The 82,643-nt window shown below is 44.3% G+C and carries 72 protein-coding genes (1 of these 72 running past the window's edge); 43 read left to right on the top strand and 29 right to left on the bottom strand.

Features of this window, described 5'->3' with window-relative positions; genetic code table 11:
* Positions 1-1,413, top strand: partial view of a trimethylamine-N-oxide reductase TorA gene (torA, locus tag BCV39_RS03220; RefSeq protein ID WP_048609404.1) — the 3' portion only. Its footprint begins 1,050 nt before the window's first position; the window shows 1,413 of its 2,463 coding nt (coding positions 1,051-2,463); its start codon lies beyond the left edge, outside the window; the stop codon is at positions 1,411-1,413.
* A 251-nt stretch (positions 1,414-1,664) separates the two neighbouring features.
* Here torA and BCV39_RS03225 read toward each other — a convergent pair whose 3' ends face one another.
* Positions 1,665-2,879, bottom strand: coding sequence for a putative manganese transporter (locus BCV39_RS03225; RefSeq protein ID WP_102433197.1), 1,215 nt, complete (start codon positions 2,877-2,879; stop codon positions 1,665-1,667).
* A gap of 201 nt (positions 2,880-3,080) precedes the next feature.
* Here BCV39_RS03225 and BCV39_RS03230 point away from each other — a divergent pair, with 201 nt between their 5' ends.
* Together BCV39_RS03230 and BCV39_RS03235 are read left to right on the top strand one after the other, a co-directional pair.
* Positions 3,081-3,986 carry a manganese-dependent inorganic pyrophosphatase gene (locus BCV39_RS03230; protein WP_048658327.1) on the top strand — a complete coding sequence of 302 codons (906 nt, stop codon included), beginning with the start codon at positions 3,081-3,083 and terminating at the stop codon, positions 3,984-3,986.
* 150 nt (positions 3,987-4,136) lie between these two features.
* Positions 4,137-4,526, top strand: a complete 390-nt coding sequence (locus BCV39_RS03235; RefSeq protein WP_102433196.1) for a DUF2750 domain-containing protein — start codon at positions 4,137-4,139, stop codon at positions 4,524-4,526.
* Positions 4,527-4,626: 100 nt separating this feature from the next.
* Here BCV39_RS03235 and BCV39_RS03240 read toward each other — a convergent pair whose 3' ends face one another.
* The 7 genes from BCV39_RS03240 to pspF all read right to left on the bottom strand — a co-directional run bounded on the left by BCV39_RS03240 (position 4,627) and on the right by pspF (position 11,811).
* Positions 4,627-5,406, bottom strand: a complete 780-nt coding sequence (locus BCV39_RS03240; protein ID WP_102433195.1) for a DUF2927 domain-containing protein — start codon at positions 5,404-5,406, stop codon at positions 4,627-4,629.
* A 41-nt stretch (positions 5,407-5,447) separates the two neighbouring features.
* Complete coding sequence (locus BCV39_RS03245; protein WP_017060304.1) at positions 5,448-6,230, bottom strand: ATP-binding cassette domain-containing protein; 783 nt, start codon at positions 6,228-6,230, stop codon at positions 5,448-5,450.
* Entirely contained in the window at positions 6,227-7,228 is a 1,002-nt protein-coding gene (locus BCV39_RS03250; RefSeq protein WP_102433194.1) for an oligopeptide/dipeptide ABC transporter ATP-binding protein, read from the bottom strand. Before BCV39_RS03250 ends, BCV39_RS03245 begins: the two co-directional genes overlap by 4 nt.
* Entirely contained in the window at positions 7,228-8,115 is an 888-nt protein-coding gene (sapC, locus tag BCV39_RS03255) for a putrescine export ABC transporter permease SapC (protein ID WP_048658330.1), read from the bottom strand. The genes BCV39_RS03250 and sapC overlap by 1 nt, the downstream gene beginning before the upstream one ends.
* Positions 8,102-9,064: an ABC transporter permease subunit gene (locus tag BCV39_RS03260; protein WP_048658331.1), complete on the bottom strand. Its 963-nt coding sequence runs from the start codon at positions 9,062-9,064 to the stop codon at positions 8,102-8,104. Before BCV39_RS03260 ends, sapC begins: the two co-directional genes overlap by 14 nt.
* Positions 9,064-10,686, bottom strand: coding sequence for an ABC transporter substrate-binding protein SapA (sapA, locus tag BCV39_RS03265; RefSeq protein ID WP_102433193.1), 1,623 nt, complete (start codon positions 10,684-10,686; stop codon positions 9,064-9,066). Before sapA ends, BCV39_RS03260 begins: the two co-directional genes overlap by 1 nt.
* Before the next feature lie 102 nt (positions 10,687-10,788).
* Positions 10,789-11,811 (bottom strand): phage shock protein operon transcriptional activator, encoded by a 1,023-nt coding sequence (gene pspF / locus BCV39_RS03270; RefSeq protein ID WP_102433192.1) that lies wholly within the window; start codon positions 11,809-11,811, stop codon positions 10,789-10,791.
* 270 nt (positions 11,812-12,081) lie between these two features.
* Here pspF and pspA point away from each other — a divergent pair, with 270 nt between their 5' ends.
* The 9 genes from pspA (at position 12,082) to BCV39_RS03315 (ending at position 20,833) form a co-directional block, all read left to right on the top strand.
* Complete coding sequence (pspA, locus tag BCV39_RS03275) at positions 12,082-12,753, top strand: phage shock protein PspA (protein WP_102433191.1); 672 nt, start codon at positions 12,082-12,084, stop codon at positions 12,751-12,753.
* Positions 12,754-12,767: 14 nt separating this feature from the next.
* The gene (gene pspB, locus BCV39_RS03280) at positions 12,768-13,001 is read left to right on the top strand and encodes an envelope stress response membrane protein PspB (protein ID WP_004734605.1); all 234 of its coding nucleotides are present in this window, start codon (positions 12,768-12,770) and stop codon (positions 12,999-13,001) included.
* Positions 12,994-13,380 (top strand): envelope stress response membrane protein PspC, encoded by a 387-nt coding sequence (pspC, locus tag BCV39_RS03285; RefSeq protein ID WP_102433190.1) that lies wholly within the window; start codon positions 12,994-12,996, stop codon positions 13,378-13,380. Before pspB ends, pspC begins: the two co-directional genes overlap by 8 nt.
* A 157-nt stretch (positions 13,381-13,537) precedes the next feature.
* A complete protein-coding gene (locus BCV39_RS03290; RefSeq protein WP_055320147.1) occupies positions 13,538-14,572 on the top strand; it encodes an efflux RND transporter periplasmic adaptor subunit in 1,035 nt (344 codons plus the stop codon).
* Position 14,573: 1 nt separating this feature from the next.
* Positions 14,574-15,659 (top strand): efflux RND transporter periplasmic adaptor subunit, encoded by a 1,086-nt coding sequence (locus BCV39_RS03295; protein ID WP_102431597.1) that lies wholly within the window; start codon positions 14,574-14,576, stop codon positions 15,657-15,659.
* Complete coding sequence (locus BCV39_RS03300) at positions 15,652-18,762, top strand: efflux RND transporter permease subunit (protein ID WP_102431598.1); 3,111 nt, start codon at positions 15,652-15,654, stop codon at positions 18,760-18,762. The genes BCV39_RS03295 and BCV39_RS03300 overlap by 8 nt, the downstream gene beginning before the upstream one ends.
* Positions 18,763-18,838: 76 nt before the next feature.
* Positions 18,839-19,405, top strand: a complete 567-nt coding sequence (locus BCV39_RS03305) for a DNA-3-methyladenine glycosylase I (RefSeq protein ID WP_102431599.1) — start codon at positions 18,839-18,841, stop codon at positions 19,403-19,405.
* A 109-nt stretch (positions 19,406-19,514) separates the two neighbouring features.
* On the top strand, positions 19,515-20,372 hold the full coding sequence (locus BCV39_RS03310) for a winged helix-turn-helix domain-containing protein (protein ID WP_102431600.1): 858 nt from the start codon (positions 19,515-19,517) through the stop codon (positions 20,370-20,372).
* On the top strand, positions 20,363-20,833 hold the full coding sequence (locus BCV39_RS03315) for a hypothetical protein (RefSeq protein WP_055320152.1): 471 nt from the start codon (positions 20,363-20,365) through the stop codon (positions 20,831-20,833). Before BCV39_RS03310 ends, BCV39_RS03315 begins: the two co-directional genes overlap by 10 nt.
* Before the next feature lie 111 nt (positions 20,834-20,944).
* On the opposite strand, the gene BCV39_RS03320 is transcribed toward BCV39_RS03315, so the two are convergent.
* Complete coding sequence (locus tag BCV39_RS03320) at positions 20,945-22,129, bottom strand: cystathionine beta-lyase (protein ID WP_102431601.1); 1,185 nt, start codon at positions 22,127-22,129, stop codon at positions 20,945-20,947.
* A gap of 181 nt (positions 22,130-22,310) precedes the next feature.
* Positions 22,311-23,765 (bottom strand): cardiolipin synthase, encoded by a 1,455-nt coding sequence (gene cls, locus BCV39_RS03325; RefSeq protein ID WP_048658340.1) that lies wholly within the window; start codon positions 23,763-23,765, stop codon positions 22,311-22,313.
* Between the two features lie 366 nt (positions 23,766-24,131).
* Here cls and BCV39_RS03330 point away from each other — a divergent pair, with 366 nt between their 5' ends.
* The 4 genes from BCV39_RS03330 to BCV39_RS03345 all read left to right on the top strand — a co-directional run bounded on the left by BCV39_RS03330 (position 24,132) and on the right by BCV39_RS03345 (position 29,238).
* Positions 24,132-25,565 (top strand): sodium-dependent transporter, encoded by a 1,434-nt coding sequence (locus BCV39_RS03330; RefSeq protein WP_102431602.1) that lies wholly within the window; start codon positions 24,132-24,134, stop codon positions 25,563-25,565.
* 209 nt (positions 25,566-25,774) lie between these two features.
* A complete protein-coding gene (locus BCV39_RS03335) occupies positions 25,775-27,391 on the top strand; it encodes a methyl-accepting chemotaxis protein (RefSeq protein ID WP_102431603.1) in 1,617 nt (538 codons plus the stop codon).
* Between the two features lie 186 nt (positions 27,392-27,577).
* Complete coding sequence (locus BCV39_RS03340) at positions 27,578-28,276, top strand: TIGR01621 family pseudouridine synthase (protein WP_102431604.1); 699 nt, start codon at positions 27,578-27,580, stop codon at positions 28,274-28,276.
* Positions 28,277-28,284: 8 nt separating this feature from the next.
* On the top strand, positions 28,285-29,238 hold the full coding sequence (locus BCV39_RS03345) for a class I SAM-dependent methyltransferase (RefSeq protein ID WP_102431605.1): 954 nt from the start codon (positions 28,285-28,287) through the stop codon (positions 29,236-29,238).
* Positions 29,239-29,316: 78 nt separating this feature from the next.
* Here BCV39_RS03345 and BCV39_RS03350 read toward each other — a convergent pair whose 3' ends face one another.
* The 5 genes from BCV39_RS03350 to BCV39_RS03370 form a co-directional block, all read right to left on the bottom strand.
* Positions 29,317-29,937, bottom strand: coding sequence for a CDP-alcohol phosphatidyltransferase family protein (locus BCV39_RS03350; protein ID WP_102431606.1), 621 nt, complete (start codon positions 29,935-29,937; stop codon positions 29,317-29,319).
* Positions 29,927-30,577 (bottom strand): ATP-binding cassette domain-containing protein, encoded by a 651-nt coding sequence (locus BCV39_RS03355; RefSeq protein WP_102431607.1) that lies wholly within the window; start codon positions 30,575-30,577, stop codon positions 29,927-29,929. The genes BCV39_RS03350 and BCV39_RS03355 overlap by 11 nt, the downstream gene beginning before the upstream one ends.
* Entirely contained in the window at positions 30,543-32,243 is a 1,701-nt protein-coding gene (locus BCV39_RS03360; protein WP_102431608.1) for a thiamine ABC transporter permease, read from the bottom strand. The genes BCV39_RS03355 and BCV39_RS03360 overlap by 35 nt, the downstream gene beginning before the upstream one ends.
* Positions 32,244-32,248: 5 nt before the next feature.
* The gene (locus BCV39_RS03365; RefSeq protein WP_102431609.1) at positions 32,249-33,415 is read right to left on the bottom strand and encodes an ABC transporter substrate-binding protein; all 1,167 of its coding nucleotides are present in this window, start codon (positions 33,413-33,415) and stop codon (positions 32,249-32,251) included.
* Positions 33,416-33,772: 357 nt separating this feature from the next.
* On the bottom strand, positions 33,773-34,219 hold the full coding sequence (locus tag BCV39_RS03370; RefSeq protein ID WP_102431610.1) for an META domain-containing protein: 447 nt from the start codon (positions 34,217-34,219) through the stop codon (positions 33,773-33,775).
* 191 nt (positions 34,220-34,410) lie between these two features.
* Here BCV39_RS03370 and BCV39_RS03375 point away from each other — a divergent pair, with 191 nt between their 5' ends.
* Together BCV39_RS03375 and BCV39_RS23100 are read left to right on the top strand one after the other, a co-directional pair.
* Entirely contained in the window at positions 34,411-34,671 is a 261-nt protein-coding gene (locus tag BCV39_RS03375) for a DUF1289 domain-containing protein (RefSeq protein ID WP_102431611.1), read from the top strand.
* Between the two features lie 109 nt (positions 34,672-34,780).
* Positions 34,781-34,948 (top strand): hypothetical protein, encoded by a 168-nt coding sequence (locus BCV39_RS23100; protein ID WP_009846446.1) that lies wholly within the window; start codon positions 34,781-34,783, stop codon positions 34,946-34,948.
* A 53-nt stretch (positions 34,949-35,001) separates the two neighbouring features.
* Here the strand turns inward: BCV39_RS23100 and BCV39_RS03380 are convergent, their stop codons facing one another.
* From BCV39_RS03380 to BCV39_RS03390, 3 genes are all read right to left on the bottom strand, one after another.
* The gene (locus BCV39_RS03380; RefSeq protein ID WP_102431612.1) at positions 35,002-35,304 is read right to left on the bottom strand and encodes a thiamine-binding protein; all 303 of its coding nucleotides are present in this window, start codon (positions 35,302-35,304) and stop codon (positions 35,002-35,004) included.
* 127 nt (positions 35,305-35,431) lie between these two features.
* A complete protein-coding gene (locus BCV39_RS03385; protein WP_102431613.1) occupies positions 35,432-35,653 on the bottom strand; it encodes a hypothetical protein in 222 nt (73 codons plus the stop codon).
* A gap of 252 nt (positions 35,654-35,905) precedes the next feature.
* Positions 35,906-37,144 (bottom strand): DEAD/DEAH box helicase, encoded by a 1,239-nt coding sequence (locus tag BCV39_RS03390; RefSeq protein ID WP_102431614.1) that lies wholly within the window; start codon positions 37,142-37,144, stop codon positions 35,906-35,908.
* Between the two features lie 209 nt (positions 37,145-37,353).
* Between BCV39_RS03390 and BCV39_RS03395 the strand changes: the two genes are divergently transcribed.
* Both BCV39_RS03395 and BCV39_RS03400 read left to right on the top strand, forming a co-directional pair.
* On the top strand, positions 37,354-37,980 hold the full coding sequence (locus tag BCV39_RS03395) for a LysE family translocator (protein WP_102431615.1): 627 nt from the start codon (positions 37,354-37,356) through the stop codon (positions 37,978-37,980).
* Positions 37,981-38,193: 213 nt separating this feature from the next.
* Entirely contained in the window at positions 38,194-38,550 is a 357-nt protein-coding gene (locus BCV39_RS03400; protein ID WP_017060329.1) for a hypothetical protein, read from the top strand.
* A gap of 139 nt (positions 38,551-38,689) precedes the next feature.
* Here the strand turns inward: BCV39_RS03400 and BCV39_RS03405 are convergent, their stop codons facing one another.
* On the bottom strand, positions 38,690-39,814 hold the full coding sequence (locus BCV39_RS03405) for a M14-type cytosolic carboxypeptidase (RefSeq protein WP_102431616.1): 1,125 nt from the start codon (positions 39,812-39,814) through the stop codon (positions 38,690-38,692).
* Between the two features lie 138 nt (positions 39,815-39,952).
* On the bottom strand, positions 39,953-40,228 hold the full coding sequence (locus tag BCV39_RS03410; protein ID WP_048658756.1) for a nitrogenase-stabilizing/protective protein NifW: 276 nt from the start codon (positions 40,226-40,228) through the stop codon (positions 39,953-39,955).
* 316 nt (positions 40,229-40,544) lie between these two features.
* On the opposite strand from BCV39_RS03410, the gene BCV39_RS03415 reads away from it, so the two are divergent.
* The 3 genes from BCV39_RS03415 to BCV39_RS03425 all read left to right on the top strand — a co-directional run bounded on the left by BCV39_RS03415 (position 40,545) and on the right by BCV39_RS03425 (position 44,462).
* Positions 40,545-41,639, top strand: coding sequence for a NapC/NirT family cytochrome c (locus BCV39_RS03415; RefSeq protein ID WP_102431617.1), 1,095 nt, complete (start codon positions 40,545-40,547; stop codon positions 41,637-41,639).
* A 20-nt stretch (positions 41,640-41,659) separates the two neighbouring features.
* Positions 41,660-44,107, top strand: a complete 2,448-nt coding sequence (locus BCV39_RS03420) for a molybdopterin guanine dinucleotide-containing S/N-oxide reductase (protein ID WP_102431618.1) — start codon at positions 41,660-41,662, stop codon at positions 44,105-44,107.
* A gap of 142 nt (positions 44,108-44,249) precedes the next feature.
* Positions 44,250-44,462, top strand: coding sequence for a TIGR02450 family Trp-rich protein (locus BCV39_RS03425; RefSeq protein ID WP_102431639.1), 213 nt, complete (start codon positions 44,250-44,252; stop codon positions 44,460-44,462).
* 49 nt (positions 44,463-44,511) lie between these two features.
* Here BCV39_RS03425 and BCV39_RS03430 read toward each other — a convergent pair whose 3' ends face one another.
* Positions 44,512-45,249 carry an HAD-IIB family hydrolase gene (locus BCV39_RS03430; protein WP_102431619.1) on the bottom strand — a complete coding sequence of 246 codons (738 nt, stop codon included), beginning with the start codon at positions 45,247-45,249 and terminating at the stop codon, positions 44,512-44,514.
* A gap of 641 nt (positions 45,250-45,890) precedes the next feature.
* On the opposite strand from BCV39_RS03430, the gene proV reads away from it, so the two are divergent.
* From proV to proX, 3 genes are read left to right on the top strand one after another with little or no spacing between them, the layout of a single operon-like run.
* On the top strand, positions 45,891-47,078 hold the full coding sequence (gene proV, locus BCV39_RS03435; RefSeq protein ID WP_102431620.1) for a glycine betaine/L-proline ABC transporter ATP-binding protein ProV: 1,188 nt from the start codon (positions 45,891-45,893) through the stop codon (positions 47,076-47,078).
* Positions 47,079-47,081: 3 nt separating this feature from the next.
* Complete coding sequence (gene proW / locus BCV39_RS03440; RefSeq protein WP_102431621.1) at positions 47,082-48,176, top strand: glycine betaine/L-proline ABC transporter permease ProW; 1,095 nt, start codon at positions 47,082-47,084, stop codon at positions 48,174-48,176.
* Positions 48,169-49,176: a glycine betaine/L-proline ABC transporter substrate-binding protein ProX gene (gene proX / locus BCV39_RS03445; RefSeq protein WP_048658358.1), complete on the top strand. Its 1,008-nt coding sequence runs from the start codon at positions 48,169-48,171 to the stop codon at positions 49,174-49,176. Before proW ends, proX begins: the two co-directional genes overlap by 8 nt.
* A 175-nt stretch (positions 49,177-49,351) precedes the next feature.
* Here proX and BCV39_RS03450 read toward each other — a convergent pair whose 3' ends face one another.
* Positions 49,352-49,726 carry a nuclear transport factor 2 family protein gene (locus BCV39_RS03450; RefSeq protein WP_017633307.1) on the bottom strand — a complete coding sequence of 125 codons (375 nt, stop codon included), beginning with the start codon at positions 49,724-49,726 and terminating at the stop codon, positions 49,352-49,354.
* A 142-nt stretch (positions 49,727-49,868) separates the two neighbouring features.
* Between BCV39_RS03450 and BCV39_RS03455 the strand changes: the two genes are divergently transcribed.
* Complete coding sequence (locus tag BCV39_RS03455) at positions 49,869-50,735, top strand: LysR family transcriptional regulator (protein WP_102431622.1); 867 nt, start codon at positions 49,869-49,871, stop codon at positions 50,733-50,735.
* Between the two features lie 28 nt (positions 50,736-50,763).
* Here BCV39_RS03455 and BCV39_RS03460 read toward each other — a convergent pair whose 3' ends face one another.
* Positions 50,764-52,623, bottom strand: coding sequence for a helix-turn-helix transcriptional regulator (locus tag BCV39_RS03460; protein WP_102431623.1), 1,860 nt, complete (start codon positions 52,621-52,623; stop codon positions 50,764-50,766).
* Positions 52,624-52,930: 307 nt separating this feature from the next.
* On the opposite strand from BCV39_RS03460, the gene BCV39_RS03465 reads away from it, so the two are divergent.
* From BCV39_RS03465 to BCV39_RS03475, 3 genes are all read left to right on the top strand, one after another.
* Positions 52,931-63,334 carry a DUF11 domain-containing protein gene (locus BCV39_RS03465; RefSeq protein ID WP_102431640.1) on the top strand — a complete coding sequence of 3,468 codons (10,404 nt, stop codon included), beginning with the start codon at positions 52,931-52,933 and terminating at the stop codon, positions 63,332-63,334.
* A 27-nt stretch (positions 63,335-63,361) separates the two neighbouring features.
* Positions 63,362-66,877 carry a hypothetical protein gene (locus tag BCV39_RS03470; RefSeq protein WP_102431624.1) on the top strand — a complete coding sequence of 1,172 codons (3,516 nt, stop codon included), beginning with the start codon at positions 63,362-63,364 and terminating at the stop codon, positions 66,875-66,877.
* Positions 66,878-66,939: 62 nt separating this feature from the next.
* Positions 66,940-67,908, top strand: coding sequence for an OmpA family protein (locus BCV39_RS03475; RefSeq protein WP_102431625.1), 969 nt, complete (start codon positions 66,940-66,942; stop codon positions 67,906-67,908).
* A gap of 83 nt (positions 67,909-67,991) precedes the next feature.
* Here the strand turns inward: BCV39_RS03475 and BCV39_RS03480 are convergent, their stop codons facing one another.
* From BCV39_RS03480 to BCV39_RS03490, 3 genes are all read right to left on the bottom strand, one after another.
* The gene (locus BCV39_RS03480) at positions 67,992-68,411 is read right to left on the bottom strand and encodes a BLUF domain-containing protein (protein WP_102431626.1); all 420 of its coding nucleotides are present in this window, start codon (positions 68,409-68,411) and stop codon (positions 67,992-67,994) included.
* A 165-nt stretch (positions 68,412-68,576) separates the two neighbouring features.
* A complete protein-coding gene (locus BCV39_RS03485; protein ID WP_102431627.1) occupies positions 68,577-69,317 on the bottom strand; it encodes a hypothetical protein in 741 nt (246 codons plus the stop codon).
* A gap of 319 nt (positions 69,318-69,636) precedes the next feature.
* Positions 69,637-69,828: a hypothetical protein gene (locus BCV39_RS03490; RefSeq protein ID WP_240698015.1), complete on the bottom strand. Its 192-nt coding sequence runs from the start codon at positions 69,826-69,828 to the stop codon at positions 69,637-69,639.
* Positions 69,829-70,354: 526 nt separating this feature from the next.
* Between BCV39_RS03490 and BCV39_RS03495 the strand changes: the two genes are divergently transcribed.
* The 8 genes from BCV39_RS03495 (at position 70,355) to BCV39_RS03530 (ending at position 75,277) form a co-directional block, all read left to right on the top strand.
* Positions 70,355-70,783, top strand: a complete 429-nt coding sequence (locus BCV39_RS03495; protein ID WP_102431628.1) for a hypothetical protein — start codon at positions 70,355-70,357, stop codon at positions 70,781-70,783.
* A gap of 106 nt (positions 70,784-70,889) precedes the next feature.
* Positions 70,890-71,675 (top strand): hypothetical protein, encoded by a 786-nt coding sequence (locus BCV39_RS03500; RefSeq protein ID WP_102431641.1) that lies wholly within the window; start codon positions 70,890-70,892, stop codon positions 71,673-71,675.
* A gap of 64 nt (positions 71,676-71,739) precedes the next feature.
* Entirely contained in the window at positions 71,740-72,261 is a 522-nt protein-coding gene (locus BCV39_RS03505; RefSeq protein WP_102431629.1) for a GNAT family protein, read from the top strand.
* A 113-nt stretch (positions 72,262-72,374) separates the two neighbouring features.
* Complete coding sequence (locus BCV39_RS03510) at positions 72,375-72,626, top strand: TIGR03643 family protein (RefSeq protein ID WP_063522405.1); 252 nt, start codon at positions 72,375-72,377, stop codon at positions 72,624-72,626.
* Between the two features lie 335 nt (positions 72,627-72,961).
* Positions 72,962-73,609, top strand: a complete 648-nt coding sequence (locus tag BCV39_RS03515) for an HAD-IA family hydrolase (protein WP_102431630.1) — start codon at positions 72,962-72,964, stop codon at positions 73,607-73,609.
* 39 nt (positions 73,610-73,648) lie between these two features.
* The gene (locus BCV39_RS03520) at positions 73,649-74,167 is read left to right on the top strand and encodes a GNAT family N-acetyltransferase (protein WP_102431631.1); all 519 of its coding nucleotides are present in this window, start codon (positions 73,649-73,651) and stop codon (positions 74,165-74,167) included.
* A 38-nt stretch (positions 74,168-74,205) separates the two neighbouring features.
* Positions 74,206-74,754, top strand: a complete 549-nt coding sequence (locus BCV39_RS03525) for a GNAT family protein (RefSeq protein WP_102431632.1) — start codon at positions 74,206-74,208, stop codon at positions 74,752-74,754.
* Entirely contained in the window at positions 74,744-75,277 is a 534-nt protein-coding gene (locus tag BCV39_RS03530) for a GNAT family N-acetyltransferase (RefSeq protein WP_004742142.1), read from the top strand. Before BCV39_RS03525 ends, BCV39_RS03530 begins: the two co-directional genes overlap by 11 nt.
* Before the next feature lie 82 nt (positions 75,278-75,359).
* Here the strand turns inward: BCV39_RS03530 and BCV39_RS03535 are convergent, their stop codons facing one another.
* Positions 75,360-75,881 carry a prepilin-type N-terminal cleavage/methylation domain-containing protein gene (locus BCV39_RS03535; protein WP_102431633.1) on the bottom strand — a complete coding sequence of 174 codons (522 nt, stop codon included), beginning with the start codon at positions 75,879-75,881 and terminating at the stop codon, positions 75,360-75,362.
* Between the two features lie 251 nt (positions 75,882-76,132).
* On the opposite strand from BCV39_RS03535, the gene BCV39_RS03540 reads away from it, so the two are divergent.
* The 5 genes from BCV39_RS03540 (at position 76,133) to BCV39_RS03560 (ending at position 79,957) form a co-directional block, all read left to right on the top strand.
* A complete protein-coding gene (locus BCV39_RS03540) occupies positions 76,133-76,897 on the top strand; it encodes a carbon-nitrogen hydrolase family protein (RefSeq protein WP_102431634.1) in 765 nt (254 codons plus the stop codon).
* Entirely contained in the window at positions 76,881-77,642 is a 762-nt protein-coding gene (locus tag BCV39_RS03545; protein ID WP_102431635.1) for a nucleotidyltransferase domain-containing protein, read from the top strand. The genes BCV39_RS03540 and BCV39_RS03545 overlap by 17 nt, the downstream gene beginning before the upstream one ends.
* Positions 77,643-77,703: 61 nt before the next feature.
* Positions 77,704-78,096, top strand: a complete 393-nt coding sequence (locus tag BCV39_RS03550) for an NUDIX domain-containing protein (protein ID WP_102431636.1) — start codon at positions 77,704-77,706, stop codon at positions 78,094-78,096.
* Positions 78,097-78,484: 388 nt separating this feature from the next.
* The gene (locus BCV39_RS03555) at positions 78,485-78,694 is read left to right on the top strand and encodes a hypothetical protein (RefSeq protein ID WP_010434910.1); all 210 of its coding nucleotides are present in this window, start codon (positions 78,485-78,487) and stop codon (positions 78,692-78,694) included.
* A complete protein-coding gene (locus BCV39_RS03560; RefSeq protein ID WP_016788799.1) occupies positions 78,695-79,957 on the top strand; it encodes an integrase in 1,263 nt (420 codons plus the stop codon).
* A gap of 96 nt (positions 79,958-80,053) precedes the next feature.
* Here BCV39_RS03560 and BCV39_RS03565 read toward each other — a convergent pair whose 3' ends face one another.
* Together BCV39_RS03565 and BCV39_RS03570 are read right to left on the bottom strand one after the other, a co-directional pair.
* Positions 80,054-81,013 (bottom strand): nuclease-related domain-containing protein, encoded by a 960-nt coding sequence (locus BCV39_RS03565; protein ID WP_102431637.1) that lies wholly within the window; start codon positions 81,011-81,013, stop codon positions 80,054-80,056.
* Between the two features lie 427 nt (positions 81,014-81,440).
* The gene (locus BCV39_RS03570) at positions 81,441-82,415 is read right to left on the bottom strand and encodes an integron integrase (RefSeq protein WP_102431638.1); all 975 of its coding nucleotides are present in this window, start codon (positions 82,413-82,415) and stop codon (positions 81,441-81,443) included.
* Positions 82,416-82,643 lie beyond the last annotated feature (228 nt).

The raw sequence follows: 82,643 nt of genomic DNA on the forward strand, positions 1-82,643 counted from the left end.
GGTCGTACACAGATTCTTGTGGGTTGGAGTATCCAACGTCAAGAGCACGGTGAACAGCCTTACTGGATGTGTGCAGTTATCGCAGCAATGGTTGGCCAAATTGGTCTACCTGGCGGCGGTATCTCTTACGGTCACCACTACTCAGGTATCGGTGTATCTTCAACTGGCTTCGCTGCTCCGGGTTCTTTCCCGCTGAACATCGACCAGGGTCAATCGCCTAAGCACACTAACACTGATTACAACGGTTACAGCCGCGTAATCCCTGTTGCTCGTTGGGTAGATAGCCTGCTAGAGCCAGGTAAGAAGATCAAAGCGAACGGTTCAACGGTAACACTACCTGATATCAAAATGATGGTATTCAGTGGTAACAATCCGTGGCACCACCACCAAGATCGCAACAAGATGCGTAAAGCATTCAAGAGCCTACAAACTGTAGTGGCTGTTGATTTCGCTTGGACTGCAACTTGTCGTCACTCTGATATCGTGCTTCCAGCATGTACTCAGTGGGAGCGTAACGATATCGATGGTTACGGTGCATACTCTGGCCGTGGTTTGATCGCGATGCACAAACTAGTTGATCCTCTGTTCCAGTCTAAGACTGACTTCGAGATCATGTCTAGCCTAACTAAGCGTTGGGGTCGTTACGACGATTACACGCGTGGTATGGATGAAATGCAGTGGGTTAAATCTCTGTACGACGAATGTCGCGCTTCAAACGAAGGTAGCTTCGAAATGCCTGAGTTTGCTGAGTTCTGGGAAAAAGGTTTCCTAGACTTCGGTAAAGGTAAGCCATGGACTCGTCACGCTTCATTCCGTGAAGACCCAGAGATCAATGCTCTAGGTACACCTTCTGGTTTCATCGAAATTACAAGCCGTACTGTAGGCAACATGGGTTACGAGCACTGTCAAGAACACCCAATGTGGTTCGAGAAATCTGAACGTTCACACGGTGGTCCAGGTTCTGACAAACACCCGTACTGGCTACAATCTTGTCACCCAGACAAGCGTCTTCACTCTCAGATGTGTGAATCTGAAGAGTGGCGTGCGACTTACGCGGTACAAGGTCGTGAGCCAATCTACATCAACCCAGTAGATGCTAAGAAGAAAGGCATCAAAGATGGTGACGTAGTACGTGTGTTCAACGACCGTGGTCAACTACTAGCGGGTGCTGTTCTAATGGATAGCTATGCTCCTGGTGTTGTTCGTATCGAAGAAGGTGCTTGGTACGGTCCGATCAACGAGAAAGTGGGCGCGCTAGATACATACGGCGATCCAAACACACTGACTCAAGATATCGGTACGTCTGAACTTGCTCAAGCAACGTCAGCAAACACATGTTTGGTAGACTTCGAGAAGTTCCAAGGCAAACTGCCTCCAGTAACTTCATTCGGTGGTCCAATCGAAGTTTCTTAAGCATCTCGCTTAAAAGCTAAGATTAAAGCTTGAATTAAAGCCCCTGTAAGCACTCTTACGGGGGCTTTTTGTATTTTAGATATCTGTGTTGCTGTTTCTAATAAGCCTTGTGACAAGGCGAATAGAGGGCGTTTTTGAGATAGGCTGTAACGTGCTGTTTGAGATAGGTGACAGAAGCAATGACGCGGAAACAAAAAGGCCGATACAAAGTACCGACCTTACAGAAGCCTATGGAGTTAGCTCTGATCAAGTTAGATCTCAAACATAAACCAATAGCCATAAGCACAGATTAAAGCGGGCACACTTGAATACAAGGTTGCGACCAGTGCTGCTTTCGGTGCCATCGCAATCGCAGGAAATAGTGCATCACCATCATTTGAAATTGCGTTACCTACCTGAGCCGAAAGTGGTAGTGCGCCTGAAAGGTATAAGCTAGTGACCAATAATTGTGGTCCACAGCCCGGTAGCAAACCCATCAACACGCCAGCCAGGGGGAGCATGATGCCCCAGCTTGAGAATAGCGTCGCAAAATCGACATTTGCAATGACAGAGCCAAATTCAAAGAAAAGAAAGGCAACCACCACCCAAGCGGTAACAAAGTTTGTGTCTTGAGCGGTCTTTTGCAGTGGATGAGAGCCTACACATTTTTCGTCCTCACTCACAGCTGATTTGTAATCCTCAATTTCACGGGTCAGCCCCCACAGAAACATTGAGCTAATCAGTAAAATTGTTCCCACCCATTCCATTGACATTTCAGGCAAAGCGAGCAGCTCGTTGACATCGACTTGAAAAGAGCCAAGTAGGGCCACCGCTGCACCGGGAATAATTAGGACTGACCATAGGTAGCCTTGCAGATTGATCGCCTTTTTAGATACCGCTTCTTTGTCTTGAGATTGGGAAGCACAGCTGTTGGAGGCTTCATTTTGCTCAGTCTGTTTTGGACGTAAGAAGTCATCGGCATGGAATAGGTTAATGATTCGACCTGAAGCAGTACCCACAATCACGCCCATCGCCATCATGGCTAAACCAGTTTTAGGTTCGCTAGCAATCAGCAGGAAGGCTGCGTCACCCATCGTGGAAACAAGCACCGCAACAACCGCACCAAACCCGAGTTTGCCGGATATAAATTGCGTGGTTACCACAATTGCACCGCCACAACCGGGTAAAGCCCCCATGAGTGCCGCAAATACCACTTGGTTTGAACGAGACTGATGTACAAGCTTGTTAAAGACGTTGTCCTTATTGATGTAAAGGCTTAACCAGTGGTAAATCGCCAAGGTTAAAGCAACATAGCAAGACACTGCCCAGAACGCGTCTGACAGAGTGGTCACCGTCAATTCACGTGTAGCGGGAGCGGCCACAAGAGCGGCAAGTGAGATAGGTAATAGCAGTCGCTTAAATGACAGTGAAAACTGAGTTGTTTTCGAAGCACGACTGCTTGGCAAAAAAGAGATTAGACGATCCATAGGTGTTACTCAAAATTAGTGGCTTAAGATAAATATATACGAATGATAATAATTATCAATTGCATTCGTTGTTTTTTTATCTATTGTTACTATTGGCTAAACCTAGGAAACATGACCAATCTAAAAAAATGAGGTAAAGTATGGCTAATAAAGAGAGGCTCTAAAGGTAGAGTCATAATTGTTAGTGTAATAGGAAGAAACATGATTTTAGTTGTTGGTCACAAAAACCCTGATAGTGACAGTATTTGTAGTGCGTTAGTTGCAACAGAGCTTCTTAAAGCTCGTGGCGAGGAAGCGACACCAATTCGCCAAGGCGAGATCAACCGCGAAACTCAACACATTCTAGAAGTTGCTGGCGCTGAAAAACCAGAGCTTCGTACTTCTGTTGCTGGTGAGAAAATCTGGCTAGTAGACTACTCAGATCTAGCACAAGCACCAGACGATGTTGCTGAAGCAGAGATCGTAGGTATTGTCGATCACCACCGTCTCGGCGATGTGATGACAGTAAACCCAATGGAAGCTTGGATCTGGCCTGTTGGTTGTACAAACACTGTACTTTTCAACATGTTCAAGATTGAAGGTCACGCTATCTCTCAACAAATCGCTAAGCTAATGATGTCTGCAATTCTTTCAGACACAGTTGGTTTCGCATCTCCAACATGTACTCAAAAAGACAAAGACGCGGTTGCTGAACTTGCTGAAATCGCAGGTGTAGAAGACGTTGATGCATTCATCAAAGCACTTCTAATCGCTAAGACAAACATCGAAGGCCTATCTGCTGCACAGCTAGTAGAAAAAGACCTTAAAGGCTACCCATTCAATGGTCGCGATGTTGTTGTTGGTCAAGTTGAACTTGCGACTCTTGAGCAAGTAGACGGCATGATTGAAGCTCTAGAAGCTGATCTTGAAGAGCGTTGTGAGAAAGACGGTCTAGCATTTGCTGCGGTAATGCTAACTGACATCACTACTGCGCAAACTCGTCTTCTTTACAAAGGTGAGTGGGCTGAGAAATTAGTTAAGCACGAGAAAGACGGCGTATTGATGATGGAAAATACACTAAGCCGTAAGAAGCAAGGCTGGCCTTGGCTACAAGGTGAGCTTGTTTAATCAAGTCACTTAAATAATAAACGCCTGCTACTTTAGCAGGCGTTTTTCTTTGAAGTAGATTTTCTTCTTCATCGATAATGTTTGAAGTTAAAAGTACTCGGCATAAAATAGCTTTAAGAACAAAGTTACTGACTAAAGTAGGAAATTAAGATGACTATACAGCTAGACGATAAAAAAATCGCTGAAATCAACAAGTATACGGGCGAGCAACGCCTGAAGTACTGTGTGAAAGAAATCGTAGCAAACCGTGAAGTATGGATCTTAACCGATGAACACGGTTGTGTAATGCTTAACACAGAAGATGAAGACTGTGTTCCAGTATGGCCAAACCAAGAGTTCGCAGAGTCATGGGCAACGGGTGATTGGTCTGAGTGTAAAGCTGAGTCTATCTCGCTAAACAAATGGCATAGTCGCTGGACGAATGGTCTAGAAGACGACGAGCTTGCTGTTGTGGTGTTCCCGAACGAACAAGAAGAGGGCGTTATCTTGTTCCCTGATGAGTTCGATTTCGAGTTGAAGAAACAGGCAGCTAAGCGCTAGTTCTTTCGTTATACAGTAACACCGTAAGTCAGCGTTGCCTTTCTCAGGCAGCGCTATCATTCAATTATCCCACCTAAGCTTGCTTCCAACGTATATTCGTTCAATACCCAATCAACTGATACAAGGGCGCTTGCTGTGCGGCTTTAGAAGCTTGTTGAAGCACACCTGTTTTACTGTATCTCTTCAGTACCTTTCGAACGATAGGTTTTACTTCCGATTCTGTCATTCCAGCTTTCAATTCTGGTTCATACAGTAGTTGCAGTAGCACCACATCTAGAGGTGATAACAAGTCTTCTGGCGTGTGGTCGTTGAAAATAGAAGGGTAGGCTTTATCTGAATCATTCGGCAGACCTAGAACCTGTGTGATCTCTTCTACGATACAGGCGACTAGCTTACCTCGCGATCTTGCCTGATCTACGGGAATCACAATCCCAGCGTAAACAATCTCACTTTTAGAATTGGTTCGATAACCCGCCGTGCAGATAGCGTTATTTAAATGCTGAGTCGATTTGAGTTTCAGTACCGATTTCGCCTCTGACAACCACTGGCTCTGCCTCGTGTATATCCATTTAACGTTCGCTTCAGATTCCTTGCTGACGATTGTTATAGGGTGTTGAGTGACTTCGGATAAATGTTGGATATGAAGCTCGGTAAGTTCTTGATGCAGTTCTTCATCGCCCACTCGATGATCAATCCAAATCTTGATCGGTTGTTTCCATTTGGCCAGTGGTTTATTGCCTTGGGAATATTCGTGTTGCAGCGCGACGTTATAAAACGCGGTTTCAACGAAGGTTCTATCTAACCAAGTAAGCGGAGTGCTTACGGCGTTAAAGGAGAGAGTTGCAAGCAAGAGGGGAAGCATTGAAGCTTTTGTTAGCATGCGTTACCCCCTCTAGTGGCGAGTGAAAAAGCGAAACCAGTTTAGTGGTTGGGCGCTTTGGAGAAATGGCTCTCAACCAGTCTTTGCGTGATTTGGTGAGTTGGGTTGGTCAGCACTTGATCCGTTTCACCGCTCTCAACCACATTGCCTTCGTGCATCACGATGATCTTGTCGGTGATGTGCTTAACAATACCTAGGTGTTGAGATACGTAAACGAACGACACGCCCATCTCTTCTTGCAGCTCTAAGAACAAGTTAATAATTTGAGAGCGCATTGCCATGTCCAAACCATTTAACGCTTCATCAGCGACAATGATGGATGGCTGAAGTATCAAGGCACGAGCCAAACAAACCCTCTGTTTCTGGCCCGCAGCAAGCATCTGAGGGTAGAAGTAAGCATGTTCCGGAAGGAGACCAACGCGTAATAACGTGTCTTTCACGCGGCGCATACGGGCTTCTGGTGGCATGTTGGTATTTCGCTTCAATGGGCCTTCAAGAATTCGACCAATCTGAATGCGTGGATTAAGTGATGTATTCGGATCTTGGAAGATCATTCGAATCAGCTTACAACGAGTTGAATAGTCTTTGTGTTCTAGCTTTTCGCCGTTCACGCGGATCTCGCCCGCAGTCGGTTCAACCATGCCTGCGAGCATTCTCGCTAATGTTGATTTCCCAGATCCATTCTGACCGATAAAACCAATCGTCTGGCCTGCTTCAAGGGAAAAGCTTACCGGCTTCACCGCCTGATGAATCTTCTTACGAAAAAGACCAGAGCGAGTCGTAAAGTCTTTAGATAGATCGCTGACTTCTAATAATGCACTCATGATTTCTTTTTCTTCTCCATATTCAGAGGGAAGTGACAGTTAAATTTATGGTTCTTGATACGTTTAGTATGTGGGATCTCCACACATTGTCTTTGCGCGTATGGGCAACGTGGGCCTAACCGACAACCAATAGGTAGATGTTGCAACGGCGGAATTGATCCTGGTAAAGACTGTAGCTTCTCCTTGTGGGGAATCCAGTCGTTAAAGTCTGGCATCGCTTTTAGCAAAGCAACGGTGTACGGGTGCTTAGGTGTATCCAATAGTTTCTGCGTATCAGCAGATTCTACAGATTGGCCACAGTACATAACGGTAATACGAGTCGCCCATTGGGTAATGGTAGTTAAGTCATGGCCGATCAGCACGATGGTCGTGTTATTGATCTGATTCATACGACTCAACAGACGCAGTATTTGAGACTGCGTAATTGGGTCTAAATCGTTGGTTGGCTCATCCGCTATTAAGACTTTTGGTTTGGCAGCTATCGCCATTGCGATCATGACTTTCTGACACTCACCATCGGTCAGTTCATAAGAGTAACTGTCCATTAGACGAGAGTGGTCTTTGATACCTACTTTGTGCAGTAACGCTATGGCCTGCTTCTTACGCCACTTAAATCGCTGCCACCAACGACCTTCAAATGCGTGGGAAGGAATCGCTTCAATGAGTTGGTTGCCTACTTTTTCAGAAGGGTCAAGACAGGTCGATGGCTCTTGGAAGATCATCGCGATATCGCGTGCGATCACTCGTCGCCTTTCTTTCGGCGTCAGTTGCAGCAGGTCGATATTACCTAAGCGCATTCGGTCTGCAGAAACCTTCCAGTTTTCTTTACAAACCCCGACAATTGCCTTTGCAACCAAGCTCTTACCTGAGCCAGACTCACCTACTAAGCCACGAATTTCTCCTTCATTGAGGGTAATACTCATTCGATCTACTGCTTTAACCATCCCTTGAGGGGTCTCAATTTCGATGGTTAGATGTCGAATATCAAGTAACGGCATTATTCGATTCCTGCATTTAGCGCTTGGCGAACACCTTCACCGACGAGGTTAATCACGATAACTGTAAACATAATAGCTAAGCCGGGTAGGGTTACTGTCCATGGCGCAAGGTAAATCAACTCGACCGAATCACCTAATATAGAGCCCCATTCCGTACTTGGTGCTTGAGCGCCAAGCCCCAAGAAACCTAACGCCGTGATATCAAGAATTGCAACTGACAGTGCCAGAGTCACTTCAAGAGCGACCACGGTAAGAATGTTAGGAAGGATTGAGTTCCATAGTAGGTAGAAATCGTTCGCACCATCAAGGCGAGATGCCAGAATGTAGTCCTTCTCTACTTCAGCGTGCACGGCAATGTACACCGAGCGAATAAAGCGCGGAATCAGTGCCAAGCACAAGGCAAGCAAGATATTAAACTCACCAAAGCCAAGGAATGCTACGAAGATAATCGCCAGCAGAAGAGATGGGATTGACATCACGGTATCAAGCAGGTGATTGAGCGTGCTTGATAGCAACCCACGCGTCATCCCGGCAAGTACGCCAATCAGACAGCCAATGACTGCTGCGATAAAGGTAATCACCACCGCAGCGCCGAAAGTAAGTTGAGAGCCAATTATTAGGCGAGAAAGAATGTCTCGGCCTAAGTCATCAGTACCTAGAAAGTATTCAACCGTACCCGCAGGGTCCCACGAGGGAGGGGTTAGAAGGTGTCCCGTTTGCTCTTGTGCATCATGCGGTGCTAACCACGGTGAAGTGACGGTAACCAGAATGATAAGCACCAAACACCACAAGCCAAACATCGCCAGATTGTTGCTACGAAAGCTGCGCCAGAAACGTTCGAACTGGGTTGGAATCTGTTCTTCTTGGTAGACGTTATTTGTTAGCATACCATTCCTTCCTTACCAGTGGATTGATCATAGCGCCCAGTAGATCGGACAGAATGTTTGCAGTCAAAACCAAGGTTGCCACTACAATTACGCCTGCTTGAATTGAAACATAATCTTGATTCGATAATGCATCCAATAACCAGCGGCCAATACCCGGCCAGTTAAAGATAGACTCGGTAATAATAGCAAGCGTTAACATACTTGATAGTTGAACGCCGACCTTAGGGATAATCGGTGGTATTGCATTTCTCAACACGTGTTGGGTGATGATCTCTCTGGTTGATAGACCCTTAATTCGCGCGGCGCGGATGTAGTTTTGAGTCATCACTTCAGCTACTGATGCTCTCATCAATCGGATTACCTGAGTCGTTGGGGCGAGCGCTAAAACAAGGCAAGGCAACGCCATATGCTCGATAACACTTTGTAGTGCGTGTGCACGGTAGCGGCCTTCGGCAAAAAAGGCATCTATCATCGCGAAGCCAGTCACGTGTTCAATTTCGTAAAGCAGGTCGTATCGACCGCCAACCGGGAACATTTCAAAGTGCAGTGAAAACACCATGATCATCAGCAACGCAACCCAAAATATAGGTGCAGAGTAACCGGCCATAGAGGTAAACGATATTGTCGTATCGACAAACTTACCTTGTCTCATACCTGCAATCGTGCCGAAAGGAATGCCGATAAACAGCGCAAGCACAAAGGCAAAGAAGCACAGTTCTAACGTTGCAGGGAATACAACGGCCAACTCATCGATGATAGGTACACCGTGTTTGCTTAGACCAAAGTTTAGTGTCGATAATTCAGTGATATAGCTGATCCAACCGGGCCAGAAATCTTGAATCGCCCAAGGTGAGGTTTGGTCTAATCGAAGCAGGGCAAAACCCACTAACGTCAGAATCCCCAACGTAATAATGAATAAGTTTACACGTCTTAATGTATACCAAAACATCACTGCACCTCTCTTCTGACTTGGTCAAAAGGTTGAGCATTGAACGGGCTCTGTTTAAAACCGGTTAGCGAACGATCGTGCACGCGGAATTGCACGCCGTGAGCGAGAGGGATCACAGGAACTTCTTCATTGAGAATGTTTTGGGCTTGTCGATACAAGTTCACACGGTGCCTTTGTTGATTGATCTCTAATGCTAAGTCGAGAAGGAAATCAAAGTCTGAATTACACCACATAGAGACGTTTAATCCTGCGCGTTCTGAGCTGCATGATAGAAGTGGACGCAAGAAGTTATCTGGATCCCCCGTATTGCCTATCCAGCCAGTAAGCAACAAGTCTGTTGAGGAAATAGAGGATAACTGTGTGCGGTCAAATCGATCGTCGGTATAGAGTTTCAGCTCGATACCAATATCGGCCAAGTTTGCTTGGATCAATTCTGCGGTTTTTCTTGGGCTTGGGTTGTATGCGCGTGGCTCTAGTGGTACCCACATCGAAAGCTCTAATCCAGGTTCAACACCAGCTTCTTTGAGAAGCGCAATTGCATAGTTTCGATCATAACGAACTTGAACGCTGTCTTTTTGGTAAGCCCAAGACGTAGGAGGAAGCAATGTGTAGGCTTTAGTACCTGTACCGTAATACACAGAATCAAGAATGTTCTGACGATTGATGGCTAGGTTGAGCGCTTTACGAACTCGAGAATCGCGCAGTGCAGGGTGCTCAGTATTCAGCGCGATGAAAGAGACATTAACCGCCGGTGTAGCCGAAATTTTCAGCTCTTCATGAGCTTGAATAATAGGGATCTGACTAGAAATCGGTGAGTTCAACACGTCACACTCACTGCGGAGAAGCTTGGCAAGTGTGCCTGTCCCACGTTGTGAAGTATCAAACACAACTTGGTCCATTTGTACTTCTCCCTTCCAGTAGTGCTTGTTTTTTTTCAAGCGAACTAGGTCATTGATCTGGTATTCGTCTAAGTAGAAAGGACCTGTGCCGACCGGGTTGGAATCGATTTGATTTTTCTCGTCCGCAGCAATGAGCTTATTGGCATATTCTTTAGAATGAATGACCGCATAGCTGGTGGCGATATTGTTGAGAAATGAATTGTCTGGGCGACTTAATTGGAATTTCACCGTTAGGTCGTCAACTGCTGTGATATCGACGATCAGGTTTTTGAAGTCGATTCCGGCAAACCATGGATATAGGCCACCGCCTACATAATGAAATGGGTTTGAACTATCAATGACACGTGCAAAGCTAAACACCACGTCTTGCGCATTCATGCTACGAGTTGGGGTGAACCAGTCTGTAGTTTGGAACGCAACATTTGGGCGCAGTTTGAACGTGTACTCTGTACCAGATTTATCAACAGACCAACTTGTCGCCAAGTTCTGCTTTGGTCGGTAAGTCATCGGATCAAGAGTGAGCAGTGTATCGAAGATTTGAGGGCTCAGTGATTCTGCGGTAATACCACTATCAACCAGCTGTGGGTTGAAGGTACTAGGATTACCTTGGCCGCAATAAATGAAGCCTTTTTCACGGATTTGCTCGTGATCCACACTCTCACCACATCCAGCTAGAAAGCTCAGCGTGCAGATGCTCAGTGATAGTTTTATTAGTGCTTTCATAAAAAGAAATACTTTTCGAAACGAGGCGTTAGAGGAGCCTCAAGATCCGGACAATTTAACATTTTATTTATTCGGCTCCAAATAATAATCTAGTGTGGGCAGCTATTTATCGTTAGCTTGTCCGACAATCGCGTACTTCCTCACCATTCCTCGTAATTGGTTGTAGGTTAACCCAAGTAATTCAGCGGCTTGCTTCTGGTTGTACTTGCTTTGTTTTAAGGCTTGATTGAGTAGCTTGATGTCTTGCTGTTCCTGCCATGCTTTGTAATCCAACGGCAAAGAAAAAGCGCTATCAGATGAAGTATGGCTGTTGGACTGAGCATTGCCAGTTTCTGGCGTCGAATCTTGTTCTGTTTTCCATGCTGGTTTGAATGGGTTAAACACCAAAGATTCAATAGGATATGGATTCTTACCATGCTGATAGATTGCCCGCTCAATGACGTTTTTTAGCTCTCGTACATTCCCTGGCCAAGAGTACTCCAATAGCGATTCAACGGCTGATGGAGCAAAGCCGACAAACAACTCCAATTCCAATTCACGACACATCTTAATTGCGTAGTATTCTGCCAATAACGTGATGTCTTCTTTACGTTCACGAAGCGGCGGGATAGTAATCACATCAAACGCCAATCTATCGAGTAAATCGGCCCTGAATTCGCCTTTCAAAGCCATCTCAGGCAAGTCGGCATTGGTTGCACACACCAGTCTTACATTGGCACTCAAAGCCTTTTGGCCGCCAACACGTTCATATTGTCCGTATTCGATAACACGTAACAACTTTTCTTGAACTGCAAGCGGGGTTGTTGCCAGCTCATCAAGAAACAGAGTGCCGCCCTCCGCCCTTTCAAAGCGGCCTTGATGACGGCCTTTTGAGCCCGTGAAAGAACCGGATTCATGACCAAACAACTCAGAATCAATCAAACCTTCGCTGAGGGTTGAACAGTTCAGCGAGATCAAAGGTTGATCCCAACGTCTTGAAAGGTAATGCAGCCTTTGTGCGATCAATTCTTTACCCGTACCACGCTCGCCAATGATCAGAATGGGTCTTTCGATTGGAGCCAGTTGAGAAACTTTATCCAAAACAGAGAGAAAGCTAGGGGATTCACCAATGAGGTTCTGCTGCATAGCGGGTCCTTGTATTAGCTGAGCGCTGATGGAAGTCATTTAGGCTGTAGTGGTGAAAAATACCAATACTTGGTTAAATTCATCATAGCATGGTTCGGATTAATCGCCATTACATTGTAAGCTACTGATAATTAATGCCTTAAAAGTTGGCATGCTACTTGGATTACTTATGGTAGGTTTAATAACAAACGTAAATTTGCGAGCAAGTGAGTAAAGGGTCGAACAACGATTTAGAACGCATTTGCCATCATTGTAATTAAGGAGTTCCTCATGGGTATTTTTTCTCGCTTTGCAGACATTGTAAATTCAAACATCAGTGCACTATTAGATAAGGCTGAAGATCCTGAAAAGATGATTCGCCTGATTATCCAAGAAATGGAAGACACGCTGGTAGAAGTTCGCACTAACTCGGCAAAAGCTATCGCAGACAAGAAAGAGCTAGCGCGTAAAGTTGAAGCTATCGAAACTCAGATTCTAGATTGGCAAAATAAAGCGACACTAGCACTGACTAAACAACGCGAAGATCTGGCGAGAGCAGCGCTGATTGAAAAGCAAAAACTTGAAGACATCATCAAGAGCCTTCATACAGAACAAACATTGGTTCATGAAACCATCGAGAAGCTAACCAGTGAGATTGGCAAGCTAGAAACTAAAATTGCAGAAACTCGTGCAAAGCAACAAGCATTGATGATTCGCAATAATACTGCGAGCAATCGTCGTGATGTTCAAAAACATCTGCATTCAAGCAAAACCAACGAAGCAATGGCGAAGTTTGAGCAATTCTCGCGTAAAGTGGATGAATTAGAAGCTGAGGCAGACGTTTACGCAAAAACAGGCAACGCAAAATCTTTAGATCAAGAGTTTGCAGAGCTACAAGCTCAAGACGAAATTGAAAAAGAGCTAGCGAAACTGAAGCAACAAGTTGAAAACCGCGATAAATAATTTAGGAGTTTTCTATGTCAACATTTCTAATTGCAGGCCCACTGATTGTCTTCTTGATCTTCGTGGCTCCGCTATGGTTATTCTTACATTACCGCAGCAAGAAGAAATCCAGTAACGGTCTTTCAGAAACGGATCTTCAGCGTCTGCACAAGCTTTCAGCGCAAGCGGAATCTATGCAAGATCGTGTGAAGACACTAGAAAAAATACTGGATGCGGAGTCGCCTAACTGGAGACGCAACTATGAATAGAGAACTGTATCGAGACACGATTAACGGCAAATTGTCTGGTGTGTGTGCGGGCTTAGCGAACTACTTTGGCCTTGAAGTTTGGCTGGTTCGCATCTTAGTTATCTCTGCAGCACTGCTTGGGGGGAGTTTTCTGGTCTTGTTAGCGTATTTAGCTTTGACATTTATGCTTGAAAAACAACCACCTCAGTATGTCGATCAGATGAAAGCTAAGCAAGAGCACACGCTGAAGCAGAAGCCTTGGGAAAAAGGGCAGACTGCAGAGTCTTTGCTGGGCACTTTAGAGGGGGATTTCCAGAAGTTAGAGACCAGTGTCCGCAACATGGAAGCTTATGTCACCTCCGACACTTTCAAAGTTGATCGCGCATTTAAGAACATCTAGTGTTAAAACCTCAAAAAATTAGATAACGGTTTAGGAAAATTTATCCCAAGCCGTTATTTTTTTTAATAATTTTGTCTAAATAAATCTTACGATAACTGGCAAGTTACATGTGATTAATCTATGTTATAAAAATATTTATAGATATGGATGAACACCAATGTATAGAGCCTCCGTTGTCCTATTGACGGCCTTAGCTGGGTTGTCTGGATGTGGTAAGGAGCTTCCTCCCGTGCCTGAACCTGAATCTAGACCCGCCAAACTTTTCACTGTCTCCGTCGGTAGCAACGCTTTTGAACGAACTTTTCCTGCCACTACCGAAGCGGGTGACAAAGCGGTATTAGCTTTCCGTGTACCTGGATTACTTCAAACTATCGATGTCACAGCGGGACAAAGCGTGCAAAAAGGTGACCCTTTAGCAATGCTCGACCCTGATGAATATCAATTGTTGGAGAAACAAGCCAGAGCGAATTTCAAGTTGTCTGACGTTCAATATCAACGTGCAATAAAATTGCGTAAAGACCGAGTCGTTTCTGAGCAAGATTTTGACCAAGCAAAAGCGAACCATAACTCTGCAAGAGCAGAGCTCAATCAAGCGAAAGCTAATTTACGCTACACCACTCTTGTTGCTCCATACGATGGCACCATCTCCATTATCCCAGCTGAAAACCATGAATACATAGCGGCGAAGCAAGGAGTCATGAATATTCAAACCAATCAAATCCTCAAAGTCGTATTTTTATTGCCTGATCGCCTAATTACACGTTATTCATCCGGGTTTGAAACTGATTCGACTATGGTATTTGATGCGTTTCCTGACAACGCTTATGAACTGATTTTTCAAGAGGTTGATACCGAAGCGGATCCTAAAACTGGTTCTTATAAAGTTACCATGGTAATGGAGAGACCTACTGACATTGGCATCCTACCTGGTATGTCGGGAACCGTAAATTTGGTTTCTGCCAAAGCAGCTGCGACGAAAATTCCAACCTCAGCAATGATGACCGATGGCGACGATGTTTCAGTTTGGCGCGTAAACAGTGACGGTATTGTTGAGAATGTGGCAATTGTGATTGATGAAAAGCGTCACATTGTCTCTGGGCTTAATGATGGAGACCGCATCGTAACCTCTGGTGTTAATGGTCTTGAACCCGGCGTTAAAGTCCGAGAGTGGATCAAGGAAAGGGGGCTATAACATGAGTGCATTTAAATTAGCGACAGGTTTGTCATGTTTAGTTCTGCTAACCGCTTGCGGAGAAAAGCCACAAATAGAAGTCGACAATACACCCCTAGTCAAAGCGATTGAAATTTCAGTCTTGGATTTCAATGACAAGCTGTACTTTCCAGCAGTGGCGAATGCCGCAGAGAAAGCGCATCTCAGTTTTCGTGTCGCGGGTGAGATCTTTAAGCTTGATGTCAAAGAAGGCCAGCGAGTTAAAGCGGGGGAATTGATTGCCGAGCTCGACCCTACAGACTACCAATTAGATGTTGATAACGCTCAGGCGAGATATACGGTAATCAATAGCCAATATAGACGCTCTAGTCCGTTGGTCAAAAAAGGGCTGTTGGCTAAATCTCAGTTTGATGAAATTGCAGCTCAACGCCAAATAGCGTATGCCGAGTTAGAGCTAGCTAAGTTACGCTTATCCTTTACTAAGCTTCTTGCACCTGTTGATGGGATTATCTCCCGAGTCAGTGTTGATCAATACGAAAATATTCAAGTCGGTCAGCAAGTTGTCAATATTCACAGCGTCGAAGATGTTGAAGTCATTATCCAGTTACCAGACCGCATATATGTAAATCAACCGAATGATGCGGTACTAAAGACTATCGAAGCTCTGGTGAGAGTTCCGAGTGGTAATGAGTATCCAGCGAGCATAAAAGAGTATACGACAGAGCCAGACCCAAGCACTGGTACCTTTACGGTTACCTTGGCATTGCCGATGCCCGAAGATGATTTGATTCTTGATGGTATGGCTGTCGATGTTACCTCTCATGGGCGAGATATTGGTTTAGAACTGAAAGCCGGTGTTTTGGTTCCAATTGAGGCGGTGTTCAATGCGGATGGCGATGAACTGAGCCGAACGAACTCATTTGTTTGGGTTTTGAATGATGACAATACCGTTTCGAAGCAGCAAGTCGTGTTAGGAAAAGCAAACCAGAAAACTTTGCAGATCATGAAAGGATTAGAAATGGGGCAGCATGTCGTTGTTGCAGGCGTATCGCGATTGCGAGATGGGATGACAGTGGAAGTATTGCCTCAGGAGACGAATAATGAGTGAAGTAAATAACAAGCCTCAAAATGACGATCAACAGGGTGATGATCAGATCACAGGTGTTGCTTCTTACTTTATACGTAACAAAGTCATTAGCTGGATGCTATCTCTGATCTTTCTTATTGGTGGTGTTTCTGCATTCTTTGGTTTGGGTCGTCTAGAAGATCCTGCCTTTACCATCAAAGATGCAATGGTAGTGACCTCTTACCCTGGGGCTACCCCTCAGCAAGTGGAAGAGGAAGTGACCTATCCGCTAGAGAAAGCGATTCAACAGCTTACTTATGTGGACGAAGTGAACTCTATCTCAAGCCGTGGCCTGTCTCAGGTAACGGTAACGATGAAGAATAACTACGGCCCGGACGATCTTCCGCAAATTTGGGATGAACTTCGCCGAAAAGTGAATGATCTTAAGGTTGAACTGCCACCCGGCGTCAACGATCCTCAAGTCATCGATGATTTCGGTGACGTTTACGGGATTTTGTTGGCGGTGACGGGGGATGGCTACAGTTATAAAGAGTTACTCGATTATATTGACTACCTAAGGCGAGAATTAGAGCTGGTCGACGGGGTCAGTAAAGTCTCGGTATCCGGCCAGCAGCAAGAGCAAGTGTTCATTGAGATATCGATGAAACGGATAAGCTCATTAGGTCTGTCTCCAAGCACAGTATTTAACCTTTTATCGACTCAAAATATTGTTTCCAGTGCAGGTGCGGTGAGAATTGGTGACGAATACATTCGTATCCACCCTACGGGCGAGTTCCAGAATGTAGAGCAACTGGGTGATTTGATTCTGACAGAAGGTGGCGCTCAAGGGCTTATCTACCTGAAAGATGTGGCAGAGGTAACTCGTGGTTATGTTGAAGTACCTACTAACATCATTGGCTACAATGGCAAGCTTGCGCTCAACCTTGGGGTATCCTTTGCGCAAGGTGTAAACGTTGTGGCGGTGGGTGAAGCCTTTGACCGAAGACTCGCCGAGCTGAAATATCAGCAGCCCATCGGTATCGATATCTCTGAGGTTTATAACCAACCCAAAGAGGTAGATAAGTCAGTAAGTGGATTTGTGGTGAGTTTGGGGCAGGCGGTTGCGATTGTAATCGTGGTTCTGCTGTTCTTCATGGGGCTACGCTCTGGTCTGTTGATCGGTTTGATATTGTTGTTGACCGTTTTCGGTACCTTTATTTTCATGCAGTACTTCAAGATTGACCTTCAACGTATCTCATTAGGCGCGTTGGTTATCGCTCTGGGGATGCTGGTGGATAATGCCATTGTGGTGGTGGAAGGGATATTGATCGGCACGCAGAAGGGGCGAACCCGGATGCAGGCCGCCACCGATATCGTGACCCAAACCAAATGGCCGCTGTTGGGGGCAACGGTGATTGCGGTGACTGCGTTTGCTCCTATCGGTTTATCCGAGGACTCAACAGGTGAGTACTGTGGCACCTTGTTCACAGTGCTACTGATTTCTTTGATGCTGAGTTGGTTTACTGCCATCTCGCTCACGCCGTTCTTTGCTGACATGTTCTTTAAAGGTCAAAAGGTCGACTCAGAGAACGAAGGTAAAGACCCATACAACGGGATGGTTTTTGTGATCTACAAAAACTTCCTTGAGTTCTGTATGAAGCGTGCTTGGTTAACCATGTTTGTTCTGATTATTGGTTTGGGCGCAAGCGTTTACGGCTTTGGTTTTGTAAAACAAGCCTTCTTCCCATCCTCGACAACACCGATGTTCCAAGTTGACGTCTGGATGCCGGAAGGTACTGATATTCGAGCGACCAATACCAAGCTTAAAGTGCTTGAGAGTTGGTTGGCTGATCAGGACGAAGTTGAGCACATCACGACGACTGCGGGTAAAGGCCTGCAACGTTTCATGCTGACTTACGCACCAGAGAAAAGTTATAGCGCGTATGGCGAAATAACGGTCCGTGTGAAGAGCTACGAAGTGCTTGAAGGGCTGATGAAACGCTTTCGTGAGCACGTAAATGGTCAGTTCCCTGAGATCGACTATAAGCTCAAGCAGATTGAATTAGGCCCTGGTGGTGGTGCGAAGATTGAAGCGCGAATTGTTGGTTCTGATCCAACAGTATTACGTTCAATTGCCGCTCAAGTGATGGATATCATGCGATCTGATTCTGGAGCATTTAATATTCGTCATGATTGGCGTGATAGAACTAAGGTGTTAGAGCCTCAGTTCAACGAAAGTCAAGCGCGTCGTTATGGCATCACCAAGTCTGATGTCGATGACTTCCTCGCGATGTCTTTCTCTGGTAAGTCGATTGGTGTGTACCGTGATGGTACAACGCTGATGCCTATTGTGGCTCGTTTACCTGAAGATGAGCGTGTTGATATTCGTAACATTGAAGGTATGAAGATCTGGAGCCCGGCATTAAGTGAGTACATCCCGCTGCAACAAGTAACACTTGGTTATGAGTTAGAGTGGGAAGACCCACTGATCATCCGTAAGAACCGTAAGCGTATGCTGACGGTAATGGCGGACCCTGATCTATTGGGTGAAGAGACAGCATCAACTCTACAGAAACGCTTACAACCACAAATTGAAGCGATTGAGATGCCTCCGGGTTACTCATTGGAATGGGGTGGTGAATATGAGTCGTCAGCAGATGCACAGGCGTCACTGTTCACAACCATGCCTCTTGGTTACTTGTTCATGTTCTTAATTACCGTGTTCTTGTTTAACTCGGTGAAAGAGCCTCTGATTGTTTGGTTAACGGTTCCATTGGCGTTGATAGGGGTGACGACAGGCTTGCTAGCCTTGAATACACCATTCGGCTTTATGGCGCTGTTGGGCTTCCTGAGTCTATCTGGGATGCTTCTGAAGAACGGTATCGTACTGCTTGATCAAATTGAGATTGAGATGAAGTCAGGTAAAGATCCATATGTAGCGGTTGTTGATGCGGCACTGAGTCGTGTTCGTCCGGTATGTATGGCAGCGATCACCACGATTCTAGGTATGATCCCTCTACTACCGGATATCTTCTTCAAACCAATGGCAGTAACCATCATGTTTGGTTTAGGCTTTGCGACTGTACTCACGCTAATCGTAGTACCTGTGCTGTATCGTTTATTCCATAAAATTGAAGTGGCTTAATGTCAACTAACCTTTGAAATAATGCCCCTAAATGGGGCATTATTTTTATATATCGATTGATAGAAGAGAATAAAAAATGGAAGTAAATACATCGGATAGAACTTGCGCATGGGCGCTTAAACACGAGCTTGAAAGGGAGTACCACGATGCAGAGTGGGGCGTGCCTGTTTATGATGACCAAGTTCTGTTTGAGTTCATTACCTTGGAAGGCGCTCAGGCGGGTCTAAGTTGGATTACGATCCTCAAAAAGCGTGAAGGCTATCGTGCCGCATTCGATAATTACGAGTTAAACAAGTTAGCTGAGTTGAATGAAGACAACGTGCCGCACATCATTGAAAACTTCGATGTCGTTAAACACAAGGGCAAGATTGCTTCGGTATACAACAATGCGCGAGTTACGCTTGAATTACAGAAAGAGTTCGGCTCTCTTTCAAATGCTTTATGGCAGTTTGTTGATAATGAGGTGATTGTGAATCAATGGACCGAGATGTCTCAAGTTCCCGCTTCTACCGAGCAATCTAAAGCGATGAGTAAGTTTTTGAAGAAGAGAGGCTTTAAGTTTGTAGGGGAAACAATCTGTTACGCGTTCATGCAAGCGACAGGCATGGTTAATGACCATATCGTAGGTTGTCCGCACAAATAAAGGTGTTATTTATCGTCGAAAAATAATTGCGTTAATATAGGAAAATTCACTGGTCATTTATAAACTATTCAATATCATATGCGACCAAATTCAAACCTAGAAGACGATAGTGAAACAACAAAGCTACCAAATCTGTGATGTTAGTTATGATCCCTTGCTTCGGCAGTTTGTGCGTGACGATGGCCACGTAGAAACTATCGCGCCGATAGAAGGTAAGGTGTTTCTGTTCTTACTTGAAAATGCTGGTGAGTGTGTTGAACGAGGCCTAATATTTGATAGGTGCTGGGGCAATGTGATTGTCTCAGAGCAAGCGCTCACTAACGTGATATCTAAGATTAGAAAAACGCTATCGCGAGTGACTTGTGGCTGTGCAACGATTCGTACGGTCAGTAAAACGGGTTATTCACTTGTAATCGATGAATCGATAAAACCTAGTAAAACTGAAACTGTGCCTTCTCAAATGACTGCGAAGGCATCTAAATTAAACTCTTCACCTGTCGATCAAGAAGTGTTGGCTGCAACTGAATTAGAACCCTCAGATTCAAAGAGTAATGCGCACTTAACTAAAGCGGGCTACTTAGTCGCATTGATTTGTGTCGTCGTAACGGCGTTCAATCTTTTCAAAACCTATTATACGCCACTGCCTTATTTTATTGATAAAGCCGAGTACCGCGGCAGTTACACAGACAATACTAATCACTACTTTTTCCATGTTGCGCACAATGAATCCTATTCGTTGCCTGCGATCACTAAAAAGCTAACGGATGTGATACCTAGCCACTGCAATGTTGATGTTTTTGTCCGTATCTACCCATCAGTAGACCAGCCCGAAGATGATACGCTATACATGTTGATTCAAAGGAAGAGTGGTGAGGCTTTGAACTATAGCGCTTCTATTTTCAATGTAGAGTCGTCTTTTGATTCGTTTACTCAGTACATGGAAAAGAGGAGTAACTTTTGCGACTAATTGGCTTACTCATTCTATTGGCAATTGCTACAGCAAGCTTTTTTCTGGAACAGAACGCATTGGCTGGCACTCGCTGGCACTGTAAAACGCTAAAAACGGATTTTTTATCTCAGGCATTCCAACCGTATCAATCGCTTTATGAGCGAATGAGCATTACTTTTCAGTCTGACCAAACTTTTAGTATGAGAGAGTTTGTGACGATAACTGAGAAAGACGGTAACGAAGCTACAATGGAAAATCTTTATTCTGGTTACTATGGCCTTGATGGGGATAGTTTGTCGATGAGTATTATTGATGTGAGAACTGCAACGCCTTTTCATGATCCTATTATTAACAATGATTACAGTGAGTATAAAGGGGTGACGATTGACTACGCTATTGCAGTGAAGGATCAGTCTTTGTATATGTTCAATGAACATCGAACTGAAATATTCAATTGGGCGTGTTTTAACGTTCGTTAACGGCTTATAAAGCACTTTGTGGCAGTATTGGAATTACAGGCTACTGATACGCTGAATTGAAAAAGGCAGGAATATCCTGCCTTTTTGGTCTGAGTCTGTTAACGATTTTAATTAAATGAGCGCGTTGTAACGCTCTAATCCTGCCTCTAGGTCTGCAATCAGATCATCGACGTCTTCTAAGCCGATATGAACACGAATCAAAGTCCCTTCGAAGTTCGGATTCGCTACTGTTCTTAGGCTGTTAAAGCTGCTTGGTTCATTCGCTAGAATCAAGCTTTCGAAACCACCCCATGAGTAACCCATACTAAAGTGCGTCATACCATCAAGTAGCGCTGTGGTCGCTTTGGTATTTGAGTTCTTCAGCACGAAAGAGAACAAGCCATTCCCGCCAGTAAAATCTCGTTTAAAGAACTCATGACCAGGACAAGATTCAAGCGCAGGGTGACGAACGTGGTCAACCTCAGGGCGAGTCTCTAACCATTTTGCCACTTTCAAGCTGCTTTCTGCGTGTTGGCGTAGACGAACATCAAGAGTACGAATACCACGAAGGCCGAGGTAAGCGTCATCTGGCGAAACACATTGCCCCATCAGGTAGCTCTGTTCTCTTAACTGCTCCCAACATTTTTCATTGGCTACCGCAGTCCCTAGCATCACATCAGAGTGACCAACGATGTATTTGGTTGCTGCTTGAATCGAGATATCAACACCGAAATCAAACGGTGAGAAGTTAACACCAGCAGCCCAAGTGTTGTCTAACATAACAATGATGTCATGTTCATGAGCAATACGTGCGAGCGTTGGAATGTCTTGAACTTCCATGGTGACAGAACCCGGAGATTCGGTAAACAGCACCTTAGTGTTTGGCTTAATAAGGTCTTGGATGCCTTCACCAATTGTTGGTTCGTAGTAAGTTGTTTCTACACCCATCTTCTTCATGATGGTGTCACAGAAATCACGAGTCGGTTCGTAGCAGGTGTCGACCATCAGAATATGGTCGCCCGTTTCTACAAAAGAGAGAATGGCGTTAGAGATTGCTGCCGTACCACAAGGGTAGAGTGCACAGCCTGCGCCGCCTTCCACTTCCACCATGGCATCTTGGAAGGCGAAATGAGTGTTGGTTCCACGACGTCCGTAAAAAAGTGTTTTGTTAGCGCGGTTAATTGTAGCTTTACGCTTCTCTTCTACTGAGTTGAATACGACAGTTGAAGCGCGCTGTACTGGTGGGTTAACGACACCATTGGTCCACTTCTTATCACGACCTGCAGTGATCAGTTTAGTGGTTTTGTTCTCGGACATGCTGTGAATTCCTTATCAATCGGTTATCTTCTATTTAAAACATGCCAATAGCCTTCAAAGCAAGAGGGGGGCAGGAGTTTTTACGCTTTTCTTTCGCTTTTTAACCTTTTACTTATTCAATGGTGAAAGGTTAAAAACTTACGGGAGGAAGTGATGAGCCGCAATCGACTCATCATATGTATTACAGAAGAGGGTTGAACAAATAGAACAACCTTTCAAAGAAGCGATTTCGCAAGTTTCTCTGTTCCCACTGTTCTAGTACTACTGGGTGAGATGATTCTATATAAGACTGTTGCAGTTCAGAGAGCTGCTGAGTGAAGTGCACGTCATCTACGGCTAGCGTCACTTCGAAGTTGAGCCATAGGCTACGCATGTCGATATTCACCGTTCCGATCAAACAAAATTCTTCATCGATCACTACCGATTTGGTGTGAAGAAGCCCACCGTAAAACTCGTAAATCTTAACGCCGGCTTCAAGTAACTCGGTATAGAAAGCGCGCGAAGCCCACTTAACCATTAATGAGTCGTTGTTGTGTGGGATGACCAGTTCTACATTGACACCGCGTTGCGCTGTCATTTTGAGTGTTTCTAATAAATCGGCACTCGGTACAAAGTAGGGTGTTGTGATACGAACAGAATGGTTTGCCTGATTAATCGCAATGGTTAGAACTTGCAGGATCAAATACTCCGGCATGCCTGGACCAGATGGCACGACTTGCACAGGGTGATGCGTCATTACCTCTTCAATCGGACATTCAGGTAAATCAGGAAGGATGCGCTCGCCCGTTTCCACTTCCCAATCCCAACCATGAATTGCCGACAGTACATTAACGGTTGGCCCCGTTACGCGTACCATTACATCAATCCACTGGCCAACACCTGAATTTTGCTTGAAGTGAGCGGGGTCAACCATGTTCATTGAGCCAGTGTAGGCGATGGTTTCATCAATCACGATGATTTTACGGTGTTGTCTTAGATCTAGACGACGTAAGAAAATACGCCAAGGGCTTACTTCCAGTGCTTGTACAACTTGCACACCGGCGTCTTTCATCATTAAGCGCCAGTGACTTTTAAAAAAGCGCGGGCTACCTGCAGAATCAAGCAAAACTTTAACATCCACACCACGTTTCGCAGCTCGAATGAGAGCGGAAGCAACCGAATCAGTTAATCCTCCAGGGTGCCAAATATAGAAAACCATCTTAATACTGGTTTGGGCATTTTCTATATCTTCGATAATTGCGTGTAAGATCTCATTGGGAGAAGCTTGCAGTGAAAGTGTGTTTCCGCTGAGTGCAGGAATGCCCATCCGATTGTTACAAAGTTCATCAATCTTGTGGATAGGGGAGCCGACCTTTCCTGGAAGGTGGAGCTGGCAATCATCTAGTTTTCGGAACCAATCACCAAATGGAGTAAACATGCGATGTGCGCGTTCAGCCCTCTTCCTACCTAGGTTTAGCTCTCCGAAAAGGAAGTAACAAGCGACACCTACAATTGGGATAATGTAGATAACCATCAACCACGCGAGAGAAACGCTGACAGAGCGTCGTTTTAGTACGACACGGAAAGTCACACCGGCTACAAGTACCCAGTATAAAGCGACAGAAGCTAAAGTTAAAAAATGGTAGAGCTTTTCCACATTGAATACTCGAAAAAAGAGACACTTAGATAGTAATGCTATTTTACGGATATGGGAATTTAAGGAATCAACTATTTACAAATTAGAGCTAAAGCTGTAAACAGGTTATAGTTGTTAAGTTTTGGTTAACTTAAGACGAAAACGATTGTTTTGTATGAAAAGGCGGCATTTAACCATAAAAATTTACATTGGTAACGAAATATATACGGTTCGGGCTTCCAATTTTATTCTTAAACTGGTTTACTTGCTATATACGAGCGTCAATCAAATCTTTTAGGTGTGTAAATTTTTTTATACGCCTTATCTTTTAAAGACGCCACTCAAAGCAAAACACAACATCACATAACACAAAAGTTTGGAGTACACGTGGCTACTAGTAATACAACCACAACACCCCGCGATACCTGGGGTTCGAAGTTAGGATTCGTAATGGCTGCAGCAGGTTCTGCTGTTGGTCTAGGTAACATCTGGAAATTCCCATACACAGCAGGCGAAAGTGGCGGCGGTGCATTCGTTGCAATTTACCTGTTTTTTGTAATCTTCATCGGTTTCAGTGTGATGCTGACTGAATTTGCGATTGGCCGTCATACGCAGAGATCAGCAGTAGGTGCATTTAAATCAACTGACCGTCGCTGGACGTTCGCTGGTGTTATCGGTGTAGTAAGTGGTCTGCTAATCATGGGTTTCTACCCTGTAGTAGGTGGCTGGTCTATCGCATACATCGGTAAAATTGCTGGTGGTCTACTAGACGCACCTGAAGCAATCGGTGACAGCTTTGGTGGCTTTATCTCAAACCCAGTTCAGCCACTTATGTGGATGGGCTTATACCTACTGCTTAACGTTGTCATCGTTATGAAGGGTATTTCTGGCGGTATTGAGAAAGCGGGTAAGATCTTGATGCCACTTCTTTTCATTATCCTTATCGTGGTATCAATCAAAGGCATCATGCTTCCGGGCGCGATGGCTGGTCTTGAATTCCTATTCAGCCCTGACTTCTCTAAAGTAGACAGCGGTGTAATCCTAGCTGCACTAGGTCAAGCATTCTTCTCACTATCTCTTGGTATGGGTTGTATGTTGACTTACGGTTCTTACCTGAAGAAGAAAGAGAACCTAGTTCAAACTACCGCTATGGTTACGGCAATGGATACAGGTGTTGCTATCCTAGCTGGTGTTGCAATGTTCCCAGCAATGTTCGCATTCGGTATGGAGCCTGCAGCGGGTCCTGGTCTGGTATTCGTTGTTGTTCCTCAGCTATTCGCTGAAATGGGCGGCGTAGTGGGTCTTCTATTTGCTCTTATGTTCTTCGTTGGTCTGAGTGTTGCGGCACTGACATCTTCAGTATCTCTACTTGAAGTTGTGGTTTCGTACCTAATCGATGAGAAAGGCATGAAGCGTGTAACAGCTGTACTGTCTGCGAGTGTCGTAATGGCGATTCTATGTATCTTCGCTTCTCTATCACTTGGTGGCTTCGGTCCAACATTGTTCGGTACTGGTGCGTTCGATATCTTCGACTTACTAACTGATAAGATCTTCCTAGCAGTTGGCGGTATGTTGGTATGTATCTTCGCTGGTTGGAGACTAAACCGTGCTGACCTAGAGAAAGAGATCACTAACGACGGTGAAGTATCTTTCCCACTATTCGGTCTATGGTACACACTAGTTAAGTACATCATCCCAGTAGCTATCGCTATCGTTGCGTTCATGGGTATCTCTTCTGGCTTCGACAGCGGTAAAGGTGCAATCATGCTACTAGGTATTGGTATCATTGCTGGCTCTGCGCTTATCTCTAAGAAGCTATAGTTTTTAGAAACCAAAGTTCTTAGAAGCTAGAATCGCAAGTTAAAGTAAGTTAAGAAACGGGAGCCCATGGCTCCCGTTTTTTTATGTGAGTATCTTAATTCTCTTCGAAAAATAAAAAACATTCATTCACTAAAGTTATCCGTGTGCTAGCCGATATAATAAATGTTAAGGGCTGTTTTGGCCGATAATTTTATTTAGGTAGGTGTTGTGTGAAATTGTCAGTGAGAAAGAAACTGTATGCCGGTTTTGGCTCTATATTGGCGGTGCTTGTCACGTTAGTCGGTATTGTATGGATAGAAGTTATTGGGGCCCATAAAAGCGCTGATGAGATTAGAATGGATGATGTACCGGGTACCGTTACCTACCTTGTATTGATAGATGAAGCGGGCGATGTTTATCGGGACGCTTTGGGCGCGATTATTCAGGTTGATAACGCGTTGAACGATTATCGAACCAATAAGAACGAGTTTGCTCAAGCTATTGAGCAGGCGAAGCGTTTGGAGAGCAGAGGATCGGAAGATCATCGACGTATTCAGCGAATTGAAGACTTGATGGGGCGTTTCACTCAAGAGTTTGAAGCGAAGCTTGTGCCTAAGATCAATGATGAATCCGAGCTACTAGCAAACATCCAGCAGCTTCGATCTTTGTATGAGAGCAACTTGATCCCAATTGAAAACTTGCTTGACCAAGCGTCAGCAAGTGAGCGTGCTGATACAGAGCAATCACTGCTTGTATTAACCGAGTCGTTTACCATGATTGAACGTACCATCATGGTGTTGTCTGCCATTGCGATTGTATTTGGTTGTGTGATTGCATTTGTATTGTCTAGCTCTATCACTAACCGCCTAACTCGTGTTGAACAAGTTGCGCGCCGTGTAGCAAATGGCGATCTTACCGCTGGAGATATTGTTGATGATTCAGGCGATGAATTGGCGGATCTTGCTAAGTCGATCAACCAGATGCAGAAATCTTTGGTCGACCTCTTGGGTTCAATTTCTTCTGTGACCAACCAGGTCCAATCTGTGACAGGTGAACTATCTTCTATCAGCCAAGACATCGTGACGGGTGCTTCTGCTCAAGCTGACAAAGCAAACCTGATAGCAACGGCTGCAGAAGAGCTAAGCTTGACCATTTCGGAAGTGGCACAGCAGGGCACCTCTACTTATGAAGAAGCTCGACGTTCTGAGTCTTCAGCAGAAGATGGTCGTAACGTGATTGTAGAGATGGTAGCAAGCATTCAACAAGTTTCTGCTCAAATGAGTGACATGTCGGTACAGATGAACACGCTGGGTTCGCATGGTGAACAAATTGGCAGTGTGATCAAAGTGATCGAAGACATTGCAGAGCAGACGAATTTATTGGCTTTGAACGCGGCGATTGAAGCGGCGCGAGCTGGTGAGTTTGGCCGAGGTTTTGCCGTGGTAGCTGACGAAGTAAGAGCGTTGGCTGAAAGAACCACCAAAGCAACGCAAGAAGTGTCTGGCATCATCCAATCGATTCAGTCTGGTACTCAAGAAGCCGTAACTTACACTCAAGACAACTGTCGTTTAGTTGAAATTGGTGTAGAGCAAAGCACAGGGGCGGTATCGGCTCTAGAAGCAATTGTTAGCGGTGCGGGCAATGTACAAAGCATGGTTAACTCAATTGCGACTGCGGCAGAAGAACAGACAGCGGTGACCAAAGAGATTGCTGCAGATATTACCGCGATCAGTGATATCTCAGAGCAATCCTTGCAACTGGCGACTCGCAGTTCTGAAAACACTTCAGGTTTGAATGCTAAGGTTGCTGAACTAGAATCATTAGTCGGTAAGTTCAAACTTGCTTAGTGCTTAGTGCTTAGTGCTTAGTGCTTAGTTCGTATTCGATAGAGGCTAAAAGCCTATTACCGAAAGCGAACAAATAAAAATAAGCCCAATGATTCAATGTTTATTGAGTTAGTTGGGCTTTTTCGTAGCTGGAATCTGGGTTCAGACACGGTATACTCCACGCTCTACAATGGAGCTAGCTTTTACATGTTCGACATTCTTCTGAACCATTCAGATTTTTTACTCATTAATAAGCACCCTGGAGTCAGCGTCCACAAAGACGATGGTGACACCATGCTGCTACAAGAAGTCGCTAATGCGCTTAATGAGCCGAAGTTATATCTCGTTCACCGCCTCGATAAAATGACCTCAGGTATTCTACTGTTAGCAAAGAGTGCCTCGGCAGCGAGTGAGCTTTCACATCTGTTCGCAAAGCGTGAAGTCGAGAAGTACTACCTTGCGATTGGTTCGAAGAAGCCAAAGAAAAAGCAGGGGTTGATCTCAGGTGATATGGAGCGTTCACGACGTTCAAGCTGGAAACTACTGACAAGTAAAGAAAACCCAGCGATTACCCAGTTTTTGTCTGCAACCGCTGAACCCGGTGAGCGTCTACTTTTGTGTAAACCCTATACGGGGCGCACACACCAGATCCGTGTTGCGATGAAGTCGATCGGCTCAGCCATTGTTGGTGACCCTATTTATAATCCATCGAGTGAGGCTGACAGAGGATATCTGCATGCATTCGCGATTCGATTTACCTATCAATCACAAGCCTACGAATATGTCTGTGACCCAAGGAACCTAGATTCCTTAGGTGAGAAGTGGCATCAAGAGACTGTGTCTGCTGGTTTAGACAGTTGGCTTGAACCTTGGTCATTAACTTGGCCGAAGCTAAATACTAAGTGAGTGAAATAATGGAAGCATCAGCTTTACCTCTGTTTTTTAGTCATATTGAACAGCAACTTAATGAAGTGCCGAATGAACTACGCCGTATTTTTCACGGTCGCGGTAAGTTTTGGCCAGGTCTAGATCAACTGACATGTGATTGGGTTGATGGGCAGTTATTGGTTAACATATTCAAAGAGGTGGATGACGAATTCTTATCATCTCTTAAAGCTGGATTGGTTGATCTGACTAATAAAGACATCTGGCAAGCAAAGCAGGGCACAAGTATTGTTCTGCAACACCGTTATGCCGATGGCGCGCCTTCAGAGGTTTTATGGGGCGAACTCAATGACTCACCCGTTGTGGTTGAGCACGGTCTTAAATATCAACTCGACATTGGCCGTAATCAGAACTTCGGTTTGTTCCTAGACATGCGTAATGGTCGTCAGTGGGTGCAAGATAATGCCAAGGATAAGAATGTTCTTAACCTGTTCGCATATACTTGTGGCTTCTCTGTCGCGGCTATCGCTGGTGGTGCTCGTCAATGCATGAACGTGGATATGTCTCGCGGCTCGTTGAATAAAGGTCGTGATAACCACCGTCTTAATGAGCACGACATGCGATCGGTTAACTTCCTTGGCTACGATATTTTTAAGTCGTGGGGAAAAATCAAGAAAGGCGGCCCATACGAGCTAGTGATCATCGATCCGCCGTCATTCCAAAAAGGCAGCTTTGCACTTACTAAAGATTACAAAAAGATCTTACGTCGTTTGCCTGAGCTTTTAACAGACGGTGGAGAAGTGATTGCTTGTGTGAATTCACCTGCTGTATCACCAAACTTCCTGATTGAGACGATGGTAGAAGAAGCACCAAGCGTTGAGTTTATTGAACGCCTAGACAACCCGCCTGAGTTTGTCGATGTCGACCTTGATTCGAGCCTCAAGGTTTTGAGGTTTAAGATAGGCGCTTCTGCTGACGCTTAATTGATTCTAAACACCAGTTAGAAAAAACGCCGCTCATATTGAGCGGCGTTTTTGTATCTTGTTTTTGTCGTTAGAGCACTAGCTCTCTTGCTGAGTCTTAAGAGTTTGGAACCCAAAATAGATACGCATAAATGTAGTCAGCCAACACGCTGCGCCAAAGGTATAGGCGATAACAGCAAAGTGTTGTGGCCAAATACAAAAGGCAATGAAACAGGCGATGGTCTCTGTGCCTTCAGTTAATCCAGACATGTAGTAGAGCGACTTATGCTTATAAACGGGGTTCTCGATACCTCGCTTGCCCGCCATTACCGCAAACGCCAAAAAGCTACTGCCTGTGCCGATAAAAGAGAAGATCAAAAATGCACCGGCAATGGCGTTGTGTTCTGGATTGGCAATCACAAATCCAAAAGGGATCAACGAGTAGAATAGGAAATCTAGGCTGATGTCGAGGAAACCACCCGCATCACTGATGCCTTGGATTCGAGCCAAGGCCCCATCAAGCCCATCACATACTCTATTAAACACAATGAAGCCTAACGCCCAATCGTATTGCTGGAACGCTAACGCTGGAAATGCTAAACACCCAACCAGAAATCCGAATAACGTGGTTTGATTGGCCGTGATACCCAATTGGTTCAGTAACTTAGCCGACTGATTCAAAGGCCATTTAATGACCTTAATGGAGTACTTATCCAGCATTGTGACTTCTCCATGGCCAAGACAGTACTTCTGCCCCTTGAGGCACATCGGCTTCGTCGTGCGTGACCATTAACGTCGGGATATTTGCTTTAGTCAATTGTTCAAACACCCAATCGCGAAATTGTGCTCTTAATTCTTGGTCTAACTTACTGAACGGTTCGTCGAGTAGGGCGAGTTTCGGCTTGGCTAGTAACATACGAGTTAAGCTTATTCTTGCGCGTTGACCACCAGATATTTGATCAGGAAAAGACTCTGCCAAGTGAGTCAGCTCTATGTCTTTTAGTGCAGCCATGGCTTGCTGTTGACGAGCGGAACCCTTAACCGAATTAGGTAATGAAAAGGCTAAGTTCTCCCATACTTTTAGGTGCGGAAACAACAAGTCATCTTGAAACAAAATACCGACTTCACGCTGATGTGAAGGCAGGTCATCTAGCTGAATATCGTTCAACACAACGCTGCCAGAATACGAAAACTCTTCACTTAAGTGACCAGCAATCGTATCCAGTAAGGTCGACTTTCCGCAGCCACTCGGCCCCATTAAAGCCAGTATTTGGCCAGATTCTAATGTTACGTTTAGCGCTGAGAACAGCGAATCCCCATCGGTTTTACGGATGGCGAGGTCGTTGAGGTACAGACTCATTACTTAGGAAACCTTTAAAAGTAAGACGGCGATATCTAAGTTGAAGTCGGCTGACCAATATCGCTAAAGAGAAAAAGAATAGAGGCAATAAGGCCTGCCAAATGGCATAGATTGCTGTCACCCTGCGGTCGAAACCACTGGTTAGGGCAACCGCTTCTGTGGTGATGGTGCTAATACGGCCCGCACCTAGCATCAATGTTGGAAGGTACTGGGCCAAACTCACACTGATCCCGACCGCCCAAGCAAAGGCAATAGCAGGAAGCAAGATTGGCAGTTTGATTGAATACCAACTCTGAAATGGCGATTTACCCAGGCTAAGCGAGGCTTTAATCAACCCATCGTTAAAGCTTTTCCATGGGCCGTCCAAAGAGAGATACACAAACGGGAAAGCAAAGAAAACATGCGCCCAAATCACCCAGAACTCATAGGCACTACTGCCAACGTAGAGGGTCGTGACTTGCATACCAAACAACACCGAGAGTTGAGGTATCAACATCGGAATGGCGATAATGAAGCCCGGAACTTGCCACTTGTATTTGATTCTGTATTCGTGAGCAACCAGCGCAAGCAACAAAGCGACTGAAGCGGCAATCAAACCAATCCATAAGCTTTGTCCGACGGTACTCATGATGCCATCCCACTCAAACTCCCAGAAACGCATGCTATATCGGCTAGGGAGTAGGTCTGGGAAACGCCAACGTTGGGCAACACTCCAAATCACCATCAATGGAATGATAAGCAGTGATAACGCAGCAAGTACAGTAAACACGGTTTTCCCAGGAAGGTTCGCGCCTGTTCTGCCTGAATATTGCCAAATTCGAAAGTATTTAAGGATCGCCCATTCAACGAAACGTGCTAAGGCGATGATTAACGACGCTAAACCAAATAGAACAATAGCTCCGGCTGCTGCTCGCGGCAGTAGGTTAAGATCTGGATCGTTAAACCATTGCCATACTAATACCGCAAAGGTTGGCGGGTTTGTCGGGCCAATGATCAAAGCAATATCGACAACCGAGACACTGTAAGCGAGTACCGCCAGCATTGGGAAGCGAAGCTTAGTAAACCATTGTGGGAAAATACATTTCCACCAAATCTGAGCACGGCTATAACCCAGAGATGCACTGACCTTAGTGATACGTTCTACATCAATTTGCTGCAGTATCGAAATGCTCATTAGCAACAAGAAAGGTACTTCTTTGAGTGCGAGCATAATGATCAAGCCGAACGCGTATGGGTCTTTCACCAAGAACGCCAATTCTGAGCTCGTAGCCGATTCGCCAAGCAAGTGATGCACGGCTCTGGCTCCAAGCCCTGTCGGGCTGAATAGGAAAGCAAAGCCGATAGCGAAAGCCACATGCGGAATAGCAAGCATTGGCGATAGCGTTAACTCTATCTTTCTCCAAAACTTGTTTCCCCAAGAGGCTTGAAGAATACAAAAGGTTAGGAAGCAGGCTATATAGCTGCTTGCAATCGCTGAACCTAGGCTCAAGCCAATAGAGTGCCAAGCTCCTTCCCATTGAAAGACTTGGCTAAAACCGTTGAGTGTTGGTTCCTCTAAACCTAGGGGCGGGATGAAACTCAGTGACGAAGCCACGACTCCCGCCACCCCAGGAATGGTTGGGATAATGCACACAGCTATAACAACAAAATATAGAGCGCGTAGCATAAAGATTAGTTACCGTATCGCTTCAGCCACTCTTTCTCGAGCGCGTTTTGCCAGCTAGGGTGTGGTTCATCAATCGATTTAAATTGTTGGGTGTTTTTAGCGCTGCCAGTGAGGTATTTGCTGCTCAGTACCGAAGGGTCGCCCCAAACATTGAGGTCACCTTTACGAGATTGCGCTTCTGGGCTCAGCAAGAAGTTAATGGTCACTTGAGCTCCTGCGGTTGCGTTGGCATTCCAAGGAATAGCAAGGAAGTGAATGTTAGATAAAGCGCCGCTTTCTAGAGCATAGGCCTTAGTGGTTTCGGCTAGGCGACCACTTGCTTGTGCTGAATAAACAGAGTTTGGATTGAACGTAATCGCGAGATCGAGCTGTCCATCATCCAAAAGTTGGATACTTTCTGATGTGCCTGCTGGGAATTGTTTGCCACCGCGCCACGCTACTTTATGGAATTTATCTAAGTAAGCCCATAGTGGTGCTGTAACTTCTTGGAAGTTGTCTTCTGAAACAGGCTTAGCGAGTTCTGGGCTGTTGTTGGTTAGTTCAATCAGTAGAGACTTAATGAAGCTCGTACCATGAAATTCTGGTGGGCGAGGGTAGCTTAATCGGTTCGGAAAAGCTTGAGCGTAGCTCAACATCTCTGAGAATGATTGTGGCGGGTTGTGTAGTGTCTCTTGGTCATGAATAAACACCAATTGTCCAACGCCCCAAGGTGCTTCAAGGCCTTCTGTTGGTTCAGAGAAGTCGACATCAATCGGCAGAGACTTATCGACATATTGCCAGTTTGGAAGCGACTCCGTGAACGGGCCAAACAACAAAGCGTTATCTTTCATCGAACGGAAGTTTTCGCCATTGATCCAAACGATATCAACACTGCCTTCGCTGTTCTTGCCTGCCGCTTTTTCAGCAAGCAGTCGAGTGGTGGTTTCCGCAATATCGGTTACTTTCACATGCTTCAACGTGACACCGTAGTTACTTTGTAACTTCTTGCCTGCCCATTGTAGGTAACGGTTGATCTCTTGGCTTCCGCCCCAAGCGTGAAAGTAGACAGTTTCTCCCGCTGCCTGCTGTTCTATTTGGTTCCAACTCTCGGTGGATGTTGCTTCATCAGCATAAATGGTTGCGCTGTATGCAACGGTTGCCATGATTCCTAACGTACTTACTATCTTGTTCATAAACTTTTCCATTTGGTAGTGAACGGGCAAGAGCATTGTGTTTTCGAACTCCCTTGGGCGTGTTGACCTTTCGTGGCTAACGAAAGATCAACACGGCATAATAGTTATTCTATCTGTTTCTCAAATAAATTCTAATTCAACAGTAAATTCAATCAATTACTAGGGGCCTTTGCCATCCTAGCAACAGACCGTTAAAGCGGTGAATTAATTGCACCTAAATGAGGTTTTTTTGATATTTATTGGAGGTTGGTACGAAAAGAAGGTGAGAAGTAGCGTTTTTAATGATTAGGTTTTGAGCAAGCAATAAAAAAGGAGCCGTGAAGGCTCCTTAAATCAATATCTGGTGTCGATGATGGGTTAGTTTACCCAGTCACGAATTGTGTACGTTAGTGTGTGTACATCGTTTTTCAGTACTAGCGTATCGTTTGTTAGCGTTACGTCGCTCCACTCGCTTAGAGTAGCTGAAACCGATTGTTCGATTTCCATCGCTGAGCCCTGACACATTTTCATTGTCATGCCCATTTGTTTGATACGGAATTGACCGTCTTTCAGCTCACCTTGACCGAAGAAGTTGTTACAACCAGCCATGCCGTTTGCAGTCATCTTTTCGCCGATCTCTAGACGAGGAGCTGCTTGGTCTTCGCTTTTCACAATGTCCTTGCCATCAATTTGCGCAAGTTCCCAATTATGGTGCTGTAGATCGGTTGGTGTTACTTGCATCGCGTTGTCACCTGTTGTTGTGCATGCTGCTAGCATCATAGGTAAAGCGGCTACTGCTAGTAATTTTTTTGAACTAAACTTCATATTATAAGGCTCCAAAGGAAAGAACGAAGTTACCGAATAAGTGTAACTTGATGGGTTCAAAGTATAGTTTACAAAACACTATATGTGTCAGTATAAGGTCATAGTTTAGTATGGATTTCATGAGCTAGGCGACAAATTAATCGCTTATTTTTGAGATAGTAAGCGTAATTTTAAATGTGTAAGGAGGCACGGTGGAGCAGTTAGAGTTTTTCCAAGTTCCAAGCCCTTGCGTTGGGGTTTGTTCAAGCGATGACAAAGGCTATTGCAATGGTTGTATGCGCAAAAGAGAAGAGCGCTTCAATTGGATGTCGATGACACCGTCAGAACAATTGCACGTCATAAAGCTGTGTCGTCAGCGCTATAGAAGAAAAATAATGAAACAAAAAAACTTGGTTGGTAAGCAGATCGACGAAGAGGGAAATACAAGTCCCCAAAGAGATCTTTTTGGCTAAAGAGGATGTATTAATATTTTATTTAACTCCGCGGTAACTATTACTTTACATAATGGTTGGGGTGTAATATTAAGATAGGTACCTTTGTACCTGAAGGAGTGGTGTCGGTATGAATAAAAAGAACGTAAAACTCAAAAAAGAGCCAGTCAAAGCACTGGATCGCAAACCGATCGGGGCGAAAGATGACCCTGAAGAGACTCCGCGTGATTGGCATTCGATGTCAGAAGAAGAACGAATGGAAATCCTTTCTCACCTTTCAGACATGCCTTTCCAATAACACCACTGGTTCTTCAGAGTCTTTCTTAAAGCTTAGTTTTCACAAAAATGTTATTAAACAAACATGTGATTCGCTTTCGTTACACCACGATGGTACGTGCAAAATGTATCATCGGCCTCGGTGGTTTTACTGTGAATCTTAATGTTTGTGATTACTTCTACAGCCCCTGCATCGTAGCAAGCTTGTTCTGCTTTTTTAACGATATCGAGTAATTGGTTGAGTTCACCTTTCATCGTGGTTTCCATCGCACCGACTTGAAAAGGCACATCGGTAGCTTTCACAACTTCAATGGCTTTATCAACCACTTCGAAGTTGTTGCCTTCTTTAACGCGAGGTATCACTTGGAAGGCAACCATCACTTCTTTTTCTCTTTTTAACTCAGACACTTTCTGCTTACTCTAGGATAGGGAATTGTTGCAGATGATAGGTTAATGCGGAGACGAATTCTACAGCGGTTATGCTGGTTGGATTACTCTCGTTGTCCTACTTGTTACCCCAGTGGTCACTTATCCAACCACCTATGTGCTCATCAAAATGACTGCCACTGAACCTCTGGTTACGTTCAACCGAAGTATCACAATCATCTTTATTATCTATTAGGGTTTGTATGTAGTTTGCCATCGGGTCATTGGAACGTTGACGATCTCGGCGGGTTGCCACTTCCTTAATCAGTTGTAATCGATATGTAGAGCTAGCACGTTTCATTTCAATGACCTCCTGTTGTAGACACTAATAGAAAAATCTAGTTGCCAGACATAGGGGCGTCAACGTGATTTAAGAGTATTTTTTTTGAGCAACCAAGAATCAATACGTTGGCATCATAATTCACAAAAGTGTCATTTAATTTGGCAACTTTAGGGAGGTTTTTGGGGTGGAATTATGTTTTGTTGCATATAAAAAAGCCCAGTACAAACTGAGCTAATTATTCTATTTCTGGTTACTTTGAGCTCTTTCTGGTTACTTTGAGCTATTCGGTTTGCTTTTAAATTGTTTAATGCTCTTCTTTTTGGCTGTTCTTCGATTTGCCATTTTGTCTTTAGGTGGACGCTTGCGAGCTGTCGCTTCAGATGCAGGTTTGTCTGTAACAGGAAAACCTTCTAATGGTTGCAGCGCTAGCGGCTTATTGGTCAGAGTTCGAATCGCATTGAGGTGTTCGCTTTCACTATGGCTAACCAGTGAGATAGCACAGCCTGCGCTTCCTGCTCTCGCCGTTCTTCCTACGCGATGTACATAAGTTGCTGAGTGAGGTGGTAACTCAAAGTTGATCACGACAGGTAGCTGATCAATATGGATACCACGAGCCATCACATCGGTTGCGATAAGTACGCGAGTTTCGCCATTTTTGAAGCTTTCTAATGTTTGCTCTCGTTCTTCTTGGCTCTTATTTCCATGTAACGCACTCACACTGATCTTGGCTTTACTCAATCGCTTAGTTAATGCGTCAGCATTGTCCTTCGCACCAATAAAAACCAACACCTGTGGCCATTGGTTTTGATTAAGTAGGGCAATCAGAGCTTGAGCTTTACTGCCTTTGTTCACTAAGTACAGAGTTTCTTCAATAGTCGCGACCACGCTGTTTTCTTGGTGTGTCGTGACTTTAACTGGATTTGAAAGAAGCTCTTCAGCTTGACCTACTAATTCCGACGGAAGTGTTGCTGAGAATAGTAGTGATTGTCGTTTCGCTGGCAGTGCAGCGGTAATCGCTTGAATATCTGACCAAAAACCCATGTCGATCAGGCGATCAGCCTCATCAAGAACCAATGACACACATTGAGTTAACTCTAATTCGCCACTCTTGATGACACCAAGCAAGCGCCCCGGTGTAGCAATGGTAAGCTGTGGTTTCGTTAGTAATTGCTGTTGTTGGTCATCCGCGTTCACACCACCCGTTAGCGTTACCAATTTGATATCGAGCGCTGTTGCGATCGGTTCTAAAGACTCAGCGACTTGAGACGCAAGCTCGCGTGTTGGAACAATGATCAGAGCTTGGAGTTCATTTACATCTTGATTGATGTTATTTAGCAAAGGTAAGCCGAATGCCAATGTTTTACCGCTGCCTGTTTGAGCTAATGCAAGCACATCTTTCTCCGCAATAATTGTAGGAATTACCGCTTGCTGTATCTCTGTCGGCTTATTGAATTGAGATGGGATCGCCGCGACGGTTTTTGCGTTAAGGGTTAGGCTAGCAAATGACATAAATGAACCAAGTATCAAAAGGGAGGTGGAGTCTAACAGGGCTGTAAATGTTAGAGAATCAGTTTTGTACGTTACACGATAAACGTATTCATTATACGTGCGAATTATGTATGTTAGCCAGACGTGATAATTAAACGTTTATCATATTGTAATGGCACTGAATGGACGTACAATGTTCGCCCTAAAAATGTTCATGAAATGAGATCGAAATGAGTTTGGACAGTATCTGGCTGTTTATTATTATCGTGTTTTTTATTGCCATTATTCCGGGCCCTAATGCGCTGTTGGTATTAAGCACAGCATTAACTCAAAGGAAGCTGTTCGCATTTGTGAACGTGTTGGGCGTGTCATGTGGTTTCTTTTTTCACGCCTTTATCTCGGCCAACGGCATAAGCCTGTTATTGTCGAACACTCCCATGGCCTTTGAAGGGCTAAAGTGGGCTGGGGTTTTGTACCTTGTCTGGCTTGGGTATAACCATTTTCGTGCGGCGCTGCGCGCTCAAGAGGGCGTACTTTCAGTGGTAGGCGCATCGGGAAGTAAGCTTTATAACCAATTTTTCAAAGGGCTCCTTACTAATCTACTGAATCCTAAAATCGTCCTATTTTATCTTTCTATATTCCCTCAATTTGTGTCAAAAGATACGATTGTGTCAGACAGCCTAATGCTTGGTGGGATTCAAGCGATAGTGGTGTCGATGTGGTTTTTGGTTGTGATCTTAATGGCGGATACGTTTAAGCGCTTGTTGGTTCAAAAGCGTACCTCGCAAATGATGAACATCGTGTGTGGGGTTCTATTTGTGGGCTTCAGCATTCAGTTGGCGTTGTTTCAGCTTTAGGTTTAGAGCTTGATAGAAGCGTTAACCGATACGACTCATATCTCACTTTTCACTGAATCTTAGGGAATCCTTGTCTCTCTGCATAAATGCCTAAAGCATTAGGTTATAAAGTCGATATAATAATCAGCTATCAATTTGGTGAATGTGTTTGTTTGAGACCAATTGAAGCCAAAGTCTATTGCTTGACCGAATAACAGAGACAGGGAGTCACTAATGCGTGAAGATTCATTCACCCAGAAACGCAAATATTACCGCTTAAAGTACCCTCAAAAGGCACGTCCGGTGATGCGAATTAAGGATGAGCTTTTTCATGTCAGTGAAGTTTCTGAAAAGGGCGTACGCCTGATGATGCGTAATATTATTCCGGTTTACCGCGGCTTTTCAATGGCAGGCACTTTAAGGTTACATGACAACAACAGTATTGATATTAGCGGTGCTGTATTGCGACAAGAAGGTGACGAAGTGATCGTTCAGTTATCACAAGGCCCGAGCTTTAAAGATATGGTGTCTGAACAACGCCACATCAGACAGCGATACCCAGTATTTTTTGCTAGCCTCAGAGTGGCATAGAAAGCTTTTAAAGTTAGATTCACTCATTCAAACCGATATTAAAAAGCCCAGCACTTTTTCAAGTGCTGGGCTTTACTATATATGTAAGCAAACTAACGATACGGACAAACTAAGGAGTTTAGTCTGCCTATAGTTCGTTTTATAGCTCGTCTACTGTCGCCCAAACTGCGGCTAACATGTCGTGACCAAATGCAACGCTGCGTTCTGGAGACCAACCGTAAAGTTCGTCTGCGTGGCTGATGTGATCTTTAAATGGCATCTCGACTGTGTAAGCTAAACACTTGAACTGCTCACCAATCCAGTTTGTGCCAACCGTCATATTCGCTTTGCCCGGTTCGTCTTTATCGTAACCAAACTCATCTTGGAACTCTGGCGTTATAGTCAGTAGTGCTTGCTTGAAGTGATTTTCTAGTTTAGCAATGCGCTCGTTGTATGAAGGCGTGCCTTCGCTACCTGCTACAAAGTTATATGGGATCGCTTCGTCGCCGTGAATGTCTAGACACAGATCAACGCCCGTTTCTAGCATGCGCTCACGAACAAGGAATACTTCTGGGCTACGTTCCATAGAAGGCGATTGCCATTCACGGTTCAGGTTAACGCCAATCGCATTAGTACGAAGGTGACCGCGGATGCTGCCATCTGGGTTCATGTTAGGAACCACGCGGAAAACAACGCTGTCTAGCAGAGAACGACCTACTGTATCTGTTTCATCAAGCAGACGTTGTAGCAGGCCTTCGATCAACCATTCAGCCATAGTCTCGCCAGGGTGTTGGCGACCTATAACCCAAATATTTTTCTTCTCTTCACTTGGCTCACCGATGGTTAGCAAAGTGATGTCGTTGTTGTCTAGTGTGTGACCTAGAGTTTCAAGCTTACAAGTTGGGTGCGTTTGCGCGCTGTGCAGAAGATCTTGGTGACGATCATATGAGTACGGTGCGAAGTACGCGAAGTACATTGAATCGTGCTCAGGAATGATGTCGAAGCTTAGCGTGTCACCATCGAACTGAGATGGAATACGGAACCACTCTTCGCGGTCGTACGATGCAACCACATCGTAATCTTTCCAGCCTTCAGGGTATGCAGACGTTGCCAGTTGACCGATTTCAAAGTGGTGTGCTTGTTGAGCATCGCTTTCTAAACGGAAGTGGAACCACTGAGAGATTTCAGTCTGGTTGTCTGCTGGGATAGTCAGTTGAATGTTTTGTGGTGAATCTGCTGAAACGACGTGAATGTTGCCGCTTTCGAAATTGCTGAAAATTTTCATTGTAGTTTTTATCTCGTAGTTGAGTTGCCGTAAGACTAGCACACTTTTTTTCGAGCAAACCACTAACTAAATCGTAATGAGATGTTATTTCAACTATCTCATTTTTAGTTGTCTATTTTTCAACAACCCACTTTCCAACTATCGGCGCTGGCAAGTGGTACACCCGCGGCAGGCAGAACGTGTGTGGCGATCTAACTTACTACGTTGCACCTTGCAATAAGCGTTTTTTAGCGCTCTTCGTCCAGAAAACCAATCATCAGGTTTCGCAAGAATCAGATAACCATTAAATCGCTTAACGAGTTCGATTCTGTTTTGCTCGATGAACTTGCTATCAAACCCAATCTCAAAGTAATCAAGCGCTTGTTCGATGGAGGTGAAACTCGCTATTTTTTGCTGGAATTCTGTTTGGCTCATCTCTAATTTAGTGCCGTAAATTTGCAAGCATTATAGATGTGTTCGCTAGTCCTTATTTTGATTTTAGTACGTTTTTACGTGGGGAAGCACACGGTTATTTTGTGTGGATTTTATAAATCAATATGGCCTTATTTGTTTTGTGAATATAAAACAAAATGGTTGCGCAGTCATGGTTATAAGTGATTTGTATTTAGGTCTCATTGCTCGCTTTCTTTATTATCAATAAAGACAATTTATGACGTGAATCAATAGTGACTACCCCTAAAGTATTATTCTGATCGCAATTGTTACTAATTGTTGAAGATGATTTCTAAATATGTCTATTAAAAAACGATATATCGCTCTTATTGCCGCAGTGGGTATAGGTATTGGCTGGTTAACGCTGGGCGGCACTGCTGCTGTTATGCACTACACATCGAGTACTGAGTTCTGTACTTCTTGCCACACTATGCAAATACCTTACGAAGAATATGAAGGTTCAATCCACTTCAGTAATGCTAAAGGCATTCGTGCTGAATGTGCAGACTGCCATATTCCCTCCGACCCAGTTGATTACGTAATCACTAAAATTCGTGCCACCAAAGACATTTATCATGAGTTTGTGACTGGCAAAATTGATACCGAAGACAAGTACGAAGAACACCGTATGGCGATGGCTGAAACCGTTTGGGCTCAACTACGTGAAAGTGATTCTGCTACTTGTCGCTCTTGCCATACCTTCGATGCGATGGATAGCTACGAGCAATCTGCAGATGCGGCGAAAATGCATGAGTACGGGCAAGAGAATAATCAGACGTGTATCGACTGCCACAAAGGTGTTGCTCACTTTGCACCAGAGCCAGAGATGGACAGTGAAGCGTTCGACAACTTGATGGCATTCACTGAGAAAACAGACCCAAATGCTAACGTAGTGTACTCAGCTCAAACTATCAGTATTGGCGACCTTGGCACTATCAATCCAACGGCACGCCTAGATGTGAAAAGTGTTGAAGGTACTGAGCGCAAAATCGAGTTGCATGCTTACCAAATGAAGGGTGCAGAACAGGTGCTTTACTACGGCGAAGGTCAACGCTCAATCGTTGCGATGCTGACAGACCAAGGGCAACAGAGCCTTGAAGTTGGTGATTTTAAAACGGATGCGTACGGCAATGAATGGCGAACGGCGGTGCTAACCGCGAACGTTGATGTTCCTGTACTGGATTCACTCGAGCCAATCTGGGATTACGCTGAAGAACTCGACAACGTTTACTGCTCGACATGCCACGCAAAAATTGGCGCGAACCACTTCACCGTTAATGCTTGGGGCCCCGTTGCAAAAGGCATGGGCGAAAGAACTGACATTTCAGACCAAGATTTAGAACTTCTTACTAAATACTTCCAGAACCACGCAAAAGATGTGGCTGGCCACTAAGAAACAAAAGGGAAATAATTATGGCAGATATTACTCGTCGCGGATTCCTCAAAGGAACAAGCATGGCTGCTGGTGCGCTGGCATTTACGTCGCTAACGCCAATGACAGCGTCGGCTGCAAACAAGCGTGGTAAAGGTGTACTAACAGCGGGTCGTATGGGACCTATGCTGTGTGAAGTAAAAGATGGCAAGTTAGTGTCGACTACTAATGCACTGGCACAAACAGTGCCAAATAGTTTACAAACGACAGGTCCTGATCAGGTCCATACCAAAGCTCGTATCAAATACCCGATGGTACGTAAAGGCTTCCTAGATAACCCATCCTATCCAACAGGAACTCGTGGCGGAGATGAATACGTTCGAGTGTCTTGGGATGAAGCCTATAAGCTGATCCACGAACAACACATGCGTATTCGTAAAGAGAATGGCCCTGAATCTGTATTCGCGGGTTCTTACGGTTGGCGTTCAAGTGGTGTATTGCACAAAGCACAAACGTTACTACAACGTTACATGAGCTTGGCTGGTGGTTACTCAGGTCACTTAGGTGACTACTCAACTGGTGCTGCTCAAGTGATCATGCCGCACGTAATGGGATCGATCGAAGTTTATGAACAACAAACCACTCACCCTGTGGTACTAGAGAGCTCAGACGTTGTTGTGCTGTGGGGTATGAACCCAATGAACACGCTTAAGATTGCATGGAGTTCAACCGACTGTTCAGGCCTAGAGTTCTTTCATAAACTTAAGAAGTCTGGCAAGACAATCATCGCTATCGACCCAATGCGCTCTGAAACGATCGATTTCTTTGGTGACGCAGTTCAGTGGATTGCACCGCGCCCAATGACCGATGTCGCAATGATGATGGGTATCGCACACTCTTTAGTTAAGAAGGGTAAGCATGACGTAGAGTTCCTAAATAAGTACACCAGTGGTTACGATAAGTTTGAAGCGTACCTAATGGGTAAAGAGGACGGTATTGAAAAGACGCCAGCATGGGCTGAAGAGATCACAGGCGTTCCTGCGAAACAACTTGAGCTTCTAGCAGACATTTTTAGCCAGAACCGCACTATGCTTATGGCGGGTTGGGGCATTCAGCGTCAACAATATGGTGAGCAACGTCACTGGATGGTAGTGACTCTAGCAGCAATGCTTGGTCAGATTGGTCTGCCAGGCGGTGGCTTCGGTCTGTCTTATCACTATTCTAATGGTGGTAACCCAACACGCGATGCTGGTGTATTACCTGCAATTTCAGCTTCAATCGGCGGCGGTTCTTCTGCTGGTAATGACTGGGCAGTTTCAGGCGCGGTGAACAGCTTCCCTGTTGCTCGTATTACGGAAGCATTGGAAAATCCAGGCAAAAAATACATGCATAACGGCCATGAACTGACATTCCCAGATCTGAAAATGATCTGGTGGGCGGGCGGTGGTAACTTCACTCATCATCAAGACACCAACCGTTTGATCAAAGCGTGGCAAAAACCTGAGCTAGTGGTTATTTCTGAGATCTACTGGACAGCCGCTGCCAAGCACGCCGATATTGTGTTGCCAATTACTACGTCATTTGAACGTAATGATATGACGATGACGGGTGACTACAGTAATCAACACTTAGTGCCAATGAAGAAAGCGGTTGAACCTCAAGGTGAAGCGCGTAATGACTTCGATGTATTTGCAGACATGTCTGAGATGATCAAAGCGGGTGGCCGTGATGTCTTCACTGAAGGCAAAGACGAAATGGCATGGTTGAAAGGCTTCTACGATGCGGCACAAAAAGCAGGTAAATCTGCACGTGTTCGTATGCCTAAATTTGGTAAGTTCTGGGATGATAACCAGCTTATTGAAATGAAGTACAACAAGAAGGCGGCACAGTTTGTTCGTCATGCTGACTTCCGTAAGAATCCAGTGATGAACCCGCTAGGTACGCCAAGTGGTAAAATTGAGATCTTCTCTAAAACCATTGAAGGCTACAAGCTTGCTGATTGCCCTGCTCACCCAACATGGATTGAGCCTACTGAGTTCTTCGGTAAAGCGAAAAGTGATGAACTGCAACTGATGACAGCGCACGCCGCGCACCGTCTACACAGTCAGTTCAACTACGCGAAGATCCGCGAAGAGTATGCGATTGGTAACCGTGAGCCTATCTCTATTAACGTAGAAGACGCGAAAGCACGTGGCATCAAAACCGGTGACTTGGTTCGTGCATACAACGCTCGTGGACAAGTACTGGTTGGTGCATTAGTGACTGATGGCATCAAACAAGGCGCTGTATGTATCCATGAAGGCGGTTGGCCTGATTTAGATAAAGATACAGGCTTATGTAAAAACGGTGGCTGTAACGTACTTACGTTGGATATTCCAACCTCTCGTTTGGCAAATGGTTGTGCAGCGAACTCTGCGCTTGTGAAAATTGAAAAATACACAGGCCCAGTATTAGAACTGACGGCATTTGATCCACCTAAAAATGGCTAATCTTTAACGAGAAATAGCTAATCGAATGAAGCCAGCCTAACCGCTGGCTTTTTTATGATCTTTTTTGCGATGGAAAGACTATTACTTTGTGTCGAGTAGACAACTCATGATAATCAACGACGTTAAAGCAAGAGAGAAGCCCATGAATCGGATCAACCCAAAGAAATTACTTCGTAGCAAATGGACAGCCGTTAGCCCCGTGAAGAAAGAAAAGCACTTTATGGTCACAGAAGTTGAATTTGATGAAGGGGAGGTCGTGCGCTGCATGATAGAGGCGGTAATGACCAAACGAGAAGAAGACATCAATTGGCGAGAGCTTACAGATAATCAAAATTGGCTTCCAGGTTGGAAGTAGGACCGGAAGCCTGTTTGATTAGAATTTGTTGTTAATGGCTAACTAGCGTTTATCGGATGCTCGACGCTCGCTTTTGCCAGTATTTGAGCCCCTCTAACACACCTTCAGCGTGCGTTGCTGTGCTGGTGTACACATTGTCTCTGTCGGATAGGTGCGCCACTTCTGGGTAATGGTTAGCGACCAATATCGAGTTTACACCCTCTATCGTCAGCATGGATGTGTCGTTTGCAGAGTCGCCCGCGACACACACTTCTTCTACGCTCAAATCATGCTGCTTGAGCAGGTGATGAATCGCAGTAGCCTTATTGACGCCCTTTGGTGTGATGTCCAAATACCAGTCGTGGGAGTAGGTGAGGTGTACATCTAACCCGTGCAACTCCAAGCTTGATTCAATCAACTCATGTTGAGGTTCAGACAGCTTCCCTTCAAAAGTAATCTTGTAATCACCCTGATGATTTTCAAAGCGTTCGCCCATAAAGTCGAGTGGTGCGAGTGCTGTCTCTACTTTGGATTTGTTCCACGACGCTTCTAATTGATTGTGCCAAACATGATCGGGTTTTTGGGAGTGATCGTGATGAATTCTAGTGCCAACATCACTGATAATGCTGTGTGGTTTCGGGTAGTTATCAGACGCCAACCCAACACGAATTGACGGCAGAGTTCTTCCTGTCGCAATGATAAAACGAATATCAGGTTGCTCGGTTAGGTAGTTAAATAACTGATTCACCCCATGAGAAGATCCTCCATCCAGCGTCCCGTCAAAGTCACACACCAGCATTTTTATCATTCGAATTCCTTGTCTTTTTCTCTAATTCATCGCGGGGAAATGTCAATTTCTTTTATAAAGAATGGCTCAGCAGTGAGGACTCTACAAGTTGTCTTTTAGCTTGGGTAATCGACGTTTAATAGTTTGTAGCAAGTGTCACAGTTGGTGTGATGTTTTGAAACTCTTGGTTGAAAAAGATCGATTTTATCTCGCTGACTTTAGCCAGTTCACCTTTGGATTTTATGTCGATGCCGAGTGTGGATCTTATCCCTGTAGCAGGGTGGATGATCAACTCTGAAACGTCATTAAATCTTAATAAATAGTTTGTATTCGAATTATTTGTGCACGAACTATTTGATGCTGTTCTTGGTCTGTTTCGCGTATTAATTGCTCAAATGTAAAATAAATATTCAATAATCTATCAGTAAGTAACACATAATGTCGCAAGCGGTCCTGTTGCTTTAATATCTTTTTTTTCAGTGTGTTGGGTGTTTGTTGCTTTGTTCTTAATCATTAATTTTTCTAGGGGATTGGTGGTTTTGTGGGTAGGTTACAGCACGAGATCCCTTGATTTACACTGGTTATTTACTTAGAGTACTAATCGTTTTTCGAGCTTAAATAACCATTTTTAAGTTAAAATAGCTAAGGAAGGATTAGATTATATGGATCCCATACTGGAAGTTAAGGGACTGTACAAGGTGTTTGGTGAAGACACCGATCGTGCTTTTACAATGATTAATGAAGGCGCGAACAAAGATAAAGTTTTCGAAGAAACAGGGCTAACGATCGGCGTTAACGATGTTTCTCTTAGTATTCAAGAAGGCGAGATTTTCGTCATAATGGGACTGTCAGGATCTGGCAAATCAACCCTAGTACGCCTTCTTAACCGCTTGATTGAACCTACCAAAGGCAATGTGCTTCTACGAGGCAAAGACATTGCCCACATCTCAGAAGATGAACTCCGCGAAGTCCGCCGCAACAACATTTCCATGGTTTTCCAAAATTTCGCATTGATGCCGCATATGACTGTGATCGAAAACGCAGCGTTTGGCCTTGAGCTTGCGGGTGTCGATGTTGATAAACGAAAAGAGTCAGCACTGGCTGCCTTAGAGCGAGTAGGCCTTGGCGTGTATTCGGAGTCTTACCCAGATGAACTGTCTGGTGGTATGAAGCAGCGTGTTGGTTTGGCTCGTGCTTTAGCATGTGACCCGGACATTCTGTTAATGGACGAAGCGTTCTCTGCACTCGATCCACTGATCCGTACTGAAATGCAAGACGAGTTAATCCGACTTCAAAATGACGATAAGCGTACCATTGTTTTCATCTCGCATGATTTGGATGAAGCGATGCGTATCGGTGACCGAATCGCGATTATGCAAAATGGCGAAGTGGTTCAAGTAGGTACTCCAGACGATATTCTTAATAACCCAGCGAACGACTACGTTGAAGCTTTCTTCCGTGGTGTGAATGTCGCAAGTGTCCTTACGGTTAAAGACATCGCACGCAAGAAACCTGCAGCGGTATTTAAGAAATCTGAGCACGATGGTCCAGCTTCGGCTCTGCAAATCTTGATGGATAACGACCGTGAATATGGCATCGTTGTTGAGAAGAGCAGTCACTACTCAGGCATTGTTTCTATCGACTCCCTTCGCAAAGCCCACAAAGAGAACAAATCATTGGTTAGCGCTCAGCTAAGTGATGGCTTAACTCTGAATCCAGATTTACCAATCAATGATGTGCTTGGCCTTGTTGGCGGTGTGCCTTATTCCGTTCCTGTTGTGGACGAGCAAGGTAATTACTTTGGCGTTGTGACTAAGTCACGACTGCTACAAACATTAGATAAGGGATAGATCATGTCGTCGGAACAAACAAATAATGACCCATGGTCGCAAGCAGCTCCCTCTACTCAGCCGGCAAGTGATCCTTGGGGCCAAACAACTGAGACCGCACCATCAGCGGATTGGCTAAGCAGTGAAACCGTTGAGGTTACGCCTTTTGACCCACTGAACCCTTTTGCTGAAGCTGTACTACCAGTCGATACTTGGGTTGAGTCTGGTCTTAATTGGTTGGTTGAACATGGACGCCCACTGTTTCAGGCGATACGTGTGCCGATCGATTTCATCCTAAGTTCATTTGAAACAACACTGGTTTCTACGCCAGCACCATTCATGTTGATCATCTTGTTTTTAGTCGCATGGCAGTTTTCAAACTTGAAGCTTGGTGTTGCTACCGCAGTATCCTTGACGTTCATTGGCTTGATTGGCGCTTGGTCTGAAGCCATGACTACGCTTTCGTTGGTGATGACATCGGTCTTTTTCTGTCTGTTGATTGGCTTACCCATGGGGATATGGCTCGCCCGCAGCAACACGGCGGCTAAATTCGTTCGTCCAATTCTGGATGCCATGCAAACCACGCCTGCCTTTGTTTATCTCGTACCAATCGTCATGTTGTTTGGTATCGGTAACGTGCCGGGTGTTGTTGTAACCATCATATTCGCACTGCCGCCAGTGGTACGTTTAACCATCTTAGGTATTCAGCAAGTACCGGAAGAGTTGATCGAAGCAGGTCACTCATTCGGCGCAAGCAAAAAGCAGATGCTTTATCGAATTCAATTGCCACTAGCACTGCCAACCATCATGGCGGGCGTAAACCAAACACTGATGCTGTCACTGTCGATGGTGGTTATCGCGTCAATGATTGCGGTAGGTGGTCTCGGTCAAATGGTACTGAGAGGTATCGGCCGTTTAGATATGGGACTGGCTGCAGTCGGTGGTTTAGGCATCGTTATTCTCGCCATCTTATTGGATCGTATCACCCAAGTGTTGGGTGTGAATGCGGGCAATACAAAATTACGCTGGTACCGCATGGGACCTGTTTCCCTAGTACTTAATGCTTTAAATCGCGGTAACAAATCAGAACTTCAATTAAGGAAAAACACCAATGAATAATTCATGGAAGAGCAAACTTGCAGTGAGCATCGTTTCTACACTGGCTGTATCAACTAACGTATGGGCAGCAAGCCTACCGGGTGAAGGTGTACCTGTTCAGCCTGTTCAATCGTCTGTAGCAGAAGAAACATTCCAAACGTTGATTGTTAACCGCGCTCTTGAAGAGCTTGGGTACGACGTGAAATCAACGCAAGAAGTGGACTACAACGTAGGCTACACCTCAATTGCAAAAGGTGACGCAACGTTCCTAACGGTAGGTTGGTTCCCGCTTCATGCAGACAAATACACAATGGCGGGCGGCGATGAAAAGTTCTACCGCGAAGGCCAATATGTAAGTGGTGCAGCGCAAGGTTACCTGATTGATAAGAAAACGGCAGAAAAGTACAACATCACTAATATTGGTCAGTTAACCGATCCAAAAATTGCAAAACTGTTTGATGCAGATGGTGATGGCAAAGCCGACCTAACAGGCTGTAACCCAGGTTGGGGTTGTGAGATGGTAATTGAACATCAACTGTCAGCATTCAAACTGGACGATACAGTAACTCATAACCAAGGTAACTATGCGGCTATCATCGCAGACACGATTTCACGTTACCAAAAGGGTGAATCAATCCTTTACTACACGTGGACACCGTACTGGGTAAGTGGTGTATTGGTGCCTAACGAAGACGTAGTATGGCTAGAAGTGCCATTCTCTTCACTTCCTGGCGAGCGTTCGGATGTTGATACGACGTTATCTAACGGCAAAAACTACGGCTTCGAAATGAACTCAATGCGCATTATTGCGAACAAAGAGTTTGCTAAGAATAACCCATCAGCAGCGAAGCTTTTCGAGATCATCAAACTTAACATCAATGATGTAAGTGCTCAGAACATGATGATGAGTAAAGGTAAGAACAGCTCTGCGGATATCGAAGCGCACGTAAACGGTTGGATCAAAGCGAACCAAAGCACGTTCGATGGTTGGATTACAGAAGCGAAGAAAGCAGCACTGTAACTTTGACTTGTATTTGCTCTGTCTTACCAGACATTTTGAATGATTGTGTAGAGTCATTGAATCACCTTCAAATCAAGTGAAATGGCGACAGAGTGAACATTAAAAAGCCAGCAGTCCATTCGGATTGCTGGCTTTTTTTTCTGTTTCTATGCTTCTAGCTTCTAGCTTCTAGCTTCTAGCGTTCGCCTTGAACTTCGAAGTCATCGCTTACTAGGCGAGCACAGCCATCCGCTTCTAATGCCCAGTGTTCACGGTGTACGACACCAAACGCTTTGTTCATTGTCCAGCTAGCGGTAAGAATGTAACCACCTTCTGGGTGCTCTTCCCACTTAACATCTGTGTAATCAACGTCTTTGAAGCCTTGGTCAATGATGTTTTGCCAAAATGCTTGAATCGCTTCACGGCCTTCAAAAGTGCCGAATGGACGAGCTTCCATCACACAAGCCTCTGTGTATTGGTCGGCACAACCTTTAGCATCTTGGCTATTGAATGCTTTTTGCCACGCGTTAATGCCTTGCTTACATGCTTCTAATACTTGGTTGTTTAACATTGTTTTCTCTCCATAACAGTCTTCTTTCAAACACTGTTTCTTTGATTAGGTATCTCGATAAGTTGGATTCAGTTTAGTCTTGGAAATTAATTTGAAAAACAGAGATAATAGAAAATACTGTTTGTAAAAAGAGAACAATAAAATGAGTAAGCTAAAGCAGATGTCGATTTTCGCTCATATTGTAGAGCAAGGCTCAGTATCGGCTGCGGCTGAAAAGTTAGAGTTGTCTAAATCTGTCGTCAGTCAGCACCTAAAAATTCTGGAACAAGAGCTTGGTGCTTCGCTTCTTAAACGAACAACGCGAAGACAAACCTTGACTAGTATGGGAGAGCGCTTCTATCTAAGTTGTAAGGATATTAACGTGATCGCTGAATCGGCATGGGATATGGCGAAATCGGAGTTGGAAGAGCCACAGGGACGGATTCGCATCACGGCTCCTAATGCGTTGATGGATTTGCTGGTTGCGCCTGTTATTGCCGATCTGATGAAACAGTATCCAAAATTAAAGCCGGAATTGATCAGTGATGATCAACACTTAGATTTCATGGAGCACGATATTGATCTTGCGGTGCGAGTTGGCAGTTCACGAGACAGTAACCTAAAACAGAAACGGTTAGGTGAGTTTAAAGATGTGTTGTGTGGCGTCACAAGCATGCGTGAACGTGAGCTTGAATCGATTCCTTACATTGCAAACTCTTGGCAGGGGAAGCAGGTGACTCACCATTTCAGTTCTCTAACTGAAGAAGGCTTTGTCTATCAACAACAAGCTAGCTGCGTTACCAATTCATTTCACAGTTGTCTTGCGTTGATTAAATCGGGTGTTGGCATTGGTGTGATTCCAGACTTCTGTGTTCCTCAGTTATCCAATGAAGTTGTCGACGTGCTGCCAAGCTTTGAATTACCCACCAATACGGTTTATGCATTGAACCCATTTACTTCCAACACGCCGATTGCCATCCAACTGTGTGTTCAAGCCTTAGAAGAGAAGCTTAAGAAGAATTTAGTATAAGCTTTCTATAGTTAGTAAAATCAGGTGCTTAACCATGTTTACTAATAAAAGCAATAACATGTTTATTGCTAAGTAATTCAATCTTGTCGATAGTCAGTACGCAATAGCGGTAGTTTTTTTTCTTGAAGGTAATGTTCGATTTTTCTTTTGTTGGTTCTGAGAATTTATAGATTTCAAACCCAAGGTTTTTCATCAGCTCCAGTGCATTTGGATTTTTGATCATCATAGAGAATTTCTTGATCTTAGTATTTCTTGCAAGAAGCTTCATATCGGAAATCAGGTTCGCAATAGATTGTTCGCGTTTCTCAGAGTGACCGCTAACGACTATATAATTTAAGTCCTGATTAGAATCTAAAGAGCAGGCTTGCTTAATATGTAGATGCTTATTTTGGTATTGCTCGAATACCTCTTCGTTGAAGAAAAAACCTAGGCTATGACTAACAATATCGCCATTAACATCGACCATTTTTCTGCCATGCGCCTTTTTTTCACTGCAATAGAGAAACAGGTCGATAGTATCAAGAGCTGAAGGATCCACCTTTGTATATTGCGAAATCAGCTTAATTCTATCTATTACTGCTTTGTCATTCTGATCTGTCATCAATGGCATGATCTGACAGTCGCAGCCTTCTTCTATCTCCCCTTTAGTGATAGACGATACTCGGCTTTGAAACGAAAAGAACCTCTCACGAAGGAAGTCTTCAAGTAGTGCACTGTCTTCGTTAACTTCTGAATCAAAGGATTTCAACGTTGTATACAAGTCCAGACCAAGGCAGTCCAATAGCTTTAGGGCTTTGTAATTACTTGGCTTTACTTTGCTATTTTCCCATCGATTTATCGTTACGACATCTACAGAGCTGAATTCATCATCTAAGTGATTAATGTATGCCGCAAAATCCTTTTGCGTTAACTTCAATTTCTTGCGCGCTTCGCGCAGTAATTGCGGAAATTTCATCATGGTAGAATATTCATCTTTGATTAGTGACATTACGTTCCGATTCGTCAGATAGTCTATTTTATCAATCGTTAATATACAGTAGCTATAATATTTATTTTTGAATGTAATATTACACTTTTTGGCATAAGGTTCTGAAAATTTGAATACTTCAAACCCCACACTCTTCAAGAGTCTCATCATATTGGGGTCTTTGACTAAAACAGAGTATTTTTTTATATTTTTGTTCTGAGAAAGTAACTTTATATCTGAAACTATATGCTCGATAACATGATCTTTTGTCTCTGAGTGTGAGCTTATATTAAAATAATTTATGCTTTTGCTTGAATTTAAAGAGCAGGCCATTCTTAGATCTAGCTCTTGAGTTTTTAATGTCTCAAATTGATGGTCTTCAAAGAAAAAGCCTACGTTGTGACTCACAATGTCACCATCTGTATTGATGAGCTTGTGGCCATGTGCTTTTTTCTCACAGTAATAGAGATATAAATCAATTTGGTCCAGTGGCGAAATATCGACTTTAGTGAACTTAGAAAGTAGTTTGATTCTGTCGATAACGCTAGTGTCACAGGGCTCTGACATTAAAGGCTGTGACTTAAAATTGCGTTCGCCTTGTTGTTGATTCAGGCCTGATAGCGCTGAAATTCTACTTTGAAATGAGCCATGGGATTCGTTAAAAAACGGTTCGATTAGTGTATCTTTTTGTTCGGACTTGAAGCTCTTTATTGTCTCAAACAAATCTCCGCCAAGGTACTGTAAGATCTTGAGTGCTTTGTATGTACTAGGCTTTACCTTACTGTTTTCCCAACGATTTATCGTTACGACGTCAACCGCATTAAACTCATCGTCCAGCTGATTTAAGTAGGTTGCAAACTTTGTTTGTGTAAATTGAAGTTCCTTTCTGAAGTTACGTAACAACTGTGAAAACTCACTCATTAAAACATTAACCTTCTGATAATTAACTCAATGTCTTGATTTTAATTTAGACATCAGACTCTATATTTAACATCTTCAGTAATTTGTTTTTTACGGATGTTAATTGTTCGGGTTGATTGAACTGTATGTTGCGCATGTCCCTAAAAAGGCGAGATGCCAAAATAGTGACGTCAAATCTATGGCATTTAGCCTGGAGACTTGTCAATCTACTGTGAAGTACGCGTTAATGTTCAGATACAACCTTGCCTTTTTCTTATCTATTTTATTGTTTCCATTCTCCGTCCAAGCTGAAACAGCGGGGCTAAAAATGGATCTGTCCGTTGATAGTGCGTCTTATGACAATGGGCAAAAGGTCGTTTATACGCTTGTTCTTACGAATGAGTCGGATAAAACCATTGCAGGGTTGGATGTTAAAGATGATCTGTTAAATATCTTAACGACAGACGATGAAGGGAATGATGTTAACGCCTTTACTCAAGCATCGATCCAAGCGGAGGCGACGCTTCTTTCATCGCCGGGTACTTACAACCGTTTTGGTAGTTTAGAGGCGACTGACGTACGTATTACTGTGGGTGGCTCGGTGACCTATACCATGACCGCCAAAGTTTCTGGTGACGCAGCCGGTACGATTGATAACGTCGCAAGCGCGAGCGCTGGGCCTCTTTCATCTGCTGAATCAAATACGGAATCTATTCAACGAGGTTTGTACGAACACGATATTCTGGTGTCGGTAGATAAGACAAACTACCAACTGAATAAAGAACTGACCTACTCGATTAAGGTATCAAATACTGGCGATATGGTGATTCGAAGGCTTGATGTTCAAGATGCTATTTCAGATATCAAGACATTCGACATCGATGGCGTTCTTCAACAGGCTTTCACTAACAATGTGAACTCTGCCAAGGTTGAAGGTGGCGAAAGTGACGCAGGTACTTTTAGCTCTTCGGGGGATTTGTCAGTCACTGATGCGTCGATAGATATTGGCGGATCTATCACCTACACAATTCGAACGACCGTTGCCGACAAACTAGTCGGCGATATTGTTAACGACGACATAACGGCAGCAACACGAGATGCGCTGGTAACGGGTGACACAATCACAACGCCACCCACAGCACCTAATGTCACTATTAAACATACCTTGAACCAAACAGAGAACTATGTTGTTGATGATGAGTTCTCTTACACGGTTACGGTAACCAACCAAGAAAACTCTGGTATTGCGTATCACTATTCTGTTCAGCAGCTACTTGCCGTTTTAGAGACCGACTTAGGTAACGATGTCAGCAACGATAAAAATGCTAACGATACCAAGGGGAATCCTTACGAATCTTGGACCAATAAAGTTATTACTATTGGGCCTAACAGTACCTCTCAACTGGCTGATAGCGGCGTAGAATCCAACCATTCACTGGATGATGTAGTCTCTATTTACCCTGGCGAAGAGATCCTTTACTCGGTTGAAGTCGATGTAAGCCCTGTTTCAATTGGCGAAATTCCTAAAGTTATCGCACGTGTAGTGAATGCCGAAGGCACGGCTGATTCTGCTGATGTGGTGACTAACCCTCTAGATACACAAGAAGTCCTAAACTCTTCATCAAGCCAGATTACCCGCAACAAGAACACAACAGATACCACTTATGTACCTGGGATATCGGGTGAAAATGAAGTGGTCTACGACATTGTTATCTCCAACAAAGACACTGAATTTTTCGCGAACGATGTTGAAGTGATCGACAAATTCTCTTGTATCGTGACAGAGCAAGCCGATGGTACTACCGATTCTGCGTTTTCCGAGTGGAAGTTGGAAGTGGATGAAAGCAGCGGTGAGGGTTCTAACTATGGGTCATTTAATTATGGGGCTTGGACTACGAAGGACATCAACCTAAAAGTCGATCTTGCTCCTGAGGGCTTTGTTCACTACAAACTGACAGCCAAAGTAGCAGATACCAGTGTGGGTCAAATTGTTGATGATGGTACCGATGCAGGTTTGTGTTTGGGAGATAACCTGGGTGAGGCGGGTTCTGGCGTGCAAATGCCAAACTCCAAGTTAAAAGTACAGAAGGAAGTGGATTCTCGCTACTACTCTGCAGGTGGCACACTCAACTATGAAATCACGGTAGAAAACAACGGTGACGGTTACGCGATTGATGTACCTGTTTATGATGACATTGCATCAATCATGACCAAATCAATCACGGATGAGCCAACTAAAGCGTACTTGAGCTGGGTTGTGACGGCAAAATCTTATGGCTCTGATGACTTAGTCTCAATAAACAGTGATCCCGGTTTTAGCGGTGAAATTTCAGGTAATCAGAGTAATAAGAACATCTTAGATGTGAAGGCGAAGCTAGCCCCGCACGACAAAATCATCTATAGCATTGCAGCGGTGGTAAACCCGATTGCCGATGATGAGATTCGAAATGAAGTGACGGTAGATAGCGTGCTTTATTCTGACAGAGGTTCATACCCAAGAGACTACTATCTAGTCTTGGACAAGCGTGTCGACGGCAACAACGAGCAAAGCGCTTACACCGACACGACAAAGGAAGTCACTTATACAATCAGCGTTACCAACCCTGAAGGGAATGGTTTTGCGTCTAACATCAATATTAAAGATGAAATCAGCACGATAGAGGCTGAGTTACTGCATGAGCCGGGTGAAACCAAGCCTGTGTTTAAATCTTGGACGATCACGGCTGACAGAGATGCGGCTTCTCCTTGGGTCAAAGCGGTCACCGATCCTGGAGAATTCTCAGATAATACTGACCTGAATGCCACGGCACAAATTCCACCAGGTGCAACTATCACCTATACCGTTGTTGGGACACTCGATCGCGACGTAGACAGTGAAATTCTATGGGGTACGTTCATAAACACGGCAACAGTGACAGGCCCAGGCACCAACCTATCAGATACGGTTCGCACCTATCCTAGCGAGCCAAACCTCGTGGTTGCTAAGACTGCTCGACATACCGACTTTGTGGTCGGAGAGCGTGCTACGTTCGATATTGATATCTATAATCGCGGAGCTGGTTACGCGAACGACGCAACGGTAAAAGACAGCATTTCAGCACTCATGTTCTTCGATAGCTGGACGATTGTCGGATCGACTAACACCGATAAGCCGGGGTCTCGCTACGGTGATATTACTGATAATACAGACATCAATACTGATGTTGATATCACTCCAGGAGGTTGGGTTCGTTATGAGGTGAGTGGTATTGTTAATGCTGATTATCCACATGATCAAGTATCCAACCGTGTAGATGTCTATGACCCTATTACAGACAGAGAGCACAGTTCTTCCGCGCAAATTAATAACGCAGATAGCCTTTTTGATATCAATGTTTCCCTTACAAAGACGACGGATGTAGTCCGCTATACACCAGGTGAATACGTTGAATACACCATTTTGGTTAAGAACAATGATGAAGAAAGCTTCGCTGAAGTTGAGCTCAAAGACGAACTGACGAAGGTCTTCACAACACTTGCCAATGACAAAGATGCGTATGTTGAGGATGTCGAAAACCAGTCTGCATTCGAGCATTGGTTGATAGATACTGGGAGTGGCTATGGAAGTCAATCTACCCATGATGTAAGGATTCCGTTGTCACTTGCTCCCGGTGAATTGAAAACCATAAAGATTAAGGCCCTTGTTAAAGATAATGCGGTGTCAAATGGGGTTGACGCGGATGGGCTAAATGTTATTCGGAATGAAGCTTTACTCCTCGATAGTAGAGACTCTGGGTGTATGACAGATTGCGAATATTTTAAGCGTGCCGTGGCTGAAAACCATCAAGTTCACAATAACGGTACCGTGGTTCGTACAACCAACATCAACCGCTACTCTCCGGGCGATGAACTGACTTACACCATCAAATACAACTCTCAGGATGGTCACGGCTATCGCAACAACGTTGACGTTAATGAACTGATCAATGATATCTCTGTTGAGTTACAAGATGGCACATCAGGCAATCCATTCTTCGACGATGCGGTGGGTACCAACAAGTTTACGGTGGCAGTTGCTAAGAGCGATCCTGCAAACGTGGGTACAACCGATGGTACCAAAGACGGTGATGTTGCGAACGACACTGACATTGTGACTTCGATTGATATCGATGCTGGTGAAGATGTGATTTACACAGTAACAGGTACCGTAAGACCGGATGCGGTCGGTGATATTCATTACCGAGATACCGTCGTGATTCCCGATGATTACCATTTAGATTTTGATAAAACGACTGATGAAGTGGTGTACGAGCCAGCTCAAACCGTGACCTATCACTTGGTGATTGAGAATGACGGTAAAGGCAATGCTCACGACATTCCAATTGTCGATAACCTCAAAGATATTACCGTCGATCTCGTAGACGGTACAACTGGACCTGCGTATTCAACATGGACCATTACCTCTATCGCAACGGGCACTGATTCTGAGTATGTCGATGCAGGTGCGGGTGCAGGTAAGGTTTATACATCAACAGACAACAACCTAAACGAAGAAGCCGATATTCCGATGGGAGCAACGCTTGAGTACCAAGTAGTGGCAACCATTAACGATAAAGCCAATGGCGATATTATCAATGTACTGACTGTTGATGGAGATACGATCTCTCATGATATCTCGCAAGCTGGTCGTCAAATTGATTACGAAAAAAATATTCTGGACTACTACGATGCTGATGGAAACAAGATTCCGGGTGCAACGAGCTACATGCCTGGTGGTTACATCGAGTATGAAATCTATATCGAAAATATCGCAACTGCGCACGTTGATGATATCAGCCTTCGTGATGACATCGACCAGATAACGACTCAATACTACGACGGAACTCGCGGTCCGGCGTTTGATAGCTGGACTATTGAAACGTCTGAAGACAGTTCAGGGATCTCTGACCCTGATGTCGATAACTCGATCAAAGACAATCAACCGATCGATACGCACTTTGATATATCGGCAGATAACTTTGGCCGTGCAGTATCGTCACCGTTTGTACGTTATGTCATCAAAGCCAAAATCAGTCCCAAAGCAGTAGGTTCTTTCACTAACCGAGCGTATATCGATGAAGATGATGGCAACCAGTTAATTGCTGTTTCTCCCCCAACGTCGATGTCAGAGCCAGAGATAACATTCTCGAAAAAGGCGTTCTATGACGCAGGCTTCTCTTCGGCAAAGACAAAGTACTCTCAAGCTGCGGGTGAGAGTGAAGTTTATTACCGAGTTCAAATTAAGAACACGGGCAACGGAATTGAGTATGGTTCTCGCCTTGAAGATACCATTTCTGCAATTCAGACTCGCATTGCAGAAGATGCTTCGACGTCTGGCGCTGACCCTGTCGGGCAACCATTTTTATCTGGTTGGGAAGTGCAGCTAGAAAAAACGGCAGCGGTAGGTTCGATCACGGACGCGGTTGACTTTGTTTCTGGTAACAACGTTGATATTGATAACGACATTGTTATCGCGCCTCAAGAAAGCCTAACGTTCACCATCCATGCTGAGATTCGTGAGGATGCGTTGGGCGATATTCAAAACAAAGCGAATTATGACGGTATGGTTCGTACTGCGACTCTAATGCCACTAGGAAGTAATATCAGTGTTGAAAAACGCGTGGTGTCGATTAACGGCAACCCGTTCAATGATGGGGATACCTATCTGCCGGGTGACGAAGTCGAGTATGAATTCGTGGTCACTAACCCAGAAAACGGTTGGGCAAATGATATTCAGATCAAAGACACGGTAAAGGATATTCAAGTTGAGGCTATTGGTGGAACAATGGAATCCGCCTTTGTTTCGGGCGATATCACTCACGAAGTCAGCAATGGTATTGATGCTAACGTCGATACTTATGTTCCGAGCTATAACCCAAACAATAACCTGAATATCGAAACCGATATTGCCGCAGGTGAAGTGCTGACGTTCAACTTAACAGGTGTTATCCGTGATGATGCTTTGGGGACTATCGAAGCCAACCGAGTGACGGCAGGTAATCAGTCAGCAACATCAGAAACGATTCCACCACAAGCGGCTGAACTCGACTACTTCAAAACCTTGGTATACACCGATGGTGAATCAGCTGGCTGTTCAGTGCCTTCAAACGATGGCAGCAGCTGTACCTATGCACCGCGTGGTGATGTTGAATATCAAGTTACGTTAGATAACACCGGCGATAGTATCGCCAATGATGTACGTGTTATTGATGCTATCCATACCCTCAAAACCGAAGATGGCGATGATGCTTTCTCTGATTGGGCAACAGCGATTGCGGTTGAACCGGTTGGAACTTATGACGTGCAAGGCAACTACAATGGTAGTGTGCCATTGAATGCGACTGTCGATCTTCGCCCAGGTGAACGCATCGTGTTCGATGTCAAAGGCACAGTTTCAACATCGGCAACAGGTACCATTACCAATACGGCACAAGTGAACGGTGATGACACCAACGACATCGTACTTGACCCTGGTCGTTCTAATATCCTAATCGATAAGTGGACAGATACACCTACTTACGTGCCGGGTGGCACGGTGAATTACTACATCGACATTACCAATGACGATGTGGATTCTGGCCTGTTCTCAATCCGCGACATCATCAGTGGCTTCGAAGTCGAAACTGTCGATGGTTCAATGCAAACCGCACTCACTGAGTGGAGCGTTGATTACGATGTCTTATACAACTCAGCACCATCGGATCCTGACGCGAATGATTTCTCAGAGTTAGACAAGCTCGTTGGGCAAAGCAGCCCAGACATCGATTTGCCTGCTGAGTCAGTCAAGATGGCAGGGCGTGATGATGCGGGTACTGGCGGCGGTGATAAGTACACGGTTGTTCGAATCCATGTTGAAGGCAAGGTTCGTGATGATGCGATTGGTCGCTTTACCAATACTGCATATCTGCGACATGGCTTGGACGATTCGAAAATAGCTCGCTTAAGAGAGGGCTACATTACGCCTCAGCCGGGACAGTTGGTGCTAACCAAAGAAGCTACCCCGATTGCTGAGCCTGATGCTAAGTACCAACCGGGCCAACCTATCTCCTACAAGATCACCGTGGCTAACACGGGTGAAGGTTACCTTGTGGATCAAGTCCTGACGGATCGTATCGATACCATCATGACCGAAGTGGCGAACAGCCCAGATCAAGAACAAGCCCTTACCGGCAACTGGATCATCAGCGATGAACAGATTGATGGTAGTGGTGACCCAGCATTGAATGCTCGTAAAGATGTGTCTAACACTGCTCAAGGTTACCGCGCCACTTACAGCATTCATCCCGGTGCCAGCTATTCGTTTGTTGTCACAAATACCGTGAATGACAAAGCCAAAGGCGAGATCACTAACGTTGTTAAAGTGGTTGGCGATGATGGTGAATACACCGCAGACGCGACCTACATTCCAGAAGACGCACAAGTTGAGATCACAAAAGACGTTGATAAAGCGGAGTACCTTCCGGGAGAAACACTTCAATACACCGTGACCGTTAAAAATAACGGTTTAGGTTGGGCTGAAGATGTTGTGATTGAAGATGCGTTGAAATCGGTTGAAACCACGATTGCTGGTGGTGAGACGAAGCAAGCCTTTGACCCTGCTTCAATCCAAATATCTGCGGTATCGACAACGGGTGAGACCCCAGTACCGGATGCAACCAGTGGTGAAGACCTTAATGAGACGCTCGATATTGCGCCTCAAGACAGCATTGTTTTCACTATTCAAGTGACGACTAATCCGTTGGCGACAGGCGATATTACTAATATCGCATCAGCGATCTTTGACGGCACAACATTTGATGACAGTGCTACCAGTACACCAGTTTTGGCGATGGTTTCGGTCAAGAAGACGGTTGATACGCCATCGTATGAAGTAACCAAGCTGATTAACTACGACATCACCGTAACCAACAGCTCTGATGCTTTTGCATCTGGTGTTCAACTTCAAGACATCATCAGTGACATTCAAGTCGACACGACCGCGGATAAACAAGAGTCGGCATTCCTGATGTGGGAAGTGAGTTTTGAAGCTTCAGATGACCGCACTGTAGTGACGCCGAAGACGTTTGAATTGAGTGAAGACATCGACGTCAATATGGATGTTGCGCCACAAAGTACCGTGACATTCCATGTTAAGGCGTTGATTCGTACTACGGCGATTGGCGATATCAGTAACACGGCAACCATCACTTACAACGGCGTACCACAAGACTCAACGGTAGTCATGACACCGAAAGACTCTGAGTTTGTTGCGACGAAAACCAACGTACAAACCGAGTATGAGCCGGGTGGTGAGCTGGAGTTCTTGATTACTATTGAGAACACCTCAAACAACTACATTAGTGACCTAAGTGTTGTCGATGATATGAGCACGATAGAGGTGAGCTATTACGATGGCACCACTGGCCCTGCCTTTGTTGCCGGAACCACTTCTTTGATTGTTGACTCAACCACGCTAGGCACGACGACAGAGCAAATTAGCCCGATTGAATACAGTGTGGATATTGCACCGCACGGTACGGTTGTATTCCGCTCAAAAGGCACCGTGGTCGATACTGCGACTGGACGTATCGTCAATACAGCGCAAGTTGACGGTGGCGATGTGGTTAGTCCTCCGGTTAACACTGTCGCGGCGGTTGTTCAAGCTGAGCTCTATACAGACGCACCTTATTACGTGCCGGGCGACCAAGTTGAGTATCACTTAGTGGTACAAAACATTGGCCGTGGTATCGCTAAAGATGTGGCGCTTTACACCCAGTTCTCTGAGTCAATGGGTGATTACATAGATGGCTCCCGCAGCAATGCTTTTGATGATTGGACCCTAACAGCATCATCGGAAGGGGCTGAAACGCAGCCGGGTACGTTTGATAACGATAAAGACCTCTTCACCTTGGTCGACATCGCGCCGGGTGGCAAGATTGACTACACCTTCACATTGACCGTCAACGAAGACATGTTGACCAACATCGATGTACTCGGCTACTACCTTGATCTAACGGGTAGCCCGACGATGCGTGCTCGATCTAAAGGTATGTTGGCATCAGAAACCTCGATGCAGGCAGTAGCAGACCAAGTATCAGCTCTGGATCTACCTCCAGTGGGCGCAGATCTGATTGTCGAAAAGCGTTCAGACAAACCTGAATACACCGAAGACGACGACAGTGTCACTTATTACCTAGCTGTGACCAACAATGGTTTAGGTAATGCAGCGAACGTGCGACTCACTGATGAGATCAGCGAACTGCAAAATAGCGTTGGCAACAAAGTGTTTACTGACTGGACGATTGAAGGTGTTGAAGTCGATGACACAGGCGCGGTGATTCAGCGTCATAGCTTCCCGTCGAGTAAAGATCTAGATACCACCGTTAACCTAAAATCCCAAAAGCGAAATGCCTATGCGTTCGAAGTGGTGGGTACATTAGGTAAAGGTTTAGATGACGACATCACCAATACCTTTACGGCGACTGAATCTGACGGTACTGAAACTAGCGACAGCGTAACCACTCACATCAAGAAGATTCCTGACAACTCTGGGGAATTGGAGCTGACCAAGTCGGCGCTGCAAGATACCGCGCAAGTCGGTGATGCGGTTGAGTACGAGATCATCGTTGAAAACAACAATGAATCTTACTTTAAGAACGTGACGGTAGAAGACCGTTACCCAGGTGGCTTGAAATACATCGTGGACACGTCAGAAATCGTGTTGAGCGGTATTGATGGTGAGTTTGGTACGGAAGATGATCAGGTTCTTTCTCAAGAGCCATCAGATACTGGCAAGCTGATGTTCACTTCGTTGAACTTTGACCCGGGCGAGAAACTGCGTATTCGTTACTTATTGCGAGTATCGGTAGGTGCGACCTTTGGTGACTACATCAACACCGCAGTCGCGAAAGTGGATGGCTCAGCGGTTTCTAATGAAGACACCGCCAAAGTGACCGTAGAACCGGACAAGGTGTTCGATACCTCATCGATCATCGGCAAAGTCTTTGAAGATCACAACAAAGATGGGTTCCAAGCTGATGCAACGGCATTTAATGTTGAGTTAACAGCTAATCTGCCTACTCAAGGCTATATTGCGGGATCTACAATTGTCGTCCGTGATGCTAAGGAGGTTGTCGTCAAAGACCAAGAATTGGTTGGCTCTGCGACCTCTGTTCTAGAGAAAGGTTTGAATCTTGGCGATCTTTGGGGACATTCAGTGAACCGAACACTGCCAGAAACCAGCAAAGTGGTTATTCAATTTAAAACTCGCACGCAGCAAAGCTTTGATTTCTACGTCACGACCGATGCGGGCTCTCGCATCGAGTTCGACGCACAAGGTCAGATTCAGTTTAAGCATGAATCGGACAAGAAAAAGGGACTGAGCGCTGAAAACCTCAATGTAACCAGAAACCTATATCGCGATGGCGAGGATTACCTGTGGGAAATTGTTATCGAGAACAAAGGTATCTACGAAGATGGTATTCCGGGCGTTAAGTTGATGACGGTTGAGGGAATCGTTATTTACACAGATCAGTACGGTCGTTACCACGTGCCCGACCAATGGGTACTCAATAAGAAAGGTAAGAACTTCCTCGTGAAGTTGGACACTGACTCGCTATCCACCTCCATGGAAGTGGTGAGCGAAAACCCGAAAGTGTTGCGAATTACCCCGAATAAGCTCACCAAGTTCAACTTTAGCGTTCATCGCAAAGATCAAGAAAGTGAACAGCAGTAAGCCATTGGAACCGTATCTGGAAATTGTATGAAAGTATTTAGTAAGTCTCGTTTAGCGACGTGTGTGTTAACGGCCATTCCTGTGATGGCGGTAGCGAAAGACACTGGTAAGCTTGAAAAACTCGGTTCTGAGACGACTGGCATTGAAATCACTAAGCCGAACCAAGACCAAGACAGTTCGCGTATTTACCTAGAGCAAGGTGCTATTTGGGCAAGCCGTGACATCACTCGCTTTGACCCTGTTCTAGATGTCAGTGTCAGTGACGAGCTGGAAGTCGAACAAGGTACACTGCGCGATAGCGTAGGTTTCACCATCACCACCAACTATGGTTATTACATCAAGAAGTATCAGCTAGAAGTGTACCGTGTCGGCGATTTTGGGCTGTCTGAACCCATCGCTGTACTTGGTGGCGAAAAGCTAGCAAACGATTCTGATATTAACTGGGATGGTCAAACCGATGTCGACTACCAGTTTGAGGTGGGTGAGCAGCTGATGTTCCGTCTAAAAGCGTGGGACAAAGATGGCAACATGGACGTGACCACCGTTGGTGTGACGGATTTGGTGAAGCCTGACTCTGAAGTGGATATCGATCGCAACGATAACGACGATGAAGAGAGCAAAGACAAAAGTTACGGCCAAGCTAAGTTGATGCGTCACAACATCCCGACCAATGCCGGCTTAGCCAAGTTCATTGGTACCGGTTTAAAAGGCGTTGATAAAGTCATCATCGGTGAAGACGAATTTGACGTTGAAGACGGCAACCTATACGCAGAACAGTATCTACCGACAGACTCCTACATTTTTCCAACCAAGGTTGTGTTTGATAACGGTGATGAACGCCGCTACAAGTTGTACGTTCGTATTCCAGATACGTACTACGCACAAACGGGTTTGGCTGATCTTTATGTTGGTAAGAACAATGTTTCCGGTAATAACAGTGCGCTGAGCGTCGATGACCAATATCAAGATGACCTCTATAACCAAGGGCGTTTGGCGTACTTTGGTCAGGGTAAATTTGGTGACAAGCTTCGCGTGACCACTCACTTCGATACTCGAGAAAGTGAGATAAAAGACATGTTCAAACATCCATTCGCATCAGACGATTCGGATGTGTTCGATATTCTCGAAGACGACGATGAGCTGTATTACGGCAACTATGGTGACAGCTCAAACATCGAAAAAGTAGTTAACACCAAGGGTAAAGTCTACCTCAATGTGGAATACGATAAATCACAGTATTTATGGGGTAACTACAACACAGGGTTAACCGGTACTGAGAACAACGATTACAACCGTAGCCTCTATGGTTTCAAGGCCGATTACCGTACTCGCGATACCACACAATATGGTGAAGATCGCTTGAACGTGGTTGGTTTTACGGCAGAAGCTGACTCCTTGTATGCGCACGATGAGTTCTTAGGTACGGGCGGTTCTCTGTATTTCCTTCGTCACGGTGAAGCGGTACCGGGAAGTGACAAGGTTTACGTAAAAGTAAAAGATGAATCTGGCCTAGTACAAAACGAAATCCCTCTTGAGCCGGGTGTCGACTATGACTTCGACCCGTACCAAGGTCGAATCATTCTGACCAAGCCACTCGACAATATTTTGTCTGACAGTTTCGGCAGCGTGATTGAAAACGGTGACGATTACGAAAACTTCCTGGTTGTCGATTATGAGTATGTTCCTCAAGGTTCAGACTCGTTAGACGCAATGTCCTATGGTGGTCGTGCCAAAGGTTGGGTCAACGATTACGTTGGTGTGGGTGTGACGTATGCGACTCAAGAAAAAGACAATCAAGACTACGAGTCTTACGGCACTGACTTAACGTTGCGTGCGACGGAAGGCACCTACATTAAAGCCGAGTTTGCCCACAGTGAAGGGACTCAAACCGAGTCGAATTTCGTCTCTACTGATGGTGGTTTAACCTTTACGCCAATTGGCGATACATTGGAAGACCGTAAAGGTGACAGTGTCCAAATCACAGCTGTCACCAGCCTTTATGATCTTGCTCCAACCATCTTTGGTGCCGTTGGTAATGACCTGAAGCTTTGGTATCGAGACAAAGACGCGGGATATAGCTACGCGAGCAGCAGCGACGACTTAGAACAAGAAGCCTATGGTGCTGAGCTTCGTTTGCAAGCGACCGATCGTTTGGCGGTTCTGTCTCGTTTCTCGACCAACGAAGAGCGCGATGTTGACGGCAATCTAGAAACAGACACCGAGACTATTGAGGTAGAGACTCAAGTTAAAATCACCCAGCACATCAAGGTTTCGGCGGCAGGGCAACAAACTGAAGAGCTTAACCAAAACGACGAGCACAGCGATGCGACCTTAGCGGGTGTACGTTTGGAATACATGTGGGACAGCGACAATAGCGTTTACGTTAAAGGGCAAAAGACTGTCGATCAGTCGGATGACTACGACGAAAACGATAGCGCCTCGATCGGTGCTGAATTCCAAGTTTTGGAAGATTTGTCTTTAGGTGGTGAATATACCGATGGTGATCGTGGGCAAGTTGCTGAAGCGACGGTGAGTTACGATGTATCGGATGATCATTCCACCTACGTAACTTATGTTGATGACAACTATGAAGGCCAAAACAACGTGATTGTCGGTCAGCGTGCAGACCTCACCAGCAGTGTCGATTTCTACCAAGAGAACCAGTTCGTTGATGAAAATGATGGTCACGGTCGTATAGATTCGTATGGCTTTGGTTACGACGTGACGGAAGATGTTGAGATGGGCATCGGTTATCAACTCGGTGAAATTGAAGACGACCAGAACATCACCACGGAGCGTGAATCTATTAGCTTCAATGCTTCAATTGACCTAGATGATATCACCCTAAGCCATAAATTCGAATACCGAGTGGATAAGAGTGAAGATGACCCAGAGATAGCACAGCGTGAGCTGCAACAAATCGTGACGACCAACCGTTACACGCACCACCTAACGGAAGAGTACACATTGTTTGGCAAGTTCAACTACTCAATTACAGAGAGTGAAACCACGGGCGAAACCATGGCGCAATTTACTGAAGCGACGGGTGGACTAGCGTATCGTCCAATCTACAACGATCGACTCAACTTACTGAGCCGCTACACCTACATTGCAGATTTCGATCAACTGGATCGCGATGTGGATTATCAAGACGAAACCAGCCAGATCATTGAAGTTGAAGCGATCTATTCGATCGATCAACACTGGGACATCGGTACTAAGTACGCCCATAAAGACAAACAGCAAGCTTTTGAACGAGCCTCTGGTTCGAATGAGTTGGTTAAAAGCGATATCGACCTATACGGATTAAGCGCTTCTTACCGAGTGATGAAAGAGTGGGATGTGACGGGTGAATACCACTGGAAAACAGACACACTTAACGATGAGTTAGAACACGGTGCGTTAGTTTCGGTGAACAAGCACATTGGCGAGAACTTCAAAATGGGGATTGGTTATAACTTCTCTGCGTTTGATAGCGATCTAACCAATGATGATGATTATGACGCATCAGGTGTGTTCATTAACTTAGTCGGTAAGATCTAAGCCTGCCCAAAAGTGGGTTGAAAGTTAAGAGTTGAGAATTCGAAGTGACAGTTAAGAGTAAGATGAAAACCATTATTTTCCTAATAAGCGCAGTGATGAGTACTTTGTTGCTTTCCGGCTGTGCAACCGACACTTATGTGAGTCAGGAGAACCGAGACAAATTCGCAGGCATAGACGTGTCTAAGTTTTTAATCAGCGAGTGTTTGGCGCCAGAGCGTGAGGTGCATATCGCTATCGCAGAGCATTTTGCTTTTGATAAGTACAAGCTACGCGACCTCGACAAGATCAACCTAGATACCTTTGTTAAAGAGATCAGAGGCCTCAAAGGGCGCATCACGATTGTCGGTCATACTGATTACAAAGGTTCTCTGGAATACAACGAACGTCTTTCACAGCGACGCGCTAAGTCTGTGGCTGACTATCTTCAGACGCAGTTAGACCCTAATAAGTATGATTGGGAAGTGAAACATCTTGGGGAAACTCAGCCTTTGTTGTTGGGTAAAACCGATAAGGACCGAGCGGAAAATCGCCGTGCATTTATCGTGTTTGAAGAAGCGCAGAAGTACGAAGAGATGCCTTTCTGTGAGCCTCCAAAACCAGAGCGCAAAGTTTATATGGCAATGACGCCTCACTTCGATTTCGATAAGTCAGTGCTTAAGCCAGAAGACTTAACTCAGTTGGATGATTTCACGGCTCAGCTGAGTGGCTTACAAGGCAGTATCATGGTGGCTGGACACACTGACCAAGCTGGTTCGGTCTCTTACAATGAGAAGTTGGCAGAGCGCCGCGCAGAAACGGTGGTTGAATACCTTAAAACCAAACTCGATCCTAAGCAGTTCATCTGGGAAATGAAGTCGTTTGGTAAATTGCAACCAGCGATAAACGAACGTTCAGAGAAAGCTGATGCACTCAACCGCCGTGCCTTTATCGTGTTTAAAGAGTCGGATATTACTGCTGAGCAGCAAACACTTACTGGCAGTGAGCAAGAGTTTCTTCGTAGTGAAAGCGATCTGAGGCCTGGCGATGATTAAAAGGTTGCCTTTCTAATGACGTGAAAAAGCCCCATGTGTTGGGGCTTTTTGATATGTCTTCTTCTGATAAAAGGGTCGTTAATCTACTCAGAAGGTAAATTCTGCTTCAATTCTAGAAGCATTTGATAAGCACTTTCACCGGACATCTCATATGGGTTGAATTGGTTGGATGTTGAAAACTGTAAGTTTACCAGCTCGGTTAGGTTCGACTGAGGAATATCACCCATAGACCAGTCTCCAAATTGCCGACAATCTATTTCCTTGAAATACAAGATCATTACGTTTTTGTGGCGCTTATCATTGAGAATATGATTGTAGGTATGGTTAACCGCAATTCGTGAACCTTCGATACATTGTAGGAAATACTTATCGTTGTGACTAAGAAGGCCAGTTAAGTGGCTCTGCTTATTGCGATCGTGTGATATCTTGAGAATTTCATCTAAAGCCTTCGAGTCGCAGCTTTCACAAAGCGTACTGACATAAATTAACCGAGTTAGGCGCATAGGCATCACTTCGAATATTGTTCAAAAGGTATTAATAAATATAAGACAAGCTCATAGAAATGCTAATTATTGGTGGAGTTGAAACTGTTTAGAGTTAGATGAAAGTGAAGAGGCTAAGTTATAGTTGGCCCCTCCGTTTTATCGTTTACACAGTATTATGGCGAATTAATATTGCTCTGGAAATGTTGGATTAAATATTGGGAACAGCACTCGTAATTCATCTTGAGCAAGGTAGCCTTGTTGAGTCTTGATCACCTCTCCATTCTCACGGTACACCGCCATTGCACTAGAGTAGGTGCCGGTTTCTAACCATGATGTTTTGAACTCAGCGCAGTACGCTTCAACACAATCGCGTGGACTTTGAGTTGCCCAGCTATCAAATCCAGTTTTCCAGCCTAGCAACGTTGAGCCTTCATTGATTACTTTTTCTGTGTCTACATGATGAAAAGTCGATGAAACGTGCTCAATTTCGATATCGGTATTTCCAATTAAATCGCTATAAAACACGTAAGTAGGCCATAAATCTGCGTTGTTATGAGAAAGAGTGAAGGTCATTTTACTGGAACCTTCCAGCAATAGTGTTTCACGCTCAATCGTAAAAGTGATTCTCTCTTGAAGATCTGCAAGGTTACATGTCCATAATTGGCATGCATTGTACATTTGATCGTAAGTCGTTCCCCAGCGTTTTGCTGCTTCGGCGATCAAGTCAGTTTGAGGTGGATTTAAGCCAGTGTCTTCGTCTGGATTGGTTTGATCATCTCCTGAACCATCGCCCCCACCAGGCGGCAATATTGGATTACCCGGGTTGTGAGGTGCTGTACCTCCAGTGGTGTCTGAACTATCTGAACTGTTGCAACCGCTAAGTAATACTGCGACCAATGCGACAAATAAAGCTGATTTTTTCATTGTGAATTTACTCTCTACTCTTATTAAAAGCATCCTAATAGGTTGATAAGCTTTATTTTTCGATTGCTCATCGGCGCCTTTCCTTTGGTGAGAACATAATATTTGTGAACTGAATCATTGGCTAAGTAGCATTTTGAATATTTGTAATAAGTAATGCTTATCGTACTGGTTAGGTAGTTTGATAAATGTAACTTTTGTTATCAACAATTGAGGGATGCGCGGAGAAAGTCGATGTAATGTAGGGAGGGTGCAACGCTCATCTCTTAAATGGTGAATGATATTGGGATGTATTCACCATATAAGAGGTTAAAGTCAGTACTTAATTGTTCACTACCGAAATAGATTCAACGTTTGAAGAGGCATCAAATCGAACGTTAACCAACACACTTTCACGTTCGAAAGTTACATCATCAAAGTCAGTAGCCGCGATTTTAAATCCATTCCTTGCAAATAAACTTGTTACCGTTGTCCGTTGTTTCTGTTCCATTGCGCATGTCAGTAGTTCGTTCATCGTTATCTCCATATTAGGTAACCGTGTGTATTTTTTAAGCGTACAGCCTCTTTTCTATGAGATCAATTGCCTAATAGATAAGCTGTATTGATGTGTTCAATTGAATGATTTTGATATTCAAAAATACAATGGGTAAGTGGGAATGCGATTGCGTTAGTTATGATAAGTAGAGTGTTATGTGACCACAGTTCAGCATTAATCGAGAACGAAATTTTTTGTAATAATCGCGTTGAAATAAGTGGTTACAAAACAGGGGGAATCATACTCGCCGTTTAGTATGTTAGGTCGGTGATTGGAATCATTGTTGGTCTATATCCAGCTTAACTAAAGTACATCGATTTATGATATGTAGAGTTTTTAATGAACCTTTTTATTGAAATCTCGCATGCCAAAGCAGTGTTGTTATAAGTGTTATTAATTTCATATTCTTGCTTTTTACATTCTCTTGATTTATAAAATAAGCATTCACCGATAACTTCATGATTATATTAGTTTTTACTAACCTTTAATAACATGGAGAAAGGCGATGAATAAGAACCCAACATGCAATAGGTTAGCGAATTTATTGAGGCTGCGTAGACCATACAAAATATCTGACTTTCTAGTGAGTTCTGATGAACTTCGAGTCAAGAAAGATGTTTATAGTTTACGTAAAATCAAACAGCTAGAAACTCGACAACTGGGCATCAAAGAAAACGCAATCAACGTCATTTCATTGGCCTTGATGCTATCTGCAGCAACTTGGGCGTTCGTACCTCAGTTTGGGTTACCTATGCTCGCTCTGACCTTTATTTTGGCTTTTGTTTCGTGGCGAAAATACGAGCTTCGTGCAGAGTTTAAAGGATCAGACGAAACTGGTGATCACTGGGTATCTGTAGCTCGAGGTTGTACTCGTGAAGAGTTTAAGATCTTAAAAAGTGTCGAAGTGAATTTGCGAGAACAAGTTGTAAGCTAAGTGCGACCTCGCAGTTAGCATGGTTCAACCCTAAACAAGGCTCGTCATCATTGGCGAGCTTTTTATTTTTGGAAAGGAAGGACTTATTAAAAACGATATGAAGCAAATGCGAGTAGCCTTGGGTGTCATTTTTCTCGGCTTCAGCCTTTACACTAATGCCGACACTATTGAGTTCCCTGCTTGTGTTGAAGGTGAAGTGTTGAACACCGAGGTTCACCTTTACATTGACGAGTCTATGTTGTTGGAATACTCGAAGGCGTTTATCGCTAGTAAAGTTGCCACATGGGAAAGTTACTCCAACCTAGTTTTGAAAAACTCATGTATTCCTATGAGGAGAAAGGTAACCCAAATTACTTATACACCTGCTATCGATAGCCTTTGGTTTCAAGATTTGAGTGCGGCAGAGAGGCTACTCAAATTATCAATGAAAGAGCCAATTGAAGAAATCACAGAGGACGGTCGTCCTGTTTTTACAGGTGTTGTGTTTTCTAATTATCATTCTGCTTTCGAGTCTCGATATTGTGGTATCGCATCTCAGGTCTCTCGTTTTTTCTTTTTGGCTATAAATTGCCCAGACTCGACAATGGAACATGAAATTGGTCATTTGAGCGGTGCTAACCATGACTATAAAGAGGTGTTAAAAGATTACGCGACTATCGAACATTTTATCGCTGACAGGTACCCGAAAGCGCCCGCATATTCATTCGGTGCTACATGTGCAGAGAGAGGCACTGTAATGTCTTATGAGCGTGATATTATTCCTGCCTACTCTAGCCCTGAAATTAGAGTGAACGGACAGCAATGTGGAGATAACGCGCATCACAATAATGCGAGAGTGCTTAGAGAGTTCGCAAATACTCATTTAAAGCTAATAGACTCCAACAAAAATTAGTCGAGCTAATGCCGAGAATAATCAAATAGTACGATGGCGTTTGAAAACAGGATAAGGAAAGTGAATGGACATAACGATAAGACCAGCAATGCCGAGCGAATTGGCTACCATTTATGCTTTGGTTATCTCAAACGATGAGTGGACTAAGTTTAATGGCCCTTATTTTTCGTATTCTCATCCGTCATTAGAAAGTTTTGAAGCGCATTCGTTTAAACGACTGCTTGAGGGCGATGACCTGCAGCTGGTGGTCGTCGACGGTGTACCTGTTGGAACCGTGAGTTGCTACTGGGAGTGTGAAGAGACACGTTGGCTCGAAGCTGGCGTAGTCATTTATAACTCTGATTATTGGGGGAAGGGGATCGCAGCATTAGCACTTCCGCTCTGGATTACTTACTTATTCGAAAACAAACAAATTGAGCGTGTGGGGCTAACGACTTGGTCAGGTAACCCGCGCATGATGTCTCTCGCTTTGAAGCTAGGTTTCCAGCAAGAGGCGAGGCTGAGAAAGGTGCGATATTACCAAGGCGAGTATTATGACTCGTTGAAGTATGGGGTGCTGCGTAGCGAGTGGCTGGAGAGAAGGTAGCGACAAATATCTGTTTTTTGTTTGATGATTCCTTATCGACTCAGTGGTAACACCCTGATCTAAAAAGTGAGAGTGAGCGTACTTCTACTCAGATTTTAAAGGATGAGTAGACAATGAAATTATCTAAAGAGAATGAATCAAGAATTATTGAAATGGCGTGGGAAGACCGAACGCCATTTGAGGCAATAGAACACCAATTTGGTTTAAATGAATCACAGGTAATTCGTTTTATGCGCAGCCATATGAAGCCGGGTAGCTTCAAATTGTGGCGCGCTCGCGTCGCAGGTCGTGCGACAAAACATGTAAAACTTCGTAGCTCTGAAGTGTCGAGAGGTTATTGCCCAACACAATATAAGCGGCAGTAGGTTTTCTATTCACCACTTATCTCTTATTAGCATTGCCTATCTATTACCCTAGTGCGTTTGGTGCCTATGAAGGGATGCCTAGTGATGGTAGGCAACTACTGGAACTTTATGGCTTAGTAAAGTGTCGAGAGTAGTGGTCGTTAATAGATTGGTTGAATCTTATAGCTTGGCATTTTTTAGTTCTAAATGTGGACTCTAATGCTGAGTTGAAAAACACTCATCACACCACGTTCGAGCGCACTAATTTTTTGAATCAAGCTACGTAAATCTATTAGTGCGTGCGACATCATTAATGAGCTTGAGTAAATTGAGTATTTTTATAGGTTGTAGAGTTCATGGTTGAATGTAAGAAGTTTATTTTTGATGTCGATGCAACACTGGTTGATACCCAAGTGGTTATCGACAATATTTGGAAAAAATGGTGCAAGACTGTTGGTGTTCGTTTTGAAACCATGAGTGAGTATATCCACGGGCGAAAAATCGAAGAGACACTGAGCTGTATTGGCATGGAATTCTCCAATGTCACTGAGGTCAATAAAGTCAAAACTATTGCGACCCAAGAGATGAAGCGCGCCAAGGCTATACCAAATTCTCATGATTTTTTATCAAAAATAGGCCCGGATTGCTGGTCAATCGCAACGAGTGGACCTAGAGCCGTCGCAACAACAAGCTTGGAAGCCTCCGGTTTTACGTTGCCAAAGGTCATGATTTGTGCCGAAGATGTGGTACGAGGTAAGCCAGCACCGGATCCTTTCCTTAAAGCCGCAGAAGCTTTAGGCGCAAAACCAGAAGATTGCGTTGCAGTTGAAGATTCACCATCTGGCGTACTATCGGCCAAGAAGGCAGGATGTTTCACGATCGCTCTATTAACCAGCCATACCAGAGAAGAATTAAAATCAGCAGATTTGATCGTAAATGGGTTTGATGAGCTCAAACTTACCTGCAGTCCGATTGGAACCTATCAGATTCATCGTGCTTATTAGAAAGATCCTTTAATTTTATCTTAAGAGGAATAGATAACAATGAAACTAGTATCGCCCTCAAAAGAATTTGAGTCCGCTTTTAAGGTGTACTACCAAGACTTCTTGGAGCAAGACATCGATAACTCTGATTATTACAAAGACGGTGTTCTTGATTTTTCTCGTTATATTGAATGCTTAAATGATGAGGCTAGAGGCGTTAACTTACCCGATGGTTATGTGCCATGTAATCATTATTGGTTGGTAAATGATGAAGGAGATATACTCGGCGCCATTCGTGTTCGTCATCGCATCGATAATGAGTTTCTGTCACTTGAAGCGGGGCACATTGGCTACGATATTGCTCCCTCAAAGAGAGGTTCTGGCTACGGCAAGGCAATGCTCAAATTCGCTATTCCAAAAGCGAGCTCTCTGGGTATTAAACAAGCTTTGATTACCGCAGACGAAGACAATATAGCTTCACGAAAAGTCATTGAGGCAAATGGCGGTAAGTTTGAAAAAATAGTTTTTGGTAAAGTTTTTCCTGGTCCAGTAGCTCGTTACTGGCTTGACTGTCAGTAACGTAATGCAGTTTAGGAGACAGATAAAAAGGAGTTTTGATGTTCAAACTAGAAACTAACCGATTAGTTCTTCGAGATATGACGCTTGAAGATAAAAGCGCGTTTGTGGCTATGTCACAGGACGCAAAATATCAGCGCTTCTATGATGAGACTGATTGTGAGCCTAGTAAATACTATCAACTCACCCAATTGTTTGTTGAACAGGCTGAGGAAGATCCTCGTCAGTCCTATCAATTAGCTGTGGAAAGTAAAGAGTCAGGGAAGTTTATCGGAACCGTGTGTTTACGCCTTGAAGATAACCAGCAAGCTTCAATGGGCTGCGCTTTTTCGAGAGCAATTCAGGGGAAAGGGCTACCCGTAGAAGCGGCCAAAGCTCTGGCTGGTTTTGGGTTTTCAGAGTTAGGTGTTCATCGAATTTATGCAGAAACCATTGGTGAGAATCTAGCGGCGATAAGATTGTGTAAGTCACTCGGGATGAGACAAGAAGCTTGCTTTAAAGAGCACCGATTCTTCAAAAATAAGTGGTGGGATACCGTTGTATTAGCGATGCTTCGCTCAGAGTGGGAAGGTGAGAGTAATGGAAAGTGAACGACTTAAATTAACACCTCCTTCATTAATCCATACTGATGAAATGTTTAACGTTGTTCAAGAATGTATGGCTGAGTTGTCCGAATTCCTGCCTTGGGTTTCTGAATCGTTAACTCGGCAACAACTTGAACTCAATACTCAAGAGGCTGCCAGTAATTTCTCTAATTTTGTGGGGGAGTTTTGGTTCAGTATTATTGAAAAGAATACTGAGGCGTTCATCGGCGCCATTGGTTTTATTGTCCGAGACGACTCTATACCTTGTTTTGAAATCGGTTATTGGTTACGAACTTCGAAAACGGGATTTGGTTATGTGAGCGAGGCGATTCAACTCGTTGAAGAGTTTGCCTTTCTTGATAAAGGGGCAAAGCGTGTTGAGATAAAAATGGCAGCAACGAATGTGAAAAGTCAGGCAGTGGCGCAGCGATGTGGCTACCAGCAAGAAGCTCGTTTAGCTAATGCTAGGCGTTTACCTTCTGGAGAGTTAGACAGCACGCTGGTTTTCGCCAAAACGTGCTTGTCTTAATTTCTAGGATGGCTGAATGTTGATGCTTGGCATTCTCTAAGTTTATTTGTGTGTACCAACACGTTGAGTATTAAACTAGAGCTTAGCTGTCTGGTTCGTCATCCACGGTGACATCGCCATTCATCGAGTTGTAGTAAATAGATATCCCCGGTACGACTCGATAATGATAACGGCATTGGTCGGTGTGGATGTACTCAGCGATATAGTCAGTATCAGTCGGTGAGTTGAAACTAGAAACGCTCGGTGGATCAATCAGGAGAGCTCCCCATACCGAAATACAGTCTTCCGGATTATCCAACCTTGGAAAATCTTCTGCGTAAGGCCATTGCTGTACTGGGTATCCCCATTCATTGAAGTCAAGCTGGCCAGTGGCAGAGTCATCATAGATAGGGATGTTCGTAGATGGACCGCCACCGTTTAAGGTCAAATTTTTTGAGTAGGCAAGATCGACACCTGCTTTGAAAGCAGCGCCAGTACCTTTCACGGCTGCAATATGCGAATCTGTACTCACATTCAGGAATCTGGGCGCTGCCGTAACGGCGATTATTCCAAGAATCACAATAACGACAACAAGCTCAATAATTGTAAAACCGCTCTTTTTCATTATGCACCTCTTTTGAAGGCGGAAATTATGCACCATAAGTGACTATTACCAAAGGAAATTACTATATTTCAGAGGTGATTTTATAAACCAATCATAAATGTTGTGATTTACATGGTCTTATTTTATAAAACCCAATCGAGAAATAACTTAAGAGCCGGATATCTCACTTCAATATTGAATTTAGATAGACAAGGAGTTTGTTGTAGTGAGTATGGTCGAAACGGTAAATTTGTTTTTGGGAGAAGTTTGAAATGAGTGTCACTATCAGTTTGGCCCAAATTCCTGTCGTAAGAGGCAACTGGAGAGAAAACCTTAAGCAACATCTAAAAATGATAGAGCAATCGTCAAAGTACAATGCGGATGTGGTTGTTTTCCCCGAGCTATCACTAATCGGCTATGAGCTTGATTTGGCGGAAGAACTTGCGTTGTCTCTTGAGCCATCAAACTTTGAAGAACTCTCCCGAGCTTCGGTTCAAAGTGAGACGATTATTGTGGCTGGTTGTCCCCTGCGAGTTCCAGACTTATCCCACCCCACCATAGGCGCCGTTGTTTGTTTTCCCGACGGCAGAGTCGAGTTCTACTCTAAACAGCACCTGCATGATGGAGAGGGCAACTACTGCTCCGCTGGCGATGTTGATTATATATTTGATGTGAATGGGCATAAAATCGCGCTAGCAATATGTGCTGACTTCATAGAGGCGGATCACTCCCAACGAGCCAAACATCTAGGCGCTGATATCTATTTAGCGAGCGCTTTAATCTCTGAGAATGGCTTTGATCCGGATTCTAAAATCTTAGCTGGAATTGCGTCGAAACACGGTATACCAGTATTACTGAGTAACCATATATCTTTGACGGGAGGCTGGGAAACGTGTGGTAAGAGTTCGGTTTGGAATTCGCAAGGAGAACGCGTGATCAGTGCAAAATCAAAAGAGAGTGGCATTGTTCTATGTACTACCTCGGGCTGTGAAACGGATCTTAATATAGCTGGAAAGTGGCATGCTGAATCAAACTAGAGGCCTCGATAAAGACGGGTTTATCGAAAACCTATACTCACCTAAGAACATTGCTCCTGAATTTCAAGGTGTCGTGAATGCTTTTATTGATTCGTTGTTAAGTGAACTTCCGGAGCAAATTTATAGCATCTACTTGTATGGAAGTGTACCAAGAGGAACGGCCATTGTTGGTCGTTCAGATTTGGATGTTTCTATGGTACTGACTACGCCTATTGGCCCAAAAGAGAGGCGAGTATTTAAGCATCTCTCTGACACCATTCCTGAAGCATATCCCCAAGTCAGTAAGCTTGATATCGATCCCGGCTTCCTGCGCGATGTTCTGCAACCCACAGAAAAGTATCACTGGCACTTTTGGCTCAAGCACTGTTGCTGTTGTATTTGGGGTAAGGATTTATCTACAGAGTTTCCGCTATATAAGCCCAGTATTGAAATCGCCCAAGCTCTCAATGGCGACTTGCCTACTTTTCTTGAGCAAATGAGCCTGAGTTTCAAAACAATGGCTGACGGGGATATCGCTAAGGTGATTAGCAAGAAGTTAGTGCGAGCAGCGTATTATTTTGTGGCTGAGAAAGACGGAAGTTGGTACACAGACCTGAGCCAGTGTGCCTCAGTAGCCAAGCGCTATTACCCAAAACAAAGCGACGATATTGAGTTGGCGTATCAATATGCTCTTGGAAACTTGATATCTAAAACAGAGGCTTTTGAATTGTATGAAAGGCTAAGCAAAAAGCTTGTTGTAAATTAAGGATTAACACAAGCTAGAACAGCAAACTTAACTACCTTTGTAACGGTTTTAGGAAAATCAGATGGATGTACACGAGTGTGTTTCTTTTATCTTGCTCAGCGAATCACAAGTATTGCTGGAAAAGCGCAGTGAGTCTAAGGAGACGGATCCCGGCGTAATTACCATTCCAGGTGGTCATATTGAGCACGGTGAGAATCAGGTGCAGGCTTTGTTTCGTGAGCTCAAAGAAGAGCTCAACGTTACTCCAACTCATTACACCTTCTTATGTTCACTCTATCACCCAACATCAGAGCTACAGTTGATTCATTACTTTGTTGTGAGCCAATGGACAGGGAAGATAACCGCACAAGAAGCCGATAGCATTGAGTGGTATCCATTGAATACAGCGTCTGCCGGCATCACTGCCGATGGTGTCGCTTTGAAAGAAGTGGAGCGAGTGGGGATGTTTCTTTAGAGCTGTGGTGTTAAGAGGCTTTACGACGTTTTTGAGGGCTCAAAAACGGTGAAACCCCGATGTTGGTAGTAATCTTAGCTGTATGATATTGATTTATATGAATTTCATGTATTTAGAGCTGGTGGTTAAGCTCTAATTGGCCTAAAAAACGGTTAAAAAGGCCAATGAAATAGTCAAATAAAATCAATGGATTAGCAACTTGGTACTACTGTATTAGTCCACCCTAAAGTGGGCTTGAAATCGATTCGTTGAATTGTTTTACGCTTCGGGAATCCTTTTCGTTAATTGCTGCGCAAATAGAATGTCACTGAAAAAATCGTGCATAGTTTTTCTACCAGTAGATGAAAAATCTAAATTTTCATGTAGTGAGAAAGGTAAGGAGAACGACATGGCGACGCGTAAAATCAGACCTAGACAATTTATTGATGAGTTTTACCCTGATTCAGGGATATGCAATACCACCATCATAAACTGGATTAAACACGGCAAGCTTGAGGGTACTAGAACGCCAACGGGCCGATATTTAGTCTGTGTTGACGACGAGATAGGGAACCCTGCAGACAGGGTGAGTGAACTTCTAAGATTCTTGGAGTCATAAATGGTTGGTAGAGCTAGAAGCAAAGAAACGGCTCATTACCCTCCATTCTTGGTGAAAATGAGCCATAGGGGTCAATCTCGGTTTCGGTTTACGACCGTAGATGGTGTGAAGAAGCTATTTCCTATCGGGACTGTAGAGCAAGAAGCGATACAAGCTGCGCATGTTTATAACTTGCAGTATCGTCCTGAGCTAGGAAGCGCATTTTCCCTTTCTGAGATGACCCCATTTCGCAAAGCTGTCTCCAAAGGCCGTAAGGACAAATTTAATCGGCCTTTAAAAGAGTGGCTTCCATTAGTGTTGTCTCGTGTGAAGAAAGAGGAACGGCTTTCCAAAGACGTTTATCGAAATTTGGAGAGGGACTGTTACCGCCTTGATGAGTTCATGGGGCGGTTGCCAACCAAATCGATCAAGTTACAGCACATCAATGAGTTCCTTTCGAAATACTATTCAGAGTTAAGTAATCGTCAGCTCAACAATAAGATCAGTAACCTTAAAAAGGTATTTTCCTACCTTGCTGATGAGAGCGCTATTGAGAGTAATTTTGTACTCAATAAAAAACAGCGTCGATTGACCAGAGAAGATTACACAAAAGCTCGCCACGACCTAGATATCGAAAACTACCAAAAGGTCTACGATGCAGCGCCACTGTTTCTTAAGGTCGCAATGAGCTTAACACTTGAGACGACTCATGCTGTGAGAGAGATCTATAGGCTTCGTTATCGTATATACAAACCACGGGAAGGCGTTTGTGGGATTCTTTGGAACCCTGACAAAGAGGTGGAGTATGTGGATGGGCATGCAGTGTATGGAATGCTATATGTTCATCGAGAAAAGGTGAAAAAGTCCGATGCTTCCACTGTCGCCATTCCTGTCACTCAGACGATTAAAGACATTGTCGATCTTTCTAAAACATCGAGATTGATTTGTCCTTATATCGTTCACCGTAAACCCAAACAGCAGCAACGCGGCATTTCAAAAGAGACCGACCACCTCTACCAAGTACATCACCACAATATAAGTAAAGAGTTCAGTAAGGTTCGAGACTCTTTAGGGCTTTATAGCCACCTAAAGAAATCGTTAAGGCCGACCTATCATGAAATTCGAGGGCTGGCTGCTCGAATGATTGAACAGCAAGGGCAGAGTGCTACCGAGCGAATGGCGCATGCGAACGCTAAAACAACAAAAATCTATACAGGTACAAGTGACATTATTTGGCACCAAGTACCACCTGTTGAGGTGATGCCGAAAAGTGGCCAGAAGTGATTCGTGTTAGTTGCTTAGTTTTGGAGGAATTCGGAATCCGAATTTGAATCCGTACCCCTTTAAATAGCGGCACAATTCGGATTCGGAATTATTAGATTAAGGAAATACGACTTGAGTTCCTTCACCATAAGAGCATGCAATTGAGTACGTGTTCTTTTTCTTAGTGACTTTAGCTGAATTAGATTGGCAAGAATGGCAACTAATACGCATTGCAGTATTCACCTTACATTGTGGGCAGTAGACGTAATACCCATACTTTCCATACCTCGGCTCGGTCTGAGGGCTTTGACACTTCTTACAATTAAAACCATGCCTTATTTGTGGAACTTTGGCCTCTTCAATTGTTTCTTGAGCTGGAATCAAGTCTACCTTTTCAGTTTCGCTCAATTCTGCGATATGTACTTTGGGAGCCGGAGAAGACGTAGGCACATGTTGTTCGTTTAGAAAGTGAACCAGGCGGTACAGTTCATCACGATTAAACGTAGGATTCGGATTTAGTATTGAACCTACGCGGTGCTTTTTGATGAGACCCTTAACGCAGCTACCAATAGATTCGGCTTTAATGAGCTTCTTCGATATATCTTTAGGGATAGAAGTTCGATCGATTAGCGCGTCGTTGGACGCGGCACAGAGTTGATCCCAACAGCGACCACCAAAGTAAGCTTGTACAAACGCAATTCGATCTAGCAACGACTTAGCGTTGTCATTTAACAGTGCTTTCAATAGTTTGGTTTGCAACTTAGCTTGCTCGATAGGCGAGGGCATTCCTGTCCAATTCCCTCTTACGGTTCGGCTCCATTCGAGTTGATTGTTGACCTTAACCTCACCACGAATTGATTTCGACTCAATAATGATAAATCCTTTGTTATAAAGGACTAAGTGATCGATCTGAGCAGTTTCATTTTTAAACTGTATGCGTAGGTCATTGATAATGAAAATGTCATTTGCATCTCCAAACTCTCTGCGTAAGTAAAACGCGACGTCTTGCTCTACTTTTGCGCCAGCTTTCTGTTGAAGACTGTTGTCGATTTTTGAATCTCTATCCTTAGTAATCATGCTTTATTCCTGCTTTTTTATAAAAGCAGTTTAACATGCAGTCTTATTCATATTGATGGTGTGTATGTTTTTGAGACATATGTTCTTTTTCGAACACTGTTATTGATGAAAATTGTGAAATATCTCTTTTCGAAAGCTCGAAGTAGAGAGTGGGAAACCTGCAACTCGCTGTTTAATAATGTGTTTGTTAGGCATCCCGTTATTGTGCGTGTTAGGGCGTTGTGAGCGCCATGAAAGTTGTAAATAGGTAATGGTGGCGCAACAATAAGAGGTGATACGTAGCCATTGCTGCAGAGAAAAACACACACATAAATTGTTATTGAGCTTTTGGAGTGACTAGAGGCCTCAGCCTTAAGAGCAGGTGATAGTGCCCTGTTTCGTGATTATGAAGTCATTTCAGAATTCGGAATCCGAATTTCATTTATCGTTATTTTACGAATATTCTTGATAATGGGCTAACAACGCCATTGGCGCCTCTATCAATGATGTGAGTATAGATTTGCGTTGTCTTCAAATCGGTGTGCCCAAGTTGTTCTTGAACGGTTCTGATATCTGCTCCGCTTTGAAGAAGGTGCGTAGCGAATGAGTGCCTTAAAGTATGACACGAGATGTTTTTCTCAATGTTGGCTTTTTGGCCTGCTACCTTAATGTGTTTTTGAAGCGCTGTTGGGTGAATATGGTGTCTACGTAGCTCGCCTGTTTGTAAATCTGGCGACAAACGACCGGAAGGAAAGAGGAATTGCCAATTTAGGTTCCTTTCTGCGCTTGGGTATTTTCTAGCGAGAGCTTCAGGTATGTATACACCAGAAAAAACTGTGTCATTCATGTCTTGATGATAGTAACTCGCGGATTTCTGTTGATGTTGTTTGATGGCGGGGAAAAGCTCTGGTGCTATTGTCACTATGCGGTTTTTACCTCCTTTCCCTTGCCATACACGTACAGATTTATATGCATAATCGATATCTTGTATACGTAAGCGTAGACACTCCATTAAACGCAACCCTGATCCATACATTAATTGATAAGGTAATTTGTAGTTAGGTGAACAGTGATTGAATAGCCTTCCAATCTCTTCTGGAGTCATGACTGTTGGCAGTTTTCGTGATTTATCTGAGCGTCGAAACTGCATATCAAGTTCTATGGGTTCTTGAATAATTTCTTTGTATAAAAAGACTAACGCATTGAGAGCCAGACTTTGCGTTTTCCTCGCTGACTTTCTGTTAACTACCAGATGCGTTAGGAAATCCTCTACATGTCTAGAAGTTAAGCTCTTTGGGTGCTTTTTATCATGATAAAGAATGTATTGGTGAATCCAATAAATGTACGCCTCCGTTGTACGAAGGGCATAGTGCCGTCCAAGCATATATTCTTGTATATACGATAGAAATGGTGATTTTTTCATTAAACTTTAACTGGTTATGCATACATAGGTTTCAGTTTGGCACATCAATTCATGCTATATAGAAAAATTCTGTATTTTGGGATGTAGGAAGGGAGCTGTAGTGCTTAAGTTACTGTTAGTTTTCATAAAAACGGGGTATCGTTTACGTCATTGAGATACTAGACAGAATAATTCTGTATTTAAGTGCAGAATTTTTCTGTCTAATATAGCTGTTGAACTAAGCCGCTT

Source organism: Vibrio sp. 10N.286.55.E10 (assembly GCF_002872555.1).
GTDB lineage: Bacteria > Pseudomonadota > Gammaproteobacteria > Enterobacterales > Vibrionaceae > Vibrio > Vibrio crassostreae.

Coding starts and splice junctions, on each gene's coding strand:
- BCV39_RS03225 (WP_102433197.1), bottom strand. CDS start 2,879: ATGGATCGTCTAATCTCTTTTTTGCCAAGCAGTCGTGCTTCGAAAACA.
- BCV39_RS03230 (WP_048658327.1), top strand. CDS start 3,081: ATGATTTTAGTTGTTGGTCACAAAAACCCTGATAGTGACAGTATTTGT.
- BCV39_RS03235 (WP_102433196.1), top strand. CDS start 4,137: ATGACTATACAGCTAGACGATAAAAAAATCGCTGAAATCAACAAGTAT.
- BCV39_RS03240 (WP_102433195.1), bottom strand. CDS start 5,406: ATGCTAACAAAAGCTTCAATGCTTCCCCTCTTGCTTGCAACTCTCTCC.
- BCV39_RS03245 (WP_017060304.1), bottom strand. CDS start 6,230: ATGAGTGCATTATTAGAAGTCAGCGATCTATCTAAAGACTTTACGACT.
- BCV39_RS03250 (WP_102433194.1), bottom strand. CDS start 7,228: ATGCCGTTACTTGATATTCGACATCTAACCATCGAAATTGAGACCCCT.
- sapC (WP_048658330.1), bottom strand. CDS start 8,115: ATGCTAACAAATAACGTCTACCAAGAAGAACAGATTCCAACCCAGTTC.
- BCV39_RS03260 (WP_048658331.1), bottom strand. CDS start 9,064: ATGTTTTGGTATACATTAAGACGTGTAAACTTATTCATTATTACGTTG.
- sapA (WP_102433193.1), bottom strand. CDS start 10,686: ATGAAAGCACTAATAAAACTATCACTGAGCATCTGCACGCTGAGCTTT.
- pspF (WP_102433192.1), bottom strand. CDS start 11,811: ATGCAGCAGAACCTCATTGGTGAATCCCCTAGCTTTCTCTCTGTTTTG.
- pspA (WP_102433191.1), top strand. CDS start 12,082: ATGGGTATTTTTTCTCGCTTTGCAGACATTGTAAATTCAAACATCAGT.
- pspB (WP_004734605.1), top strand. CDS start 12,768: ATGTCAACATTTCTAATTGCAGGCCCACTGATTGTCTTCTTGATCTTC.
- pspC (WP_102433190.1), top strand. CDS start 12,994: ATGAATAGAGAACTGTATCGAGACACGATTAACGGCAAATTGTCTGGT.
- BCV39_RS03290 (WP_055320147.1), top strand. CDS start 13,538: ATGTATAGAGCCTCCGTTGTCCTATTGACGGCCTTAGCTGGGTTGTCT.
- BCV39_RS03295 (WP_102431597.1), top strand. CDS start 14,574: ATGAGTGCATTTAAATTAGCGACAGGTTTGTCATGTTTAGTTCTGCTA.
- BCV39_RS03300 (WP_102431598.1), top strand. CDS start 15,652: ATGAGTGAAGTAAATAACAAGCCTCAAAATGACGATCAACAGGGTGAT.
- BCV39_RS03305 (WP_102431599.1), top strand. CDS start 18,839: ATGGAAGTAAATACATCGGATAGAACTTGCGCATGGGCGCTTAAACAC.
- BCV39_RS03320 (WP_102431601.1), bottom strand. CDS start 22,129: ATGTCCGAGAACAAAACCACTAAACTGATCACTGCAGGTCGTGATAAG.
- BCV39_RS03340 (WP_102431604.1), top strand. CDS start 27,578: ATGTTCGACATTCTTCTGAACCATTCAGATTTTTTACTCATTAATAAG.
- BCV39_RS03345 (WP_102431605.1), top strand. CDS start 28,285: ATGGAAGCATCAGCTTTACCTCTGTTTTTTAGTCATATTGAACAGCAA.
- BCV39_RS03350 (WP_102431606.1), bottom strand. CDS start 29,937: ATGCTGGATAAGTACTCCATTAAGGTCATTAAATGGCCTTTGAATCAG.
- BCV39_RS03355 (WP_102431607.1), bottom strand. CDS start 30,577: ATGAGTCTGTACCTCAACGACCTCGCCATCCGTAAAACCGATGGGGAT.
- BCV39_RS03360 (WP_102431608.1), bottom strand. CDS start 32,243: ATGCTACGCGCTCTATATTTTGTTGTTATAGCTGTGTGCATTATCCCA.
- BCV39_RS03365 (WP_102431609.1), bottom strand. CDS start 33,415: ATGAACAAGATAGTAAGTACGTTAGGAATCATGGCAACCGTTGCATAC.
- BCV39_RS03370 (WP_102431610.1), bottom strand. CDS start 34,219: ATGAAGTTTAGTTCAAAAAAATTACTAGCAGTAGCCGCTTTACCTATG.
- BCV39_RS23100 (WP_009846446.1), top strand. CDS start 34,781: ATGAATAAAAAGAACGTAAAACTCAAAAAAGAGCCAGTCAAAGCACTG.
- BCV39_RS03380 (WP_102431612.1), bottom strand. CDS start 35,304: ATGGTTGCCTTCCAAGTGATACCTCGCGTTAAAGAAGGCAACAACTTC.
- BCV39_RS03385 (WP_102431613.1), bottom strand. CDS start 35,653: ATGAAACGTGCTAGCTCTACATATCGATTACAACTGATTAAGGAAGTG.
- BCV39_RS03390 (WP_102431614.1), bottom strand. CDS start 37,144: ATGTCATTTGCTAGCCTAACCCTTAACGCAAAAACCGTCGCGGCGATC.
- BCV39_RS03395 (WP_102431615.1), top strand. CDS start 37,354: ATGAGTTTGGACAGTATCTGGCTGTTTATTATTATCGTGTTTTTTATT.
- BCV39_RS03400 (WP_017060329.1), top strand. CDS start 38,194: ATGCGTGAAGATTCATTCACCCAGAAACGCAAATATTACCGCTTAAAG.
- BCV39_RS03405 (WP_102431616.1), bottom strand. CDS start 39,814: ATGAAAATTTTCAGCAATTTCGAAAGCGGCAACATTCACGTCGTTTCA.
- BCV39_RS03410 (WP_048658756.1), bottom strand. CDS start 40,228: ATGAGCCAAACAGAATTCCAGCAAAAAATAGCGAGTTTCACCTCCATC.
- BCV39_RS03415 (WP_102431617.1), top strand. CDS start 40,545: ATGTCTATTAAAAAACGATATATCGCTCTTATTGCCGCAGTGGGTATA.
- BCV39_RS03420 (WP_102431618.1), top strand. CDS start 41,660: ATGGCAGATATTACTCGTCGCGGATTCCTCAAAGGAACAAGCATGGCT.
- BCV39_RS03425 (WP_102431639.1), top strand. CDS start 44,250: ATGAATCGGATCAACCCAAAGAAATTACTTCGTAGCAAATGGACAGCC.
- BCV39_RS03430 (WP_102431619.1), bottom strand. CDS start 45,249: ATGATAAAAATGCTGGTGTGTGACTTTGACGGGACGCTGGATGGAGGA.
- proV (WP_102431620.1), top strand. CDS start 45,891: ATGGATCCCATACTGGAAGTTAAGGGACTGTACAAGGTGTTTGGTGAA.
- proW (WP_102431621.1), top strand. CDS start 47,082: ATGTCGTCGGAACAAACAAATAATGACCCATGGTCGCAAGCAGCTCCC.
- proX (WP_048658358.1), top strand. CDS start 48,169: ATGAATAATTCATGGAAGAGCAAACTTGCAGTGAGCATCGTTTCTACA.
- BCV39_RS03450 (WP_017633307.1), bottom strand. CDS start 49,726: ATGTTAAACAACCAAGTATTAGAAGCATGTAAGCAAGGCATTAACGCG.
- BCV39_RS03455 (WP_102431622.1), top strand. CDS start 49,869: ATGAGTAAGCTAAAGCAGATGTCGATTTTCGCTCATATTGTAGAGCAA.
- BCV39_RS03460 (WP_102431623.1), bottom strand. CDS start 52,623: ATGAGTGAGTTTTCACAGTTGTTACGTAACTTCAGAAAGGAACTTCAA.
- BCV39_RS03465 (WP_102431640.1), top strand. CDS start 52,931: ATGGATCTGTCCGTTGATAGTGCGTCTTATGACAATGGGCAAAAGGTC.
- BCV39_RS03470 (WP_102431624.1), top strand. CDS start 63,362: ATGAAAGTATTTAGTAAGTCTCGTTTAGCGACGTGTGTGTTAACGGCC.
- BCV39_RS03475 (WP_102431625.1), top strand. CDS start 66,940: ATGAAAACCATTATTTTCCTAATAAGCGCAGTGATGAGTACTTTGTTG.
- BCV39_RS03480 (WP_102431626.1), bottom strand. CDS start 68,411: ATGCGCCTAACTCGGTTAATTTATGTCAGTACGCTTTGTGAAAGCTGC.
- BCV39_RS03485 (WP_102431627.1), bottom strand. CDS start 69,317: ATGAAAAAATCAGCTTTATTTGTCGCATTGGTCGCAGTATTACTTAGC.
- BCV39_RS03490 (WP_240698015.1), bottom strand. CDS start 69,828: ATGAACGAACTACTGACATGCGCAATGGAACAGAAACAACGGACAACG.
- BCV39_RS03495 (WP_102431628.1), top strand. CDS start 70,355: ATGAATAAGAACCCAACATGCAATAGGTTAGCGAATTTATTGAGGCTG.
- BCV39_RS03500 (WP_102431641.1), top strand. CDS start 70,890: ATGCGAGTAGCCTTGGGTGTCATTTTTCTCGGCTTCAGCCTTTACACT.
- BCV39_RS03505 (WP_102431629.1), top strand. CDS start 71,740: ATGGACATAACGATAAGACCAGCAATGCCGAGCGAATTGGCTACCATT.
- BCV39_RS03510 (WP_063522405.1), top strand. CDS start 72,375: ATGAAATTATCTAAAGAGAATGAATCAAGAATTATTGAAATGGCGTGG.
- BCV39_RS03515 (WP_102431630.1), top strand. CDS start 72,962: ATGGTTGAATGTAAGAAGTTTATTTTTGATGTCGATGCAACACTGGTT.
- BCV39_RS03520 (WP_102431631.1), top strand. CDS start 73,649: ATGAAACTAGTATCGCCCTCAAAAGAATTTGAGTCCGCTTTTAAGGTG.
- BCV39_RS03525 (WP_102431632.1), top strand. CDS start 74,206: ATGTTCAAACTAGAAACTAACCGATTAGTTCTTCGAGATATGACGCTT.
- BCV39_RS03530 (WP_004742142.1), top strand. CDS start 74,744: ATGGAAAGTGAACGACTTAAATTAACACCTCCTTCATTAATCCATACT.
- BCV39_RS03535 (WP_102431633.1), bottom strand. CDS start 75,881: ATGAAAAAGAGCGGTTTTACAATTATTGAGCTTGTTGTCGTTATTGTG.
- BCV39_RS03540 (WP_102431634.1), top strand. CDS start 76,133: ATGAGTGTCACTATCAGTTTGGCCCAAATTCCTGTCGTAAGAGGCAAC.
- BCV39_RS03545 (WP_102431635.1), top strand. CDS start 76,881: ATGCTGAATCAAACTAGAGGCCTCGATAAAGACGGGTTTATCGAAAAC.
- BCV39_RS03550 (WP_102431636.1), top strand. CDS start 77,704: ATGGATGTACACGAGTGTGTTTCTTTTATCTTGCTCAGCGAATCACAA.
- BCV39_RS03555 (WP_010434910.1), top strand. CDS start 78,485: ATGGCGACGCGTAAAATCAGACCTAGACAATTTATTGATGAGTTTTAC.
- BCV39_RS03560 (WP_016788799.1), top strand. CDS start 78,695: ATGGTTGGTAGAGCTAGAAGCAAAGAAACGGCTCATTACCCTCCATTC.
- BCV39_RS03565 (WP_102431637.1), bottom strand. CDS start 81,013: ATGATTACTAAGGATAGAGATTCAAAAATCGACAACAGTCTTCAACAG.
- BCV39_RS03570 (WP_102431638.1), bottom strand. CDS start 82,415: ATGAAAAAATCACCATTTCTATCGTATATACAAGAATATATGCTTGGA.